108 protein-coding genes, 1 other RNA gene and 1 riboswitch (2 of these 110 cut by a window edge) are annotated in these 110,955 nt (G+C 67.4%); of the genes, 26 read left to right on the top strand and 83 right to left on the bottom strand.

The features are described 5' to 3' along the window. From folP to AC23D4_RS03440, 3 genes are all read right to left on the bottom strand, one after another. Positions 1-399, bottom strand: the 5' end (the start) of a protein-coding gene (folP, locus tag AC23D4_RS03450) for a dihydropteroate synthase (protein ID WP_472887119.1). 447 nt of this gene lie to the left of the window's left edge; only the first 399 of its 846 coding nucleotides appear in the window; the start codon lies at positions 397-399; its stop codon lies off the left edge, out of view. Between the two features lie 69 nt (positions 400-468). Then, complete coding sequence (ftsH, locus tag AC23D4_RS03445; protein WP_472887120.1) at positions 469-2,388, bottom strand: ATP-dependent zinc metalloprotease FtsH; 1,920 nt, start codon at positions 2,386-2,388, stop codon at positions 469-471. A gap of 136 nt (positions 2,389-2,524) precedes the next feature. Further along, positions 2,525-3,202, bottom strand: a complete 678-nt coding sequence (locus AC23D4_RS03440) for an RlmE family RNA methyltransferase (protein ID WP_472887121.1) — start codon at positions 3,200-3,202, stop codon at positions 2,525-2,527. A 44-nt stretch (positions 3,203-3,246) separates the two neighbouring features. Between AC23D4_RS03440 and AC23D4_RS03435 the strand changes: the two genes are divergently transcribed. The 3 genes from AC23D4_RS03435 to AC23D4_RS03425 are packed head-to-tail and all read left to right on the top strand — an operon-like array spanning position 3,247 to position 6,603. Beyond that, a complete protein-coding gene (locus AC23D4_RS03435) occupies positions 3,247-3,717 on the top strand; it encodes a YhbY family RNA-binding protein (protein WP_226462021.1) in 471 nt (156 codons plus the stop codon). Between the two features lie 58 nt (positions 3,718-3,775). Then, on the top strand, positions 3,776-5,869 hold the full coding sequence (locus AC23D4_RS03430; protein ID WP_472887122.1) for a M3 family metallopeptidase: 2,094 nt from the start codon (positions 3,776-3,778) through the stop codon (positions 5,867-5,869). Positions 5,870-5,925: 56 nt separating this feature from the next. Then, positions 5,926-6,603: a glutaredoxin domain-containing protein gene (locus tag AC23D4_RS03425; RefSeq protein WP_472887123.1), complete on the top strand. Its 678-nt coding sequence runs from the start codon at positions 5,926-5,928 to the stop codon at positions 6,601-6,603. Between the two features lie 20 nt (positions 6,604-6,623). Here AC23D4_RS03425 and rpiA read toward each other — a convergent pair whose 3' ends face one another. Further along, positions 6,624-7,295 carry a ribose-5-phosphate isomerase RpiA gene (gene rpiA, locus AC23D4_RS03420; protein ID WP_472887124.1) on the bottom strand — a complete coding sequence of 224 codons (672 nt, stop codon included), beginning with the start codon at positions 7,293-7,295 and terminating at the stop codon, positions 6,624-6,626. Between the two features lie 41 nt (positions 7,296-7,336). On the opposite strand from rpiA, the gene AC23D4_RS03415 reads away from it, so the two are divergent. Next, positions 7,337-8,422: a quinone-dependent dihydroorotate dehydrogenase gene (locus tag AC23D4_RS03415; protein ID WP_472887125.1), complete on the top strand. Its 1,086-nt coding sequence runs from the start codon at positions 7,337-7,339 to the stop codon at positions 8,420-8,422. Positions 8,423-8,452: 30 nt separating this feature from the next. Here AC23D4_RS03415 and AC23D4_RS03410 read toward each other — a convergent pair whose 3' ends face one another. From AC23D4_RS03410 to scpA, 7 genes are all read right to left on the bottom strand, one after another. Beyond that, a complete protein-coding gene (locus AC23D4_RS03410; protein WP_472887126.1) occupies positions 8,453-9,559 on the bottom strand; it encodes an NAD(P)/FAD-dependent oxidoreductase in 1,107 nt (368 codons plus the stop codon). 238 nt (positions 9,560-9,797) lie between these two features. Beyond that, positions 9,798-10,289, bottom strand: a complete 492-nt coding sequence (locus AC23D4_RS03405; protein ID WP_472887127.1) for a VOC family protein — start codon at positions 10,287-10,289, stop codon at positions 9,798-9,800. 3 nt (positions 10,290-10,292) lie between these two features. Next, positions 10,293-10,883 (bottom strand): class I SAM-dependent methyltransferase, encoded by a 591-nt coding sequence (locus AC23D4_RS03400; RefSeq protein WP_472887128.1) that lies wholly within the window; start codon positions 10,881-10,883, stop codon positions 10,293-10,295. Between the two features lie 83 nt (positions 10,884-10,966). After that, the gene (locus AC23D4_RS03395; RefSeq protein ID WP_472887129.1) at positions 10,967-13,015 is read right to left on the bottom strand and encodes an acetyl-CoA carboxylase biotin carboxylase subunit; all 2,049 of its coding nucleotides are present in this window, start codon (positions 13,013-13,015) and stop codon (positions 10,967-10,969) included. Positions 13,016-13,338: 323 nt separating this feature from the next. Further along, positions 13,339-14,871, bottom strand: coding sequence for an acyl-CoA carboxylase subunit beta (locus AC23D4_RS03390; protein ID WP_472887130.1), 1,533 nt, complete (start codon positions 14,869-14,871; stop codon positions 13,339-13,341). A 29-nt stretch (positions 14,872-14,900) separates the two neighbouring features. Beyond that, complete coding sequence (gene meaB / locus AC23D4_RS03385) at positions 14,901-15,905, bottom strand: methylmalonyl Co-A mutase-associated GTPase MeaB (protein WP_472887131.1); 1,005 nt, start codon at positions 15,903-15,905, stop codon at positions 14,901-14,903. Beyond that, entirely contained in the window at positions 15,902-18,058 is a 2,157-nt protein-coding gene (scpA, locus tag AC23D4_RS03380; protein ID WP_472887132.1) for a methylmalonyl-CoA mutase, read from the bottom strand. The genes meaB and scpA overlap by 4 nt, the downstream gene beginning before the upstream one ends. Positions 18,059-18,199: 141 nt before the next feature. Between scpA and AC23D4_RS03375 the strand changes: the two genes are divergently transcribed. From AC23D4_RS03375 to AC23D4_RS03365, 3 genes are all read left to right on the top strand, one after another. Then, positions 18,200-18,835, top strand: a complete 636-nt coding sequence (locus tag AC23D4_RS03375; protein ID WP_472887133.1) for a GntR family transcriptional regulator — start codon at positions 18,200-18,202, stop codon at positions 18,833-18,835. A 105-nt stretch (positions 18,836-18,940) separates the two neighbouring features. Next, positions 18,941-19,831 carry a Dyp-type peroxidase gene (locus AC23D4_RS03370; protein WP_472887134.1) on the top strand — a complete coding sequence of 297 codons (891 nt, stop codon included), beginning with the start codon at positions 18,941-18,943 and terminating at the stop codon, positions 19,829-19,831. A gap of 159 nt (positions 19,832-19,990) precedes the next feature. After that, positions 19,991-21,277 (top strand): NAD(P)/FAD-dependent oxidoreductase, encoded by a 1,287-nt coding sequence (locus AC23D4_RS03365; RefSeq protein WP_472887135.1) that lies wholly within the window; start codon positions 19,991-19,993, stop codon positions 21,275-21,277. Positions 21,278-21,307: 30 nt separating this feature from the next. Here the strand turns inward: AC23D4_RS03365 and AC23D4_RS03360 are convergent, their stop codons facing one another. The 7 genes from AC23D4_RS03360 to phaC form a co-directional block, all read right to left on the bottom strand. Continuing rightward, complete coding sequence (locus AC23D4_RS03360; RefSeq protein ID WP_472887136.1) at positions 21,308-22,885, bottom strand: SpoVR family protein; 1,578 nt, start codon at positions 22,883-22,885, stop codon at positions 21,308-21,310. Continuing rightward, entirely contained in the window at positions 22,882-24,150 is a 1,269-nt protein-coding gene (locus AC23D4_RS03355) for a YeaH/YhbH family protein (RefSeq protein WP_472887137.1), read from the bottom strand. Before AC23D4_RS03355 ends, AC23D4_RS03360 begins: the two co-directional genes overlap by 4 nt. A 43-nt stretch (positions 24,151-24,193) precedes the next feature. Continuing rightward, complete coding sequence (locus AC23D4_RS03350; RefSeq protein ID WP_472887138.1) at positions 24,194-26,116, bottom strand: PrkA family serine protein kinase; 1,923 nt, start codon at positions 26,114-26,116, stop codon at positions 24,194-24,196. Between the two features lie 176 nt (positions 26,117-26,292). Next, positions 26,293-27,315 carry a tRNA dihydrouridine(20/20a) synthase DusA gene (gene dusA, locus AC23D4_RS03345; protein WP_472887139.1) on the bottom strand — a complete coding sequence of 341 codons (1,023 nt, stop codon included), beginning with the start codon at positions 27,313-27,315 and terminating at the stop codon, positions 26,293-26,295. A 151-nt stretch (positions 27,316-27,466) separates the two neighbouring features. Then, positions 27,467-28,204, bottom strand: a complete 738-nt coding sequence (gene phbB, locus AC23D4_RS03340; protein WP_472887140.1) for an acetoacetyl-CoA reductase — start codon at positions 28,202-28,204, stop codon at positions 27,467-27,469. A 146-nt stretch (positions 28,205-28,350) separates the two neighbouring features. Then, positions 28,351-29,529 carry an acetyl-CoA C-acetyltransferase gene (locus AC23D4_RS03335; RefSeq protein WP_472887141.1) on the bottom strand — a complete coding sequence of 393 codons (1,179 nt, stop codon included), beginning with the start codon at positions 29,527-29,529 and terminating at the stop codon, positions 28,351-28,353. 40 nt (positions 29,530-29,569) lie between these two features. Beyond that, entirely contained in the window at positions 29,570-31,189 is a 1,620-nt protein-coding gene (phaC, locus tag AC23D4_RS03330) for a class I poly(R)-hydroxyalkanoic acid synthase (protein ID WP_472887371.1), read from the bottom strand. Positions 31,190-31,425: 236 nt separating this feature from the next. Between phaC and AC23D4_RS03325 the strand changes: the two genes are divergently transcribed. After that, a complete protein-coding gene (locus tag AC23D4_RS03325) occupies positions 31,426-31,866 on the top strand; it encodes a hypothetical protein (protein WP_472887142.1) in 441 nt (146 codons plus the stop codon). On the opposite strand, the gene pgeF is transcribed toward AC23D4_RS03325, so the two are convergent. The 13 genes from pgeF to AC23D4_RS03260 form a co-directional block, all read right to left on the bottom strand. Continuing rightward, on the bottom strand, positions 31,786-32,607 hold the full coding sequence (gene pgeF, locus AC23D4_RS03320; RefSeq protein WP_472887143.1) for a peptidoglycan editing factor PgeF: 822 nt from the start codon (positions 32,605-32,607) through the stop codon (positions 31,786-31,788). The two genes, AC23D4_RS03325 and pgeF, sit on opposite strands and share 81 nt — an antisense overlap. Beyond that, positions 32,607-33,248, bottom strand: coding sequence for a maleylacetoacetate isomerase (maiA, locus tag AC23D4_RS03315; protein ID WP_472887144.1), 642 nt, complete (start codon positions 33,246-33,248; stop codon positions 32,607-32,609). Before maiA ends, pgeF begins: the two co-directional genes overlap by 1 nt. A 136-nt stretch (positions 33,249-33,384) precedes the next feature. Beyond that, positions 33,385-33,720: a collagen-like protein gene (locus AC23D4_RS03310; protein WP_472887145.1), complete on the bottom strand. Its 336-nt coding sequence runs from the start codon at positions 33,718-33,720 to the stop codon at positions 33,385-33,387. 278 nt (positions 33,721-33,998) lie between these two features. Further along, positions 33,999-34,763 (bottom strand): slipin family protein, encoded by a 765-nt coding sequence (locus AC23D4_RS03305; protein ID WP_472887146.1) that lies wholly within the window; start codon positions 34,761-34,763, stop codon positions 33,999-34,001. Positions 34,764-34,777: 14 nt separating this feature from the next. Further along, positions 34,778-36,262 carry an NfeD family protein gene (locus AC23D4_RS03300; protein WP_472887147.1) on the bottom strand — a complete coding sequence of 495 codons (1,485 nt, stop codon included), beginning with the start codon at positions 36,260-36,262 and terminating at the stop codon, positions 34,778-34,780. A gap of 139 nt (positions 36,263-36,401) precedes the next feature. Continuing rightward, positions 36,402-36,638: an acyl carrier protein gene (locus AC23D4_RS03295; RefSeq protein ID WP_472887148.1), complete on the bottom strand. Its 237-nt coding sequence runs from the start codon at positions 36,636-36,638 to the stop codon at positions 36,402-36,404. Positions 36,639-36,651: 13 nt separating this feature from the next. Beyond that, a complete protein-coding gene (locus AC23D4_RS03290; protein ID WP_472887149.1) occupies positions 36,652-37,875 on the bottom strand; it encodes a dihydrolipoamide acetyltransferase family protein in 1,224 nt (407 codons plus the stop codon). 5 nt (positions 37,876-37,880) lie between these two features. Continuing rightward, positions 37,881-38,873 carry an alpha-ketoacid dehydrogenase subunit beta gene (locus AC23D4_RS03285; protein WP_472887150.1) on the bottom strand — a complete coding sequence of 331 codons (993 nt, stop codon included), beginning with the start codon at positions 38,871-38,873 and terminating at the stop codon, positions 37,881-37,883. Continuing rightward, positions 38,870-39,868: a pyruvate dehydrogenase (acetyl-transferring) E1 component subunit alpha gene (gene pdhA, locus AC23D4_RS03280; RefSeq protein ID WP_472887151.1), complete on the bottom strand. Its 999-nt coding sequence runs from the start codon at positions 39,866-39,868 to the stop codon at positions 38,870-38,872. Before pdhA ends, AC23D4_RS03285 begins: the two co-directional genes overlap by 4 nt. A gap of 61 nt (positions 39,869-39,929) precedes the next feature. Next, positions 39,930-41,705: an acetate--CoA ligase gene (gene acsA, locus AC23D4_RS03275; protein WP_472887152.1), complete on the bottom strand. Its 1,776-nt coding sequence runs from the start codon at positions 41,703-41,705 to the stop codon at positions 39,930-39,932. Positions 41,706-41,900: 195 nt separating this feature from the next. Continuing rightward, positions 41,901-42,809 carry a ribose-phosphate diphosphokinase gene (locus AC23D4_RS03270; RefSeq protein ID WP_472887153.1) on the bottom strand — a complete coding sequence of 303 codons (909 nt, stop codon included), beginning with the start codon at positions 42,807-42,809 and terminating at the stop codon, positions 41,901-41,903. After that, positions 42,809-44,380 carry a thymidine phosphorylase family protein gene (locus AC23D4_RS03265; RefSeq protein WP_472887154.1) on the bottom strand — a complete coding sequence of 524 codons (1,572 nt, stop codon included), beginning with the start codon at positions 44,378-44,380 and terminating at the stop codon, positions 42,809-42,811. Before AC23D4_RS03265 ends, AC23D4_RS03270 begins: the two co-directional genes overlap by 1 nt. Before the next feature lie 225 nt (positions 44,381-44,605). Next, positions 44,606-45,325 carry a GntR family transcriptional regulator gene (locus AC23D4_RS03260; RefSeq protein WP_472887155.1) on the bottom strand — a complete coding sequence of 240 codons (720 nt, stop codon included), beginning with the start codon at positions 45,323-45,325 and terminating at the stop codon, positions 44,606-44,608. 81 nt (positions 45,326-45,406) lie between these two features. On the opposite strand from AC23D4_RS03260, the gene AC23D4_RS03255 reads away from it, so the two are divergent. The 6 genes from AC23D4_RS03255 (at position 45,407) to AC23D4_RS03230 (ending at position 51,274) form a co-directional block, all read left to right on the top strand. After that, positions 45,407-46,792 (top strand): Rieske 2Fe-2S domain-containing protein, encoded by a 1,386-nt coding sequence (locus AC23D4_RS03255; protein WP_472887156.1) that lies wholly within the window; start codon positions 45,407-45,409, stop codon positions 46,790-46,792. After that, the gene (locus AC23D4_RS03250) at positions 46,789-48,267 is read left to right on the top strand and encodes a glutamine synthetase family protein (RefSeq protein ID WP_472887157.1); all 1,479 of its coding nucleotides are present in this window, start codon (positions 46,789-46,791) and stop codon (positions 48,265-48,267) included. The genes AC23D4_RS03255 and AC23D4_RS03250 overlap by 4 nt, the downstream gene beginning before the upstream one ends. Before the next feature lie 15 nt (positions 48,268-48,282). Then, the gene (locus AC23D4_RS03245) at positions 48,283-48,606 is read left to right on the top strand and encodes a 2Fe-2S iron-sulfur cluster-binding protein (RefSeq protein ID WP_472887158.1); all 324 of its coding nucleotides are present in this window, start codon (positions 48,283-48,285) and stop codon (positions 48,604-48,606) included. Positions 48,607-48,680: 74 nt separating this feature from the next. Then, positions 48,681-49,376 (top strand): fumarylacetoacetate hydrolase family protein, encoded by a 696-nt coding sequence (locus AC23D4_RS03240; protein ID WP_472887159.1) that lies wholly within the window; start codon positions 48,681-48,683, stop codon positions 49,374-49,376. Positions 49,377-49,580: 204 nt separating this feature from the next. Further along, on the top strand, positions 49,581-50,633 hold the full coding sequence (locus tag AC23D4_RS03235; RefSeq protein ID WP_472887160.1) for a TRAP transporter substrate-binding protein: 1,053 nt from the start codon (positions 49,581-49,583) through the stop codon (positions 50,631-50,633). An 86-nt stretch (positions 50,634-50,719) separates the two neighbouring features. Continuing rightward, positions 50,720-51,274 carry an NUDIX hydrolase gene (locus AC23D4_RS03230; protein ID WP_472887161.1) on the top strand — a complete coding sequence of 185 codons (555 nt, stop codon included), beginning with the start codon at positions 50,720-50,722 and terminating at the stop codon, positions 51,272-51,274. A gap of 30 nt (positions 51,275-51,304) precedes the next feature. On the opposite strand, the gene AC23D4_RS03225 is transcribed toward AC23D4_RS03230, so the two are convergent. After that, entirely contained in the window at positions 51,305-51,523 is a 219-nt protein-coding gene (locus AC23D4_RS03225) for a DUF3820 family protein (RefSeq protein ID WP_472887162.1), read from the bottom strand. Continuing rightward, entirely contained in the window at positions 51,520-52,344 is an 825-nt protein-coding gene (locus AC23D4_RS03220) for an alpha/beta fold hydrolase (RefSeq protein ID WP_472887163.1), read from the bottom strand. Before AC23D4_RS03220 ends, AC23D4_RS03225 begins: the two co-directional genes overlap by 4 nt. Before the next feature lie 82 nt (positions 52,345-52,426). Between AC23D4_RS03220 and AC23D4_RS03215 the strand changes: the two genes are divergently transcribed. Further along, positions 52,427-53,026, top strand: a complete 600-nt coding sequence (locus AC23D4_RS03215) for a lysophospholipid acyltransferase family protein (RefSeq protein WP_472887164.1) — start codon at positions 52,427-52,429, stop codon at positions 53,024-53,026. Positions 53,027-53,141: 115 nt separating this feature from the next. On the opposite strand, the gene AC23D4_RS03210 is transcribed toward AC23D4_RS03215, so the two are convergent. Genes AC23D4_RS03210 through AC23D4_RS03200 form a run of 3 tightly spaced genes read right to left on the bottom strand, consistent with a single transcriptional unit; the run spans position 53,142 to position 55,449 of the window. Then, positions 53,142-53,678 (bottom strand): flavin reductase family protein, encoded by a 537-nt coding sequence (locus tag AC23D4_RS03210; RefSeq protein ID WP_472887165.1) that lies wholly within the window; start codon positions 53,676-53,678, stop codon positions 53,142-53,144. Positions 53,679-53,701: 23 nt separating this feature from the next. Then, complete coding sequence (locus AC23D4_RS03205; RefSeq protein WP_472887166.1) at positions 53,702-54,199, bottom strand: GNAT family N-acetyltransferase; 498 nt, start codon at positions 54,197-54,199, stop codon at positions 53,702-53,704. 59 nt (positions 54,200-54,258) lie between these two features. Continuing rightward, positions 54,259-55,449, bottom strand: coding sequence for an aminotransferase-like domain-containing protein (locus AC23D4_RS03200; RefSeq protein ID WP_472887372.1), 1,191 nt, complete (start codon positions 55,447-55,449; stop codon positions 54,259-54,261). A 123-nt stretch (positions 55,450-55,572) separates the two neighbouring features. Between AC23D4_RS03200 and nth the strand changes: the two genes are divergently transcribed. After that, on the top strand, positions 55,573-56,208 hold the full coding sequence (gene nth, locus AC23D4_RS03195) for an endonuclease III (RefSeq protein WP_472887167.1): 636 nt from the start codon (positions 55,573-55,575) through the stop codon (positions 56,206-56,208). Here nth and AC23D4_RS03190 read toward each other — a convergent pair. From AC23D4_RS03190 to AC23D4_RS03015, 36 genes are all read right to left on the bottom strand, one after another. Beyond that, on the bottom strand, positions 56,205-57,488 hold the full coding sequence (locus AC23D4_RS03190) for a DUF445 domain-containing protein (protein ID WP_487623689.1): 1,284 nt from the start codon (positions 57,486-57,488) through the stop codon (positions 56,205-56,207). The genes nth and AC23D4_RS03190 overlap by 4 nt on opposite strands. Before the next feature lie 30 nt (positions 57,489-57,518). Beyond that, complete coding sequence (locus tag AC23D4_RS03185) at positions 57,519-58,073, bottom strand: histidine phosphatase family protein (protein ID WP_472887169.1); 555 nt, start codon at positions 58,071-58,073, stop codon at positions 57,519-57,521. Continuing rightward, positions 58,070-58,882: an adenosylcobinamide-GDP ribazoletransferase gene (locus AC23D4_RS03180; protein ID WP_472887170.1), complete on the bottom strand. Its 813-nt coding sequence runs from the start codon at positions 58,880-58,882 to the stop codon at positions 58,070-58,072. Before AC23D4_RS03180 ends, AC23D4_RS03185 begins: the two co-directional genes overlap by 4 nt. A 115-nt stretch (positions 58,883-58,997) precedes the next feature. Then, complete coding sequence (gene cobT, locus AC23D4_RS03175; protein WP_472887171.1) at positions 58,998-60,065, bottom strand: nicotinate-nucleotide--dimethylbenzimidazole phosphoribosyltransferase; 1,068 nt, start codon at positions 60,063-60,065, stop codon at positions 58,998-59,000. A 3-nt stretch (positions 60,066-60,068) separates the two neighbouring features. Continuing rightward, entirely contained in the window at positions 60,069-61,640 is a 1,572-nt protein-coding gene (locus AC23D4_RS03170; protein ID WP_472887172.1) for a cobyric acid synthase, read from the bottom strand. Beyond that, the gene (locus tag AC23D4_RS03165) at positions 61,637-62,614 is read right to left on the bottom strand and encodes an aminotransferase class I/II-fold pyridoxal phosphate-dependent enzyme (protein ID WP_472887173.1); all 978 of its coding nucleotides are present in this window, start codon (positions 62,612-62,614) and stop codon (positions 61,637-61,639) included. Before AC23D4_RS03165 ends, AC23D4_RS03170 begins: the two co-directional genes overlap by 4 nt. Beyond that, positions 62,611-63,588, bottom strand: coding sequence for an adenosylcobinamide-phosphate synthase CbiB (gene cbiB / locus AC23D4_RS03160; RefSeq protein WP_472887174.1), 978 nt, complete (start codon positions 63,586-63,588; stop codon positions 62,611-62,613). The genes AC23D4_RS03165 and cbiB overlap by 4 nt, the downstream gene beginning before the upstream one ends. Beyond that, positions 63,585-64,838, bottom strand: coding sequence for an aminotransferase class I/II-fold pyridoxal phosphate-dependent enzyme (locus AC23D4_RS03155; protein ID WP_472887175.1), 1,254 nt, complete (start codon positions 64,836-64,838; stop codon positions 63,585-63,587). Before AC23D4_RS03155 ends, cbiB begins: the two co-directional genes overlap by 4 nt. 4 nt (positions 64,839-64,842) lie before the next feature. After that, a complete protein-coding gene (bioD, locus tag AC23D4_RS03150) occupies positions 64,843-65,520 on the bottom strand; it encodes a dethiobiotin synthase (protein WP_472887176.1) in 678 nt (225 codons plus the stop codon). Then, positions 65,510-66,889: an adenosylmethionine--8-amino-7-oxononanoate transaminase gene (gene bioA, locus AC23D4_RS03145; protein ID WP_472887177.1), complete on the bottom strand. Its 1,380-nt coding sequence runs from the start codon at positions 66,887-66,889 to the stop codon at positions 65,510-65,512. Before bioA ends, bioD begins: the two co-directional genes overlap by 11 nt. After that, on the bottom strand, positions 66,889-67,305 hold the full coding sequence (panD, locus tag AC23D4_RS03140) for an aspartate 1-decarboxylase (RefSeq protein ID WP_472887178.1): 417 nt from the start codon (positions 67,303-67,305) through the stop codon (positions 66,889-66,891). The genes bioA and panD overlap by 1 nt, the downstream gene beginning before the upstream one ends. A gap of 49 nt (positions 67,306-67,354) precedes the next feature. Beyond that, the gene (gene bioB, locus AC23D4_RS03135) at positions 67,355-68,389 is read right to left on the bottom strand and encodes a biotin synthase BioB (protein ID WP_472887179.1); all 1,035 of its coding nucleotides are present in this window, start codon (positions 68,387-68,389) and stop codon (positions 67,355-67,357) included. Between the two features lie 34 nt (positions 68,390-68,423). Beyond that, positions 68,424-69,119 carry a 5,6-dimethylbenzimidazole synthase gene (gene bluB / locus AC23D4_RS03130; protein WP_472887180.1) on the bottom strand — a complete coding sequence of 232 codons (696 nt, stop codon included), beginning with the start codon at positions 69,117-69,119 and terminating at the stop codon, positions 68,424-68,426. Positions 69,120-69,125: 6 nt separating this feature from the next. Beyond that, positions 69,126-69,695: a cob(I)yrinic acid a,c-diamide adenosyltransferase gene (cobO, locus tag AC23D4_RS03125; RefSeq protein ID WP_472887181.1), complete on the bottom strand. Its 570-nt coding sequence runs from the start codon at positions 69,693-69,695 to the stop codon at positions 69,126-69,128. Next, positions 69,685-70,434, bottom strand: a complete 750-nt coding sequence (gene cobA / locus AC23D4_RS03120; RefSeq protein ID WP_472887182.1) for a uroporphyrinogen-III C-methyltransferase — start codon at positions 70,432-70,434, stop codon at positions 69,685-69,687. The genes cobO and cobA overlap by 11 nt, the downstream gene beginning before the upstream one ends. Further along, positions 70,424-70,777 (bottom strand): (2Fe-2S) ferredoxin domain-containing protein, encoded by a 354-nt coding sequence (locus AC23D4_RS03115; protein WP_472887183.1) that lies wholly within the window; start codon positions 70,775-70,777, stop codon positions 70,424-70,426. Before AC23D4_RS03115 ends, cobA begins: the two co-directional genes overlap by 11 nt. A gap of 14 nt (positions 70,778-70,791) precedes the next feature. Further along, complete coding sequence (locus tag AC23D4_RS03110) at positions 70,792-71,157, bottom strand: 6-carboxytetrahydropterin synthase (RefSeq protein ID WP_472887184.1); 366 nt, start codon at positions 71,155-71,157, stop codon at positions 70,792-70,794. Further along, positions 71,154-71,789 carry a 7-carboxy-7-deazaguanine synthase gene (gene queE, locus AC23D4_RS03105; protein WP_472887185.1) on the bottom strand — a complete coding sequence of 212 codons (636 nt, stop codon included), beginning with the start codon at positions 71,787-71,789 and terminating at the stop codon, positions 71,154-71,156. The genes AC23D4_RS03110 and queE overlap by 4 nt, the downstream gene beginning before the upstream one ends. A 103-nt stretch (positions 71,790-71,892) precedes the next feature. Next, on the bottom strand, positions 71,893-72,882 hold the full coding sequence (gene cobJ / locus AC23D4_RS03100) for a precorrin-3B C(17)-methyltransferase (protein WP_472887186.1): 990 nt from the start codon (positions 72,880-72,882) through the stop codon (positions 71,893-71,895). Beyond that, positions 72,879-73,697, bottom strand: a complete 819-nt coding sequence (locus tag AC23D4_RS03095) for a CbtA family protein (RefSeq protein ID WP_472887187.1) — start codon at positions 73,695-73,697, stop codon at positions 72,879-72,881. Before AC23D4_RS03095 ends, cobJ begins: the two co-directional genes overlap by 4 nt. 167 nt (positions 73,698-73,864) lie before the next feature. Then, positions 73,865-74,056, bottom strand: coding sequence for a CbtB domain-containing protein (locus tag AC23D4_RS03090; RefSeq protein ID WP_472887188.1), 192 nt, complete (start codon positions 74,054-74,056; stop codon positions 73,865-73,867). A gap of 12 nt (positions 74,057-74,068) precedes the next feature. Continuing rightward, positions 74,069-74,506 carry a cobalamin biosynthesis protein gene (locus AC23D4_RS03085; RefSeq protein WP_472887189.1) on the bottom strand — a complete coding sequence of 146 codons (438 nt, stop codon included), beginning with the start codon at positions 74,504-74,506 and terminating at the stop codon, positions 74,069-74,071. Continuing rightward, on the bottom strand, positions 74,503-75,255 hold the full coding sequence (locus AC23D4_RS03080) for a cobalamin biosynthesis central domain-containing protein (protein WP_472887190.1): 753 nt from the start codon (positions 75,253-75,255) through the stop codon (positions 74,503-74,505). Before AC23D4_RS03080 ends, AC23D4_RS03085 begins: the two co-directional genes overlap by 4 nt. Further along, entirely contained in the window at positions 75,252-76,046 is a 795-nt protein-coding gene (gene cobI, locus AC23D4_RS03075; protein ID WP_472887191.1) for a precorrin-2 C(20)-methyltransferase, read from the bottom strand. Before cobI ends, AC23D4_RS03080 begins: the two co-directional genes overlap by 4 nt. Then, positions 76,043-77,338, bottom strand: coding sequence for a precorrin-6y C5,15-methyltransferase (decarboxylating) subunit CbiE (cbiE, locus tag AC23D4_RS03070; protein ID WP_472887373.1), 1,296 nt, complete (start codon positions 77,336-77,338; stop codon positions 76,043-76,045). The genes cobI and cbiE overlap by 4 nt, the downstream gene beginning before the upstream one ends. A gap of 2 nt (positions 77,339-77,340) precedes the next feature. Next, positions 77,341-78,450, bottom strand: coding sequence for a cobalt-precorrin-5B (C(1))-methyltransferase (locus AC23D4_RS03065; RefSeq protein WP_472887192.1), 1,110 nt, complete (start codon positions 78,448-78,450; stop codon positions 77,341-77,343). Continuing rightward, complete coding sequence (locus tag AC23D4_RS03060) at positions 78,447-79,169, bottom strand: precorrin-8X methylmutase (RefSeq protein ID WP_472887193.1); 723 nt, start codon at positions 79,167-79,169, stop codon at positions 78,447-78,449. The genes AC23D4_RS03065 and AC23D4_RS03060 overlap by 4 nt, the downstream gene beginning before the upstream one ends. Then, positions 79,117-80,109, bottom strand: a complete 993-nt coding sequence (locus tag AC23D4_RS03055) for a sirohydrochlorin chelatase (protein WP_472887194.1) — start codon at positions 80,107-80,109, stop codon at positions 79,117-79,119. Before AC23D4_RS03055 ends, AC23D4_RS03060 begins: the two co-directional genes overlap by 53 nt. Next, positions 80,106-80,918, bottom strand: coding sequence for a precorrin-4 C(11)-methyltransferase (gene cobM, locus AC23D4_RS03050; RefSeq protein ID WP_472887195.1), 813 nt, complete (start codon positions 80,916-80,918; stop codon positions 80,106-80,108). The genes AC23D4_RS03055 and cobM overlap by 4 nt, the downstream gene beginning before the upstream one ends. After that, positions 80,915-81,730: an ABC transporter ATP-binding protein gene (locus AC23D4_RS03045; RefSeq protein WP_472887196.1), complete on the bottom strand. Its 816-nt coding sequence runs from the start codon at positions 81,728-81,730 to the stop codon at positions 80,915-80,917. The genes cobM and AC23D4_RS03045 overlap by 4 nt, the downstream gene beginning before the upstream one ends. Beyond that, on the bottom strand, positions 81,727-82,806 hold the full coding sequence (locus AC23D4_RS03040) for a FecCD family ABC transporter permease (RefSeq protein ID WP_472887197.1): 1,080 nt from the start codon (positions 82,804-82,806) through the stop codon (positions 81,727-81,729). The genes AC23D4_RS03045 and AC23D4_RS03040 overlap by 4 nt, the downstream gene beginning before the upstream one ends. Then, the gene (locus AC23D4_RS03035; RefSeq protein ID WP_472887198.1) at positions 82,803-83,708 is read right to left on the bottom strand and encodes an ABC transporter substrate-binding protein; all 906 of its coding nucleotides are present in this window, start codon (positions 83,706-83,708) and stop codon (positions 82,803-82,805) included. The genes AC23D4_RS03040 and AC23D4_RS03035 overlap by 4 nt, the downstream gene beginning before the upstream one ends. Further along, positions 83,705-84,280, bottom strand: coding sequence for a bifunctional adenosylcobinamide kinase/adenosylcobinamide-phosphate guanylyltransferase (locus AC23D4_RS03030; protein ID WP_472887199.1), 576 nt, complete (start codon positions 84,278-84,280; stop codon positions 83,705-83,707). Before AC23D4_RS03030 ends, AC23D4_RS03035 begins: the two co-directional genes overlap by 4 nt. Continuing rightward, positions 84,273-85,094, bottom strand: a complete 822-nt coding sequence (locus AC23D4_RS03025; protein WP_472887200.1) for an ABC transporter substrate-binding protein — start codon at positions 85,092-85,094, stop codon at positions 84,273-84,275. Before AC23D4_RS03025 ends, AC23D4_RS03030 begins: the two co-directional genes overlap by 8 nt. Beyond that, complete coding sequence (locus AC23D4_RS03020; RefSeq protein ID WP_472887201.1) at positions 85,091-86,440, bottom strand: cobyrinic acid a,c-diamide synthase CobB; 1,350 nt, start codon at positions 86,438-86,440, stop codon at positions 85,091-85,093. Before AC23D4_RS03020 ends, AC23D4_RS03025 begins: the two co-directional genes overlap by 4 nt. An 8-nt stretch (positions 86,441-86,448) precedes the next feature. Beyond that, on the bottom strand, positions 86,449-88,293 hold the full coding sequence (locus AC23D4_RS03015) for a TonB-dependent receptor domain-containing protein (protein ID WP_472887202.1): 1,845 nt from the start codon (positions 88,291-88,293) through the stop codon (positions 86,449-86,451). A gap of 81 nt (positions 88,294-88,374) precedes the next feature. Next, positions 88,375-88,620, bottom strand: a riboswitch (cobalamin riboswitch). 50 nt (positions 88,621-88,670) lie between these two features. On the opposite strand from AC23D4_RS03015, the gene AC23D4_RS03010 reads away from it, so the two are divergent. From AC23D4_RS03010 to AC23D4_RS02995, 4 genes are all read left to right on the top strand, one after another. Then, the gene (locus AC23D4_RS03010) at positions 88,671-88,910 is read left to right on the top strand and encodes a DUF904 domain-containing protein (protein ID WP_472887203.1); all 240 of its coding nucleotides are present in this window, start codon (positions 88,671-88,673) and stop codon (positions 88,908-88,910) included. Continuing rightward, positions 88,907-89,290 (top strand): cell division protein ZapA, encoded by a 384-nt coding sequence (locus AC23D4_RS03005; protein ID WP_472887204.1) that lies wholly within the window; start codon positions 88,907-88,909, stop codon positions 89,288-89,290. Before AC23D4_RS03010 ends, AC23D4_RS03005 begins: the two co-directional genes overlap by 4 nt. A gap of 73 nt (positions 89,291-89,363) precedes the next feature. Next, positions 89,364-89,542, top strand: a non-coding RNA gene (ssrS, locus tag AC23D4_RS03000) — 6S RNA. Positions 89,543-89,693: 151 nt separating this feature from the next. Next, positions 89,694-90,509, top strand: coding sequence for a sulfite exporter TauE/SafE family protein (locus AC23D4_RS02995; RefSeq protein ID WP_472887205.1), 816 nt, complete (start codon positions 89,694-89,696; stop codon positions 90,507-90,509). 103 nt (positions 90,510-90,612) lie between these two features. Here AC23D4_RS02995 and rraA read toward each other — a convergent pair whose 3' ends face one another. Then, positions 90,613-91,119 carry a ribonuclease E activity regulator RraA gene (rraA, locus tag AC23D4_RS02990; RefSeq protein ID WP_472887206.1) on the bottom strand — a complete coding sequence of 169 codons (507 nt, stop codon included), beginning with the start codon at positions 91,117-91,119 and terminating at the stop codon, positions 90,613-90,615. A 281-nt stretch (positions 91,120-91,400) separates the two neighbouring features. Between rraA and AC23D4_RS02985 the strand changes: the two genes are divergently transcribed. From AC23D4_RS02985 to AC23D4_RS02970, 4 genes are all read left to right on the top strand, one after another. Then, positions 91,401-91,853: an SWIB/MDM2 domain-containing protein gene (locus AC23D4_RS02985; protein WP_177139822.1), complete on the top strand. Its 453-nt coding sequence runs from the start codon at positions 91,401-91,403 to the stop codon at positions 91,851-91,853. A gap of 274 nt (positions 91,854-92,127) precedes the next feature. Further along, a complete protein-coding gene (locus AC23D4_RS02980) occupies positions 92,128-93,855 on the top strand; it encodes an adenylate/guanylate cyclase domain-containing protein (RefSeq protein ID WP_472887207.1) in 1,728 nt (575 codons plus the stop codon). A 17-nt stretch (positions 93,856-93,872) separates the two neighbouring features. Beyond that, positions 93,873-94,994 carry a phosphatase PAP2 family protein gene (locus tag AC23D4_RS02975; RefSeq protein WP_472887208.1) on the top strand — a complete coding sequence of 374 codons (1,122 nt, stop codon included), beginning with the start codon at positions 93,873-93,875 and terminating at the stop codon, positions 94,992-94,994. Between the two features lie 31 nt (positions 94,995-95,025). Next, positions 95,026-96,960: a S8/S53 family peptidase gene (locus AC23D4_RS02970; RefSeq protein WP_472887209.1), complete on the top strand. Its 1,935-nt coding sequence runs from the start codon at positions 95,026-95,028 to the stop codon at positions 96,958-96,960. A 28-nt stretch (positions 96,961-96,988) separates the two neighbouring features. Here the strand turns inward: AC23D4_RS02970 and AC23D4_RS02965 are convergent, their stop codons facing one another. The 4 genes from AC23D4_RS02965 to AC23D4_RS02950 all read right to left on the bottom strand — a co-directional run bounded on the left by AC23D4_RS02965 (position 96,989) and on the right by AC23D4_RS02950 (position 101,420). Next, the gene (locus tag AC23D4_RS02965) at positions 96,989-97,639 is read right to left on the bottom strand and encodes a Crp/Fnr family transcriptional regulator (RefSeq protein ID WP_472887210.1); all 651 of its coding nucleotides are present in this window, start codon (positions 97,637-97,639) and stop codon (positions 96,989-96,991) included. Between the two features lie 6 nt (positions 97,640-97,645). Further along, on the bottom strand, positions 97,646-98,341 hold the full coding sequence (locus tag AC23D4_RS02960) for a helix-turn-helix transcriptional regulator (protein WP_472887211.1): 696 nt from the start codon (positions 98,339-98,341) through the stop codon (positions 97,646-97,648). A 125-nt stretch (positions 98,342-98,466) separates the two neighbouring features. Further along, positions 98,467-100,164 (bottom strand): thiamine pyrophosphate-binding protein, encoded by a 1,698-nt coding sequence (locus tag AC23D4_RS02955; RefSeq protein WP_472887212.1) that lies wholly within the window; start codon positions 100,162-100,164, stop codon positions 98,467-98,469. Between the two features lie 26 nt (positions 100,165-100,190). Beyond that, complete coding sequence (locus tag AC23D4_RS02950) at positions 100,191-101,420, bottom strand: MFS transporter (protein WP_472887213.1); 1,230 nt, start codon at positions 101,418-101,420, stop codon at positions 100,191-100,193. An 89-nt stretch (positions 101,421-101,509) separates the two neighbouring features. Here AC23D4_RS02950 and AC23D4_RS02945 point away from each other — a divergent pair, with 89 nt between their 5' ends. Further along, on the top strand, positions 101,510-102,364 hold the full coding sequence (locus AC23D4_RS02945) for an AraC family transcriptional regulator (RefSeq protein ID WP_472887214.1): 855 nt from the start codon (positions 101,510-101,512) through the stop codon (positions 102,362-102,364). Here the strand turns inward: AC23D4_RS02945 and arsC are convergent, their stop codons facing one another. Next, positions 102,365-102,745, bottom strand: coding sequence for an arsenate reductase (glutaredoxin) (gene arsC, locus AC23D4_RS02940; protein ID WP_472887215.1), 381 nt, complete (start codon positions 102,743-102,745; stop codon positions 102,365-102,367). Positions 102,746-102,893: 148 nt separating this feature from the next. Between arsC and AC23D4_RS02935 the strand changes: the two genes are divergently transcribed. Further along, complete coding sequence (locus AC23D4_RS02935) at positions 102,894-103,139, top strand: hypothetical protein (RefSeq protein WP_177139808.1); 246 nt, start codon at positions 102,894-102,896, stop codon at positions 103,137-103,139. Positions 103,140-103,151: 12 nt separating this feature from the next. Here the strand turns inward: AC23D4_RS02935 and AC23D4_RS02930 are convergent, their stop codons facing one another. From AC23D4_RS02930 to AC23D4_RS02910, 5 genes are all read right to left on the bottom strand, one after another. Beyond that, a complete protein-coding gene (locus AC23D4_RS02930) occupies positions 103,152-104,585 on the bottom strand; it encodes a coniferyl aldehyde dehydrogenase (RefSeq protein ID WP_472887216.1) in 1,434 nt (477 codons plus the stop codon). Positions 104,586-104,635: 50 nt separating this feature from the next. Further along, positions 104,636-107,068 (bottom strand): DUF1631 family protein, encoded by a 2,433-nt coding sequence (locus AC23D4_RS02925; protein ID WP_472887217.1) that lies wholly within the window; start codon positions 107,066-107,068, stop codon positions 104,636-104,638. Positions 107,069-107,182: 114 nt separating this feature from the next. Next, positions 107,183-109,798 carry an ATP-dependent chaperone ClpB gene (gene clpB / locus AC23D4_RS02920; protein ID WP_472887218.1) on the bottom strand — a complete coding sequence of 872 codons (2,616 nt, stop codon included), beginning with the start codon at positions 109,796-109,798 and terminating at the stop codon, positions 107,183-107,185. Positions 109,799-109,952: 154 nt separating this feature from the next. Continuing rightward, entirely contained in the window at positions 109,953-110,705 is a 753-nt protein-coding gene (locus AC23D4_RS02915; protein WP_472887219.1) for a GNAT family N-acetyltransferase, read from the bottom strand. Between the two features lie 14 nt (positions 110,706-110,719). Then, positions 110,720-110,955, bottom strand: partial view of a molybdenum cofactor biosynthesis protein MoaE gene (locus AC23D4_RS02910; protein WP_472887220.1) — the end only. It continues 238 nt past the right edge of the window; the window shows 236 of its 474 coding nt (coding positions 239-474); its start codon lies beyond the right edge, outside the window; its stop codon occupies positions 110,720-110,722.

Here is a 110,955-nt window from a genome sequence, read left to right as displayed (position 1 = left end):
GCGCGGGTGCGATGCGACCACCTTCAAAGCATCGCCCTGACGCAGCGCCCAGATGTCGTTGATGATGTCGGCCCCTTCGTCCAGAACTGCCCGCATGACCTCGGGTTTGTAGGTGTCCACGGACAATGGCACTCCAAGCTTCGCAGCTTCGCGAACCACGGGCAACACGCGCGCCAGTTCCTCATCCAGTGGCACCGCCGGGCTGCCCGGTCGGGTGGATTCGCCACCGATGTCGAGGATGTGCGCCCCATCTTTCAGCAACTGCTCGCAGTGCGCCAGCGCGGCTCGCGTGCCGGCATGTTGGCCGCCGTCTGAAAAGGAGTCAGGCGTGACGTTGACGATGCCCATGATCTTGGGCTGGGTCAGGTCGATGTCGAAACGGGAAGTTTGCCAGTGCATGAATGGGACCCGGAAAAAGCAACGGGGCCAGAGGCCCCGTTAGGTGAATGCAGGTGACGACCTGCGATATCAGGCCGCTGTTGGCGCCGGATCGGTGTTCACAGCGGGTGTTCCACCACTGCCACCACCACCCCCCACCGAGGGATTGCGCGGCGTCCAGTCCTTGGGTGGACGGGGCGGCTTGCCGGCCATGATGTCGTCGAGTTGGTCGGCGTCGATGGTTTCCCACTCCAGCAGGGCCTTGGCCATGGCGTGCATCTTGTCGCTGTTTTCTTCGATCAGGTCACGCGCCAGTTTGTATTGCTGGTCGATGATGCGGCGCACCTCGGCGTCCACCTTCTGCATCGTCGACTCGCTCATGTTGGTCGTTTTGGTCACCGAGCGACCCAGAAACACCTCGCCTTCATTTTCGGCATACACCATGGGACCCAGCGCATCGGTCATGCCATAGCGCATAACCATGTCGCGCGCGATCGTGGTGGCGCGCTCGAAGTCGTTGGAAGCGCCGGTCGTCATCTGGTGCATGAACACCTCTTCGGCGATGCGGCCACCAAAGAGCATGCTGATCTGGTTCAGCATGTAGTCCTTGTCGTAGCTGTAGCGGTCCTGTGCCGGCAGGCTCATGGTCACACCCAGGGCGCGGCCGCGCGGGATGATGGTGACCTTGTGCACCGGGTCGCACTTGGGCAGCAGCTTGCCGATCAGCGCGTGGCCCGACTCGTGGTAGGCCGTGTTGCGACGCTCTTCCTCGGGCATCACCATGCTCTTGCGCTCAGGGCCCATGAAGATCTTGTCCTTGGCCTTCTCGAAGTCCTGCATCTCGACCACACGGGCATTGCGGCGTGCGGCCATCAGGGCGGCTTCGTTGCAGAGGTTGGCCAGGTCGGCACCACTCATGCCAGGCGTGCCCCGTGCGATGACGCTCGGATTCACGTCTGTACCCAAAGGCACCTTGCGCATGTGCACGTGAAGGATCTGTTCGCGGCCGCGGATATCGGGCAGCGTGACATACACCTGACGGTCAAAACGGCCCGGGCGCAGCAAGGCAGCGTCCAGGATGTCGGGGCGGTTCGTGGCAGCCACCACGATCACACCCAGGTTGGTCTCGAAACCATCCATCTCGACCAGCATCTGGTTCAGGGTCTGCTCGCGCTCGTCGTTACCACCGCCCAAGCCGGCGCCACGCTGGCGGCCGACCGCGTCGATTTCGTCGATGAAGATGATGCAGGGAGCGTTCTTCTTGGCGTTTTCGAACATGTCGCGCACGCGGGCCGCGCCCACGCCAACGAACATTTCCACGAAGTCGGAACCCGAGATGCTGAAGAACGGCACCTTGGCTTCGCCTGCAATGCCCTTGGCCAGCAGCGTCTTGCCAGTGCCCGGAGGGCCGACCAGCAACAGGCCGCGCGGAATGCGTCCACCCAGTTTCTGGAACTTGGCAGGGTCTTTCAGGAAGTCCACGACTTCCTTAACCTCTTCCTTGGCCTCGTCGCAGCCAGCGACATCGGCAAAGGTCACGGTGTTGTTGTTCTCGTCCAGCATGCGGGCCTTGCTTTTGCCGAAGCTGAATGCCCCGCCTTTGCCGCCACCCTGCATCTGCCGCATGAAGTAGATCCAGACGCCGATCAGCAGCAGCATCGGGCCCCAGCTGACCAGCAAGGTCATGAGCAGCGAGCCTTCTTCGCGCGGACGCACGTCGAATTTCACGTTGTTGTTGATCAGGTCGCCCACCAGTCCGCGGTCCAGATAGGTCGCGGTGGTGCGGATGCGACGGTCGTCCTGGGTAACGGCCACGATCTCCGTGCCGCCCTGACCTTCCTGGATGGTGGCGCTCTTGATGCGCTGGGCCTTGACCTCATCGAGGAACTCGGAGTACCCCATGTAGCCGGCGCTCGCGGTCGCGCGACCGTCGAACTGCTTGAAGACGGTGAAAAGCACCATGGCGATAACCATCCACACGGCGATTTTCGAGAACCACTGGTTGTTCAAGTGCAGCTCCTGGCTAGAACATTGTCGTAAATACGCATATTGAGCCCATTTTAGGACTTTCAAGAAGACCTGCCATTGACAAATGACTTGGTCATGTCAATCGCATGGTTGGATTTTTTGTATCCGCGCGGTGTCTTCAGGTGCGCACCTGAGGTTTCAGACCCAGACCCACCAGAAAGGTTTCAGAAGATTTATCGCGGGAAGCTTTGGGCTTGATGGCCTTCACCACGCGAAAGGTCTGGCGAAACAGGGCGACTGTGGGGTCGTAGGCCCCGCCATGGAAGAGTTTGACCACCAGCGCGCCGTCGGGTTTGAGGTGATGCACGCTGAAATCCACCGCCAGTTCGATCAGGTCGGTGATGCGCGCGGCATCGGACAATCCGATGCCCGACAGATTGGGCGCCATGTCGGAAACCACCACATCCACAGCCTCCACGCCCCGGTCGATCAAGGCCTGCTCCAGCGACGCCAGCACCTCGGGTTCGCGGAAGTCGCCCAGGATGAAATGAACGCCTTCCACCGCATCCATGGGCAACATGTCGAGCGCGATGATCTGACCATGGAGTTCGCCCACCGCTGCACCCTGCGGGCTCAGGCGGCGCCGCACGTACTGGCTCCAGGCGCCTGGCGCCGAGCCCAGGTCGACCACGCAGTGGCCGGGGTGGATCAGGCTCAGGGTTTCGTCAATTTCCTTGAGCTTGTAGGCGGCCCGCGCGCGGTAGCCGTCTCTTTTCGCCAGCTTCACATAAGGATCGTTGACGTGCTGGTTGAGCCAGGCCTTGTTGACCTTCTTGCTCTGGGTCTTGACTTTCATGCCCATAAAGGTCTTTTCAGTTCTGTGTAAACGATAATTGTCCCATGCCCCAGATCACACTCACTCCCGCCCAGCGCAAAGTCCACCGCGCTGATGCCCACCACCTCGATCCCGTCGTCCTCGTTGGCGGCGATGGACTGAGCCCGTCCGTCAAGAAAGAAATCGACAACGCCCTGAAGGCCCACGGCCTGATCAAGGTGCGCGTGTTCAGCGACGACCGTGCCGCGCGAGAGCTCATGCTCAAAACGCTGGCCGACGAACTCGACGCCGCACCGATCCAGCACATCGGCAAACTGCTGGTGCTGTGGCGCCCGATGCCCGAGAAAGAAAAAACGACGGACGAAGAGCGCATGCCGGGACCGCGCGACGTCAAGGTGCTCAAGTTCAGCAAACGGGGCGGTCAGCGTCCCGAAGTCAAGGTGGTGCGCGTCCTGGGCAACCAGCGCCTCACACCCGGCGGCCAGGTCAAGCGCGCCAAGGTCATGAAGAAGAGCATCAAGAAGAGCGCCCAGTGAGCCGATGCCCGGCCACCAGCGGCTTGAACTTCCCTTGTCGCGCACCATCTGAGACCGCATGAACCTTCAAACTGCGCCCGGCGCCACCCTGCCCCTGCTGGATTTCTCCGATTTGCCGCGTTTTGACGCCATCGCGCCGGACCAGGTGGCTCCGGCGCTGGACGTCTTGCTGACCGACGCCAACCGCGCGCTGGAGCAGGTCACGGCAGACACGTTCCCGGCTGAATGGGCAGCCATCGCCGGCACGCTGGACGTGGCCACCGAGCGCCTTTCGCGCGCCTGGGGCGCCGTCAGCCACCTCAACAGCGTGGCCGACACGCCCGAGTTGCGCGCCGCCTACAACGACGCCCTGCCCAAGGTCACCGAATTCTGGACCCGGCTCGGCTCGGACGAACGCCTCTACGCCAAGTACAAGGCCATGGACCAGGCCAGCCTGAACACCGAGCAGGCCCAGGCGCACAAGAACGCCATGCGCAGCTTTGTGCTCGGCGGCGCGGAACTGCAGGGCGAGGCGAAGGCCCGTTTTGCCTGGTTGCAGGAGCGTCAGGCCGAGCTGGGGCAAAAATTCAGCGAAAACGCACTGGACGCGACCGACGCGTTTTCACTGATCGTCTCCACCGAAGAGCTGGCGGGTGTTCCGGCCGACGTGTTGCAGGCCACGGCCGCTGCAGCCCAGGCAGAAGGCCAGACGGGTCACAAGCTGACCCTCAAGATGCCTTGCTACTTGCCGGTCATGCAGTTCGCCCACAGCAGCGCGCTGCGCGAACAGCTCTACCGGGCCTACGTCACGCGGGCCAGCGACCAGGCAGCCGCGGAGGCGCTCAAGTTCGACAACACCGCCATCATGGCCGAACTGCTGGCCCTGCGCCATGAAGAAGCGCAGTTGCTGGGCTACCGGCATTTTGGCGACGTGTCGCTGGTGCCCAAGATGGCCGAATCACCCGAACAGGTGATCCAGTTCCTGCGCGATCTGGCGGGCAAGGCGCGCCCGTATGCCGACAAAGACCTGGCGGACCTGCGTGAATTTGCCGCCAGCGAACTCGGCCTGACCGACCCGCAGGCCTGGGACTGGCCCTACATCGGCGAAAAGCTCAAGGAGGCGCGCTACGCCTTCAGTGAGCAGGAAGTCAAACCCTATTTCACCGCGCCCAAGGTGCTCGCCGGGCTGTTCCAGATCGTTGAAACGCTGTTCGAAGTAGCCATTCGCCGCGACACGGCGCCGGTCTGGCACCCCGGCGTGGAGTTCTACCGCATCGAACGCACTTCGCCGGCCGGCGCCCAGCTTGTGGGCCAGTTCTACCTCGACCCAGCCGCCCGCACGGGCAAACGTGGCGGAGCCTGGATGGACGATGTGCGCGCCCGCTGGTTGCGCCCGGACACCGGCGCGCTGCAGACACCGGTGGCACATCTGGTGTGCAACTTCGCTGAAGGCGTCGAAGTCGACGGCGTAAAAAAACCGCCGCTGCTGACGCACGACGACGTCATCACCCTCTTCCACGAGTTCGGCCACGGCCTGCACCACATGCTGACCCAGGTGAACGAGCGCGATGTCTCGGGCATCAGCGGCGTGGAGTGGGACGCGGTGGAGTTGCCCAGCCAGTTCATGGAAAACTTCTGCTGGGAATGGGACGTGCTCAAACACATGACGGCCCATGTGGACACCGGTGAGCCGCTGCCTCGCGCCTTGTTCGACAAGATGCTGGCGGCCAAGAACTACCAGAGTGGTCTGCAGACGCTGCGGCAGGTGGAGTTTTCGCTGTTCGACATGCTGCTGCACAGCCAGCTCCAGCCCGTCACCGGTGGCGACGCCATCCTGGCGCTGCAGCAACAGGTGCGCGATGAAGTGGCCGTCCTGCAGCCGCCCGCCTACAGCCGCACGCCCCACACCTTCAGCCACATCTTCGCGGGCGGTTATTCTGCCGGCTACTACAGCTACAAGTGGGCCGAAGTGCTGTCGGCCGATGCCTACGCAGCCTTCGAAGAAGCGGCCCAGAAGAATGGGCACAGCACGCTGGATGTGGAAACGGGTCGACGCTACCGTGAGGCGATCCTGGAAGCCGGTGGCAGCCGTCCGGCCATGGCGTCTTTCAAGGCGTTCCGCGGGCGGGAGCCGGGCATTGATGCCTTGCTGCGTCACCAGGGCATGGCCTGACAGCGAACGCCCTCCTGAATGTGGTTTGGAACCTGCTTTTGCCAGAAGGATTTGACATGACCATCACCCCTTCCCCTGCTTTCCCGATGCACAAGCTGATGCGCGCGGCGGTGGTCGGCATAGCGCTCGGCGCACTCGCAACATCCTGGGCCTCGGCCCAAGGCGTCTACCGCGTCGTGGGACCCGATGGCAAGGTGACCTATTCGGACCAGCCGCCACCAGCCAGCGCCAAGGCTTCCGTCGTGGACGGAGCCTCCGCCAGCGCCGCAGCGGCAAGCAACCCACAACTGCCGCTGGAACTGCGCCAGGCGGTCAGCCGCTATCCGGTCACCCTCTACACCACGACCGATTGCGCGCCCTGCAACACCGGACGCAACCTGCTCAATGCGCGCGGCGTGCCTTACACAGAAAAAACAGTCACCTCCGCCGAGGACGTAGCGGCACTGAAACGCCTGAGTGGAGAATCGTCGATGCCCTTCCTCAGCATCGGCGGGCAACAACTCAAGGGGTTCTCGGAAACCGATTGGACGCAGTACCTGGACGCAGCGGGCTACCCCAAGCAGTCCGTCCTGCCGACCAACTTCCGCCGACCCGCTGCGACGGCGCTGGTGGCGACACAACCCGCGCAGGCTGCGGCAGCGAGGCCAAACGTGGCTCCGGCCAGGCCCCCTGTGCAACCGGCTGAGACACCGGTGACAGCGCCGACCGAGAATCCGGCCGGCATCCGTTTCTGAACAGGTTCTGGCACTGAGACTCAGAACGTCAGCGTCTTCACCCCGCTGCTGGTGCCCAGCAGACAGACGCTGGCTTTCTGGTGGGCGAACACACCCACGGTGACCACGCCAGGCCACTGGTTCACTTCGCTCTCGAAGGCCAGCGGATTGGTGATCTGAAGGCCGGTCACATCCAGGATGTGTTGACCGTTGTCGGTCACCAGCGGAGCGCCGTCCTTGAGCCGCAGGTGAGCCTTGCCGCCGAGGGCGGCAAACTGGCGGATCAACCGGGCCGTGGCCATCGGGATCACCTCCACCGGCAGCGGAAAAGCACCCAGGGCCTTCACCATCTTGGATTCGTCGGCGATGCAGACGAACCGGCGTGACTGGGCGGCCACGATCTTCTCGCGTGTGAGCGCCGCGCCACCGCCCTTGATCATGTGACCCTGCGCGTCGATTTCGTCGGCGCCATCGATGTAGACCGACAGTTCGGCCACTTCATTGGCTTCGAAGACCGGGATGCCCAGCGCTTTCAGCCGGGCTGTGGAGGCTACCGAGCTCGACACCGCGCCGGGGATCTGGTCCTTCATGGAGGCAAGCGCTTCGATGAACTTGTTGACCGTGGAGCCGGTGCCCACACCGACGATGTCACCAGGGGTCACGTATTGCAGGGCGGCCTGGCCCACCAGGGCTTTGAGTTCGTCTTGGGTCATTTGAGACAATCAGCGGTTACAAAGAATCACCGCATTATCCAATGTCCCTCCTGCCCTACGCTGTCGCACGCCCCTTCCTCTTTGGTCTCGACCCCGAGGCCGCCCATGAACTCACGCTGCACAGCATCGCCAAGCTGCAGCGCTCGCCACTGACCTGCCTCTATGGCGAAACCCGGATCGACGATCCGCTCACCCTGGCCGGCCTGAACTTCCCCAACCGGGTCGGTCTGGCTGCAGGGCTGGACAAAAATGCCGCCTGCATTGACGGCCTGGCGGCCATGGGTTTCGGTTTTGTCGAAGTCGGGACCGTCACGCCCAAGGCGCAACCCGGCAACCCCAAGCCGCGCATGTTCCGTTTGCCCAAGGCCGAAGCCCTGATCAACAGGCTGGGTTTCAACAACGATGGCCTGGACGCCTTCATCGCCAATGTGCAGCGGGCCCGCTTTCGCACCAAGGGCGGCGCCCATCCGATGCTGCTGGGCCTGAACATCGGCAAGAACGCCAGCACGCCGATCGAGCGCGCCACCGATGACTACCTGAGCTGCCTGGAGGGTGTTTACCCGCACGCTGACTACGTCACGGTCAACATTTCCAGTCCGAACACCCAGAACCTGCGCAGCCTGCAAAGCGACGAAGCTCTGGATGCGCTGCTCGGCGCCGTCGCTGAACGGCGCGAAACCCTGGCCCAGCAAACGGGTCGGCGCATCCCCATCTTCGTCAAGATCGCTCCCGATCTGGACGACACGCAGATCGAGGTGATTGCCACCACATTGATGCGTTACGGCACCGACAGCGCGGGGCAGGCCAACAACGCCTTTGGCGTGATCGCCACCAACACGACCCTCAGCCGCGAAGCCGTGGCTGGAATGCCCCACGCCAACGAAGCGGGCGGGCTCTCGGGCGCGCCAGTGCTGGCGTCCAGCAACCGCGTGATCCGGCGCCTGCGGGCCTGCCTGGGCAAGAGCTTCCCCATCATCGGTGTGGGCGGCATCCTCTGTGGTGCCGATGCCGTGAGCAAGATCCAGGCGGGGGCCAACGTGGTCCAGATCTACACCGGACTGATCTACAAGGGGCCGTCCCTGGTCCGGGAAGCAGCCATGGCGATCAAGGCACTCCGCAGCACATGACCGGCAAGCCCGGAACAACCGCGACCGGGCTCACAGCATGGCGGCCACGTGCTCGCCGATGGCCAGACAACTGGTCAGCCCCGGTGATTCGATCCCCAGCAGATTGACCAGCCCCGGAACGCCGTGCACATCCGGACCATCGATGCGGAAATCGGCCGCAGGCTCGTCGGGACCGCTGATCTTCGGTCGCATGCCCGCATAGCCTGGTAAAAGCGCTCCGTCGGGCAGGCTTGGCCAGTACTGCCGCACGGCCGTGTAGAAGCCTTTCGCGTCAGCCGGGTTCACCAGCAGGTCATCGGGATCGTCGGTCCACTGCACGTCCGGACCAAATTTGGCCTGCCCGCCGAGATCGATGGTCAGGTGCACACCCAGTCCGGCCAGGTGCGCCACGGGATCCGGGGCGGGATAAATCAGCCGTTCGAAGGGCGAACGCCCGCTCAGCGTGAAATAGCTGCCCTTGGCGAACCAAGCCTTCGGCACATGGCATGCCGGCAAGCCCTGCGTGCGCCGCGCCAGATCGCAGGCCCGCAGACCTGCGGCATTGACCACGCCACGTGCGAGCAAGACGGTTCCGTCCAGCATCAGGACCTGAATCCCCGACGTCTTGAACCGCAGAGCGTCCACCTCACTGTGACAGGCCACCAGGCCACCCGCGTTTTCGAGATCCCCCTGCAGGCTCAGCATGAGGCCATGGCTGTCCACGATACCGGTTGACGGAGAGCTCAGGGCGGCCAGGCACTCCAGCTCCGGCTCCATTGCCCGTGCCTCCACCCTGGTGAGCAGACGCAGGTCCCGCACGCCATTGCGTTCGGCCTTGTCCTGGATGGCGGGCAAGGCCTCTACCTGAGAGACCGTGCTGGCCACGATCAGCTTGCCGCAACGCCGGTGGGCGATCCCGCGTTCGGCGCAGTAGGCGTAGAGCGTCTGCCGGCCATGCACGCATAAAAGGGCCTTGAGGGAGCCCTGCGGGTAGTAAATGCCAGCGTGGATCACCTCGCTGTTGCGCGAACTCGTGCCGGTGCCGATGGCCGCCTCACGCTCCAGCACCATCACCTCGCGCCCGGCCAGCGCCAGCGAACGGGCCACAGCCAGCCCGACCACGCCTGCGCCAATCACCACCACATCCACCTGTTCCATGCAGCCAACTCCTGACAAAGATGTGAAATTGACCCATGCTGGCACAGATTGACATCTGTACCCATGAAACACACCGGTGCAAGTCGATCAAGCGCTGCGTGCGCTTGATGCCTGATTCCACAAGACTTGCCTTTTCTTCCCGGAAAGGTTGTCAGCCTCTGGCACGACGGGTCACATTAAAAAAAGGCCCTGCAGATGCGAACACCGCAGGGCCTGTCTCCTCGGCTCCGTCAAACGTTCAGGCCGGGCTTCCTGCCAGCTTCGCAAAAGCGCTCACCACCTCGGGCGGCGCCTGCACCAGCTCGATCAGCACGCCCTCGCCCGCGATCGGGAACTCGTCGTTCGCCTTCGGGTGCAGGAAGGTGATGTCGAAACCCGCAGCGCCCTTGCGGATGCCGCCCGGCGCAAAGCGCACACCGTGGGCTGTGAGCCACTGCACCGCCACCGGCAGGTCGTCGATCCACAGGCCGATGTGGTTCAGCGGCGTGGCATGCACCGCGGGCTTCTTCTCCGGGTCCATTGGCTGCATCAGATCGACCTCGACCTTGAACGGGCCGCTGCCGATGGCGCAGATGTCCTCATCCACGTTTTCGCGCTCGCTCTGGAAGGTGCCGGTCACCTCCAGCCCTAGCATGTCGACCCAGAGCTTCTGCAGGCGCTGCTTGTCGGGTCCGCCGATGGCGATCTGCTGGATGCCCAGCACCTTGAAGGGACGTTGTTGTGGTTCCATGAATCAGTGAATACCGTTGTTGAGTGAATGTGGGACCTGCTCCAGCGTCCAGACGGTGGCCGGCGGCAGGTTGGCCCAGACGGACGCCGCGCGCCGCCAGCGCCAGCCGGGCGGAATGCCGTCAAACGGGCGCAGATGCGGCGACGCGTAGGTGTACTGGACCAGTCGGGAGTCGGGCTGGCGCGAGACCAGCGCCAGCATGGCGTCGATGCACAGGCGCGCCTCGTGCGCCGGCATGGACAACAGGGGCAGTGACGAGACCAGCGTCACCGGCATGTCGGCCCCGATGACCAGCCGGTCGACACGGGAAGCACAGTGGTTGAGCACCTCGACCTCGGGAAAAGCGATGCGCAGCAGGTCGGCGAAGTCGGCGTCGAGCTCGTAGACCACGAAGCGGTCCAGGGCCTGCGCAGCGATTGCCAGCCTGCGGGTGATGGCCCCGGTGCCTGCGCCCACCTCGATCAGCACCCGGGGTGCACCACGCAGCGCCTCGTCGCAGACCGCCTGGGCCAGTGCACGGGACGCGGGAGCAATCGCACCCACGCGCCGCGGATTGCGCAGACAGCCCAGAGCGAAAGCCAGACCATGGTCCATGCGAGACCCCTCAAAGCCAACGGGAATCGAAGGGTATCCCATTTCCACCGGGCTTGTCTGTGTGCCAGTGTGTTCGGCCGGGATCAGCCGAACTCGACGATCGGCTGGTCGACCACCAGCGATTCGCCCTTGGCGGCCAGCACCTTGGAGACCACGCCGTCGGCCGCGGCGAACAGCACGTTCTCCATCTTCATGGCCTCGATCACGGCCACGCGCTCGCCCGCCTGCACCTTCTGGCCCACCTGCACCGCCACGTCGACCAGCAGGCCGGGCATGGGCGAGAGCACGTACCGGCTCATGTCCGGCGGCGCCTTGAACGGCATCAGCCGGTGCAGCTCGGCCATGCGGGCGGACACCACCACGGTTTCGATGCGCGTGCCGTTGTGCTGCACCACCAGGGCCAGCGGGTTGCGCAGCGTGCCACGTTCCACCTGGGCGGTGAAGGGCTGGCCGTTGCACGCGCCGGTGATGCAGACGTCGTTCAGGCGCGAGGGGCTGCTGATCGCAAAGCGCTTGCCCTCCACCGTGACCACCGCGGAACCGACCTGCCCCACCACCTCGTCCACGTGCACCGCCGTGTAGCGGTTTTCGCCGCTGTTCCCCAAGGTGATCACGCTGAAGTCGTGACCGACCTTCACGCCATAGCCCGGCAACTGGCCGGTCAGGCCCGCTGCGCGCTCGCGCGACTTGCGGCGCACGAAGGCGGCCAGCGCCACCAGGAAGTCGGCATCGTCGTGCGGCACGTCCTCAGCGCGAAAGCCGTGGGCGTAGTGCTCGGCGATGAAGCCGGTGTTGAAGTCACCCGACACGAACTTCGGGTGCGCCAGCAGCGCGGCCTGGAACGGGATGTTGCTGCTGATGCCGCGGATCACGAAACCGTTGAGCGCCTCGCGCATCTTGGCAATGGCTTCATTGCGGTCCTTGCCGTGCACGATGAGCTTGGCGATCATCGAGTCGTAGTACATCGGGATCTCGCCGCCATCGACCACACCCGTGTCCACGCGCACGCCGAACAGGTCGGCGGTGTTGGCCTGGTGCATGGTCTGCGCCGGCGGCTGGAAGCGCACCAGGCGGCCGGTGCTGGGCAGGAAGTTGCGGAACGGGTCTTCGGCGTTGATACGACACTCGATGGCCCAGCCGTTGCGCTGCACCTGGTCCTGCGTGATCGGCAACTGCTCGCCCGCGGCGACGCGGATCATCAGCTCCACCAGATCGACGCCGGTGATGCACTCCGTCACCGGGTGCTCCACCTGCAGGCGGGTGTTCATCTCCAGGAAGTAGAAGTCCTGGTCTTTGCCGACCACGAACTCCACCGTGCCGGCGCTCTGGTACTTCACCGCCTTGGCCAGGGCCACGGCCTGCTCGCCCATGGCCTTGCGCGTGGCGTCGGAGATGAAGGGCGACGGCGCCTCTTCGATCACTTTCTGGTGGCGGCGCTGGATCGAGCATTCCCGCTCGTTCAGATAAATCACGTTGCCGTGCGAATCGCCCAGCACCTGGATCTCGATGTGGCGCGGCTCCAGCACGTATTTTTCGATGAACACGCGGTCGTCGCCGAAGCTGTTGCGCGCTTCGTTGCGGCAGCTGGTGAAGCCTTCAAACGCTTCCTTGTCGTTGAAGGCCACGCGCAGGCCCTTGCCGCCGCCACCGGCCGAGGCCTTGATCATCACGGGGTAGCCGATGTCCTTGGCGATCTCCACCGCGCGCTCTGCGGTTTCGATGGCGTCGTTCCAGCCCGGAATGGTGTTGACCTTGGCCTCCAGCGCCAGCTTCTTGGAGGCGATCTTGTCGCCCATGGCCGCGATGGAAAAATGGCGCGGGCCGATGAAGGCGATGCCTTCGTCTTCACAGCGTTTGGCGAAGGCTTCGTTTTCCGACAGGAACCCGTAGCCGGGGTGAATGGCCTGCGCGCCGGTGGCCTGGGCCGCGGCGATGATCTTGTCGGCGACGAGGTAGGACTCGCGCGACGCGGCCGGGCCGATCAGCACAGCCTCGTCAGCGAGCTGAACGTGGCGCGCTTCTTTGTCGGCTTCGGAATACACCGCCACGGTGGCGATGCCCATCTTCTTCGCGGTGGCGATCACGCGGCAGGCGATTTCGCCACGGTTGGCAATGAGAATTTTGGTGAACATTTCAGTCTCCTAGACGAGAGCAAGTGTGTTGTTTGTTCGGTGAGTTGGTGCTGAACCCGCCATGGGCACGGCGTGCCTGCCTCCGCTCATGTCCCCCGCCGACCTGCGGTCGGCTCCTCCTTGACTTCGCTGCGACAGGCACACCGTGCCCATGGCTGCGAAGGAGGTGAAGACGAAACCGGCCGAACACGCGTCACTCGGAATCGGGTGGTGCGGGCGTTTTGCGGAGGTAAAGGAGGAGCGCGCAGCGCGGGGGACACGGAGCAAAACGTCCGCGCCGCCCGATTCAGCGTCAGAGAAAACCATGGCACGCACAAAAGAAATCACAGCGGAATGTTGCCGTGCTTGCGCCACGGGTTTTCCAGTTTCTTGTCCTTCAGCATCACCAGCGAACGGCAGATGCGCTTGCGGGTCTCGTGCGGCAGGATCACGTCGTCAATGAAGCCGCGCGCGCCGGCCACGAAGGGGTTGGCGAAGCGGGCCTTGTATTCGGCCTCGCGCCCGGCCAGCTTGGCCGGGTCCTTCTTCTCTTCGCGGAAGATGATTTCCACCGCGCCCTTGGCGCCCATCACCGCGATCTCGGCGTTGGGCCAGGCGAAGTTGACGTCGCCGCGCAGGTGTTTGGAGCTCATCACGTCGTAGGCACCGCCGTAGGCCTTGCGCGTGATCACGGTGATCTTGGGCACCGTGCACTCGGCGTAGGCGTAGAGCAACTTGGCGCCGTGCTTGATGATGCCGCCGTACTCCTGCGAAGTACCGGGCATGAAGCCGGGCACGTCCACGAAGGTGATCACCGGAATGTTGAAGGCATCGCAGAAACGCACGAAGCGTGCGGCCTTGATGCTCGATTTGATGTCCAGGCAACCGGCCAGCACCAGCGGCTGGTTGGCCACGATCCCGACCGTCTGGCCGTCCATGCGGGCGAAGCCGATCAGGATGTTCTTCGCGTACTCGGGCTGCAGCTCGAAGAAGTCGCCGTCGTCCACCGTCTTGACGATCAGCTCCTTCATGTCGTAAGGCTTGTTCGGGTTGTCCGGCACCAGCGTGTCCAGGCTCAGCTCCATGCGGTCGATCGGGTCGCCGCTGGGGCGCACGGGCGCCTTTTCGCGGTTCGAGAGCGGCAGGTAGTTGTAGAGCCGGCGCAGCATCAGCAGCGCCTCGACATCGTTCTCGAACGCGAGGTCGGCCACACCGCTCTTGGTCGTGTGCGTTACGGCGCCGCCCAGTTCTTCGGCGGTCACTTCTTCGTGCGTCACGGTCTTCACCACCTCGGGGCCGGTCACGAACATGTAGCTCGAGTCCTTGACCATGAAGATGAAGTCGGTCATGGCGGGCGAATACACCGCGCCGCCGGCCGAGGGGCCCATGATCATGCTGATCTGCGGTACCACGCCGCTGGCCATCACGTTGCGCTGGAACACGTCGGCATAGCCACCCAGGGAGGCCACGCCTTCCTGGATGCGGGCGCCGCCCGAATCGTTCAGGCCGATCACCGGCGCGCCGACCTTCATGGCCTGGTCCATCACCTTGCAGATCTTCTCGGCATGCGCTTCGGAGAGCGCGCCACCGAAGACCGTGAAGTCCTGGCTGAAAACGAACACCAGGCGGCCGTTGATCATGCCGTAGCCCGTGACCACACCGTCGCCGGGGATCTTGTTGTCCTGCATGCCGAAGTCGGTGCAGCGGTGCTCGACGAACATGTCCCACTCTTCGAACGTGCCCTCGTCAAGCAGCACCTCCAGCCGCTCGCGCGCGGTCAGCTTGCCCTTGGCGTGCTGCGCGTCGATGCGCTTCTGCCCGCCGCCGAGGCGGGCTGCGGCGCGCTTTTGCTCCAGTTGGTCCAGGATTTCTTGCATGCGTTTTCTCCAGAAAAATCGGTTCGGATTCAGTCAAACAGTTCAAGCAACTGGCGGGCGGCGGTCGACGCCGGTAGTTCACCGGCCAGCACCCGGCGGGTGGTGTCGTCGAGCCGCGCGCGGATCTGTGGGTGTTCACGGAAGCGTTGTTTCAGGCCGGCGTCGATCCGCTCCCACATCCAGGCGCCCGCCTGGTGCTGGCGGCGCGCGGCGAGCCGGCCGTTGGCGGTCTGCACCGTGCGGAATCGGGACACTTCGGCCCAGAAGCTGTCCACGCCCTGGTTGTGCAGCGCGCTGATCTGGATCACTTGCGGGTGCCAGATGTTGTGATCGTGGTGAGCATGCTCGGGGTGACCGTGCAAACCGAGCAGGCGCAATGAAGAGGTGATCTGCGCGCGGGCGCGGGTGGCGGCGTCGGGGTCGATGTCGGCCTTGTTGATGACCACCAGGTCGGCCAGCTCCATCACGCCCTTCTTGATCGCCTGCAGGTCGTCGCCTGCGTTGGGCAGTTGCAGCAGGCAGAACATGTCGGTCATGTTCGCCACGGCGGTTTCGCTCTGGCCCACACCCACGGTCTCCACCATCACGATGTCATAGCCCGCCGCCTCACAGACCAGCATGGCCTCGCGCGTCTTCTCGGCCACGCCGCCCAGCGTGCCGCTGCTCGGGCTGGGGCGGATGTAGGCCTTCTCGTGCACGCTCAGGTGCTCCATGCGGGTCTTGTCGCCCAGGATGGAGCCACCCGAGACGGTGGACGAGGGATCGATGGTCAGCACCGCCACGCGGTGGCCCAGCCCGATCAGGTACAGGCCCAGCGCCTCGATGAAGGTGCTCTTGCCCACGCCGGGCACACCGCTGATGCCGAGCCGGAACGACTGGCCGGTGTGCGGCAGCAGCGCCGTCAGCAACGCATCGCCCAGCGCACGGTGGTCGGCGCGGGTCGATTCCAGCAGCGTGATGGCCTTGGCCATGGCGCGGCGCTGTACGGCGCCGGTGCCGGTCAGGACGCCGGCCTGCAACTCGGCAGGAATCACGCAAGCGCCTTCTTGATCTGCTCCAGCACGTCCTTCGCGCTGGCGGGAATGGGCGTGCCGGGGCCATAGATGCCCTTGACACCAGCCTCGTACAGCATCTCGTAGTCCTGGCGGGGAATCACGCCACCGACGAATACGATGATGTCGTCGGCGCCCTGCTTCTTCAGCTCGGCAATGATGGCCGGCACCAGGGTCTTGTGGCCGGCGGCGAGCGTCGAGACGCCCACGGCGTGCACGTCGTTCTCGATCGCCTGGCGGGCGCATTCTTCGGGCGTCTGGAACAGCGGGCCCATATCGACGTCAAAGCCCAGATCGGCGAAGGCCGTGGCCACCACCTTGGCGCCGCGGTCGTGGCCGTCCTGGCCGAGCTTGCTGATCATCACGCGCGGGCGGCGACCTTGCGCGGCGGCGAAGTCGTTGATTTCGGCCTTGAGCTGGTCCCAGCCTTCGGCGGAGTCGTAAGCGGCAGCGTACACACCGGTCACCTTTTGTGTATCGGCGCGGTGGCGCCCAAAAATTTTTTCCAGCGCATCGCTCACCTCGCCCACAGTGGCGCGCAGGCGCATGGCCTGGATGCACAGGTCCAGCAGGTTGCCCTGGCCCGATTCGGCGGACGCGGTCAGCGCATTGAGCGCCGCTTCCACCTTGGCTGCGTCACGATTGGCCTTGATCTGTTTCAGTCGAGCAATCTGGCCGTCGCGCACCGCCACGTTGTCGATGTCGCGTGCCTCGATGGCGTCTTCGGTCTTGAGCTTGTATTTGTTGACGCCAACGATCACGTCCTTGCCCGAGTCGATGCGCGCCTGCTTCTCGGCCGCCGCCGCTTCGATCTTCAGCTTGGCCCAGCCGCTGTCCACGGCCTTGGTCATGCCGCCCATGGCTTCGACCTCTTCGATGATGGCCCAGGCCTTGTCGGCCATTTCCTGCGTGAGCGACTCCATCATGTAAGAGCCGGCCCAGGGGTCGACCACGCTGGTGATGTGGGTCTCTTCCTGGATCACCAGCTGCGTGTTGCGGGCGATGCGCGAACTGGTGTCGGTGGGCAGTGCAATGGCTTCATCGAAGGCATTGGTGTGCAGGCTCTGGGTGCCGCCGAACACCGCGGCCATGGCTTCGATGGTGGTGCGCACGACGTTGTTGTAGGGGTCCTGCTCGGTCAGCGACCAGCCGGAGGTCTGGCAGTGCGTGCGCAGCATCAGGCTCTTGGGGTTCTTGGCGTCGAAGCCCTTCATGATGCGCGTCCACAGCAGACGGGCCGCGCGCATCTTGGCGATTTCCAGGTAGAAGTTCATGCCGATCGCCCAGAAGAAACTCAGGCGCCCGGCAAAACCGTCCACATCCATGCCCTTGGCGATGGCGGTCTTCACATACTCCTTGCCATCGGCCAGAGTGAAGGCCAGCTCCAGCGCCTGGTTGGCGCCTGCTTCCTGCATGTGGTAACCCGAGATCGAGATCGAGTTGAACTTCGGCATGTGCTGGGCCGTGTACTCGATGATGTCACCGATGATCTTCATCGACGGCTCGGGCGGGTAGATGTAGGTGTTGCGCACCATGAACTCTTTCAGAATGTCGTTCTGAATGGTTCCGCTCAATTTGTCCTGCGACACGCCCTGCTCTTCGGCCGCGATCACATAGCCGGCCAACACCGGCAGCACGGCGCCGTTCATGGTCATGGAGACGCTGACCTTGTCCAGCGGGATCTCATTGAACAGGATCTTCATGTCCTCGACCGAGTCGATCGCCACGCCGGCTTTGCCCACGTCGCCGGTCACGCGCGGGTGGTCGGAGTCGTAACCGCGGTGGGTGGCCAGGTCGAAGGCGACCGACACGCCCTGCCCACCCGCGGCCAGCGCCTTGCGGTAGAAAGCGTTGGATTCTTCGGCGGTGGAGAAACCGGCGTACTGGCGGATCGTCCAGGGCCGCACCGCGTACATGGTGGCCTGCGGGCCACGGATGAAGGGCTCAAAGCCCGGCAAGGTGTTGGTGTGCGGCAGGTTGACCGTGTCTTCGGCCGTGTACAGCGGCTTGACGCTGATGCCGTCGGGCGTCAACCAGTTCAGCGCGTTCACGTCACCGCCGGGCGCGGACTTCTGGGCCGCCTTGGTCCAGGCTTCGAGGGTGGCGGGGGCAAATTCGGGCTGTTTGTGGCTCATGGCAGGCAGGTACTTGTAACAACAGAAGGACAACACGGGAGCGCCGGCGATTTTATATCATTCATAATTATTGATGCAAAATATTCCTGCGGTCTTACAATCAGCAGCCCGTCACACACCGTTTTCCCAACCACTCGCCCCATGTCCGCCTTGTCCCTCGCCCCCCGCGCCCTGTATGAAGAAGTCGCCGAGCTGCTGCGCCAGCGCATCTTCAGCCGCGAACTGGAGCCCGGCAGCTGGATCGACGAGCTCAAGATCGCCGAGGAATACGGCATCAGTCGCACGCCGCTGCGCGAAGCGCTGAAGGTGCTGGCGGCCGAAGGCCTGGTGACGATGAAGGTGCGCCGCGGTGCCTACGTGACCGAAGTGTCCGACAAGGACCTGGCCGACGTCTACCACCTGCTGGCGCTGCTGGAGTCGGACGCTGCGGGCGTGGTGGCGCAGCGCGCGAGCGACGCCGAACTCGCCGAACTCCAGGGGCTGCACGCCGAGATCGAAGCCGCCGCCGACGACCGCAACCGCTTCTTCGCCCTGAACGAGCGCTTTCACATGCGCCTGCTCGAAATCGCCAGCAACCGCTGGCGGGAGCAGATGGTGGCAGACCTGCGCAAGGTCATGAAGCTGAACCGCCACAACTCGCTGTTCAAGACCGGGCGCATCGACGAGTCGCTCGCCGAACACCGCGCCATCATGACCGCCCTGCTCGCGCGCAACGCCGCGCTGACCCAGCAGCGCATGCACGAGCACTTCCAGAACGGGCTCGAAGCCGCGACCTGACACAACCCGGCCTTCTGCGGCCGGCTCACTGGTAAATTCCGGGCCAGGCCCTGCCCGTCAAACACCGGGCGGGGGTATGTGATCCGACGAGTCCCAGGAGTCCCCATGTCCGTTGCCCATCTGGCCCAACCCGGCATTCTTGAACCCATTCCGGCCCAGGGCCGCTACCTGTCCTGCCAGTTGCGCGTGGGCGCCGAGCCCCGGACGGTGCTGCGCCGACTGGGCAGCCAGGCCGATGGGCTTTCCACCGTGGTGGCGCTGGGCGCTTCGCTGGTGCGCGAACTTGGCGCAGAAATTCCCGGGCTCAAGACCTTCAGCGGCATTGAAGGCGCGCTCATCAAACTGCCCGCCACACCCACCGACCTGCTGGTCTGGCTGCGCGGCACCGACCGTGGCCATCTGCTGATCCGCAGCCGCCACATTGAAACCTTGCTGGCGCCCGCGTTTGATGTCAGCGACATCACCGACGCCTTCAACCACGACAACGGCAAGGACCTCACCGGCTACGAAGACGGCACCGAAAACCCCGAGGGTGAAAAGGCCCTGGCCGCGGCCTTTCTGCCCGAAAGTGCGGGCCTGCTGGCGGGCAGCAGTTTTGTGGCAATGCAGCGCTGGCGCCACCACATGAGCCGCTTCGAAGCCATGCCCCGCGAACAGCAGGACCACACCTTCGGCCGCACCCACGACACCAACGAAGAAATCGACGATGCACCCGAGTCGGCCCATGTGAAGCGCACCGCGCAGGAAAGCTTTGATCCCGAGGCCTTTGTGCTGCGCCGTTCCATGCCCTGGGCCGAGGGCAATGAAGGTGGCCTCGTTTTCACCGCGTTTGGCCACTCGTTCGACGCCTACGAGGCCCTGTTGCGCCGCATGTCGGGCGCTGAAGATGGTTTGACCGACGCCCTGTTCACCTTCACCGAACCCGAAACCGGCGCCTATTTCTGGTGCCCGCCTGTGAAAGAAGGGCTCATCGACCTGCGCGCAGTGGGCGTATAAACACTGGTCGGAGCACAGAAGAAGTGAGGCCCACTGTGCTTCGACGGCATACACCATAGGGTATATACCAAGACACCTGTACCTCATGTGCGCGCAATATAAGCAATTGCGGATTTAATAATTCTTGTCCCACCCAACCATCGCGACGGAGATATACCCATGGCTCGAATCGTCATTCTCGGCGCCGGTCTCGGCGGCATGCCCATGGCCTATGAAATGAAGGCACTGGCCCGGCCCGGCGACACGGTCACGGTCATCAGCGAAGCACCCAAGTTCCATTTCGTCCCGTCCAACCCCTGGGTGGCGGTGAACTGGCGCACCCGAAAAGACATCGAGGTCGACATCGCCCCGGCGCTGGCCAAAAAAGGTATCGAGTCCATCATCCAGCGCGCCAAACGCGTCCACCCGGATGCCAACCAGGTCGAACTGGAAGACGGCAGCCGGGTGGACTACGACTACCTCGTCATCGCCACCGGCCCCAAGCTCGCGTTTGACGAGGTCGAGGGCCTGGGTCCGTTTGGCGGCCACACGCAGTCGATCTGCCACGTCAGCCACGCCGAGACCACCAAGACAGCCTGGGACGCGTTCGTGCAGGCGCCCGGCCCGATCGTGGTGGGCGCGGTGCAGGGTGCCTCCTGCTTCGGCCCGGCCTACGAGTTCGCGATGATCATGGACACCGACCTGCGCAAGCGCAAGATCCGCGACAAGGTGCCCATGACCTTCGTGACCTCCGAACCCTACATCGGCCACCTGGGCCTGGGCGGCGTGGGCGATTCCAAAGGCATGCTCGAATCGGCCATGCGCCAGCGCCACATCAAGTGGATCTGCAACGCCAAGACCACCAAGGTGGAAGCGGGCCAGATGTTCGTCACCGAGCACGACGACCAGGGCAAGCCCATCAAGGACCACGTGCTGCCCTTCAAGCACAGCATGATGCTGCCCGCCTTCAAGGGCGTGGACGCGGTGTTCGGCATCGAAGGCCTGACCAACCCGCGTGGCTTCATCACCATCGACGAACACCAGCGCAACGCCAAGTTCAAGAACATCTTCAGCATCGGTGTCTGTGTCGCGATTCCGCCGGTGGAGGTCACCCCCATCCCCTGCGGCACGCCCAAGACCGGCTACATGATCGAGTCCATGGTCACGGCGACGGCGCACAACATCCGCGAACTGCTCGACGGCCAGGAGCCCACGCACAAGGCCACCTGGAACACGGTCTGCCTGGCCGACTTCGGCGACACCGGCGCGGCCTTCGTGGCCCTGCCGCAGATCCCGCCGCGCAACGTGAGCTGGTTCAGCGAAGGCAAGTGGGTGCACCTGGCCAAGGTCGCGTTCGAGAAGTACTTCATGCGCAAGATGCAGAAGGGCACGTCCGAGCCGATCTACGAAAAGCTCATCATGGACTTCATCGGCATCACCAAGCTCAAGGGCAAACAAGGCCCTTGATCCAGCTGCGAAGCGCGGTGGCACGCACCCTTAGTGCGGCGCGGGTTCCGCCTCCCAGCGCTGCACAACCTTGCCGTGGCTGTCCACGCTTTCGAGCTGCACCTTGAAGCCCCACAGGCGGGACACGTGCTTGAGCACCTCCCGGACGTCGTCGCTCAGGGGCCGGTCGTGCTGGCGGCTGTGGCGCAAGGTGAGCGAACGGTCGCCACGAACGGCCACATTCCAGACCTGGATGTTGGGCTCCCGTTCGCTCAGGTCGTGTTGTCGCGCCAGCGCTTCGCGAACCCGTCGATAGCCCGCCTCGTCGTGGATGGCGACCACTTCCAGTTCCAGTTCTGCCGCGTCATCGACAATGGAAAACAGCCGCATCTCGCGCATGAGCCGCGGTGAAAGAAACTGCCCGATGAAGCTTTCGTCGCGGTAGTTGCGCATGGCGTGATGCAGTGTCGACCGCCAGTCGCTGCCCGCCAGATCGGGAAACCACTGCCGGTCTTCCAGCGTGGGGTTTTCGCAGATGCGCTTGAGATCGCTGAACATCGCAAAGCCCAGCGCATACGGGTTGACACCGCTGTAACCCGGGTGTCCCACCGGCAGCTGGCAGACCACGTTGGTGTGCGAGCGCAGGAACTCGATCATGAAGCCATCGGTCAGGCGGCCTTCGTCGTACAGGGCGTTGAGCAGGGTGTAGTGCCAGAACGTGGCCCACCCTTCGTTCATCACCTGGGTCTGGCGCTGCGGGTAAAAATACTGCGCCACCTTGCGCACGATGCGCACCACCTCGCGCTGCCAGGGTTCCAGCAGCGGCGCGTGTTTCTCGATGAAGTACAGCAGGTTCTCCTCGGGCTCGGGCGGGAAACGCCGGCTGGACTTTTCCACCTGCTTGTCCGACCCCTTGGGCAGGGTGCGCCAGAGGTCGTTGACCTGCTGCTGCAGATAGGCCTCGCGGTCCTTGCGCCGCACCTCTTCCTCCGCCAGCGAAGGCTTTTGCGAACGCCGGTAGCGGTCCACGCCCTGGCTCATGAGCGCATGGCACGAATCCAGCAACGCCTCCACCGCTTCGATGCCATGCAGCTCCTCGCACTCCGTGACATAGTTTCGGGCATAGACCAAGTAGTCGATGATGGACTCGGCGTCGGTCCACATGCGGAACAGGTAGTTGCCCTTGAAGAACGAGTTGTGGCCGTAGCAGGCGTGCGCGATCACCAGCGCCTGCATGGTCATGGTGTTCTCTTCCATCAGGTAGGCGATGCAGGGATCGGAGTTGATCACGATCTCGTAGGCCAGCCCCATCTGACCGCGCCGGTAGTGTTTTTCGGTCGCGATGAACTGCTTGCCGAAGGACCAGTGGCGGTAGTTGACCGGCATGCCCACCGAAGCGTAGGCATCGATCATCTGTTCGGCGGTGATGACCTCCAGTTGCACCGGGTAGGTGTCCAGTCCGAAGTCGCGCGCCACGCGCGCAATCTCTGCGTGGTAGGTCTCGATGAGTTCAAAGGTCCAGTCCGATGGACAGGGCAAGGGCTGCCGGTCCCGACCCGCGGGAGCGGGAGCGGGATCGCCGCCAATCTCGGGCACCGGTTCCCGCGGTGCATCTTCGGCGTGCATCATGAGGTACCTGCCTTCCTGAACAGCTCGCGAAACACCGGGTAGATGTCGGCGGCATCGGTGATCCGGCGCATGGCAAAGTTCGGCTCGTTCCGGCGCACCTGGTCGTACTCTTCCCAGAGGTTCTGCTCGTCGCCGGCGACCTGCACATAGGCGTAGTAGCGCACCAGGGGCAGCAGCTTCTGTTGCAACAGATCTCGGCACAGCGCCGAATCCTTGTACCAGTTTTCACCGTCCGAGGCCTGGGCGCCGTAGATGTTCCAGTCGCCCGGCGGATAACGCGCCTGGATGACCTCGTGCATCAGTGTCAGCGCGCTGGAGACCACCGTGCCCCCGCTTTCGGTCGCCTGGAAGAACTCGGTTTCCCCCACCTCGGCGGCCTGCGTGTGGTGGCGGATGAACACCACGTCGGTGCGTTCGTAGTGCCGTTGCAGGAACAGGTAGAGCAGGATGAAGAAGCGCTTGGCAATGTCCTTGCGCTCCTCATCCATCGAGCCCGACACATCCATCAGGCAGAACATCACCGCCTTGGCGGTCGGCTGCGGAATGCGCACCCGGTTGCGAAACCGCAGATCCAGCGGATCGAGAAACGGAATCCGGCGCACCCGGCGCATCAAGGCCTCGATGCGCTGCTGGAGCGCATGGATTTCCTCGCGCGGCGTGCTGTCCAGCCGCTCGGCTTTGGCCAGCGCGTCCTGCAGTTCACGCAGGTGCTGCCGCAGTTCACCGCCCATGGCAATGCGCCGCCCCAGCGAAGTGCGCATCGAGCGCACCACGTGCAGACTCGCCGGGTTGCCAGCCGACACGTAGCCCGCGCGCTGCGACTTCCATTCGGGTGCATCGGGCAGCAACTGCGTGCGCACCAGGTGCGGCAAGGCCAGGTCGTCAAAGAAGATCTGCATGAACTCGTCGCGCGTGATGCGGAAAACAAAATCGTCTTCCCCGCCACCGTCCTGACTGCCCCGTCCGCCTCCGCCCGCGCCACCCGATGGTGGCCGACCGACACGGTCGCCCCGCACGTACTCGCGGTTGCCCGGGTGCACCGTCTCGCGCACCCCGCCCTGGCCGTGGCCAAACACCGGCTCGGACACATCGCGCCGGGGCAGCGTGATGTCTTCGCCCTGCTCGATGTCCCGGATGCTGCGGCCGGAGACGGCCTTCTTCACCGCGTCGCGGATCTGGTCGCGGTAGCGGCGCAAAAAGCGCTCGCGGTTGCCGATGGACTTGTTCTTGCCCGACAGCCGGCGATCGACGATCTGCTGCAGCATGGAGACCCGCCTTTCTGGTTTTCGGGACAACGGCCCCGGGCGCTCAGGAGCTCTTGCGCACGCGCAGGTACCAGTCGCACAGAAGGCGCACCTGGCGCGTGGTGTAGCCCTTGTCGACCATGCGGTTGACAAAGTCTTCGTGTTTCTTCTGTTCGTCGGCGCTGGCCTTGGCGTTGAACGAGATCACCGGCAACAGGTCTTCGGTGTTGGAGAACATCTTCTTCTCGATCACCGCGCGCAGCTTTTCGTAGCTGGTCCACAGCGGGTTCTTGCCCGCGTTGTTGGCCCGTGCGCGCAGCACGAAGTTGACGATCTCGTTGCGGAAGTCTTTCGGGTTGCTGATACCGGCGGGCTTTTCGATCTTCTCCAGCTCGGCGTTGAGCGAAGACCGGTCGAAGATCTCGCCGGTATCGGTGTCACGGAACTCCTGGTCCTGGATCCAGAAGTCGGCGTAGGTCACGTAGCGGTCGAAGATGTTCTGGCCGTACTCGGAGTACGACTCCAGGTAGGCGGTCTGGATTTCCTTGCCGATGAACTCGGCGTAGCGCACCGCCAGCGTCTCCTTGATGAAGGCCAGGTACTTCTGCTCGGTCTCGGCCGGGAACTGCTCGCGCTCGATCTGCTGCTCCAGCACATACATCAGGTGTACCGGGTTGGCCGCCACCTCGGTGCTGTCGAAGTTGAACACCCGCGAGAGGATCTTGAACGCGAAGCGCGTGGAGATGCCGCTCATGCCCTCGTCCACGCCCGCGTAGTCGCGGTACTCCTGGTAGCTCTTGGCCTTGGGATCGGTGTCTTTGAGATTCTCGCCGTCGTAGACCAGCAGTTTGCTGAAGATGCTGGAGTTTTCGGGCTCCTTCAGGCGGGTGTAGACCGCAAACTGCGCCAGCATCTTCAGCGTACCTGGGGAACAGACGGCCTGCGACAGCGACGAGTTGCGGATCAGCTTCTCGTAGATCTTGATTTCTTCCGTCACCCGCAGGCAGTACGGCACCTTGACGATGTAGATGCGGTCGAGGAAGGCTTCGTTGTTCTTGTTGTTGCGGAAGGCCTTCCACTCGCTCTCGTTGGAGTGCGCCATCACGATACCGTCGAACGGGATTGCGCCGAAACCTTCGGTGCCTTTGAAGTTGCCTTCCTGGGTCGCGGTCAGCAGCGGGTGCAGCACCTTGATCGGTGCCTTGAACATCTCCACGAACTCCAGCAAGCCCTGGTTGGCCAGGCACAAGCCACCCGAGTAACTGTAGGCGTCGGTGTCGTCCTGAGCAAAGGTTTCAAGCCGACGGATGTCGATCTTGCCGACCAGCGAAGAAATGTCCTGGTTGTTTTCATCGCCCGGCTCGGTCTTGGCGATCGCGATCTGCCGCAACACCGAGGGAAAGCGCTTGACCACCCGGAAACGCCGGATGTCGCCGCCATACTCTTCCAGCCGCTTGACCGCCCAGGGCGACATGACACGCTCCAGATAGCGTGGCGCGATGCCGTACTGCGTGTGCAGCAGTTCGCCGTCTTCGGCCGCGTTGAACAGGCCCAGCGGCGATTCGTTGACCGGCGAATCCTTGAGCGCGTAGAACGGCACCTGCTGCATGAGCTGCTTCAGGCGCTCGGCAATCGAGGACTTGCCGCCGCCCACGGGCCCGAGCAGGTAGAGGATCTGCTTGCGCTCCTCCAGCCCCTGGGCCCCGTGGCGGAAATAGGAGACCACCTGCTCGATCGGTTCTTCCAGCCCGTAGAAGTCCCGAAACGCGGGGTAGATCTTGATGACCTTGTTGCCGAAGATGCGCGAGAGGCGCTGGTCGTGCCGGGTGTCGAGCAACTCCGGCTCGCCGATGGCCACCAGCATGCGCTCGGGCGCTGTGGCATACACCAGCGGATCGCGCTTGCAGGCATCCAGGTATTCCTCGATCGAGAGCTCGTCTTCACGCGTCTGCTCGTATCGGGTCAGGAAATGACGGACGGCATCCATACGACCTCCTAGTCCGGAGCGTGCCCATGCAAATCCACCAACCCCGACCCGCTCCCCGCCAGGGCTGGCGCCAGCCGGATACCCTCGTCCCGCCTGGCTCTGAACCTGCGCCACCCGAAACAGGTGTCTTCTACAGATCCTGAGCGTGTGAGGATGCCGGTCCGGAAAAGTTCAGATCACACCTCAGCGAATGCACCTTCCTTGTTCGTGTTCACATGGTTCTGCGCCATGGCCCAGACTTCCCGCGCCGGCAAGGGTTTCAACCGGTGGTCGCTCCACACCTGGCGCCACTTGCGCGCACCGTGCAGACCATGGCGCAAACCCAGCATGTGGCTGGCGATGGAATACCAGGGCGCGCCGTCTTCAGCAGCAGCACGCTCCATGTATTCCACCATCGCCAGCTCGACCGCTTCGCGCGTCATCATGGATCCTTCGGTTGGCGCCCCAAAAAAGCGGGCATCCCATTCGGACATGAGCCAGGGATTGTGGTACGCCTCGCGCCCGATCATCACGCCGTCGATCTGCTCCAGATGGCCAGCAATCTGCTCATGGGTGGTGATACCACCGTTGACGGCAATGGTCAACGCCGGGAAGTCACGCTTGAGCTGGTAGGCCAGTTCGTAACGCAGTGGCGGAATCTCGCGGTTCTCCTTCGGCGACAGGCCCTTCAGCCAGGCGTTGCGTGCGTGCACGATGAACACCTTGCAACCCGCATCGGCCACGGTGCCGACAAAATCGCGAACGAAGTCGTAGCTCTCCACCCGGTCGATGCCGATGCGGTGCTTCACCGTGACCGGGATGTCCACCACGTCCACCATGGCCTTCACCCCGTCGGCCACCAGCTTCGGTTCACCCATGAGGCAAGCGCCGAAAGCGCCGCGCAGCACCCGCTCGCTGGGGCACCCGCAGTTGAGGTTGATCTCGTCGTAACCACGCTGTTCACCCAGCCGCGCGCAAGTGGCCAGATCGGCCGGCTCGCTGCCGCCGAGCTGCAATGCCACCGAATGCTCTTCTTCATTGAAGTGCAGGTGCTGCGCCGCATTGCCGTGGATCAGGGCACCGGTGGTCACCATTTCGGTGTAGAGCAGCGTGTGGCGTGTGAGCAAGCGGTGGAAGTAGCGGCAATGGCGATCCGTCCAACCCATCATGGGGGCGACGGACAAACGCCAGGGCGAAGGTGCAAGGGAAGAAACAGACATGCGCCGATTATCCCAGCGCCCACAAAAAACCCCGCCGAAGCGGGGTCGATGAGCAAGATGCCTTGCTCAGGGCACAGCGGATCCGGCTCCGCCGGTCCGCCAGTGCCGCCCCCTGGGGGGTGACGGGCGAAGCCCGGCGCAGGGGGAGCCATTACCCCATGTGCAAACCACCGTTCACCGAGAAGTCGGCGCCCGTGGCATAGCCGCCTTCTTCGCTGGCCAGCCAGGCGATGATGGAGGCGATTTCGCTCGGCTTGCCCAGGCGCTTGACCGGCACCGTGGCAACAATCTTTTCCAGCACGTCGGGACGGATGGCGTTGACCATGTCGGTGCCGATGTAGCCCGGGCTCACGGTGTTGACCGTCACACCCTTGGTGGCCAGTTCCTGCGCCAGTGCCATCGAGAAACCGTGCATGCCGGCCTTGGCGGCCGAGTAGTTGGTCTGGCCAGCCTGACCCTTTTCACCGTTCACCGACGAGATGTTGACGATGCGTCCCCAGCCCTTTTCGACCATGTCGGGCACGACCTGCTTGGTCACGTTGAACATGGAGTTCAGGTTGGTTTCGATCACGGCCGACCAGTCTTCCCGGGACATCTTCAGGAACATGCGGTCCTTGGTGATGCCGGCGTTGTTGACCAGCACGTCGATGCTGCCGTGTTCGGCCTTGGTCTTGGTGAAGGCCTCGACGGTGGAATCCCAGTCACCCACATTGCCCACCGACGCGTAGAAGCTGTAGCCCAGGGCCTTCTGCTCGTCCAGCCACTTGGTGAAATCGCGCGTGGGGCCACATCCAGCAATGACCTTGAAGCCCTCCTTGTGCAGGCGCTGGCAGATGGCGGTACCGATGCCGCCCATGCCGCCGGTGACGTACGCTACTTTTTGACTCATGTTGTTTGCTCCTCTAGGTGTTGCCGATGTGGCGGAAAAAATGTGATCGAAGATAGTGTCTTTGCCAAGGGGTGCGGTGGAACCGGCTTCGCCGGGCCACTCGCACCGCCCCCTGGGGGTGACGCCGCAGGCGGCGCGGGGGGTACTTACCGCTCCACCGCCAGAGAGACGCCCATGCCGCCGCCGATGCACAGCGCGGCCAGGCCCTTCTTGGCACCGCTGCGCTGCATTTCATGCAACAGCGTCACCAGGATGCGGCAGCCGGACGCACCGATGGGGTGACCGATGGCGATGGCACCCCCGTTCACGTTGACCTTGGCCGGGTCGATGTCCAGCGCCATGTTGACGGCGCAGGCCTGTGCAGCAAAAGCTTCGTTGAGTTCGAACACGTCCACGTCAGACGCCTTCCAGCCCGCGCGGGCCAGGGCCTTCTGCGAGGCGGGCACCGGGCCCATGCCCATGATGGCGGGGTCCAGACCGCTGGTGCCGAAAGCGGCGATACGCGCCAGCGGCGTCAGACCCAGGGCGGCGGCTTTCTTGGCCGTCATCACCATCACGGCGGCAGCACCGTCGTTGATGCCCGATGCGTTGCCTGCGGTCACGGAACCCGCCTTGTCAAAGGCGGGGCGCAGACCGGCCAGCACCTCGGCGGTGGTCTTGGCGTTGATGAACTCGTCGCTGTTGAACACAACCGGGTCGCCCTTGCGCTGCGGGATGCTCACGCCAACGATCTCGTCCTTGAACTTGCCGGCGGCCTGTGCAGCGGCGGCCTTCGCCTGGCTGCCAGCGGCCAGCGCGTCCTGCATTTCGCGGGTGATGCCGTGGGCCTTGGCCACGTTCTCGGCGGTGATGCCCATGTGGTACTGGTTGTACACGTCCCACAGGCCGTCCACGATCATGGTGTCGGTCATTTTCCAGTCACCCATGCGCTGGCCGTCGCGGCTGCCGTTCAAGACGTGCGGGCTGGCGCTCATGTTTTCCTGGCCACCGGCGATCACGATCTCGCTGTCGCCCCAGGCCACGGCCTGCGCGGCCAGCATCACGGCCTTCAGGCCCGAGCCGCAGACGGCGTTGATGGTCAGTGCTGGTGTTTCCTTGGCCACGCCGGCTTTCATCATGGCCTGACGCGCCGGGTTCTGGCCACAGCCAGCGGCCAGCACCTGGCCCATGATCACCTCACCAATGGCGTCGACCGGCAGACCGGTGCGGGCCAGCAGCTCCTTGATGACGATGCTGCCCAGTTCGGTGGCCGGGGTTTTGGCGAGCGAGCCGCCGAACTTGCCCACGGCGGTGCGGGCGGCTGAAACGATGACGATGTCTTCCACGGGTTGTCTCCTCAGGGGTCAAAAAATCGGTTGCAAAAATTCAGGCCTTGGCTTTGACGTAGCGGCCCGGCGCCGGCTCGATGGCGGCGTAGGTCTTGCCTTTTCCATAGGTCTTGGGCGCAGCAATTTGCTTGCCAGCGAGCGGCTTGAGCCAGTTGGCCCAGTCGGTCCACCAGCTGCCTTTGTGCTCGGTGGCGCCGTCGATCCAGTCGTTGACGTCGGCCGGGAACCTGGTGGCGTTGCTCACCCAGTGGCTGCGCTTGCCGGCCGCGGGCGGATTGATCACGCCAGCGATGTGGCCCGACGCACCCATGACGAAACGCTTCTTGCCGGGGAACACCTGCGTGCTCGCATACGCACCGCCGATGGGCACGATGTGGTCTTCGCGCGAGCCGTAGATGTAGACCGGCAGCTTGACCTGGCGGAAGTCGATCTTCTCGCCGCAGACTTCGGTCTTGCCGGGCTTGACGAGGTTGTTTTCGAGATAGGTCTGGCGCAGGTACCAGGCGTAGTACGGGCCCGGCAGGTTGGTCGCGTCCGAGTTCCAGTACAGCAGGTCGAACGGCGGCGGCGATTCGCCCTTCAGGTAGTTGCCCACCACGTAGTTCCAGACCAGATCGTTCGGGCGCAGGAAGCTGAAGGTGGTCGCGAGATCGCGGCCTGACATGAGGCCGCCCTGGCCAAACTGCATTTCGCGCATCTTCACGAAAGGCTCGTCGATGAACACATCGAGGATGCCGGTGTCGGTGAAGTCGATCAGCGTGGTGAGGAAGGTGGCGCTGTGGACCGGCTCTTCGCCGCGGGCTGCCAGCACGGCGAGCGCGTTGCTCAGCATGGTGCCGCCGACGCAGAAGCCCAGGGCGTTGATGGTTTCAGCGCCGGTGATGTCCTGGGTGACGCCAATCGCCTTGATGACCGCGTCTTCGATGTAGTCGTCCCAGGTCTTGTGCGCGAGCGACTCGTCCGGGTTGCGCCAGCTCACCACGAAGGTGCGATGGCCCTGCTCCACGCAATAGCGGATCAGCGAGTTCGCGGGCTGCAGATCAAGGATGTAGAACTTGTTGATGCAGGGTGGCACCAGCAGGAACGGGCGCTCGTAGACCTTGGCGGTGAGCGGCTTGTATTCGATCAGCTGGAACAGCTCGTTCTCGAACACCACGGCGCCTTCGGTGGTGGCGACGTTCTTGCCCACCTCGAACACGCTCTCGTCCGTCATGGACACATGGCCCTGCTTCATGTCGTGCAGCAGGTTGGCCACGCCCTTGGCGATGCTCTCGCCTTTGGACTCCAATGCCATCTTCTGCGCTTCGGCGTTGAAGGCCAGGAAGTTGCTGGGTGCGCTGGCGTCGATCCACTGCTGCACCGCAAAGCGCACACGCGTCCTGGTCTTGGCATCGCCCTCCACCGCGTCGGCCAGCGCCATCAGCGTGCGGGCATTCAGCAGGTAGGCCGCGGCCGAGAACGCGGCCACCGGGTTGCTGGCCCAGGCTTCGGAGGCGAAGCGGCGGTCGGCCTGCGGTTTGGCGTCGAGACCTTGGTTCCACAGGCCCGCCACATCTTTCATGTAGGTGTTCTGGATTTCAAGCAGCTTGGCCGGATCGAAGTGGACCTTCTGGCCGGCGGCCTGGTTGAACATGTCGCCCATGCCGGCCATGCCCATCCCCGCGCCCACCTGCGGCATGGCCATGCCGAAAGGATGGGCCGCACCGCTTTGCGGCATGAACGCCTTGAAAGCCGCGAACGGGTCTGTAGCGGCCTGTGGAGTCGCCTGTGCGGCAGCGCCCGGAAAGGCCTGCGCAGCTTGCGTCCACTGGGCAACGAGGTTTTGCTGAAACTGCTGCGCAGCTTCCAGCCAGGGCTGTTGGGGCGTTTTCCCAGATGTCATGCTTGTCTCCAATGGTTATTACCAGCGGGCTTATTATCGGTTCCTCTGGGGAGGAATTCCGGGTTTCCCCTAGTGTCAGTGTGCCGGCTTCCAGCAAGCTGACAACAAACCCCCGCGTGGTCAGGAACGTTGTGTATCTGGTGGTGATCGGTTGGTTTTATGTGGTGCTCATGATGGCGGTGGCCGAAGCGTCGAACACGACAGGCACCGTGCTCGGAGCCATTGTGACCTTCTTTCTTTACGGTTTGATGCCGATCGCATTGGTGGTTTACCTGATGCGCACGCCCCAGCGCCGCAAAGAGATCAAGGCACGCGAAGCCGCCGAGGACCTCGCGCACAAGTTGCGCGCCACAGAGAACGCAGTACCTGCGTCAGACCCGCCAGATGCAGGCCGCCATGCGTCCGGTGCTGCCCAGACGGACAGCATCCCGGCGGTGGGAAAAGAAACGTAAGGCTTGTGTCGCGGTACACCAGACCGGGGTGCCGTCGTTGCCGTAAATGCGGTGGATGCCCATGGCGCTCAGCCGCAGCCGGGCCAGCATCGACAGGTTCGCGAAATACTTCTCATCACCCACCAGATGCGGGTCGAAGGCGCGTTGGGCCGCCGGATCGCTCTGCACAAAAGCAGCCCGCACCTCAGGCCCCACCTCAAACGCTTCGGGCCCGATGCAGGGCCCCAGCCAGACCAGCATGTCGGCGATGACGCGGTCCCGATCGGTCGAGGCGTCCATCTGCCGAACCGCCTGCACAAAGGCGGCGACCGTGGCCTCCAGCACCCCTTGGCCATCAGCCCCTCCCGCCAGTCCACGCCAGCCGGCGTGGGCGGCCGCCACCACGCTGCCCGCACTGTTCGTGAACAGCACCGGCAGGCAGTCCGCCACCATGATGGTGCAGGCCACACCGGGCAACGTGCTCAGGCAGGCATCGGCCTCACTCCCATCGGGCGTCCGGGTATCGAGTGTGGCCACGGCCACGCCGTGCACCTGCTTCAGGAACACCGGTCGCACACCGGTGGCACCGGCCAGGCGTGCCCGGTTGGTGGCGACCGCAACCGGATCGTCGCGCACATGGTCGCCGAGGTTGAGGCGGTCAAACGGCGGCGCCGACACGCCGCCCGAGCGGGTGGTGAACACCGCACGCACCCCGGCCGGCGAGGGCCAGTCGGGCACCAGCCAGTCTTCCGGTATGGGCATCAGGCTTCGAAGTCCGGGCAGGCAGAGGGCTGGGCCTGCTGAAAAGCCGGCAACGCCATGCAGGCGTCGAAAGCGGCCATGGTGCGTGGCAGGCCGTCCAACGGGGTGTTGAAACGTTGCCCGTTGAAGATCTGCGGCACCAGACAACAGTCGGCCAGCGTGGGCGTGTCGCCGTAACAGAAGCGCGAAGCCGGCTGTTGGGCCAGTTGCCGTTCAAAGGTCTCCAGTCCGCTGCGCACCCAGTGGCGGTACCAGGTGTTCCTGGCATCTTCGTCCAGCTTCAGCGTGCCCGAGAGGTACTTGAGCACGCGCAGGTTGTTGATGGGGTGGATCTCGCAGGCGATCGATTGCGCCAGCGCCCGCACATGGGCACGCGCCAGCGCGTCGCGCGGCACCAGGGCGGGCTCGGGATGGATGTCGTCCAGGTACTCGATGATCGCCATGGACTGCGACAAACGTGTGCCGTCGTCCAGTTCCAGCAGTGGGACCAGACCATCGGCCGCGATATCGCCGTAAGCCGCTTGCCGGTGTTCATCCTTGGCCAGGTGCACCGGCAGGTATTCGTAAGGCAGCCCCTTGATCGCCAGCGCGATGCGCACGCGGAACGAGGCCGAGGAGCGGAAATAGTTGTAGAGCTTCATGGAAGCCGAGGATAAACCGGGCGCCTGGCGCTGTCCGGTCGTGCGAAGTCGCCCCCATCGGGCAGGCGGACTTCGCAAACGGCTGAAAGCCTGAGGGGCCTTCTCTCAGGCTTTCAGCGGGGTGTTACCCGGCTGTTCAGCGCGCCGGGACGATGACCAGCGTGTCGCCCTGGGTTGTTGCCCCACGGGCACCCGTGTTGCCGGTCGCGCCAGTGGCACCGGTATAGCCGGTGGCACCGGTGGCACCGGTGTAGCCGGTCGCTCCGGTGTCACCGGTGGCGCCCGTACCGCCCGTGGCGCCGGTGTAGCCCGTGGTTCCCTTGGCCCCTGTGGCGCCGGTGTAGCCGGTGGTTCCCGTGGCGCCGGTCGCGCCCGTGGCGCCGGTGGCACCGGTCGGGCCTGCAGGCAGCGAGAAGCAGGCGGTGAGCGCCAGTGTGGTCGCGGCGACGGCGATGATTTTGATTGAATGCATGATGGTTCCTTGGTGGCTTACGAAGACCACCCTCACTTGAAGAGCAGCCCTGCAGAGTTGATCAGCCCTCTGACACAGACTTTGAGCGTCGGCAGATCAAGCCATCGCCACGTTTGAGCGGAAATTCGGCCTGGTGGCCTGGAGCTTCCGTCCTGGTGCAGCTTAGACAGGCCAATGGCGCCAGTCGGTGCGCTGGCGCGCTTAGGGTGTGTTCACAGAAGCGCCACCCCCGCGACTGCTTGGGAGCCTGGCTCCCTGCCCTGGGTCAACTCCGTGAATCACGGCTTCCGGGGGGTGTCCAGCATGCGGCCGAGCAGGTCCATCGGCAGCGGGAATACGATGGTTGACGCGCGGTCACCGGCCACCTGGGTCATGGTCTGCAGGTAGCGCAGCTGCATGGCCTCGGGCTGCTGCGACAGCATCTGTGCGGCTTCGAGCAAGGACACGGCGGCCTGCTTCTCGCCTTCGGCGTGGATCACCTTGGCGCGCCGCTCGCGTTCGGCTTCGGCCTGGCGCGCGATGGCGCGCACCATGGACTCGTTCAGGTCGATGTGCTTGATCTCGACGTTGGTCACCTTGATGCCCCAGGCACCCGTCTGCGCGTCCAGGATCTGCTGTACATCGAGGTTCAGCCGCTCGCGCTCGGCCAGCATTTCGTCGAGCTCGTGTTTGCCCAGCACCACGCGCAACGTGGTCTGCGCGAGCTGGCTGGTGGCCATGAGGAAGTTTTCCACCTGGATGATGGCCTTGTCGGGCGCCACCACGCGGAAGAACACCACCGCGTTCACCTTGACCGACACGTTGTCGCGCGAGATCACGTCCTGCGGCTCCACGTCCATGGTGACCACGCGCAGATCGACCCGCACCATCTGCTGCAGGCCGGGAATCACGATCACCAGGCCGGGGCCCTTGACCTTCCAGAACCGGCCCAGCTGGAACACCACGCCACGCTCGTACTCACGCAGGATGCGAAAAGACGAGGCCAGCAGGATCAGCACAACAGGCACGAGGATCGCGCCAATCCCCAGGTTGAAATCGAACATCGTGGGTGCCTCCTTCAGGTGGATGGTTGGGATGCAGAAGTGTTTCCGGTATCGGGCTGGACATGCAGCAGCAGGTCGTAGCCTGTTGAGCCTTCGCCCTTCGGGCTGCGCTGCGCGCTGGCTTGGGAGCGGCCCGGCACTTCGCCCAGGCCCACCACGCGCACGTGTTGCCCGGGCAGCAGGGGCGCGTCCGAGCGCACCTGCCAGCGCTCGCCATACACCTCCGCCCAGACCTCATCGCCCTGGACCAGCAATACCTCGCCGAGCGCACCGATCATGTGTTCGCCGCCGCTGACCACCGGCGCGCGGCGCGCCCGCAACGACATGCCACCGCCCAGCAACACCGCGGCCCCGGCCGTGACGGCGATGCCGAAAATCAACGGCAAGGGCACGCCCATGCCGGGCACATCACTGTCGAACAGCAGCAGTCCGCCCGCAACGAACGCCACGATGCCACCCACGCCGAGCACACCAAAAGACGGGGAAAGCAGTTCCGCGGCCAGCAACGCAAAGCCCAGCAGGATCAGCGCGAGAGCCGCGTAGTTCACCGGCAGCAGCTGCAACGCAAACATGGCCAGCAGCAGACAGACCGCGCCCACCGTGCCGGGCAGGCCAAAGCCCGGTGACGAAAATTCGAACATCAGGCCGTAGATCCCGATCATCAGCAGGATCAAGGCCAGACTCGGGTTGGCGATCACGCCCAGCAGGCGGTGGCGCCAGTCGGGCGGCTGGGCCAGGGTGGTCAGGCCGCGCGTCTGCAGGCGCAACTCGCCGCCGGCCATGCGCACGGTGCGCCCGTCGATCTGCGCCAGCAGGTCGGCGATGTCCAGGGCCACCACGTCCACGACCTTCTCGCGCAAGGCTTCGGTCGCGCTCAGGCTCGCGGCCTCGCGCACCGCGCGTTCGGCCCACTGCGGATTGCGTCCGTGCTGCAGGGCCAGACCGCGAATGAAAGCGGCTGCGTCGTTGACCTGCTTGGCGGTCATGGCGTCGGCGGGCGATGCGGGCGCTGGCGTACCCGGTGTGCCCTTGGGCGCCGGGGTGGCGGGGTCGGGTCGCTCCCGGGGCGCCTGCGGTGTCCCCGGCATGCCGATGGCCACGGGCGTGGCGGCGCCCAGCGTGGTGACCGGGGCCATGGCAGCGATGTGGCTGGCGTAGAGGATGTAGGTGCCGGCGCTGGCAGCCCGCGCGCCCTGGGGCGTCACGTAGGTGGCCACCGGAACGGGTGAGGCCAGGATGGCCTGGATGATCTGGCGCATCGAGGTGTCGAGTCCGCCGGGCGTGTCCAGCTCCAGCACCACCAGCGGAGCACCCTGTTGCCGGGCATGCTGCAAGCCCCGCACGATGTAGTCCATGCTGGCGGGGCCGATGGCACCCTGCACCGTGAGGACCACCACCGGTTCTGCCCGCGCACCGGTCACCATGAGGGACCACAACAGCAAGCCCCACATGCACCAGCCGCGGAGGCTGAAGCGACCCATGGCATGACCTGTTTTCATTGCAGCTCCACAGAGATACCGCTCTCACTGTATGCCTCCTGACGGCAACCACGCAAGCGACCAGCAGCACATCCCTTGAGGGGAAGCGGACGTCACCGCCCGGTGACAAACCGATGGGCCCGCCCGCCGCGGCAACGGTCTACCGCGTCAGGTACGCCACCAGCCCTTGCAGGGTGAACAGTTGGGGATAGTCGCTCTCGGGGATGGACACACCGCTGCCCTGGCTCAGGCCGATGATGAAATTGAGGAAGTCCATGGAATCGAGGTCCAGGGTTTCGCGCAGGTCTTCGTGATCGGCGACGGTGCTCAGGTCCGCTTCGGGCGCGATGCCGGCCAGCACGTCGGCGGCCAGCTGTCGGATGTCGGCAGAGTTCATGGGGTGCTTCCGTTCAGAGTGTTTCGGGTGTTTGCAAGGCGCGGTGGATGGCCACCAGCAGCTGGCCGCCGAGGTGGCCGTCGCTGGCGCGGTGATCGGCCGCCAGACTCGCGTTCACCACCGGGCGAGGCAGCACCTGCCCATCCACCACCCAGGGCTGCGGCAGCACGCGCCCGAAGCCGACGATGGCCACCTGCGGCGGGTAGATGACGCCCCACACGCTCTCGGCGCCCCGGTCGCCCAGGCTGGAGACGGTGATGGTCGGATCGGTGAGTTCGGAGCTGCGCAGACCACCAGCCCGTGCCCGCTGCACCAGATCGCGCAACGCGGTCATGAGTTCGGGCAGGGTCTTCTGGTCGGCGAGGTGGATGGCCGGCGCCACCAGACCGCCACCGCGCAGGGCAATCGCCCAGCCGATGTGGATGCCATCGCCGGGGCGGAACTGCCCGCTCTCGTAAAAGCCGTTGAGCTGCGGCACATCGCGCAAAGCGAGCGCCGTCGCCTTGAGCAGCAGCACCGCGCTCAGCAGCCGGTCCTGCGGCAGGCGATCGCGGTTCCATTCATCGAGCCAGGCCTGGGCCGCAGAGAAATCCATCGTTTCAGCCAGGTAGTAGTGCGGGATCTCGCGTTTGGAGCGGCTCATCGCCGCCGCGATCGCCTGGCGCATCTGGGCGGCATCGAAGCCGACCGGCTTCACCCGTTGCGGTGCCACCGCCTGCATGGCAGCTGGTTGGGGTTGTGGCGCCGCGCGCTCGACATCGGCCAAGGTGACCGAGCCGTCAATGCCGGTGCCGCGCAAGGCGTCTGGCTGCAGCCCGAGCGCTTGCGCACGACGGCGCGCTGCAGGGCTGACGCGGGCACGCTGCGGCGTCGCGGCCGGGATCGCAGGCAGGGCCGGCACCGCTGCGGAGGCCTCAACAGGTGCGTCCGCGACCGACGATGGGATCGCAGGCGGCGCGGCTCGCGAGACGAGCGACGCAGGCGGCGCTGAGGCGCCTTCCTCTCCGGCCACCGCCACCTGCGCCAGCACCGCGCCCACCGGCAGGCTTTTACCCAAGGGCGCGAGTTCACCGATCACGCCGTCCAGAAAAATCTCGACGTCGATGGCACCTTTGTGGGTTTCCACCACCGCGACCACATCGCCCGGCCTCACGCGGGCACCCGGCTGGACGAGCCACTGCACCACGGTACCGGTCTCCATGTCGGCGCCCAGGGAAGGCATGAGAAATTCGGCCATGCACCCTACCCCACTTTCACCAGACTGCGCACCGCGGCCAGGATGTCGGGCACCTGCGGCAGGCTGGCGGTCTCCATGTGCTCGGCGTAGGGCACCGGCACCTCTCGGGCGCACACGCGGCGCACCGGTGCGTCCAGTTCGTAGAGCGCGTCTTCGGCCAGCCGGGCCGCGATTTCGGCCGAGATCGAGCCACTCTTCCAGCCCTCGTCCACGATCACGCAGCGGTGCGTGCGGCTGAGCGATTTCATCACGGTGGCGGTGTCCAGCGGGCGCAAGACGCGCAGGTCGATCACCTCGGCCTCGATGCCCTCGCCCGCCAGCTGCTGCGCCGCGTCCAGGCACTTGGGCAGGCTGTTGCCGTAGCTCACCAGACTGACGTCTTTGCCCGCTCGGCGCACGCGCGCGTGTTCGATATCCACCGCGGTGACGGCCGGGTCCAGTTCGCCTTCGGCGTTGTAGAGCACGATGTGTTCGAAGATCAGCACCGGGTTGGGATCGGCCAGCGCGGCGGCGAGCATGAGGCGCGCGTCTTCCACCGTGCCGGGCACCAGCACCTTGAGCCCCGGGATGTAGGCGAACCAGCCTTCCAGACTGTGCGAGTGCTGCGCCGCCAGCTGCCGCCCGCCACCGGTGGCCATGCGGATCACCAGCGGCACCGCGAACTGCCCGCCCGACATGTGCGGGATGGTGGCGGCGTTGTTCATGATCTGGTCCAGCGCGAGCAGGCTGAAGTTGCAGGTCATGATCTCGACGATGGGTCGCAGACCGGCCAGCGCGGCCCCCACGCCAGCGCCCACAAAGCCGACTTCGGCCAGCGGCGTGTCCACGATGCGAGCAGGACCGAACTCTTCCAGCAGGCCCTTGGTCACGGCGTAGCAGCCACCGTATTTGCCCACGTCCTCGCCCATCACGAAGCAGCGGGCATCGGCCAGCAACGCGTCGCGGATCGCCTGGCGGCAGGCTTCGCGGTAGGTCATCCGGGTCGGGGTGGCATTCATGGCATGGCCTCCTGCACCACCGAGTCCATCAGCACGAAGCGCTCCAGCTGGTCCACCGGCTCCAGCGTGCCGGCCTCGGCAAACGCCACCGCGGCGTCGATCTCGGTCAGGATGCCGGTGTCGATCGCCGCTGCCTCGTCCGGGGTCAGCAGGTGGTTGCCCTCCATCCAGTGGCGCAAGCGCTCGATCGGATCGCGCTGGCGCCAGTCTTCGATCTCGCCCCGTGTGCGGTAGGCCTGGGTGTCGAACATCGAATGCGCGCGGAAGCGGTAGGTGCGGCACTCCAGGAAATACGGGCCGAGGCCGGTGCGCACATGCTCCACGGCGCGCCGCGCGGCGGCGGCCATCTGGACCGGGTCCATCGCATCGACCTGCGCGGAGGCCATGCGGTAGGCGTCGGCCTTGCGGTACACCTCGGTCTGCGACTCCGAATCGGCCAGCGGAACACCCATGGCGTAGAGGTTGTTTTCACACACGAACAGCACCGGCAGCTTCCAGATGGCCGCCAGGTTCATGCTCTCGTGAAAGGCCCCTTCGGCCACCGCGCCCTCGCCAAAGAAACAGGCCGTCACCGCGCCCGGTCGCAGCTGTTTGTCGGCCATGGCAATGCCCACGGCCAGCGGCAGGCCGCCGCCGACGATGGCGTTGCCGCCGAAGAAGCGGTGCTCACGGTGAAACAGGTGCATGGAACCGCCGCGCCCGCGACAACAACCTTCGACCTTGCCCAGCATCTCGGCCATGAGTGGCGCCATCGGCACGCCGCGCGCCAGCGCATGGCCGTGCTCGCGGTAGGTGGCCAACACCGCGTCGCGCGGCTCCAGCGCATCCATCACCCCCACGGCCACGGCCTCCTCGCCGTCGTAAAGGTGCAGAAAACCGCGGATCTTCTGCGCCTGGTAGAGCTCGACGCACTTGGCTTCAAAGCGGCGGATGCGCAGCATCTCGCGGTACAGGTGGTGCAGGTGGCCGCGGTCGAGGTGGATCTTGTCGGTCACGGGACTACCCTCCGTGCTGCGCACTGCGGGGCTGAGCGCCTTCGGAGCGGCCGGGCGGCGCTCATGGCGCACCACCCTTCTTCTCATCGCTTTCCAGCGTGGACAGATCGCCCTCGGGCAGGCCGAGCTCGCGCGCCTTGAGCAGGCGGCGCATGATCTTGCCGCTGCGGGTCTTGGGCAGGTTGTCGCGGAACTCGATCTGCTTGGGCGCCACCGCAGCGCCCAGCCGTTTGCGCGCATGACCCAGCAGCTCGCGGCGCAGGGCCTCGCCGGCTTCGAAGCCGGGCTTGAGCGCCACGAAGGCCTTCACCACCTCGCCCGCCATCGGGTCGGGAATGCCGATCACGCCCGCCTCGGCGACCGCCGGGTGCTCCATCAGCGCGCTCTCGACCTCGAACGGCCCGATCAGGTGACCGGCGGATTTGATGACGTCGTCGGCCCGGCCGACGAACCAGTAGTAGCCGTCGGCGTCGCGGTGCGCCAGGTCGCCGGTGAGGTACCAGCCGTCGGCGAAACACTTGCGGTAGCGCTCGTCCTCGTGCAGGTAGCCGCGCATCATCGACGGCCAGGGCGTCTTGAGCGCCAGTTCGCCGTCGACATCGGGTGCTTCGATGGGCTCCACATGCCCGTCGGCCAGGCGGCGCACCACCGCGGCGGTGATGCCGGGCAAGGGCTTGCCCATGGAGCCCGGCTTGATGTCCATGGCCGCGTAGTTCGAAACCATGATGCCGCCGGTTTCGGTCTGCCACCAGTTGTCGTGGAAGGGCCGGCCAAACGCCTTGAGGCCCCAGACCACGGCCTCGGGGTTGAGTGGTTCGCCCACACTGGCCATGAAGCGCAGCGCCGAGAGGTCGACCCCCTGCAAGGCCTCGGCGCCGAGCTTCATCATCATGCGGATGGCGGTGGGCGCTGTGTACCAGACCGTGATGCGCTCGCGCTCCAGCACACCGTACCAGGTCTGCGGATCAAACTCGGCCTCGACCACCACGTTGGTCACGCCACACACCAGCGGCGCGATGATGCCGTAGCTGGTGCCGGTGACCCAGCCCGGGTCGGCCGTGCACCAGAACACATCGTCGTCGTGCAGATCGAGTGCGTAGCGGCCCGTCACCGCATGCGCGAGCACGGCCCCGTGCACGTGCACCGCACCCTTGGGACGGCCGGTGGTGCCGCTGGTGAAGTGCAGCAGGGCCATGGACTCGGGATCGGTGTGCCCGATCGTGTACTGCGTGGACGCCGGCGACACGAGCACACCCCAGGGGTGCACGCCGGCTTCGTCAGCCGGCGCCGCACCGACCACGATCACATGCTTGAGGCCGGGCAGGCGTTCCCGCACATCCCTGATCTTTCTTTGGTAGAGCTCGGGGGTCGTCACCAGCACGCGCGCGTCGCCCATCTCGGCCCGCGTGACGATGGGCTCGGGTCCGAAGGCCGAAAACAGTGGCGTCACCACACAACGCGCCTTCAACGCACCCAGCACCGCCACATACAACTCGGGCAGGCGTCCCATCAACACAAACACCCGCTCGCCGGGCATCACACCCAAGTCGTGCAGCGCGTTGGCGAACTGGTTGGTGGCCCGTGCGAGCTCGGCGTAGGTGAATTCCTGGCGTTCACCGCTCTTGCCGATCCAGCGGATCGCGACCTTGTCGCCATGGCCATGCAGCAGGTGCCGGTCCACCGCTTCGTAAGCGATGTTCAGGCCAGCGCCGCCCGGCAAACCATCCAGCCACTCGCGAGCGGCTTCCCAGGTGAATTGCGCCACGGTCGCGGAATGGTCCAGCAGGTGCGGCGCAGGCACCAGCGATGAAGGCTGCTTCTGAAGCGTTGTGTTCACCGTTGTCTCCGGTTGGCAGGAACCGGTGGCGTCTGCTGCAGTGGCTCGCCACCGCAGCGGTATCGACCCGGCTCGTTGACTGAAAACAAATGGTCCTCCCACACGGTGCCACCTGTCCAGCCGAATGTACGTCTTCTTGACCCGAATCAAAAACCGGCCAAAGACAGCGGCCAGGAGCCGGTCGCGGTCACCTTTTCAGGTCGGTCGAGCCTGCAGTGCGCACAGCACTTCGGCCACCGCCGGCACGATGCTGACCGCGTTGCTGGCGTGGGGAATGCTGTCGGTGCTCCAGATCTGGCCGGCACCGGCTTCGCGGATCAGCCGGACCGCGCCATCGGCAAACAGCGCGTGCGTGACCGCCACGTCCACCGACGCAGCGCCTGCCTCGCGCAGCAACCGGGTCGCCTGCGCGAGGGTATGGCCGGAACTGGCCACGTCGTCCATCAGCACCACGGCGCGCCCGGCAAACGGCAGGTCGGGCAGCTCGATGTCCACCTCCCGGTCTCCATGTCGCAGCTTGCGGCAAACGCCGTGCGCCCAGCCGTGGCGCGCAGCAGCCTGCGCCACCCATTGCAGCGACTCCTCGTCCGGGCCGATCAGCAGCACGTCGGGGCGCTGCGTCGCAATGTGGTCGGCCAGCAGCGGCGCCCCGCTGAGCACGATGGCATCTTTCACAGGTATGGCCTCTTCCAGCGTCGCCACGCGGTGCAGGTGCGGGTCCACCGTGATCACGGCGTCAAACAGACCGGCCAGGAAACGGCCGATGACGCGCTGGCTCACCGCTTCGCCGGGGTTGAACGCGATGTCCTGCCGCATGTAGGCCAGGTAAGGCGCCACCAGCGTGAGGTGCACGGCGCCGAGCTGGTGCGCGGTGCGCGCGACCAGCAGGATCTCGACCAGCTTCTCGTTCGGCTGGTGCAGGCCGCGCCAGAACACCACGCGCGACGGCAGGCTCTCGGGCAGACGCAGGCGCAACTCGCCGTCCGGAAAGCGGTGGCGCTGAATGACGGCCAGCGTCAGACCCGCCGCAGCGGCAACCGCCTGGGCGATGGTCTGCTCATCGTCAAAGCACAGCAGGCAGCCAGCAGAAAGGTCGGGGTGCATCAGAACTCCACAAACACATGGGGCACCTGGTCGGCGTGCCCGAGACTGAAACCGTTGAAGCGCAGGCAGGCCTGGCGGGCGAATTCGAGATCGGCCGGGTAGCTGGCGTGCACGCGGTAGAGCACCTCGCCCGCCTTGACTTCGTCGCCCAGCTTTCGCAGCAGGTCCACGCCCGCGCCCTGCACCTTGGGTGCGCCGGCCTGGCGCGCGATCTGCGCGATCTGCAGGTTGTCGATACCGGTCACCACGCCGGCCTGCGCCGCGGTCACTTCGAGCGTGAGCGCGCCCAGCGCCGGGTGCTGGAGATCAAAGTCGCGCGAGCCTTGGGCCTCGATGATGGCCTGCATCTGCGCCAGCGCGCGGCCCGAGTCGAGGATGTCGCGCGCGATCCGGAAGCCGTCACCACCGCGCACGTCCGGGCTGCATTCGATCAGGCGCCCGGCCAGGCGCAGCGATTTCTGCCGCAGGTCGTTCGGCGCATCGGGGTGGTTCTCCAGCACCCGCATGACGTCGCGCGCTTCCAGCACCGGGCCCACACCCTGCCCCACGGGCTGGCGGCCGTCGGTGATGACCACGTCCAGCGAGAGGTGCAGGCGCTGCGCCACGTACTCGAACAGCCGGCGCAGGCGCTGCGCTTCGGGCATGGAGCGCACCTTGGCCGTGGGACCGATGGGAATGTCCAGCACCAGGTGGGTGGCGCCGGCCGCGATCTTCTTGGACAGGATGGACGCGACCATCTGCCCCGGCGAATCAAGCGCCAGCGGTCGCTCCACAGAAATCAGCACGTCGTCGGCCGGCGAGAGGTTGGCCGTGCCGCCCCAGGCCAGACAGCCCTTGTGGGTGCGCACGATCTCCGTCAACCGGTCGAACGGCAGTTCCACATTGGTCAGCACCTCCATGGTGTCGGCCGTGCCCGCGGGCGAGGTGATGGCGCGCGACGAGGTCTTGGGAAACACCAGCCCGTAGGCGGCCACGATGGGCACCACCAGCATGGACGTGCGGTTGCCCGGGATGCCGCCAATGCAGTGTTTGTCCACCACCAGCGGTTCGTGCCAATCGAGCCGGCGGCCGCTGGCCACCATGGCTTCGGTGAGGAAAAACACCTCTTCGCGATCCAGCTCGCTGCGGTTGCTCGCGACCACGAAGGCGGTCAGTTCGATCTTGGAATAGCGGTGCTCGGCGATGTCGAGCACGATGGCATGGAAGTCATCGCGGGTGAGGCGTTCGCCGTTGATCTTGCGGAACAGCGCCGGGATGGATTCCGCCGGCTCGGCTTGCGAGACCGAGGCCGGGTGGCCGTCGGGCACATCCAGCTGGGCGAAGGCGTCTTCCGAAACGCCGAGCTGGTTGCAGCCGACGATGGATGCGTCGTCCACCACGTTGAGCGTGGCCAGGATGCGCTTGCCGTTGGCACGCACCTCCACCTTGGACAGGGCCTGAAAGCCCTCGGCCCGGTAGACCGCGCAGTCGCGGTGCAGGTAGGCGACGTTCTCGCGGTAGGTGTCGATGGCCACACGGCGCAGCATCAGGCTGCCGCGGCCGGGTGTCTCTTGTTCGGGTTGGGCGCTCATGTCGGCACGATACACCGCCGAAAGCCCGGAACGAAAGCGCACAGCGCTCCCACTTCCGGTTTCCATGGTTCCGGAGCGTCACCCCGAGGCATGAAACGGCGCCCTGTGACCCACTTGGCGCTGAATGTCTCCTTCAAGGATGCGGTGGAACCGGCTTCGCCGGGCCACTCGCATCGCCCCCTGGGGGGTGACGGCCCGCAGGGCCGGCGCGGGGGGAGCCCATCCTCAGCCCACGACCAGCCGCATGCCGGGCATGAACCGCTCGGACTCGGCGCGCCGCTCCAGCGCCAGCCGCATGTTCATCTGCGCCACTTCGGTGTGCTCCGCACCGAGGGCCTGCGCGCGTGCGCCCTCGCCGCGCTGCAGCGCGTCGAACAGCATGTGGTGTTGGCGGTGGGCGTAGAGCATCCAGTCGCGGTCCAGCGCCACCGTGCCCTGCATGGGCAGCATGGCCGAGGCCGGGGCGAACGGCAACTTGTCGTTGATCGCCACGGCGCGCTGCAGCGCCCGGTTGCCGCAGGCGGCCAGGATCAGCGCATGAAAGCGGTCGTTCATGGCCGCGTAGGCGGCGTAGCTCTCGATCGTCAGCGGCTGGGCCTGGAGCAGTCGATCGCCTTCGTCCAGACAGGCCTGCAGATCGCCCTGCAGCTGGCGCGACACACCGTGTTCGGCAACCAGACGCGCCGCCATGCCTTCCAGATGGCCACGCACCGCGATCGCGTCGGTGACTTCCCGGGCGGTGAACTGACGCACCAGGTACTTGCCGGTGTCGTTGGCCTCGACCAGGCCTTCCTGCTCCAGCGTGACCAGCGCGGCGCGCACCGGCGTGCGCGAAGCGCCCAGGCGCTCGGCCAGCTGCTGCTCGGCCAGCCGCTGGCCGGGCGCGAACTCGCCGCTCAGGATCAGGTCGCGCAGTTGCATCAAAACGGTTTCTTGCAGGCTCATGCCGCAAACTGTACACTGAATCCACAAAATGGGATACCGTTTGACCATCACCCCTTTAACCCCGCTCACAGGAGACCCCGCATGAAAGCCGAACAGAACCAGCGCATCACCCAGGTCGGGCCTGGCACACCGGGTGGCGAGCTGCTGCGCCGCTACTGGCAGCCGGTGGCCCTGCTCGACGAGTTCAACCCCGCACTGGACCCGGCCATGGGCGTGCGCCCCGTGAAAGCGGTGCGGCTGCTGGGGCAGGACTTCGTGTTGTTCAGGAACGCACAAGGGGCCTTCGGCCTGCTCGACCGCGACTGCCCGCACCGCGGCGCCGACCTCGCGTTCGGCCGCAACGAAGGCGACGGCCTGCGCTGTCCTTTCCATGGCTGGAAGTTCGACGTGAACGGCCAGTGCACCGAAACCCCGGCCGAGCCCGCCGGCAGCACGCTGTGCTCCCGCATCCAGCAGCGCAGCTACCCGCTGATCGAAAAAGCGGGTGCGCTGTTCGGCTGGTTCGGCCCCGAAGGCAGCACGCCACCGCCCTTCCCCGCGCTGGACTGTTTTGAAGCGCCGGCCACGCACAGCTTCGTGTTCAAGGGCCTGTGGCACTGCAACTGGTTGCAGGCGTTCGAGGTCGGCATCGACCCGGCGCACGCTTCGTACCTGCACCGCTTCTTCAACGACGCCTCGCTCGAAGGCAGCTACGGCAAACAGTTCCGCGGCGCCAGCGTGGGCGAAGTGGGCGGCGAGCGCTGGCCCATGACCAAGGTGATGCGCGAATTCGGCCAGCCCGAGATCAGCTTCACGCAGCAACCCTATGGCCTGCAGCTGACCGCGCGGCGCCCCATGACCGACGCGCTCACCCACGTGCGCGTCACCAACGCGGTGTTCCCGCAGACCTTCGTGATCCCGCTCTCCGAAACCATGACGATCACGCAGATGCACGTGCCGGTGGACGACACGCGCAATTACTGGTTCGCCTTCTTCACCAGTTTCGACACGCCAGTGGACAAGGACACCATGCGCAACCAGCGCCTGGATGCCGTCACCCTGCCCGACTACATCCCGAAGTCCGGCCGCCACAACAACTGGGGCTTCAACGCAGAGGAGCAGCAGAGCCGCACCTACCTCGGCATGGGCGAGGACGACATCAACGTGCACGACCAGTGGGCCTGCGAGAGCATGGGCGCGATCCAGGACCGCACGCGCGAGCACCTGGGCACCACCGATAAGGTGATCATGGCGAACCGGCGCATGCTGTTGCAGGCCATGGACACCGTGGAACAGGGCGGCACACCACCCGGCATCGCCGACCCGGCGCTGGCGCCCAACATCACCGGCCCCGACACCGTGGACGGCATCGCCCCCGCCGAGGGCTGGCAAACCTGGTGGCAAGACGCGGTGCGCGCCAAGCGCGCAAGCGCGCCCTGGCAGAACACCGCGGTGCAACCCGCGTCCGAAACGGCCGGCGCGAAATGACCCACTTCGCCGAACGCTGCGGCCTGCACGACGCAGCCCGTGAAGCCGCTTGCCAGGAGACCGCCCGGCTCATCGAAGCCAGCGGCGTCCAGCGCGTACGCCTGGGCTGGTGCGACACCCACGGCATGCTGCGTGGCAAGACGCTGATGGCCCGCGCCGCGATCCAGGCGCTGCGCGATGGTGTCGGCATGGTCGGCACGATGATGCTCAAGGACACGGCCGACCGCACGGCCTGGAAAGTGTTCGAGCCCGGCGGCACCAGCGATCTGCCCGGCTTTGCCGGCGCCGCCAACCTGATGCTGCTGCCCGACCCCGCGAGCTTCACCGTGCTGCCCTGGAGCGAGGGCACCGGCTGGCTGCGCTGCCAGCCCTGGTTCCTGAACGCCACCCCGGTGTCCCTGGACAGCCGCCGCGTGCTGCAGCAGGCATTGGCACGGCTGGGGGACACGGGTTTCGGCCTCAAGACCGGGCTCGAAGTCGAGTTCCACATCTACCGCATCACCGACACGGCGCCGCAGCTCGACCCCGAGCTGGCCGCCTGGCCCGGCCTGCCACCGCAGGTGGAGATGATCCACCCCGGCTACAACCTGCAGTCCGAAGCCATGATCGACATGGCCGACGAGCCGCTGTCCATCGTGATGCGCACCGCGCAGGCGCTGGGCCTGCCGCTGCAGTCGCTCGAAATCGAACTCGGCCCCAGCCAGGTCGAAGCGGTGTTCGACGCCACCGACGCACTCACCGCGGCCGACCAGATGGTGCTGTTCCGCAATGGCGTGCGCCAGGCGCTGCGCCGCGCCGGCTACCACGCCACCTTCATGTGCCGCCCGCCGTTTCCGAACATCATGTCCAGCGGCTGGCACCTGCACCAGTCGCTCGTGGACCTCGCCACCGGCCGCAACGCCTGCGTGCGAGAAACGCCCGCACCCGGCAGCGGCCGCGCCGAAGCGCGCCACACGCTGTCGGACGCGGGCGCCCACTGGCTCGCCGGCCTGCTGGCGCACGCCCAGGGCATGACGGCGCTGTGCACGCCCACCGTCAACGGCTTCGGCCGCTTCCGCCCGAACGCGCTCGCGCCCCAGAGCGTGATCTGGGGCCAGGACAACCGCGGCGCCATGCTGCGCGTGGTCGGCGGGTCGGGCGACCGTGCCACCCGCATCGAAAACCGCATCGGCGAACCGGCGGCCAACCCCTACCTGTATATGGCGGCGCAGATCCACGCCGGGCTCGACGGTCTGCTTCGCGAGCTGGCACCGCCGCTCGCCTGCGAAACACCCTACGCAGCCGAGCACCCCAAAATCCCCAGCACCCTCGGCGATGCACTGGCTTGCCTGCGCGCGGATACCGCGCTGATCGCCGGTCTGGGCGACGATGTCGTGCACCACTTCTGTCGCATCAAGCAGCACGAGATCGACCGCCACGCCGAGGCCAAGGACAAGACCGACTTCGACCGCCGCGAGTACTTCAGCAGAATCTAGGAAATCCTTTCACCCATGATCCACATCCGTTTCATCGCCGCCGACCAGTCGGTACAGGACATCCAGGGAAAACCGGGCCAGAGCGTCATGGAGGCCGCCGTCGCCGCGAACGTGAGCGGCATCGCCGCCGACTGTGGCGGCACGCTCACCTGCGCCACCTGCCATGTGATCGTCGATCCCGCCTGGGCCGACCGGCTCCCCGCGCCCGGCAACGACGAACAGGGCATGCTCGAATTCACGGCCTCGCCGCGCGCTCCGGGCAGCCGGCTGAGCTGCCAGATCGTGCTCACGCCAGCACTCGACGGCATCGAACTGCGCCTGCCGGCTTCCCAATATTGAGCGTACATGGCTTGCCTATACTGGGCGTTTCAACCCATGCAACCCGCTGCCTGCCGGCAGCCAGGACACCCGCCATGAGCTATGTTTTCACCCCGCCGCCCGTTGTCTCCGTGCCCGTGGTCGGCCGCGCCGAACGCTTCCCGGTTCACCGCATCTATTGCGTGGGTCGCAACTACGAGGAACACGCCAAAGAGATGGGCTTCACCGGCCGCGAGCCGCCGTTCTTCTTTCTCAAACCGGCCGACGCCATCGTGGTCGCCGAAGCCGGCAAAACCGCCGTCATTCCCTACCCCAGCCTCACGTCGAACCTGCACCATGAGATCGAGCTCGTGGTCGCCATCGGCCAGGGTGGGCGTGGCATCCATGCCGAAGACGCAGCGGAGCACATCTTTGGCTACGCGGTCGGCCTGGACATGACGCGCCGCGACCTGCAGACCGAGATGAAAAAGCAGGGCCGCCCCTGGTGCATCGGCAAGGGCTATGACCAGTCCGCACCCATCGGCCCCATCACCCCCGCAGCCGATGCCGGCGACATCGGCAACGCCGCGATCTGGGTGCAGGTCAACGGCAGCGACCGCCAGCGCAGCAACGTGGGCAAACTCATCTGGAACATCGCCGAGACCATCGAACACCTGTCCAATGCCTGGGAACTGCAGCCGGGCGACCTGATCTACACCGGCACCCCCGAAGGCGTGGCCGCGGTGGTCAAGGGCGACACCATGACCGGTGGGGTGGACGGCCTGACCAGCATCAGCGTCAAGGTGGCCTGAAAATGACGTCAGGGTTAACCCGCGGGGTTGAATACATACAATTCAACCATCGTGAACTGATTTCACAAAATTAAATCCCGCAAACCCATGGGGACCATCCGCGCTGCGGGTTTGACCTCTGTTCCGCAGCGCAACAAAACGTTTACCGTCACTGGGTCAGCCGTCGGCCGCCCCATTTCCCCCTACAACACAGGAGAACAATCCATGATCCAGCGCAGAACCCTGCTCCAGTCCGGCGCCGCCGTGGCCTTCGGCGCCCCGGCGCTTGTCGGCTTTGCCCAGCAGACCGTAACCCTCAAGTTCCACACGTTCATGTCGCCGCAGTCCAATGTGTGGCTCAACATGCACAAGGCCTGGATGGACAAAGTCACCAAGGACTCGGGCGGCCGCATCAAGTTCGAGGCCTACCCTGCCATGCAGCTCGGTGGTTCGCCGGTGCAGCTGTACGACCAGGCCAAGGACGGCGTGGTCGACATCGTCTGGACCTTGCCGGGCAACACGCCGGGCCGCTTCCCGCGCATCGAAGTGTTCGAGCTGCCGTTCATGATGAACAACGCCGAAGCCACGTCCAAGGCTTACTGGGAATACGTGCAGACCGTTGCCCAGGACGAGTTCAAGGATGTGCACCCCATCGCCCTGCAGGTGCACGGGCCCGGCATGTTCCACATGCGCGACAAGCAGATCAAAACCGCCGAAGACCTCAAGGGTTCCAAGGTGCGCGGCCCGACCCGCCAGATCACCAAGATGCTCGGCTACCTCGGCGCTTCGCCCGTGGGCATGCCGCTGCCGCAGATTCCCGACGCGCTTTCCAAAGGCGTCATCAACGGCTGCGTGATCCCCTGGGAAGTGGTGCCGGCCGTCAAGGTGCAGGAACTGGCCAAGTTCCACAGCGAGTTCGACCCGGCGGGCGGCGCGCTGTACACCACGACTTTCATCCTGGCCATGAACAAGGCCAAGTACAACGCGCTGCCAGCCGACCTCAAGGCCGTCATCGACAAGAACTCCGGCATGGAAACCTCGGCCTGGCTGGGCAAGGTGCAGCAGGGTGGCGACGCGCCCGGCCGCGAGTCGGCCGTCAAGCTGGGCAACAGCATCTACACCATCCCCGCCGCAGAAGCCCAGGAATTCAAGCGCAAGGCGCGCCTGGTCGAAGTGGAATGGATGCAGGACATGGACAAGCGAGGCTTCAACGGCAAGCAACTGCTGGACACCGCCAAGTCGCTGATCGCCAAACACGGCAAGACCACCAAGGGCTGACCGCCTCCAGCGCCGGGTGCCTTGCACCCCGGTGTCTTGAAGGGCTCCGCAAGGAGCCCTTTTTCATTTCCCCTACACTTTGCAGCATGCACCGCAGCCCCATCCAACACTGCAGAGAATGCGGCGCCGCCGTCACCTACCGACTCCCCGACGACGGTGACACCAAACCCCGCGCCATCTGCACCGTCTGCCACACCGTCCACTATGAAAACCCGCTCAATGTGGTGGGCACCGTGCCGGTGTGGGGCGAGACGGGTGAATACGTGCTGCTCTGCCTGCGCAACATCGAACCGCGCCGTGGCAAATGGACCCTGCCCGCCGGCTTCATGGAACTGGGCGAAACCACGGCCGAAGGCGCGCTGCGTGAAACCGACGAAGAGGCCGGCGCGCAGATCGTGCTGGGCGAACTCTTCACGCTCATGAACGTGGCGCGTGTGGGCCAGGTCCACCTGTACTACCGCGCCCGCCTGCTCAGCGAGCACTTCAACCCCGGCTTCGAAACCATCGAGGCCCGGCTGTTCACCGAAGACCAGATCCCCTGGGACGAGATCGCGTTCCGCACCGTGCGGGAAACGCTGGAGCACTACTTTGCCGACCGCCGGCGCGGGCAGTTCGGCTTCCATGCCTTCGACATCGCCTGAGGGCTGACGGCGCTGGCGATGGAGGGCGGGTCAGGAACGCCGCTGGCGCAACGGCGCCAGCAGATCGCTCAGGCCGTTGTGGTCGATCTCGTGCATCAGTTGCAACAGGCGGCCGACATCACCCTTCGGAAAGCCCTCGCGCGCAAACCAGTTCAGGTAGTTGCCCGGCAGGTCGGCGATGGGCGTGCCCTTGTGCTTGCCGAAGGGCATCTCGGTTGTGATCAGGCGTTCCAGGTCCTCAGCCTTCATCGCTCGGCGCCTCCGCCGTCCAGCCAGGCCCGCACCGCGGTGTGAAACTGGGCGGGCTTCTGAAACATCAGCCAGTGCCCGGCGTCAAAGCCCTGCACCTGGCTGCCCGGCGTCGTGCCCAGGGCCGCGAGCCAGCGCGGTGAATGGAACATGAAAGGCTTGCGCCGACCGAAGCAGAACAGCGTGGGGATCTGCGGGCCGAACACCTTGTCCACCCGCGCCACGCCGCGCAGGCCGCCGTACGAGCCGAACCACTGCATGGCGTAGGGATAGTTCATCTGCCAGCCCATGCGCTCGGGCGGGGTGCGGCAACCGATGGTGCGCGCCATGAAGCGCGTCATGCGGTCGGCCAGGCCCGGCAGCCAGCCCCCGAGCTTCCAGGCCACAGCCAGCCAGAGCTGGTAGCCCGCGATCATCAGCTTTTCCTTGGTCTTGAGCGACTTGAGGTAGGCGCCCGAATTGGTGTCGCCAATGTCGGTACCCACCACCCGCACCACGCGCTGCGGGTTTCGTGCCGCGTACTCGTAGCCGAAGAAACAGCCCCAGTCGTGCAGCAGCAGCGTCACCGGCTCGTCCGGGCTCACCGCGTCCACCACGGCGCCCACCAGTTCGCACATCTCATGCACCGACACCGGGCGCGGCGGCTTCGAGAGGTCGAAGCCCGGCAGCGAGAAGCGCACGCAGCGGTAGCCGTCGCTCAGCGCCCGCACCGCGCCGTCCCACAGCGCCAGCGTGTCGGGCCAGCCGTGCAGCATCACCACCGTGGGGCCGTGGCCCTCGATCTGCACCGTCAGTCCCTGCACATCGAGGGTTGGGGTCATGGCTTGATGTCCGTCAAATGAAGTGGCGGCGATGGTAGCGCGCGCCAGGGCCTGGCGGTGTCTTGCACGATACTCCCCGGCCATGCACCGAACCATCTTCACCACCCCGGTGGTCAACGCCCTGCTGCGCGGCTTTTCGCTGGCTTTCCTGAAAATGACCGGCTGGACGGTCGAAGGCAGCCTGCCACCGCAGGCGACCCGGAGCGTGTTCATCGCCGCGCCCCACACCAGCAACTGGGACCTGCCCTACACCCTCATGGTGGCCTTCGCCCTGCGCCTGAACCCCTACTGGATGGGCAAGCAAAGCATCTTCAAAGCCCCGTTTGGCGGCCTGATGCGCTGGCTCGGCGGCATCCCGGTGAACCGCGCTCAGTCCAGCAACCTGGTGGCCGCTTCGGCCGACGCCATCCGCGCCGCCGACGGACCGCTGCAACTCATCGTGCCGCCCGAAGGCACGCGCAGCAAGACGCGCTACTGGAAGACCGGCTTCTACTACATCGCCCGCACAGCCCAGGTGCCCATCGTCATGGCCTACATGGACTACGCCACCAAACGCAGCGGCCTGGGCCCGCTGTTCCAGCCCACCGGCGACATCGAGGCCGACATGGCCGCGATCAAGGCGTTTTACGCGCCTTTCAAGGGCAAGAACGCGGCGCAGTTTGAAGCCGAGCCGATCGAGTGAGCCTGCAGGTCAACCCGCCTGTTCCGCGCAACGCTCCATGCGCTCACGCCGCTCCTGGCGGAAATTCGGCACCGCCAGGCGCACACCGTCCAGGTCGGTGAAAGGCGTGGTCCGGCTATTTCATTTTTGATTGGAGCTGGATCGTCTCGCCCGCCACCATGAAACGCCCGCGCCCGCGGTGGTGCAAGGTGCGCGCGTCCTTGTGCGCGGGGTCCACCCAGGCCTTCACCACCTCCAGCACAAACAGACCGTACTTCGCCACCATGCCCGTGTCCACCACGCGGCACTCGAGGCTGGCAAAACACTCCTTGATCAACGGTGCGCCCACCACTTTGGCCGGCACCGGCGTGAGCCCGAAGCGCTCGAACTTGTCCACGTTGCGGCCCGACGCGTTGCCGCAAGCCACCACCTGCTCCGCAATCTCCACCGAAGGAATGTTGATCACGCACTCGCGCGACGCCTTGAGCAAGCCATACGAATGGTTGCGCGGGCTGACCACGCAGCCCACCAGCGGCGGCTCGAACTCCAGCATCAGGTGCCACGACTGCACCATCACATCCGTCTGCCCACCGCTCGCCGTGGTCAGCAGCAGCACCGGGCCGGGTTCGAGCAGGGTGTAGGCCTTGGCGAGCGGGAACGATCTTTTGGCCATAGGTGGGCTCCCGTTGCGCAGATTCAGGATGTCGCGCCGAACGCCTCGTGGAAGAGTACCGTGCCGCGCGGCAAGGCATCGGTGAACGGCAGCACCATGAAGTACTCCGGCGGAATGTCCGGGTACACCAGCTGCGCCTCATTGCGAAAACCGAAGCGCCGGTAGTAGCCCGGTTCGCCCACCAGCATGATGCCCGCCGCGCCCTGCTCGCGCAGCGCCTGCACCGCGGCCTGCATCAGCGACGAACCGATGCCTTTTCCCTGGTGCTCAGGCAACACCGAAATCGGCCCCAGCCCATGCCAGCCCGGCGTGCCGTCGGCAATGACCACCGGCGAGGTCGCCACATGCCCCACCAGTTCGCCACCCTGCTCCGCCACCAGCGACACGCTCAGCGCACCGGCGCGGCGCAGCGCGTTGACGATGAAGGCCTCGGTGTGGCTGGTGTGGGGTGCGTTCAGGAAGGCGGCCGTGGTGAGGGTTGCGATGGCGTCTGCATCGGCGGGGGTTTCGGATCGGATCATCGTGTGGGGCCGGTCAGGGCCTTGGGGTTTTGGGCGCTGAGGAAATGGGAGTCAACAGATCAAACCGCCGAACCCAAGCGCCCAACGCCTTCCTCAATCTTCTCCACCCCCACCGTCGCAAACGAGAGGCGCAGGGTCGCGTGGTCGGGGTTCGTGGCATAGAACGGCGCGCCGGGCACAAAGGCCACGCCTTTTTCGATCGCGCGTTTGGCCAGCTCGCCACCGTCGGCCACTTTGCCGCCCGCGCCCGTGAGGCGGGCCCAGACGAACAGCCCGCCCTGCGGTTGCACGAACTCGATGGCGTCGCCCAGTTCGCGACGCAAGGCGTTGCCCATGGTGGTGGCGCGTTCGGCGTAGACGGCGCGCACCTTGGCCAGCGTGGCGGGCATGCGACCGGCTTTCAGGTACTGCGCGGCGGTGGCCTGGGCGAAGGTGCTGGTGTGGGCGTCGCTGAACTGTTTGCACATGGTGGCCTTGGCCAGCAGCTCGGCCGGGCCGACCATCCAGCCCACGCGCAGGCCGGGGCTCAGCACCTTGCTCAGCGAACCGCAGTGCACCAGCCGCTCGCGGCTGCCGGGCACGCTGGCGCTGAGCGCGAGCAGGCTGGGCGGCGGTGCTTCGCCGAAGTAGAGATCACCGTACGGATCGTCCTCCACGATCAGCGTGTTGTGTTTCACCGCCATTTCCAGTACCTGCTTGCGCCGCTCCAGGCTGAGCATGGCGCCGCTGGGGTTGCCGAAGGTGGGAATGAGGTAGACGAATTTGGGCTTGTGCTCTTCGATCAGCTTTTCCAGCTCATCGGTCTTCACGCCGTTGCCGTCCACCGGTGCGCTGATGAGCTGCGCGCCGTAGAGGCGGAAGCACTGGATGGTGGCGAGGAAGGTCGGGCCTTCGACGATGACCTTGTCGCCGGGCGACACGAGCGTCTTGCCCAGCAGGTCCAGCGCCTGCTGGCTGCCGGTGGTGACGATGAGGTCGCTGGCCGTCACGCCCTGGTTGCCCTTGCTGGTCATGAACGCAGCGAGCTGTTCGCGCAGCGGGTTGTAACCCTCGGTAGCCCCGTATTGCAGGGCGCCGCCCGGCTCTTCGGTCAGTGCGGCGTTCACGGCTTCGCGGATGCCGTCCACATCGAACATGGCGCTGTCGGGGAAGCCGCCGGCGAAACTGATGATGCCGGGCTTGCCCAGCAGCTTGAAGAGTTCACGGATGGCGGAGGTTTCGACGTTGTTGAGGCGGTCGGCAAAGGGCAGCTGAAAGGTCATGGCGTGGGGTCTCGAAGGTTCACGGAAAGAGCGCGGAAAGCGTGCTGACCGCATGTTAGCGCCCTGGCCGCTGCACCACGCGCTGGCCCGCTCCGCACTACACTGCGCGCCATGAAACCCGCGCAGATCCAGGCGTTCTTCGCCACCCTCCAGGCCGCCAACCCGCACCCGGTGACCGAGCTGGAGTACACCAGCGTGTTCGAGCTGCTGACCGCCGTGCTGCTCTCGGCCCAGGCCACGGACGTGGGCGTGAACAAGGCGACGCGCAAGCTGTTCCCGGTGGCGAACACGCCGCAGAAAATCCTGGCGCTCGGGCTGGAGGGGCTGGAGTCCTACATCAAGACCATCGGCCTGTTCCACAGCAAGGCCAAACACCTGATGCAGACCTGCCAGATGCTGGTGGAGCGCCACGGCGGCGAGGTGCCGCGCACGCGCGAAGCGCTGGAAGCCCTGCCCGGCGTGGGCCGCAAGACGGCCAACGTGGTGCTCAACGTGGCCTTCGGCCAGCCCACCATGGCGGTGGACACGCACATCTTCCGCGTCAGCAACCGCACCGGTCTGGCCCCGGGCAAGACGCCGCTGGCGGTGGAGCAGCAGCTGCTGAAACGCGTGCCGCCCGCCTACGCGGTGGACTCGCACCACTGGCTGATCCTGCTGGGGCGCTACGTGTGCCAGGCGCGCAAGCCGCTGTGCCACCAGTGCGCGGTGTCGGCGTACTGCGATTTCAAGCCGAAGACGACGGGCTAAGGCGCCATCCAGCCTCGCACCACCGGCAACGCCATCACGGCGGCGGTGGCGGCGTGCAGCGCCAACCCCACCAGCGCCCCCACCAGCGTGCCGTTGATGCGGATGAACTGCAGGTCGCGGCCGATGTGTTCTTCCAGCACGCGGCTCATGTCGTGCGCGTCCCAGGCTGCCACCCGCTGCGCCACGAAGCCGACGATGCCCTCGCGCCCGCCCTCCAGCGCGCGCAGCAGCACCTGCTGGGCCTGGGCGTTGAGCCAGGCGCGCAGGGTGGCGTCGGCCAGCAACTGCCGCCCGGCCGTCTGCACCACGCTGGCGTAACGTTCGGCCAATGCGTTGTCGGGTTGCTGCGCCTCGTTGCCCAGGCGCTGCATCACCTCGTGCCACCAGGCCTCGATCGGCTCATTCCACAACGGCTGGTTCAGCCAGGCGTCGCGCCAGGTGGCCACCCGGGCCTGCCAGTCGGCGTCGGTCTGCAGGCGCTGGATGGATTGCGCCATCCAGGCGTCGAAGCGGTGGCGCAGCTCGTGCTGCGGGTCGGCCGCCACGTCGGCCAGGGTGTGGGTGAGCGCGGCCACCAGCTTGCGCGTGGCCAGGCGCGCGGCCATCTGGTCGAGGCCCACGTACTTGAGCTGTTTGAGTTCGCCCGCGATGCGCTCGGTGAGCTGCTCCTGCACCGTGTCTTGTTCGGCCCAGTGCGCCATCTGCTGCAGCAGGCCGTCGAGCCACTGCTGGTGGTGGCCGTGCTGCGTGAGTGCCGCCAGCGCCTGCCCGCCCAGCGTGGCCACGTCCACCTGGCGCAGCAGGCGCTGCGCGAGCTGTGCCACCCACTGGCGCACCAGCGTCTGGTCCAGCGCGTTCAGCAAGGCCGGCGTGGCCTGCTGCAGCCACTGCCCCACGCGGGCGGCCGACTCGGGCTGCGCCAGCCAGCGGCCCAGCTCCTGGCCCATGTCCCAGCGCGCGAGCATGGGGCGCACGTGTTCGGCGGTGAGGAAATGCGTGCCCAGGAAGCGCGCGAGCTGGGCGCCCAGGCGGTCTTTGTTGGCCACGATGATGGCGGTGTGCGGGATCGGCAGGCCCAGCGGGTGGCGGAACAAGGCCACCACGGCGAACCAGTCGGCCAGCGCGCCGACCACCGCCGCGCCGGCGGCGGCGGCCACATAACCCCAGGCGGGGTGGCGCGGGGTGAGCAGCGTGGCCCCGACGTACACCGCCGCCGCGAGCAGCAGCAGGCCGAGCGCCAGCGCCTTCATGCGGGCGAGGCTGGCTCGAGGGTTTGACAATGGGGCGTCCATGGGCACAGTGTGCCCTGATCAGAGGTCCATGCAGCAGTGGCCGCCGGGCTCGGGGGCTTCGCGCGGCCACTGCGCCACGTCGGTGATCGGTCCGCGCCCCTGCGCAGCCACGAACTGCACCGCGCGGATCACGCCCGCGTGGGTGACCCACACCGCCTCGCTGGCCCCGCTCTCGCGCAGCCCGAGCAGCGCATCGGCTACGCGCTCAATCACCTGCTGCGTGCTCTCGGCGCCGCCGAAGCGGTGGTGGGCGAAGTCGGCCATCCAGGTGTCGAAGGCGGCGCGGGGCACGGCGTCCCAGCGCTGCAGCTCCCAGTGGCCGAAGTCCATCTCGTTCAGGCGCACGTCGGTGAGCAGCGGGCGCAGGTCGGGCCGCAGCGCCCGCAGCACGTAGGCCAGCTGCTGCGCGCGCCCCAGGCCCGACACCCAGACCGGCAAGCCCTGCGGCAGCAGCGCGGCGGCGGCTTCGGCGGCGGCCTGCGTGAGCGCGGCGTCGGCCGGCACATCGCTCGCGCCGTAGCACAGCCCGGCGTCGAGCGTGACGCGGGCGTGGCGCAGCAGCCAGAGTTTCACGGCGCGACGGCGGGCAATGAAAAGGCCAGCGCCAGGTAAAACAGCAGTTCGCTCAGCTGCTGCGTGGCGCCCAGGCCATCGCCGGTGAAGCCCTGCAGGCGGCGGCGCAGCAGGTGCCACATCCATGCCAGGCCGATCAGTGCACCCAGCACGGCCTGCGCCCAGCGCACGGTGGGCATCAGCGCCAGCACCAGCGCCATCGCCAGCCCCCACCAGACCAGCCCCACCACGAGGCCGCCGACGCCGATGCTCTCGGCCAGCGGCTTCGATTTGGACAAGGGCGTGTCGCCCACATGGGGCAGCGTGTGGATGATGAACAGCGGCATGAGCCGGGAGGTCACGTGCCCGGACAGCAGCGCCAGCGCCGCCACCGCCGCGCCCCCGCTCTGCGCGATCAGGGCCAGCAGCGCGACCTTGCCCAAGAGCGCCAGCACCAGCGCGATGGCGCCGTAGGAGCCGATGCGCGAGTCCTTCATGATGTCCAGCGCGCGTTCGCGGCTCACCGCGCCGCCCAGGCCGTCGGCCGTGTCGGCCAGGCCGTCTTCGTGGAATCCGCCGGTCAGCATCACGCTGAACACGGTGCTGAGCAGCGCCGCGACCCAGGGCGCCGCCGGCTGCGCGGGCAGCAACCACCACACGCCCGCGAACACCGCCGCCGTGGGCACGCCGACGACCCAGCCCACGCCGGGGAAGTGCGCGGCGCTGGCGCGCAGCATGGCCGGGCTGAAGCCCACCCAGGCCGCCAGCCGGCCCGTCACCGGGACGCGGGTGAAGAACTGGAGGGCGATGAAAAAGTGCCGAAGGGGCATGAACACCCCCCCGCGCCGCTGCGCGTCTTCCCCCACGGGAGACGCAGCAGGTGGCCCGGCGGAGCCGGTTCCACGACCGCCGGGCTCGAAGTCACCGCTGTCCACGGCCTCGGCCTCAGACCGGGGCAGAGCCAACGACCGGCGCCTCGTCCTGCCGCGACACCCCCGCCGACTCAAAACTCGCCATCTCGCGCAGGATCGCGCAAGCCGACACCAGCAGTGGCCAGGCCATGGCGGCGCCCGAGCCTTCGCCCAGGCGCAGGCCCAGGTCGAGCAGCGGTTCCACCTTCAGGTGCGCGAGCATCAGCGCGTGGCCGCGTTCGCCCGAGCGGTGCGCGAACACGCAGCGCTGCAGCACGGCGGGCTGCAGGGTCGCGGCCACCAGCACGGCCGAGCTGGCGATGAACCCGTCCACCACGATCACGCGCCGCTCGGCGGCGGCCTGCAGCACCGCGCCCACCATGGTGGCGATCTCGAAACCACCGAAGGCGGCGAGCGCGTCCAGCGGGTCGCGGGCCTCGGCATGGAGCGCCAGCACCTGGCGCAAGATGCCGATCTTGCGCTGCACGGCCTCGGCGTCGAGCCCGGTGCCGGCACCGGTGCAATCGGCCACCGACAGCCCGGCCAGCCGCGCGAGCAGCATGGACGCGGCCGAGGTGTTGCCGATGCCCATCTCGCCCAGCAACAGCGCGTTGCCCGGCAGCGCCTTCACCAGCGCGGCGCCGTTGGCCAGCGCGGCGTCGCGCTGCGCGGCGCTCATGGCCTGGCCTTCGAGCGAATCCGCCGTGCCGGGCGCGACCTTGTGGACCACGAGGCCGGCCCTTGGAGCGAAGTCATGGCGCACGCCGCAGTCCACCACCGTGAGGCCAATGCCGTGCTGGCGCGCGAGCACGCTCACCGCGGCGCCGCCGGCGAGGAAGTTCTCGACCATCTGCCAGGTCACGTCGCTCGGGTAGGCCGAGACGCCGCGCGCAGCCAGGCCGTGGTCGCCGGCGAACACGACCAGCTGCGGGTCTTTCAGCTCGGGCGATTCGCTGCCCAGCACCAGGCCGATGCGCTGCGCCAATGCCTCGATGCGGCCGAGCGAACCCAGCGGCTTGGTCTTGTTGTCCAGCAGGTGTTGCAGGCGCGCGGCCAGCACGGGCTGGGCGATGTCTTGAAGGGTGGGGATGGTAAAGCTCATGGGTCAGTCCGGTTGGATGAGGGATTCCAGCACGCCGGGTTCGACGTGTTGTTCGATGAAATCGGCGAGCCCGTCGAACACGCTGTCGAGCGTGGGCGCGCTGGCGCCGAACAGCGCGTGCAGCACGCGCGGATCTTCAAACAGGCCGTGCAGGTAGACGCCCAGCACGTTGCCGGCGGCGTTCTGCCAGCCCAGGCCGTCGGGCAGCACGGCGCGCGCCAGGTCGCCCTTGGCGGCCATGGCGGGGTGCTGGGCGACCATTTCCGAGGTTCTGCCGTGGTGAATTTCGTAGCCCTGGGCCTGCACGCCCGACAGCGCCGCCCAGAGACCGGCCAGCGCGGTGAACCGCGTCTGGGTGCGGCGCACGGTCTTGTCCGGTTCGAACGCGGTCACCAGCGGCAGCAGGCCGAGGCCGGGCGCGTTGCCGTCGATGCCATGGGCATCGACCAGCGCCTCGCCCAGCATCTGCAGGCCGCCGCAGATGCCGAGCACCACCCCGCCCTGCGCCGCGTGTTGTGCCACCGCCTGGTCCAGCCCCTGCGCGCGCAGCCAGGCCAGATCCGCCGCCGTGGCCTTGGAGCCGGGCAGCACGATCCAGTCGGCGCCCGCGCAGTCGGCCGGGCTGCGCGCCCAGACCAGGCGCACGCCGGGCACGTTCTTCAACGGCTGGAACTCGTCGAGGTTGCTGATGCGCGGGTAGGCGATGACGGCGATCGTTGTCTGCACCGCGCCGGAAGCGAGCGTGCGGTCATCGAAAACCCCATCCTCCTCGGGCAGGCCGTGTTGCCACCACATCGGCAGCGTCGCCACGGTGGGCACGCCGGTCAGCTCCTGCAGCATCTGCGGGCCGGGTGCGAGCAGTGTGGCGTCGCCGCGGAACTTGTTGAGCACGAAGCCCTTGATGAGTGAGCGCTCGTCCTCGGGCAGCAGCGCCCAGGTGCCGTAGAGGTGGGCAAAGGCGCCGCCCCGGTCGATGTCGGTCACGAGCAGGCAGCGCGCCTGCGCGTGGCGGGCGATGCGCATGTTGACGATGTCGCTGCTGTGCAGGTTGATCTCGGCCGGCGAGCCCGCGCCTTCGATCACCACCACGTCGTTTTCGGCGCGCAACGCGTCCAGCGCGGTCGTGATCGCCGGCCAGACTTTCTCGCTGCGGCCGCGCCACGGCAGGGCGGAGAGTTCTTCACTCACCTGCCCCATCAGCACCACCTGGCTGCGCGTGTCGGCCTCGGGTTTGAGCAGCAGCGGGTTCATGCGAACGTCGGGCTCGGCGTTGGCGGCGAGTGCCTGGAAATACTGGGCTGAACCGATCTCGCCTCCGCGCACCCACTCGTCGCCGTCTGCGGCACGATGCGCCGCCGGGCCGCCCCAAGGCGCATCAGCCCCCTCGGGGGGCAGCGACCCGCGCGAGCGGTGGAGCGTGGGGGCAACGACGCGGGCGTTGTTGCTCATGTTCTGCGCCTTGAACGGCGCGACACGCAGGCCAAGCCGAGCGTAATGGCGGCACAGGGCCGTGGTCAGCCAGCTCTTGCCGGCACCACTGGTGGTGCCGAGCACCATCACACAGATGGCGGTCATGGGAATGTCTCCTCTTTTGGCTGCAAGGCCGCCGCCAGCGCCGCCTGCGCAGCGGGCGGCAACACGCCGAGGCGCCAGTGGCCCGGCAGGCCCAGCGAACCGGTGTCGCGCAGCTTGATGCCTTGCGCGCGCAGCGACGGCACGTCCAGCGCGTGCGGCGCCCGGGCGCAGAAATAGTTCGCCTCGCTCGGCAGGCAGGCCCAGCCGAGTTCACCGAGCAGCGCGATCTGGGCCGTTTTCCAGCCGATCAGCTGCTCGCGGCTCTGCGCCAGCCAGCGCTGCGCGTCGGCCTGCACCCAGGCCCGGAGCATCGCCACCGCGTGGGCACCGAGTGGCCACGAGGGTGCCATCTGCTCCAGCGAGCGGGCCAGCGTCAGACCATGCAGGGGCGCGATGGCGTAGGCGCCGCGCACCCCCGTCAGACCCAGCGCCTTGTTGGGCGTCCAGAGTTGCCAGACGCGGTCCAGCGCGCCGGCGCCCAGGCTGCAGCGCCCGCTCAGGCGCAGCGGCTCGTAGGCCCGGTCCAGCACCACCACGCCGCCCTGCTCCGCCACGGCGTTCACCATGGGCTCGGCCTTGCCCAGCGGACTGGCGGGCTCGCAGAGCCAGAGCAGGTCGGCCTGGGCGGGCTGGTTCTCGCGCTGCAGTCCCCAGGCCTTCGCGGCCTGCGCGTAGTCGCCGTAAGCCAGCGCGGGCAGCCAGACCCGCTGACCACCCGAGCGCGCCACCGCCGCCGTGATGCGCGCGATGAACTCGCTGGCGCTGCCCGCGACCACGATGCGCTCGACCGCCACGCCGTGGAACGCGGCCAGGGCGTGCCGCAGGGCGGTGTAACCGGGGTCTGGGTAGTGCTGCGGATCGGCCCGCTGCACGGCACTCAGCGCCATGGGGCACGGCCCGACGGCGTTGGCGTTGGTGGAGAAGTCCCAGCGGGGCACGCCCAGGGCATCGGGGCCGCCGTGAACGCCGCTCATGCGAACGCCCCTCCGAGGGTGCCGAGCATCGCCGCACCGGCCAGCAGCGCCAGCGCGCCCACCACCCGGCCGGCCAGTTGCAGGGCACGCGCGGTGTCGGCCGCATGCGGGCGGCGCCCGGCCGGGTGCAGGGTGTACACGCCGGGTTTGGCCAGGCTCACGTCCAGCGCCAGCGCCATGGCGGCCATGGGCCAGCCGCTGTTGGGCGAGGGCGTGAGGCCGGCCTGCGTCGGCAGCTGGCGCCAGCGGCTGGCCGCGCCCAGCCCGCCGAGCAACGCGGCCGTGAGGCGTGCGGGCAGCCAGGACAGCCCGTCGTCGGCCCGCGCGGCCCACTTGCCGGCCCAGGTCCAGTCGCGGCCCTGGCGCTCGCCCCGGTAGCCCCACATGGCGTCGGCCGTGTTGGCGAAGCGGTAGAGCGCGGCGCCCGGCAAGCCGGCCACGGCGAACCAGAACAGCGGCGCGACCACCGAGTCGTTGAGGTTCTCGGCCAGGGTTTCGATGGCGCTCTCGCGCACCTGGGCCGCGTCCAGCGCACTCACGTCGCGGCTCACCAGCCAGGCCAGGCGTGCGCGCCCGGCCGGCAACGATTCGCCCAGCGCCGCCTCCACCGCCCGCACCTCGTCGCGCAACATGCGCCAGGCGAGCAGCGGCTTGAGCAGCACGCCCAGCACCAGCGCCTGCAGCCACCCCGGCCCGGCGTCCAGCGCGCGGACCAGCGCCCAGCCGGCCAGCACCACCAGCGCGGCCCCCAGCAGCCAGGCCAGCGCGCCACGCGCGAACACGCGCCAGCGATCCGCGGTCGGCGTGGGCACCGGGGTGGCGATGCGCTCACCGGCCCAGCCGAGGTAGCGCCCCATCCCCACCACCGGGTGCCAGCGCGCCGCCGGCTCGCCCCACAGGCGGTCCACCCCCAGCGCCACCAGCACCGCGAGGGCGCCGATGGCCACCGGCGACAGCGCCTGCGGGTCGGTCATGGCGTGGCGCCTTGCAACGCGGCGGTGTCGGCCAGGGCCAGCCGCCCGGCCGCGGCCGCGTGCAGCGCCGCCAGCAACTGGTCCACGTCGTCGGCCTGGTGCGCGGCCGACAGGGCGATGCGCAGGCGGGCCGTGCGCTCCGGCACGGTGGGCGGGCGGATGGCGGGCACCCACAGGCCCTGCGCACGCAGGCGCGCCATCACGTCCAGCGCGGCAGCGTTGTCACCGATCACCAGCGGCTGGATGGCGGTGTCCGAGTGCATCAGCGTCCAGCCCGCGGCGTCGATGGCCGGGTGGGCGCCCGGCGCCAGGCCGGCGCGCAGCTGCGCGATCAGCGCGGCCAGGTGCTGGCGCCGGCGCTCGCCCTCGGCGCCGAGCACACAGCGCAGGCCGGCGCGCACGGCCTCGGCCAGCAGGGCCGGCGCGGCGGTGGCGTAGGTGTAGCTGCGGGTTTTCTGCAGCAGCCACTCGACCAGCCGATCGGGCCCGGCCACGAAGGCGCCCGCCACGCCCAGGGCCTTGCCCAGCGTGGCCATGTAGAGCACGCGCGGCGAGGCGCCCGCGCCGGTGAGGCCGGCGGCGGCCAGCGCGCCACGGCCCTGCGGCCCCAGCACGCCGAAGCCGTGCGCGTCGTCCAGCAGCAGCAGCGCGTCGTGCCGCTCGCACAGTGCGTGCAGGCCGGCGATGTCGGCCACGTCGCCGTCCATGCTGAACACCGCGTCGCTGATCACCAGCTTGCGGCGCGCCGGGCTGGCGGCCAGCAGCGCGTCGAGCCGGGTCAGGTCGCCGTGGGGGAAGCGGTGCACCGTGGCCTTGGACAGGCGGGCACCGTCGATCAGGCAGGCGTGGTTCAACGCGTCGGAGAACAGCGCGTCGCCCTCGCCCACCAGCGCCGGCACGATGCTCGCGTTGGTGGCGTAGCCGGCGTAGAAATACAGCGCGCGCGGCAGGCCCACGGCCTCGGCCAGCTCGCGCTCCAGCGCGGCGTTGGCCACGCTGTGGCCGCTGACCATGGGCGAGGCGCCGGAGCCCACGCCGTAGCGGTCCACCGCGGCGTGCACCGCCTGGCGCAGCAGCGGGTCTTGCGCGAGGCCCAGGTAGTCGTTGCTGCAGAAGGCCAGCAGCGACACGCCGTCCACGTTGAGACGGGCACCCGGCTCGGGCGTGACCGCGCGGCGCACGCGGCGCAGCGACTGCGCGTCCAGCGCGGCGAGTCGGTCGTCAAATTCGTTCAGCCAGCTCATGGCCATCCTTTCAACGCCATGTTTCAGGCAGTTCCAGTTGCACAGCGCGCGCGTCCGGCACCGGCTGCCAGGGCACGACGCCCAGCAACGGCGCGCCCAGGCGCTGGCGCAGCGTGTCCATGTTCTCGTCGCGGCAGGCCATGTCCGGGTCCACGGCGTTGGCCACCCAGCCGGCCAGCCGCAGGCCGTCGGCGCGGATGGCTTCGGCCGTCAGCAGCGCGTGGTTCAGGCAACCCAGCCGCAGGCCCACCACCAGCACCACCGGCAGGGCCAGCGCCACCGCCAGGTCGGCCAGGGTCTCGTCGTCGTTGAGCGGCACGCGCCAGCCGCCCGAGCCTTCGACCAGCACCACGTCGGCCAGGCCGCGCAGCCCGCGGTGCGCCGCCACCAGCTCGGCCACGCCCACGCACCGGCCCGCGCGCGCGGCCGCCAGGTGGGGCGAGAGCGGCTCGGGCAGCGCCACCGGGTTGTCCAGCGCGGGTGGCACGGCCACGGTGGACGCGGCGCGCAAGGCCAGCGCGTCCTCCGCCACCCACACGCCGCCCTGCTGCACCAGGCCGGCCGCCACCGGCTTCATGCCGACGACGCGGGCGTGGTGGCGCGCCAGCGCGTGCAGCAGCGCGGCGCTCACCAGGGTCTTGCCCACGCCGGTGTCGGTGCCGGTGACGAAGCAGCCGTCAAACGCCATCGGGCACCCCGCTCACCGGCGCCGGGCTGGTTTCTTCGGCCAGCGTGGCCTGCAGCGCGGCCAGCGCGCCCCGGGCCAGCAGCTCGCCCTCGGCCTCGTCGATCACATAGGGCGGCATGGCATAGAGCGTGTGGCCGATGGGGCGCAGCAGCAGCCCCTGCGCCAGTGCGTGGCGGGCGAAGCGGCGGCCGAAGTCGGGCAGGCTGCTGACCACGTCCCACGCGAAGACCATGCCCTGGCGCCGCGCGTGGCGCACACGCGGGTGGCTGGAGATCGGCGCGAACTGCGCGGCCAGCCGCTCGCTGGTGCCCAGGTTCTGGCGCAGCGCGTCGGTCTGCTCGAACAGGTCCAGCGTGGCCAGCGCGGCGCGGCAGGCCAGCGGGTTGCCGGTGTAGCTGTGCGAATGCAGGAAGCCGCGCGCCACCTCGTCGTCGTAGAACGCGGCGTACACCGCGTCGGTGGTGAGCACCACCGACAGCGGCAGCGTGCCACCGGTCAGGCCCTTGGAGAGGCAGAGAAAGTCGGGGCGGATGCCCGCCTGCTCGTGCGCAAACAGGGTGCCGGTGCGGCCGAAGCCGACCGCGATTTCGTCGAGCACCAGGTGCACCTGGTGCTGGTCGCAGAGTTCACGCGCGCGCCGCAGGTACACGGGGTGGTGCATGGCCATGCCGGCGGCGCACTGGATCAGCGGCTCGATGATCACGGCGGCGGTTTCGTGCGCGTGGGCGGCCAGCCACTCGCCCAGGGCGGCGGCGGCCCGCTCGGCCACCTCGGCCGGGGTTTCACCGGGCGCGGCCTGCCGGGCGTCGGGGCTGGGCACGGTGGTGGCCAGGCGCACCAGCGGCGCATAGGCCTCGCGGAACAGCGCAATGTCGGTCACCGCCAGCGCGCCCACGGTCTCGCCGTGGTAGCCCCCGGCCACACCGACAAAACGGCTCTTCTTGGCCCGCCCCGCGTTGCGCCAGTGGTGGGCGCTCATCTTCAGCGCGATCTCGGTGGCGCTGGCGCCGTCGCTGCCGTAGAAGGCGTGGCCCAGGCCGGTGAGCGCGGCCAGGCGCTCGGAGAGTTCCACCACCGGCCCGTGGGTGAAGCCGGCCAGCATCACGTGGTCCAGCGTGTGCAGCTGGTCGATCAGCGCGGCGCGGATCGCGGGGTGGTTGTGGCCGAACAGGTTGACCCACCAGGAGCTGATCGCGTCGAGGTAGCGATGGCCTTCGTGGTCGTGCAGCCACACGCCTTCGGCCCGTGCCACCGGAATCAGCGGCAACGCCGCACCCTCGGGCGCGTGCAACTTCATCTGCGTGCAGGGGTGCCACACGGCGGCCAGGCTGCGCTGGCGCCAGGCGGCGTTGGTGGACACCGGCAGCATCAGTGGTCCGCGCCCAGGGGGGCAATGACCGGGTCGCCGGCCTGCGGCCCGGCGGGCTCGCTGCGGGTCTCGACGATGCGGTTGGCGGCGTCGGGGAACACCAGCTTCGGCACGGCCTCGTCGAGCTGGTCTTCATGGACCATGCCGAAGGCCGCGATGATCACCAGGTCGCCCACGCTGGCGCGCCGGGCGGCCGAACCGTTGAGCGAGATGATGCCGCTGCCGCGCGGCGACTTGATGGCGTAGGTGATGAAACGTTCGCCGTTGTTGACGTTCCAGATGTGGATCTGTTCGTTGGGGCGGATGTTGCTCGCCTCCAGCAGGTTCTCGTCGATGCCGCAGGAGCCTTCGTAGTGCAGCTCGCAGTGGGTGACGGTGGCGCGGTGGATTTTGGATTTCAGCAGGGTGCGGAACATGGGGGATCTCCTGGGAATGAGGGGGTCTCGGTCATCGACAGGGCCAAGGTCAGGCCTGCGCGCGCGTGGTGTGCATGCCCATGCGGGCCAGCAGGTCCTGGTCGGCCTCGACGTCGGGGTTGCCGGTCACCAGCAGCTTGTCGCCGTAGAAGATGGAGTTGGCGCCGGCCAGGAAACACAGCGCCTGGGTCGATTCGCCCATCTGCCGGCGCCCGGCCGACAGGCGCACCTTGGCCCTGGGCATGGTGATGCGGGCCACCGCCACCGTGCGCACGAATTCCAGCGGGTCGAGGTCGGGCTCGTCGGCCAGCGGCGTGCCCGGCACCTTGACCAGGTGGTTGATCGGCACCGACTCGGGGTACGGCGCCAGGTTGGCCAGCTGCGCGATCAGGCCGGCGCGCCCGGCGCGGGACTCGCCCATGCCCACGATGCCACCGCTGCACACATGGATGCCGGCCCCGCGCACGTGGCCCAGGGTGTCCAGCCGGTCCTGGTAGTCGCGGGTGGTGATGATGTCGCCGTACAGCTCGGGCGCGGTGTCCAGGTTGTGGTTGTAGTAGTCCAGGCCCGCGCCCTTGAGGCGCTGCGCCTGGTCGCCCGTGAGCATGCCCAGGGTGCAGCAGGCCTCCAGGCCCTCGTCCTTGATCACGCGCACCAGCTCCTCGACCTTCTCCAGGTCGCGGTCGTTGGGCGCGCGCCAGGCCGCGCCCATGCAGAAGCGCGAGGCACCGGCCGCCTTGGCGCCGAGCACGGCTTCGCGCACTTCCTCAGGCGTCATCATCTTGGTGGCGGGCACGCCGGTTTCGTGGTGCACCGACTGCGGGCAGTAGCCGCAGTCCTCCGGGCAGCCGCCGGTCTTGATGGACAGCAGCGTGGCCAGCTCCATGTGGGTCGGGTCGTGGTGCTCGCGGTGCACGGCCTGTGCGCGGTGCATCAGATCAGGGAACGGCAGGTCCAGCAGGGCCTGCACCTCGGCCACCGGCCAGGCCTGCTGGCGGGCATCGACCGATGGCGCCTCGGCCTTGCGCGGGGCGTGGAAATGCAGGGTCTGCTCGGTGGAAGGCAGCAGGGTCTGTGTCGTCATCGTGGGTCTCCTCAAAGTTCAAGCAGCGGTGGGGTCACCCCGTCACCGCCTCGCGTGGGCCCAGGGGCTGGCCCCAGGCGTTTTCAAACAGGATATTGTCCAATGCGCAGCGCTGGGCCCATCGCTGCCGCTGGAGCAGGGGCTGCTCGTCAAAATGGTGCACCGGCCCGATACAGAGCAAGGCCACGGGCTCGGCCCCGTCGGGCATGCCCAGCAGCGCCGCCACGGCCAGCGGGTCGAACAGCGAGACCCAGCCCATGCCCAGCCCCTCGGCGCGGGCGGCCAGCCAGAGGTTCTGTATGGCACAGGCGGTCGACGCGAGGTCCATCTGCGGCAGGGTGCGGCGGCCAAACACATGCCGCTCGCGGCCCTCGGCCAGCGCCACCACCCAGACCTCGGCCGCGTCCATCAGGCCCTCGACCTTGAGGCGCATGAATTCGCCTTCCCGCTCGCCCAGCGCCCGCGCGGTCAACACGCGCTCCTGCTCCACCAGCGCCTGCAGCCCGCTGCGCAGCGCGGGCGACGCCACGCGCAGAAAACGCCAGGGCTGCATGAAGCCCACGCTGGGCGCGTGGTGCGCGGCAGTGAGCAGCTTGCGCATCAGCCCGGGCGCGACCGTTCCCCCGGCGAAGTGGCGCATGTCGCGGCGCTCGAAGATGGCGCGGTACACGGCATCGCGCTCGGCCGGGGAGAAGGCCTGATCAGGAGTGGACTGGTCGGGTGTGTTCACGCCTTCTCAGTCTTCAATGCCGCGCTGCGCCGGGATGCCCGCCTTGAACGCGTGCTTGACCATCTGCATTTCGGTCACGGTGTCGGCCAGCCCGATGATCTCGGGCGGGCAGCGGCGGCCGGTCAGGCAGACGTGCACATGGCCCGGCCGCTCGCGCAGGGTCTGCAACACACCGTCCAGCGGCAGCCAGCCGTAGATCAGCGGGTAGGTGATTTCGTCGAGCACGACCAGGAAGTGTTCGCCGGCCATGATGGTGGCCCGGGCCTTTTCCCAGCCGTCGCGCGCGAGCTGCGCCGAGTGCTCCAGGTCCTGGCTCTTCCAGCTGAAGCCGTCGCCCAGCCCTTCGATCGGGATGCCGATCTGCTCGAACATGCGGTGTTCACCGAAGCGGGCCGACGGCACCTTCATGAACTGGAAAATCTTCACCGCCTTGCCCCGACCGTGCGCGCGCAGGGCCAGGCCAAAGGCGGCCGTGCTCTTGCCTTTGCCGTCACCGGTGTTGACGATGACGATGCCCCGGCGCTCGCCCTCGGGCTTGTCGTAGGGCTTCTCGGCGGGTGGCGTTTCAATCTGCATGGTAGTCAGGGCTCAGTTGCACCGTCTCGCCAATGATCAGCAAGCCGGGTTGGGGGCCGTAGGCCGGGGCCCGCTCGACCAGGCGGCGCAGGCTGCAGGCCACCACGGTCTGCGTGGGCCGGGTGCCGTCGCGCACGATGGCCGCCGGGGTGTCGGGGGACAGGCCGTGGGCGATCAGCAGCTCGGCGATGTGGGCCAGGCGCTGGATGCCCATGTAGAACACCCGTGTCTGCCCGGGGCGCGCCAGGGCCCGCCAGTCGTGCGTGGCCTCGTCGTCAGCCAGGTGGCCGGGCAGGAACACGCAGCTGGCCGCGAGGTCGCGGTGGGTGAGCGGGATGCCCGCCGCCGCCGAGCAGCCGCTGGCTGCCGTGACGCCGGGCACGACCTCGAAGGCGATGCCTTCGGCCTGCAGCGCCTGCACCTCTTCACCGCCGCGCCCGAACACATAGGGATCACCGCCTTTCAGCCGCACCACCCGCTGGCCCGCCCGGGCGTGCTGCACCAGCAAGGCGTGAATGCCCTCTTGCGGCACGGCGTGGTGGCCCAGGGCCTTGCCCACGTACACGCGCTGCGCGCCCGCCGGGATCAGCGCCAGCACCTCGGGCGAGATCAGCCGGTCGTGCACCACGACCTCGGCGCGCTGCAGGCGGTCCAGCGCGCGCAGGGTCATGAGGTCGGCCGGGCCCGGGCCCGCGCCGACGATGGAGACAAAGCCCCGGGCGCCCGGTTCATTCGGCATCGGCGCCTCCCGGGCCCTGGTGGAACACCAGGTCCTGCACCACCTGCCCGCCGACCAGGTGCTGGTGAATGATGCGGTCCATGTTGGCGTCGGTCACGTTGTAGTACCAGGTGCCGTCGGGCTGAACGCACATCACCGGCCCGCCCTTGCAGGCGGCGAAGCAGCTCACGCGGCTGCGCTTCACGCGCAGCTCGCCCTCGTGCAGGCCGGCGGCCTTGAACTTGTCACCCAGGCTGTCGAACAGGGCCTGCGAGGCGCCGTCCTGGGTGCAGCGCGGGCCGGTGCAGAGCAGCAGGTGGCGCTTGTAGCCGCCGATGTGGGGTTTGGTCACTTCTTCTGTCATGTCAGGGCTTGTTTTCACGGGAGGCGCAGGTCGCAGCGGTCGCCGATGCCGTCGCGCCACACCGAGACCCGGCTCAGGCGGAACCCCGAGAGGGCCGCGAACCGGGCGATGAAGGCACAGAGGTTTTCAAGCGTGGGAATGCCCAGCCCGGCCACCTCGTCCAGCAGGTGGTGGTCCAGCTGGCCGCGCACCTGTTCCAGCAGCGCCCGGAGCCGGCCCAGATCGACCACCATGCCGGTGTCGGGGTCCACGGCGCCGGTCACCGCGATCTCGCCCCGGTAGGTGTGGCCGTGCACGCGCGCGCTGCCGGCGGTTTCCATCTCGCGCCGCAGCGTGTGCGCGGCGTCAAAAAAGAAGCTCTGGGAAATTTCGAATGTCATCGGATTCCAACCATCTTGTGGGTCTGCAGGCTCAGCCGCCAGCGCGGGTCGCGCAGGCAGTGTTCGATGGCCCAGAGGGTGTTGTCTTTCAGGTCGGGGCCGTCCATGGGTTGCAGCAGGTGGTGCTCGAAGTCCAGCTCGACCAGCGCGTCCAGGTCGACCCCGGGCTGCGGGACCACCACCTTGAGTTCGCGGCCGGCGCGGACCTTGAGGGCGGTGTTCGCCTTGGGGCTGACACACAGCCAGTCCACCCCCGCCGGGGCATCGATCGTGCCGTTGGTCTCCACCGCGATCTCGAACCCGACCCGGTGCAGCGCGTCGATCAACGCGGCATCCACCTGCAACAGAGGCTCACCGCCCGTCAGCACCACCAGCTTGCGCCCCGCCACCGACGCGGGCCAATGGGCCAACACCTGGTCGGCCAGCGCCTGGGCGGACTCGAATTTTCCCCCACCCGTGCCGTCCACACCCACGAAGTCGGTGTCGCAGAACCGGCACTGGGCGCTCGCGCGGTCGGCTTCGCGCCCGGACCAGAGGTTGCAGCCGGCGAACCGGCAGAACACCGCCGCCCGGCCCGCGTTGCCGCCTTCCCCTTGCAGGGTGTAGAAAACTTCTTTGACCATGTAGCTCATGGAAGGGGCCTCGTGGGTGGCATGGGGGGTGGGTGGCGGGGGGCCGGGGGGCCGGGGGGCGAAGTATCGCGCGTTGACGCGCCCTGCCCGGCCCGATTCGGCCCTATTCGGCCTGTTCCTCGGCGTCCGCCGGTGCGGCCACCACCTCCTCGACCGGCGTGTTGAGCACCGCCTCGATGTAGTCCACCGGCAGACGGTGCTGCTGTGCCAGCACGTCCAGGCTCGCGCCGTCGGCGTGGTCGGCGCGCAGATTCTCCATCCAGCCCAGCAGGCCGGTGGAGAGCGAGCGCCCCGCTTTTTCACCCGAGCGGGTGCTGCCACCGTCGTCCAGGTCGTACTTGTTGGCGTAGCCGCGCGGCGTGACCATCAGGCCGTGCCGCACGAAGGTGTGGCTGTTGCCGATCAGCACCGTGGTCAGCATGCCGATGTCGCACTCGCTCATCTTGTCCAGCGTGGTGAACTCGATGCGCTCGCGCCGCCGGTAGGCCGACTTGACCACCGCCACCGGGGTGTCGGGCCGGCGGTGCCGCAGGAACAGCGCCTGCGCCTGCACGATCTGCTGCGTGCGGCGGCCGCTCTTGGGGTTGTAGAGCGCCACCACGAAGTCCGAGGCCGCCACCGCGTCCAGCCGGCGCGCGATCACCGGCCAGGGCGTGAGCAGGTCGCTCAGCGAGATGGAGCAGAAGTCGTGCGTGAGCGGTGCGCCCACCAGCGCCGCGCAGGCGTTGATGGCCGATGCGCCCGGCACCACCTCGACCTGCACGTCCGACTCGGGCGTCCAGCCGGCCTGGAACAGCACCTCGTAGGTCGGCCCGGCCATGCCGTACACCCCGGCGTCGCCGCTGGAAATGAGCGCCACCTTCTTGCCTTCGCGGGCGCTGGCCAGGGCGTGGACCGCGCGGTCCAGTTCCTCGGTCATGCCCTTGCGAACGACTTCCTTGCCTTCCAGCAGGTCGGCCACGAGCTTGATGTAGGTGACGTAACCCACCACCACATCGGCCTCGGCGATCGCGTCGCGCGCGCGCTGGGTCATGTGGTCGTGGCTGCCGGGGCCGATGCCCACCAGCATGATCTTGCCTTTGATGTCGCTCATTGCGGTGCTTCCATGGTGGGGGCGTGGTCTGCGCCCGTGCGCGCCAGCACGGCCGCCACGGCGGGGCTCAGCCAGCGCTGGAAGGCCAGACCGGCCGCCGCGCCCATGCTCACCCAGAACGACAGCGACAACCAGGTGGTGGCCCAGATGAACTCGCCACCCAGCTGGCGCAGCGCCGCCTGAGCCTCGCCCGTGAAACCGGCCAGCGGGTCGGCCACGATGTGCGGCGCGCCCACCACGAAGGGCAGCGCCAGACAAGCGACCGCCGCGGCCCAGCGCAGGGGGCTGCGCATCAGCGCCACCGACGCACAGGCCAGCGCCGCACCGCCCGCCGCGAGCACCCACCAGCCCTGGCGCGAACCCAGCCGGGCGGCGTCCATGCCGGGGATTTCGGCGTGCAGGCCCAGCGACGGCCAGAAGTGAAAACTCAGCCAGCCGGCCGCGGCCACCCAGGCGGCCAAAGGCACCGCGCGCAAGGCGCTGCCGCGCCACTGGCACACCGCCATCACCGCCAGCACCAGCAGCGCCATGCTGAACGCGTGCAGCACGTTGGCCACCCAGGTCCAGAAGTGGCGCTCCACCCCGTCGGCGGGCGCCCATGCTTCGGCGTCGGCGCCATGGTCGTGCGCCGCACCGTCCGCATGGACGTGCGCGGCCGGCGCAACCACCGGCTCGGGCGCAGCCGCCTTCTGGCTTTCAAACGCCTCGGCCGCCAGGATGATGGGCACGGTCTGCCACTGCTGCAGACCCGACTGCACACTGCCGACCAGCAGGGCCACGGCCAGCGCCGCCCAGATCAATGTTCGAAAAATCATGAGACTCTCCATGTTCAAAAGGCTGCAATCCGGTCAAAAGATCGCGCCAAAAAGCCCTCACCGAGCGAAGTGCCCCAAAGCCGGGAACGCGGTGGAACCGGCTCCGCCGGGCCACTCGCGTTGCCCCCTTGAGGGGGTCGCGCGCAGCGCGGCGGGGGTGCCTCCTTTTAATGACAAGGCTTGACCGTCACGTGGCGCACATCGTGTGCGGCGTTGTGCGCGATCGGGCTTTCGGCAAACGCCACGCCGTACAGGACGACCAGGCCCAGCGCGGCGCCGGCGGACAGCTGCAGCAGCAGGCTGCGCGTGGCGCTCGCGCGCTGGGCGGTGGCGATGGGGGCGGTGGTGGATGAAATCATGGCGTGCTCCGTTCAGGGTGGTTGATAAAGAAAACTGTCACAGCGGGCGATGGACACCGTGGCGTTGCGCCCATCGGCGCCACGGTGTTTGAATTTTTCGACCAGCAAGGCGGTCATGGGCAAGGCCTCTTCGTGGCCCAGCGCGCGGCCCCCCGCCAGCAGGGCCGCGGCCTCGCTGACCGAGGGCGTGCCGGTGTACCGGCGCACGGTCTCCGACGGGTTGGGCACCGGCACCCCGGCGAGCTGGGCGGGGGCGTAGAACGCCAGGGCCCAGCCGTGTTCGGCGGCCAGGGCGAGCAGGCCCGCCTCGTCGGCCTTGAGCGTGACGCTGGCCGCGGCCACCACCTGCCCGGCCTGCGCCCCGGCCTGCGCGAGCGCGGCCCCCAGCGCGTGCTGCAGCGTGGCCAGCGGCGTGCCGCGGTCGCAACCCAGGCCCACGGCCACGTTCATGCCAGCGCCTCCAGCGGCGGGCGGTACACGACCAGGCGCTCGTGCAGCTCGGCCCAGTGCGCGTCCGTCACGGGTGCGTGGGTGATCCACAACACGGCCTTGAAGCGCGCCAGGTCCACGTCGGCCAGGCGCTCGAACTTGTGGATGCTGGCGGGCAGCGGCGTGGGCCGGGTCCACCAGTGCGGGCTGCCCGCTTCCTGCACCACGGCCACCGGCTCGCCGTTGACCACGTGGGCCGACACACGCGTGATGTTGATCTTCGGCGCCTCGACCTTCCAGCCCAGCTCGCGGCCCAGGATGTCCACCGGGATGGTCTTGCCCACGTCCGAGGCGGTCGTCAGCACCGGCGTGGCGCCGAGCAGGGCGGCCACGGCTTCGGCCATGGCGTTGGCACCGCCCACGTGGCCCGACAGCACCGGGATCACGAACTGCGCCGCGTCGTCCACCACCAGCACGCCGGGGTCTTCGTCCTTGCTCTTGAGGTGCGGTGCGATCAGGCGCACCACGGCGCCCAGCGACACGAAAAACACCACCTGGTCGAAGTCGGCGAACAGCGTGGCGATCTCGTCGCGGAAGGCGCCGCTGTAGGCTCGCACGGGGTTGGGCAGGCCGGCCATCAGCGGCGCGAACTTGTCGGCCACACACACGCTGGCGCCGGGCATCTGGCGCGCCAGATCGGCGGTCTGCTGGGCGCCGTGTTTGGTGATCGCCACGAGGACGACGCGCACGGTGGTTTCGGGGGTGGTCATTCCTCGGTTTCCTCTTCTTCGATTTCGGTGCTGGTTTTCTTGCGGCAGCCGCGCTGCATTTCGCCGCGCTCTCGCCCGGGGTTCTTCACCAGCAACAGCGACAGGTAGTTGACCTTCGTGCCCTTGAGTTCGGCCACGTCGGTGACGATGCGTTCCACCGGCGAGCCGGCCTTCTCGATGAAGCGGCTGTGCGCCAGCAGGCCGCGCCGCTCCAGCAGGTCGATCAGGTCGTCCAGCAGCGGCTTGACCTTCATCAGCACCAGGGTGTCGAAGTGATCGAGCATCTTTTCCACCGCCGCGATGCCGTAGGCGGCCGGCACGATGGCGATGGTGTCGTCCTGCTCCGAGAGCGGCACCTGCAGCCGCGCGCAGGCGGCGTTGAACGAGGTCACGCCGGGCACGACCTCGATGCGCGCCCCCGGGTCCAGCGCGCGCAGCACGCGCGCCAGGTAACAGAAGCTGGCGTAGGTGGAGGCGTCGCCTTCAACCAGGAACAGCACGTCCTGCCCGCCGGACAGCAGCTCGCGCACCGTCTCGGCCGCCTTCAGCCAGTGGCGCGCCAGCTTCTCCACATCGTGCGTCATCGGGAACAGCAGCGACTGGTGCCGCCCGGGCAAGGGCAGGCCGGCGCGGACCGCGATGTCCAGCGCGTAGCTCTCTTTGCGCAGGCTGCGCACCGGGTAGGTCCAGATGGCGTCGCGCCGCTCCAGCAGCGCCCAGGCGCGGCGGGTGATCAGGCCCGGGTCGCCGGGGCCGAGGGAAACGCCGAACAGCGTGCCCGCTTGCGTCATGCCGCCCCCCCGGCCTGAGCGCAGACGATCCACACCGGGTTTTCCGCCGCCATGCGGTGCATGTGCAGGATGGGCTTGCTGCGCGAGGCCTGAAGCTGCAGCACGTCCCAGGTCGCGCCCTGCTCTTTCAATGTGGCCACGGCCATCCCCAGGTTTTCAATCGTCACGAAGTTCATCACCAGCCAGCCCTGCGGGCGGAGTCGTTTCAGGATCAGCGCGATCAGCTCGGCCAGCTCGCCGCCCGAGCCGCCCACGAACACCGCGTCCGGGTCGGCCCAGTCCTTCAGGCCCTCGGGTGCCTTGCCGTGCACCAGCGTGTGGTTGCTGATGCCCATGGCCAGGCGGTTGCGCTGCACGATGGCCGCGTCGTCGGCGTTTTTTTCGATCGCGTACACGTGGCCGTTGCGGCACAGGCGCGCCGCCTCCAGCCCCACCGAGCCCGAGCCTGCGCCGATGTCCCAGACCACGCTGTCGGCGCGCAGCTGCAGGCGCGCCAGCGACACCGCGCGCACCTCGTGCTTGGTGATCAGCCCCTTCTCGGGGTGGCGCTGCTCGAAGCTCGCGTCCGGCAGGCCCAGCAGCACCTGCGGCGCGCGCAGGCGGCTGCGCCAGAGCAGCACGACGTTGGGGTCGGCAAAGGGCATCTGCGCTGCGGCGCTGATGGCCATGCCGCTGACGATGCGCTCTTCGGGTTGGCACAGGCGTTCGGCCACGGCCATCTGAAAATCGTCGGCCAGGCCCTCGGCCACCAGCATGCGGGCGATGCGGTCGGGGGTGTTGTCCGGGCTGGTCAGGATGGCCAAGCGGTCGTGCTGGCGGATGTCGCGCAGCAGCGCGTACAGCCCGTGGCCGGGGGGCGAGCCCGGCACCCAGTCGCCCGCGTCCTTGCTGTGCACGGACGAGAACTTCATGTCCTGCCAGTGCAGGCCCAGGCGGGCGCAGGCGAGCTGCAGCGTGGACACGTTCGGCAGCACCTCGATGGCCTCGATGCACAGGCGCGACGCGAGGTAGGCCGCGATGCCGTGGCACAGCGGATCGCCCGTGGCCAGCACCACGACGCGTTGGCCCTCGGCCTGCGCGGCGCGGATCCACTCGGGCACCTGCGACAGCGCGCCGCCCAGGTCGCGCTGCACCGCCTCGGGCGCGATGTGCGCCGCCAGCAGCTGCAGCGTGCGCGCGCCGCCAATCACCAGCTGGGCCGCCCGCAGGTGCTGCAGCGCCGTGGCGCCGAGGCTGGCGACACCGTCGTCCAGCACGCCGACGATGCGGCATTTGTCGATCACAGGTTCCACGCTCAAGAAGCCTCCGCTATTTTTTTGCCATCGAAGTCACAGACCAGCACCTGCAATTCAAATTGATCGGGGTAGCGCGTGCGCAGGGTCTCAATGACCTTCTGCGCCAGTGCGGTGTGGAACGCCGTGCCCAGGCCCAGCGCGTCCATGCGCTCGCCGGCGTAGCGCGCCGTCTCGTTGCCGCGAATGGCCTCGCACACTTCGGGCGGCGCGCCCACGCCAGCGGCCAGATCGGCCAGCAGGCCGGTGTCCACCTCGGCGCGGCCCGCGTGGGTGATGGTTTCGCCCTGGGCGATCTTGGTCAGCTTGCCGACCATGCCGCCGATGACCACCTTCCTCAACCCGGCCTTCACCGCCGCGCCCATGGCGTAGCGCAAGAAATCACCCATCTGCACGAACGCCGGCTCGGGCAACTCAGGCATTTCTTCCATCACGAATTTTTCGGTGCGCCCACCGGTGGTCAGCACCACCACGCCGTGGCCCAGGGTGCCCGCCACCTGCACGCCCTGCACCACACTGGCGCGGTAGGCGGCGGTGGAGTACGGCTTGACGATGCCGGTGGTGCCCAGGATGGAAATGCCGCCCAGGATGCCCAGGCGCGCGTTCAGCGTCTTCTTCGCCATCTCCTCGCCCTGCGGCACCGAGATGCGCACCTCCAGGCCGGTTTCGTCCAGCAGGTCCTGCCCCACCAGGCGCACATTGGCCTCGATGTTGCGGCGCGGCACCGGGTTGATGGCCGGGCCGCCCACCGCCAGGCCGAGGCCGGGCATGGTGACGGTGCCCACCCCGCCACCGCCCGCCAGCACCACCTGGCCCGGCTGCCCGGGCAGCAAGCGCAGGTCGGCGGTGAGGTGGGCCTTGTCGGTGCAGTCGGGGTCGTCGCCCGCGTCCTTGATCACCATGGCGTGGGCGGTGCGCTGGACGCCGCTGCCGGCCACCCGGCCGTCCTGCACGGCGAAGCGCACCAGGTCGCCGTTGGGCAGCAGGCACTCGACCTCGCCGGGCACCGCGCCCGTGACGAGGCCGATGGCGGCCGCACGCGCCGCCGCGGCGGAACACGCACCGGTGGTGAAACCGGTGCGGGTGCCGCGGGGCGCGTCTTTGTTCATCATGCGGCCAGCTCCCTCGCCTCGGCCAGGCCCAGCAGCGCGTGGATCGCGGCGACCACCAGGGTGGAGCCGCCCTTTCGGCCCCGGATCACGATCCAGGGCACGCCGGCTTCCTGCGCCATCAGGTCTTTCGATTCCGCCGCCGACACGAAACCCACCGGCATGCCCACCACCAGCGCGGGGCGCGCGCCCTCTTCCTGGATCAGGCGCACGACCTCGATCAGCGCCGTGGGCGCGTTGCCGATGCCGACGATGGCGCCGTCGATCAGGCCCAGGCGGTGCGCCTTGCGCATGGCCTGCACCGCGCGGGTGGTGCCCTCGGCCCTGGCCTGCTCGATCACGTCGGGGTCGGAGATGAACTGGTGCGTGCCCATGCCGAAGTGGCCCAGGCGCGGCGCTGAGAGGCCGACACAGATCATCTCGACATCGGCCACCACGCGGGTCGCGCGCGACAGGACCGCGGCCAGCCCCCGCTCCACCGCCTGGGGGTGGAAGTCGGTCAGGCCGTTGAAGTCGAAATCGGCGTTGGCGTGGATCATGCGGCGCACGATGGGCCACTGCCCGGGCGTGTACGGGTGCGAGAGCACCTCGCGGTCGATCACGGCAAACGAGTCGTGCTCGATGGCACGGCCCGCGGCGGTGAGCTGCTCGGTGACGACGTTGGCCGTGTCAGGCGCGGGCATGGTCATGGGGGTGCTCGTGATCATGGGCATGGTGGTCATGGGCGTGGTCGTGCGCATGGGCATGCGCGTGTTCGGGCGCGTGGGGGTGTGCATGCGGGTGGGCATGGTCGTGCGCGTGGTCATGGCTGTGCGGCAGCGCGTCGTCGTGGTGGTGGCCGCCCATGCCGTGTTCTTCGGCAAAGCTGCGGTACTTGCAGCCGTCGCAGGGCATCAGCGCGACCGGCGCGTTGCGCCGCATGTCATTCACCCGCTGCTCCAGCAACTCGAAGATTTCGGTCTCGAAACCGAAGTACTTCGTGGAGACAAAACGCAGCGTCGGGTACTGGGCCTTCAGGTGCTCGACCTGTCGGGTGATGCGCTCCACCAGCGTGCCGTTGAACAGGTAGTACGGCAGCACCACCACCTGCTTCATGCCCAGCAGGCTCTGGCGCTGCACGGCCTTTTCCAGGCGCGGGTGGGTGATGCCGGTGAAGGCCAGATCCACCAGCTCGTGGTCGGTTTCCTCCAGCAGCCAGCGCGCCATCTTGGCCATGTCGCCGTTGGCCTGCCGGTCCGACGAACCGCGCCCGAGCACCACCACGCCAGTGGTGCTGGGGTCGGGCATGTCGAGCGCCTGCATCGCGCCCTTGAGGCGGCGGCGCAGGATGGCCAGGATCGGGTCGCAGGCGCTCAGGTGTGGCGCGTACAGGAACTGCACCAGCGGGAATTTGAGGCGGGCGCCATCGATGGCCTGCGGGATGTCCATCTTCGCGTGGCCCGCCGCGTTCAGGATCAGCGGCACCACCATCACGCGGCTGGCGCCGGTGGCGGCGCGCTTCAGGCCCTCGCTCATGGTGATCTCGGAGAACTCGATGAAGCAGACCTCGATGCGCCAGCCCGGCTGTCGCTGGCGCCACTGTTCAGCGAAGGCAAAGATCTCGTCGTTGCCAGAAGCTTCGCGTGAGCCGTGGCCCACCAGCAGAATGGTTTCGGTGTTCATGGAGCGTCCGATGTGAGGGTGGAAGCGGGCACGCTGGCGCGCCGAAAACGGTGGGTGAAACTGGCGTCGTACAGCTTGGATTTCGCCAGGGTGGTCCATTGGCGCGCGCCCAGCGTGGGGCTGGCGATCACCATGGACTGGCTGGCGATCCTGGCGTCGCGGCAAAGGGCCTGGATGGTGGCGACCGTGCCGCGCACAATCCGCTCTTCGCCCGGCCAGCTGGCCTTGTGCACCACCACCACCGGCGCGTCGGGCGACCAGCCCGCCGCCAGCAACTCGGCCGACACCTTGCCCAGCAAGGTGATGCTCAGGAAGATGCACAGCGTGCTGTGGTGCGCCGCCAGTTCGCGCAGCGACTCGCCCTCGGGCATGGGCGTGCGGCCTTCGACGCGGGTGAAGATCACGGTCTGCGTCACCTCGGGCAGGGTCAGGCTCTCCACCGCCGCGGCCGCGCTGGCCATGGCCGACGACACGCCCGGCACCACCTGGATGGCGATGCCCGCCGCGTCCAGCGGCTGCACCAGCTCGATCAGCGCGCCGTAGAGCCCGGGGTCACCGGTCTGCAACCGCACCACGGTCTCGCAGCGCGCGGCCTGCGCGATCAGCCAGGCACACATCTGCTCCAGCGTCATGTCCTTGCTGTCGGCGATCACGCAGCCCGCGGGCGCCCAGCGCATGGCGGCCTCGCTGACCAGCGAGCCCGCAAACAGGATGGCGCCCGCGCGCTCGATCAGGCCACGGCCCTTGACCGTGATCAGCTCCGGGTCGCCGGGGCCGGCGCCCACGAACCACACCGTGCCGTGCGTCATGCTTCTCCCCTTGTTTGAACCTGGGGCGCCTGGCACGGCAAGGCCACCCACACATCCCCCAGCGCGTGGATGGACAGGCGCCCATCGAACACGTCCACCAGGGCCTGGCGCGTCGCCGCCTGGGCACAACGGCCCTGGTGCACGACACGGCCGCCCGCCATCACCACCAGCTCGTCGGCGTGCAGCGCCATGCTGATCTCGTGCAACACGCTCACCACTGTCTTGCCCTCCTGCACCAGCGCCTGCACGAGCGCCAGCCAGTCGGCCTGGTGCGGCGGGTCGAGGTTGGCCAGCGGCTCGTCCATCAGCAGCACCTGGGCCTCCACGGCCAGGGCCCGGGCCAGCAGCACGCGCTGGCGCTCGCCGCCCGAGAGCTGGCCGAGCGAGCGGGCGCGCCAGTCCCAGGCCTGCGTGGCCCTGAGCGCGCGCTCCACGGCGGCGTGGTCGGCGGCGCTGGGCGCACTCAGCCAGGCCTGGTGCGGCAGGCGCCCGAGCATGGCCACGTCCCACACGGTGAGGTCGTCGCCGCTGGATTCGTTCTGGCCCAGCCAGGACAGTTGCTGTGCCCTCTGGCGGTTCGGCCAGTCGGCCAGCGGCCGGCCCAGCAAGGCGACCCCGCCGCTGTGCGGCAGCAGCCCGGCGAGTGCCTTGAGCAGCGTGGACTTGCCCGCGCCGTTGGGGCCGACGATGCTCGTCCAGCGTGCGCGTGGCAGCGCCAGGGTGATGTTGTGCAGGATCTGTGTGTCGCCCAGCCGTGCGCTCAGGTCGCGGGCTTCGAGGGCGGACAGCACCGGTTTCGCGGCCGTGCTCACAGGCCTCCTCCGCGCGCGGCGCGTGTGTTGCGCTGCATCAGCCACAGCAGATAGCCGCCGCCCAGCACCGCGGTGAGCACGCCCACCGGCAGCTCCTGCGGCGCGATCAGCCAGCGCGCCAGCGTGTCGGCCGCCATCAGCAAGGCGCCGCCCATGGCGCTGGCCAGCAGCATCAGGCGGCCGCTGGTGGTCTTGACCAGCGAGCGCACCAGGTGCGGCGCTGCCAGGCCGACGAAAGCGATCAGCCCAGTCTGCGCCACGGCGGTGCCGGTGGCCAGCGCCAGCACCGCCACCAGGGCGGCGCGCATGGGGCCCAGCGGCAGGCCCAGGCTGCGCGCCGTGGCGTCGCCCAGGCTCAGGCCGTCGAGCACGCGCGCCAGCAGCCAGGCCGCCAGCGCACACAGCGCCCACACCGACCCCATCAACACACAGGCGGTCCAGCCCACGAAGCTGGTCGAGCCGAGCATGAAGGCCTGCATGGCCTGCAGCGACTCGGGCGAAAACAGCAGCACCAGGTGCGTCATGGCGCCCAGCACCACGCCCACCACCACACCGGCCAGCAGCAGGCGCAGCGTGTGCTGCACACCACGCGACAGCGTCAGCGTGAGCAACACCGCGAACACCGCACCGCAGAAGGCTGCGCCGGTCAGGCCCAGGCGCACCAGCGCGCTGCTGGAGAACACGCTCACCGCCGCGCCGCTGTCCACCGTGCTGGCGCCCAGCATGCCGGCGCCGCCGCCCATCGCCGCCAGCGCCAGCGCCACGCCCAGCGAAGCGCCCGAGGCGCTGCCGAGCAGGAACGGATCGGCCAGCGGGTTGCGGAACAGCCCCTGCGCCACCGCGCCGGCCAGACCCAGCAAGGCGCCCGCGCCCCAGGCGCCCAGGGTGCGCGGCAGGCGGATCTCCCACACGATCTGCTGCGCCATGGCGGTGGCGGCCGGGTCGGCCTGCGGGTGGAGCAGCGGGCCGATCAGGTTCTCGAAACCCGCACTGCCCACGCAGACGCCGAGCGCGGCCAGCGCCAGCGCCACCAGGAGCAAGGCGACCACGAGCCAGGATGCACGGTGGGCATTCACCGGCCGGTCCCCTTCGCCACCCCGGCACCCGGTGCCTTCCCGGCCAGGCAGCGCGCCATCAGGCGCGCGCCCTCGGCCATGCGCGGGCCGGGCCGGATCAGGGAGTCGGATTCTTCGGCCGGGAACACGCACAGGTGCTGCCCGCGCATCGCGCGCATGCTCATCCAGCCCGGGCGCTGGTTCATGCCGTCCACGCTGCGCTGGCCGACCATGATCAGGTCGGGGTCGGCGCGCACGATGTACTCGGGGTTGAGCTTGGGGAAGGGTCCGAGCGATGCGGGCACGATGTTCCTGGCGCCCAGCCGGGTCAGCGTCTCGCCGATGAACGAACTCTCGCCGGCGGCGTAGGGACCGGGGTTGACCTCGAAGTACACCCGCGTGCCGCGCACGCTGGCCGGCAGCGACTGCGCGGCGGCCATCACGGCGGCGTCGATCGCGCGCCAGATGCGCTGTGCGTCGGGCACCTCCAGCAGCTGGCCGATCTTGAGCAGCACGCGCTGCACGTCGGCGTGGGTCTTGGGCTCCAGCGCCACCACCTTGATGCCCAGCGCGCGCAGGCGCTCGCCCGCGCGGGACGAGGTGGCCATCAGCACCAGGTCGGGGCGCAGCGCCACGATCTGCTCGATGTTCGGGTCCAGCCCGCCGCCGACCTGGGGCAACGCCTTCACGCTCGCGGGCCAGTTGGTGTAGCGGTCCACGCCCACCAGGCGCTGGCACTGGCCCAGTTCACACACCGTCTCGGCCAGCGACGGCAGCAGGCTCACGATGCGCTGCGGCGAACGTTCGAAGGTCACCACCACACCGTGGTCGTCGGTGATCTGCAGGGCGGCTCGGGCTGGCAGGGCCAGCAGCGCCAGCGTCAGCAGCGCCACAGCGCCCAGGATGTAACGCACCGGATTCATGTCGGGTCTTTCAAGGTCAGCGGCAGGCCTGCGGCCATCAGGGTGACGCGCCCGCACACGGCGGCCACACTTTGGTTGAGGCGACCCAGCGCGTCCACAAACTGGCGCACCTCGTGCCCCAGGGGGATCACGCCCAGACCGATCTCGTTGCCCACCAGCACCACCGGACCGGGCGCGGCGTCGATGGCCTCGCACAGCGCGTGGCCCGCGGCGATCACGGCGGGTTCGTCGAGGGCATCGCCGGGCAGCGCGGGCATCAGCAGGTTGGTGAGCCAGAGGGTGAGACAGTCCACCACGATCAGGGTGCGGGCGTCGCTGTGCTGGCGCAGGGTCTGGGCCAGCGCCACCGGCGCCTCCACCGTGGCCATGCCCGGCACCCGCTCGGCGCGGTCCCGCTGGTGGCGAGCGATGCGCTCGCGCATCTCGCCGTCCCAGGCCTGCCCGGTGGCGATCAGCACGGCGCGGTGCGTGGTGTCGGCCGCGAGCCATTCGCGCGCCTGCAACTCGGCGCGGCGCGACTTGCCGCTGCGCTGGCCGCCGAGGATGAATTCGCTGCGGCAGATGTCAGCCATGCTGCTTCATCCAATCGGTCACGATGCGGTGCATCTGCTCCACCCCGTCGGTCAGCGCCGCCGGGCCGGGCTGCAGGATGTCGGCCGACTTGATCTCGAACAGCTGGCCGTCGCGCACGGCGGGCACGTCCAGCCAGCCGGCGCGCGCCGCCACCTTTTCGGCACGGAACTTCTTGCCGCACCACGAGCCGATCACGATGTCGGGCGAGCGCGCGACGATCTGCGCGCCGTCCGCGATGATGCGGTGCTTGCCCAGCGACTGCACCGCCAGCTCGGGAAACACGTCGTCCCCCCCCGCGATGCCCAGCAGCTCCGACACCCAGCGGATGCCACTGATGTGCGGCTCGTCCCACTCTTCAAAAAAAACACGCGGTCGGCGTTTGCCAGCCGCCACCAGCGCGGCCACCTCGGCGCGGATCGCGTCCAGCCGCTCGCGCATGACCGCGATGCGCGCCAGGCCGTCTTCAGCGCAGCCGACCATGGCCGCCACCTGGAACAGCATGGAAAACACCTCTTCCACGCTGCGCTGGTTGAACACCGTCACCTGCACACCGGCGCGGATCAGCTGCGCCGCGATGTCGGCCTGCAAATCTGAGAAGCCAAACACGCAGTCGGGCTGCAGCGCGAGGATCTTGTCGATCTTGGCGTTCAGGAAGGCGCTGACCTTGGGCTTCTCGTCGCGAGCCCGGCGCGGGCGCACCGTGTAGCCGCTGATGCCGACGATGCGCTGCTCCTGGCCCAGCAGATAGAGCCACTCGGTGGTCTCCTCGGTCAGGCAGACGATGCGCTGCGGTCCCAGTTGCGGTGTGCTCACACAAGCTCCTCAAGGAACAGCGAGGCCGCGGCCTCGGGGTTGGAGGCAAACCAGGCGTGGAAATAACTGGCGCGCACCGGGCCCAGTGCGTAGATGGCCTCGCCGCGCCCGCCCGCGCGCTGCGCCTCGGTCCGGGACAGCGGTGCCAGCGGTGACTCGGTGATCGAGTAGTGAAAGGTGTGCCCGCGCAGCTCACCCTGCGCCGTGTCCCAGCGTTGCGGCCCGAGGGCGGCCAGGCGCTTCTGCATGGCCACGCGGCCGGGCAACAGGCCCCACATCGGGTGCTCGTCGCCGCCGGCGGTGGTCAGGGTGTGAAACAGCGGCATCATGCCGCCGCACTCGGCCCAGACGGGCCGGCCGGCCGCGATGTGCGCGGCCAGCGAGGCACGGCAGCGCGTGCCTGCCACCAGCGTGGTCGCGTGCAACTCCGGGTAGCCGCCCGGCAGCCACACCGCGTCGCACGCCGGCACCGGCTCATCGGCCAGCGGCGAGAAAAACTCCAGCTCGGCGCCGAGCGCGCGCAGGCTGTCCAGGTTGGCCGGGTAGATGAAACAGAAGGCCGCGTCGCGCGCCACCGCCACCGTGCGCCCCTCCAGCCGGCGGGCCGGCCGCGCGGGCGAGACCGCGTCGAACCGCACCGCCCAGCGCTGCCAGCCCACGTCGCCAAGCTGCCCCAGCGGCGTCTGCGCCAGCGCGTCGGCCACGGCATCGAGCCGCTCAACAGCGTCGGGCAGCTCGGACGCGACCGTCAGGCCGAGGTGCCGCTCGGGCAGCGTGAAAACCGCGTCGCGCTTCAAGGCCCCGAGCCAGCCAGCGTCGATGCCCACCGCGTCGCCCTCGACCGGCGGCAACGAACGCTGCAACATCTGCGCGTGTCCTTCACTGGCGACCCGGTTGGCCAGCACGCCCGCCCAGGGCAGGCCGTCCTGGTAGTGGCGCAGTCCGTGCGCCAGCGCGCCGAAGGTGCCCGCCATCGCCGAAGCGTCGATCACCGCGAGCACGGGAATGCCCAGGCGCCGCGCGAGGTCGGCCGCGCTGGGCTCGCCGTCGAACAGGCCCATGACCCCTTCGATCAGGATCAGGTCGCTCGACGAGGCTGCGTCAAACAGGCGCGCGCGGATGTCGGCCTCGCCGTTGAGCCAGAGATCGAGGTTGTGCACAGGGTGGCCGCTGGCGAGCGTGTGCCAGTGCGGGTCCAGAAAGTCCGGACCACACTTGAACACCCGCACCCGGCGGCCCTGCCGCGTGTGCAGGCGCGCGAGCGCTGCCGTCACCGTGGTCTTGCCCTGGCCCGAGGCCGGCGCCGCGATCAGCAGCGCGGGGCAGACAGCAACGGCGTGGTCCATGGCGGCATTCAACGTGGCGACCAGTTCAGGCCGACATACAAGGTACGGCCGGCGGTGGCGTAGCCCAGCACCGACTCGTAGGCCTTGTCGCTCAGGTTGTCGACACGGGCCAGCAGCTTCCAGTCGGGCGTGAGTGCGGTGCTGGCCGTCAGGTTCAGCAGGCTGTAGGCCGGCAGGCGCTGCGTGTTGGCCGCGTCGTTGAAACGCGAGCCGACATGCTGCACCTCGCCCCCCAGTGTCCAGCGGGCCAGCTGGGTGTCGGCGGTCAGCGTGGCCTGGGTCTGGGCGCGCCGGGCGAGGCGCAGCCCGGTCTCCTGGTCTTTGGGACGCATCAGATCGAGCGAAGCCCCGAGGTTGACCGTGCCCACCCGGGTGCCGCCGCTGAGCGTGACGCCGGTGTAGCGCGCCCGGCCCGTGTTGCCGTAACAACCCGCGAATTCGCCCACGCCGTTGGCACAGTTGCCGGGCCCGGTGACGTAGTCGATCAGGTTCTTCACCTCGTTGCGGTACAGCGTGAACCCGGCCCGGTCATGACCCGACTGGTAGCGCAGGCCGGTTTCGAAGTTGCGGGCGGTTTCGGCCTTCAGATCGGGCGTGCCGTAGAGGCTGAAGCGCTGGAACAGCGTGGGCACACGGAACGCGGTGCCGGCCGACAGCGTGGCGCGCCAGGCGGGCGTGAACGCAAACGCGTAGGCGGCGCCCCCGGTGGACTGGCCACCGAACTCGCTGTCGTCGTCGTGGCGTGCGTTGAGCTGCAGCGTGTGTGCACCGTGACGCAGTGTGTAGCCCAGCGCGAGCGCGTTCTGGTCGCGGTCGTTCTGTTCGGGGGTGGTGCTGCCGTTCGTGAGGCGGTCTTCGCGGCGCTCCAGATCGGCGCTCAGCGTGGCCGTGCCCATGCGCCACTCGTTGCGCAAGAGGTAGGTGTCGATGCGCGTGTTGGTGAGGTAAGGCGACGGCGTGGTTTCGTAGCGGTCGGTACCGCGAGTCACCCCCACCCGGGTTTTCCAGGTATCGCTCCAGGCCGCCGACCAGCTGAGTCCCACGGTGCGCAGGTCTTGCTGACTCTGGTCGTCCTGACCGGGAAGAAAGCCGTCGTAGCCCGCCTTCTGCTCGCTGTCGAGCAGCGTCGCTTCCAGCTCGTGGCCGGGTGCGAGCTTCCAGCCCAGCCGGCCAGAAACCGACTGGCTGCGGTAGCCGTCGCGGTCCGGGTTGCCTGAGAGCTTGGCGTTGAAACCGTCGCTGCGCTCACCCGAGAGGCCCAGCGCATAGCTCACCGCGTCCTGCCCGCCCCGCAGCGACACGCTCATGTCGCGCGTTTCGTGCGTGCCCACCCCCACGTGCACCGAGGGAAAGAAACCCGCCTCACCCTGGCGGGTGAAGATCTGGACCACGCCGGCCAGGGCGTCCGATCCGTAGATCGCTGCCGCCGGGCCGCGCAGCACCTCGATGCGCTCGACCTGCGCCAAGGGGATCGCGTTCCAGCTGGCGCCGCCGGTGGACTGCGAATCCACGCGGACCCCGTCCACAAACACAGCTGTGAAACGCGTCTCGGCGCCGCGCAGGTACACGCTGGTGGTCGAAGCGGGGCCGCCATTGCGGGTCACGGTGATGCCGGGCACCCGCGACAGCACATCGGCCAGACCATTGGCGCCGCTGCGCTCGATCTGTTCGCGGTCAACGATGGAAACGTCGGCCACCACATCGGCCACAGGAACGGCAGACCGCGTGGCGGTGACCATGGTTTCAGGCAGTTCCGTGGCGGTGGAGGTTCCGGAAGTCTGGGCGTGGGAAGACAGGGCCAGGATGGCCAGGGGCAGCACGGCCAGGGGCGCGCGCAGGTTGCGGTTTTTCATGAAAGCAGAACGAACGATGATGTGCTCTCACCGTCTTCCCCGACGGTGCCTGAGCGTCACGGCAGCGCGCCAACGACTGGACGCACCACCACCTCGTTGGCCGGTATCCGGGCTGGCAGAACGACCTTCATCACCTTCCCAGACAGCGCGAGCCGTCCAGTGGTTGTGAGATGAAAGCGGAGTGGCCTGAAGACCTCAGGCATCTCGTCTGCTTACCGTTGCGGGGGCAGCGCAGGTTAGGTCGGTCCGTGTGGACTTTCCCTCCTGCTTCCCGTTGAACTGCGGCATGTGAACCACACCGCGAGCACCAACAGCGCGCATTGTAATCGCGCGGCCCTTGCCGCAACCCTACAATGTGGCAGCAACATGTCGTAACCATGGCCGATCCCAATCACCTTGACCAGATCACCGAACGCGTAGAGCGGCTGCTGCTGCGACACGAGGAGCTGCAGCGCACCAACGCCCTGCTGCACGAGCAGGTGCAGGCCCTGCAGGCCGAACGGGACTCGCTCAAGTCGCGCCTGAACGCCGCGCGCGCCCGCATCGACGCCCTGCTCGACCGGCTGCCCGCATCGGCCACCGAAGTCCTGACGACCCAGAACAAGGATCGCGAATGAACAAGCCGGCCAGCAAACAGATTGAAGTCCAGATCATGGGTCAGAGCTACCTGCTGGCCTGCCCTGTGGGTGGCGAGTCGGCCCTGCTCGACGCCGTGGAGCGGGTCGACACCGCCATGTGCCGCATCCGCGATGCCGGCAAGATGAAGGCCCGCGACCGCATCGCCGTGCTGGCCTCGCTGAATCTCGCCTTCGAGCTGTCGCAAAAAGAGTCACAACATTTTGAACAGCCCGTGTTCGGCCACACCGAGTCCGGCGCGCTGACCGAGCCCACCCAGGCCCTGGGCAGCGCGAACAACGATCCGGCCGCGCAGGCGCGCATGGACGAGCTCATTCGCCGCCTCGACCAGACCCTGGGCAGCGACGGCCAGCTGCTCTGACGACCATTCGGCGGCGCGCAAGTTTTTATGGACCGGCGGTCCTGAAAACACAGCGCAGCGGGCCTACAATTCAAACCGTCTGCAGTGCGCGCCGGGCTTTATATTTCCTTGAACCAATGCTCATTGAGCACGGACTAGGTACATTGCCTGACGGGTGTGAGCATCTCGCGTCAGATGAACCCGAAGTCACGCTGCCCTGGCCCACCTGAACCCCGGTTCAGGATGACGGTCCGGCGGCATTGCAGACACCTTATTCGAAACACCCCCCTGCGCCGCTTCGCGTCTTCCCCCCTCTCCTGCGGGAGGGGGCACGCAGCCAGTGGCCCGGCGAAGCCGGTTCCACGGCTGATCCGGGTGGCTCCCCCTCCTGCGCGTGCTTTCGGCGTCTGGCCACGATCCCCTCATGATCCTTGAACCTCTGCTCATTGCCGAACTGGTTGCCCTTGGCCTGTGCACCGGCTTCCTGGCCGGCCTGCTCGGCATCGGTGGGGGCATGATCATGGTGCCCTTCATCACCGTGATCCTTTCGGGTCGCGGTGTCGCCCCCGATCTATCGATCAAGATGGCCATCGCCACCTCCATGGCCACCATCATCTTCACCTCCATCTCCAGCGTGCGCGCGCACCACCAGCGCGGTGCCGTGCGCTGGGACATCGTCAAGCGCCTGGCGCCGGGCATCGTGCTGGGTGCCGCGCTGGCCAGCCTGGGCGTGTTCTCGATGCTCAAGGGTTCGTGGCTCGCGCTGGTGTTTGCCGCCTTCGTCAGTTTCTCCGCGACGCAGATGCTGATGGACAAAAAACCCAAACCCACACGCACCCTGCCCGGCACCGCGGGCCAGATCGGCGCGGGCACGACCATCGGCTTCCTCTCCGGTCTGGTGGGTGCGGGGGGCGGCTTCGTGAGCGTGCCCTTCATGACCTGGTGCAACGTCGCCATCCACAACGCCGTGGCCACCAGCGCCGCGCTCGGCTTTCCGATTGCGCTGGCCAATGCCCTGGGCTACATCGTCGCCGGTCAGGACGTGGCTGGCTTGCCCACCGGTTCGCTGGGCTATGTGTTTCTGCCCGCGTTGCTGGTCATCGCCATCGCCAGCGTGATCATGGCGCCCTTGGGTGTGAAGGCCGCGCACGCGCTACCGGTGAAATCGCTCAAGCGCGTCTTCGCCAGCATCCTCTACGTGCTGGCCGCCTACATGCTCTACAAGGGCCTGGCAGCCTGAAGGGCTGTGAGCCCCTACGCTCCACCACCGCGCGGGTCGCTGCCCCCCAAAGGGTGCGGTCTTGCGTGGGGCGGCCCTGCGCTGCGACCAGTGGCATTCCAGCTCAACCCGTGAGCTGAACGTTCGACACCACGATGCCGTCCTCGTCGGCGTAGAGCCAGTCGCCCGGCCGCACCCACACACCCTGGATCTGCACCGCCAGATCGCGCAGCCCCTCGGTGCGGCGCTCGGTGGGCAACGGTATGCAGGCCAGCGCGCGGATGCCCACGTTGCAGACGGCCAGCTCGGCCACATCGCGAACGCAGCCATCGATCACCACGCCAGCCCAGCCATTGCGGGCCGCCGCAGCCCCCAGGTTGCCGCCCAGCAGCGCGCGGCGCAACGAGCCGCCGCCGTCCACCACCAGCACCCGGCCCTCGCCCGCGCTTTCGACCGCCTGCTTCACCGGGGTGTTGTCTTCGAAGCATTTGACGGTGACCACCGGTCCCGCGAAGCGGCGCACCGCACCGAAATCGCGGAACACGGGCGGCAGCACACGAAAGGCGCCGGAGTCATCGTTCTTGTGGGCGTCACACAAATCGCAGGTGGCCATCATGGGGGTGTTGGACATGGTGAAAATCGGATTGAAAACCGGTTGAAAAACGAACGGAGGAAGGGCCTGGAAATCGAGCGCATTGGAGCATGCCCACACGCTCTGACGAACAGCTTGCACAGGGCGTGGGCTGAAGTGTTGTTTTCAACGCCAATATGGGCCTCACTTCCTCTGAAAACCTGCAAAAAACCTGATCACGCCGCTTGGAATGGTGATGCAAGTCCATTAGCATCCGAGACACCGGTGAGAAAGCGCGTTTTCCGCTGGTGAATAGTCAACTTCTAGAAGGATATCCAACCATGGCAACTGCAAAAAAAGCGCCGGCTAAAAAAGCCGCCCCGGCCAAGAAGGCCGCTGCACCGGCAAAGAAGGCCGCTCCTGCGAAGAAGGTCGCTGCACCCGCGAAGAAAGCCGCTCCGGCCAAGAAGGCTGCTGCTCCGGCAAAGAAGGCCGCTCCGGCCAAAAAAGCCGCCCCGGCCAAGAAGGCAGCTCCGGCGAAAAAGCGCACGCCCAACGCCGCGTTCATGAAGGCCATGACGCCCAGCGCTGCATTGGCCGCCATCGTGGGCTCCACCCCGCTGCCACGCACCGAAGTGACCAAGCAGGTCTGGGCTTACATCAAGAAGAACAAGCTGCAGGACGAAGTGAACCGCCGCATGATCAACGCCGACGCCAAGCTGAAGGAGATCTTCAAGAAGGCCCAGGCTTCGATGTTCGAAATGACCAAGATGATCAACGAACACCTGAAGTGATCAGGCCCCGGGGCTCCGCGCTTCGCGCAGAGCCTTCGATCAAAAGAGCCGGCGCAAGCCGGCTTTTTTTCGTCTGGGCGCGACCGGCGCTGCCGAAGGGTCACGGCAATCGGATACCCCCTGCAGAGCACCCCCCAAATGTGAGAAACTGAAAAAAACCTACCCTCAATGAGGTATGACAGCTCCACCCCCACAGCCCAACATGCCGGTCAGCGGTTCAGGTCATGAGGACCTGACGCCGTTGCCGCTGCAATACAACAGGGTGGTCCTTGTGATGGACTTGGTGGAATCGGTGCGTCTGATGGCGGCAAACGAGTCGGCGGTGGTGAACCACTGGCACGGCTTTCTCAGCCATGCACGAACGCAGGTGCTGCCCCAGCGGCGCGGCCGACTGGTCAAGAGCCTGGGTGACGGCATCCTGGCCGAGTTCGACCAGCCCGTCGACGCCGTGCAGGCGGCCCACGAACTCCACCGCTTCTTTGTCTCCCTCAACCAGACCCTGCCGCCCGCCGAGCAACTGCACCTGCGGGCGGGCATCAACGCCAGCCACCTGTATGTCGATTCCGAAGACGTGTATGGCCACGGCGTGAACCTGGCTGCGCGTGTGACCAGCCTGGCCGATCCGGGGGACACGGTGGTCACAGCGGCCGTGCGCGATGCCATCGTCGACGGGGTGGACGGTGAAGTCGAGGACATGGGTGACAGTTATCTCAAGCACTGGCCGGAGCCGGTGCGCACCTGGCTGGTTCACCCGGTGCGAGACGGCCAGGTGGTCTGGCGGCCAGCGGCGTGCGAGGCCGCGCCCGTCGATTTCCGGCCCTCCATCGCCGTCATCCCGTTCGAAGCCCGCAACCCTTCGCCGGAACACTTCGTCATCGGCGAGCTCATTGCCGACGGCGTGATCGCGCAGCTTTCACGCAGCCAGGACCTGCGCGTGATCTCGCGACTGTCCACCACGGCCTTTCGCAACCGCAGCGCCAGCCCCGGCGAAATCGACGCCCGGCTCGACGCCGCTTTTGTACTCAGCGGCAGCTACGCCACCCTGGGTGACAGGGTGGTCATCATGGCCGAGCTGTCCGACACACGCCGCCATGAGGTCGTGTGGGCCGAGCGCCTCGGTGGCGACACCCTGGACCTGGTGCAGGAACAAAGCGAATTGCTCAACACGCTCAGCACCGCCTGTGCCCACGCGCTGCTCCATGCCGAAGTGCAGCGCAGCCTGGTGCTGCCCCTGCCCAAGCTGGACAGCAATTCGCTCATGCTGGGCGGTATCACGCTGATGCACCGCTCGACAGCGCGCGACCTGCAGCGCAGCCAGCAGCTGCTTGAGGCGGTGGCTGAACGGCACAAACGCGTGGCGGCACCGCGGGCCTGGATGGCCAAGTGGCACATCATGCAGGTGGTGCAAGGCATCGCGGCCGATCCGGCCAGGGAGTTCCAGCGGGCGATCGACATGGCCGACCGCGCGCTCGATCTGGAGCCTTCCAGTTCGCTGGCCATGGCCATCAAGGGCCACGCGCTGTGTCACCTGGGCGAAGACGTGGATGCCTCGCACCGCCTGCTGCAGGAAGCCACCCAGAGCAACCCCAACGATCCCATGGCCTGGCTCTACAACAGTGTCTGGTCAACCATGTGGGGCACACCCACGGATTCGATGATCGAAGCCGAAAACGCTCTGCACCTCTCCCCGCTGGATCCGCAGAAATACTACTTCGAGATGATGCTGGCGACCAGCTGCGCCGCCATGGAGAAGTGGGATCGAGCCATTGAACTCTCTCGTTCGTCGCTGCTGAAAAATCGATACCACCTGCCCACGATCAGAACGCTGCTGATCGCCCAATACGAACTTGGCCATGCAAAGGATGCAAAGGAAACCTTTGCCCTCTTGATGCAACTGCAGCCCCAGTTGACGGTGCAGCAGTATCTGGCTGCAGGAGGCGAGAGCCCGTTGCGACAACGGGTCGCGAAAGCGCTGACCAGTCTTGGTCTACGAATGCACTAACCAACAGGAGCGTCGAAATGAGCGGTGGCATCAGCGGAGGCATCAGTGGCGGTATCAGCGGTGGCATCAGCGGAGGCATCAGTGGCGGTATCAGCGGTGGCATCAGCGGAGGCATCAGTGGCGGTATCAGCGGCGCAGTGGTCTCCTCCGACGCCCTCATCCTCAGCCGAGCAGCCATCGTCGGCCCGTTCACCGGTGCGTCCTTGCACGCCACCGAACCGGGGTTCGACGAACCCGCCAACCTCAAACTCTGGGCCGATGGGCCGCGCGTCACGGCCTGCTTCACCGAGCTGGTCGAGGGCCTGCTGTTCCGCACCCGCAACGGCCCCAAGGAAGCGCTGCTGGAGTTCGCCAACCTGCAGGCCAATACCATCCAGCGCAAACCGCTCGTGCGCCTGCGCGCACCCACCAAGGCCCAGTTCAAGAAACAGCTCGATCTGGTTGCGGCCTACGCCGATCTGCGCGCCGACCGCGCGGCCGAGGTCGTGGCGCAGCTGACGCCGCCGCTGGCGTTCTTTTCGTCCATGGTCGGCCTCACGGCACACCGCCACAAAAAAACCCTGCAACTGCTGGACCTGGTCTTTGCGCTCTGCTTGCATGTGGAGATGCGCTTCAAGCACGTCTTCGCCAGCCTGCGGCCGGAAGCGTTTTCGCCGCAGATCCAGCCCATGATCCAGACACCCGGCCATGGCAGTTGGCCCAGCGGCCATGCCACCGAAGCCTTTGCCTTCGCCGTCCTGCTGGAAGCGCTGCTCAACGCCGCCTCTGCAGAAGGTGTCGCCACCCCCAACGGCACGGCCAGCCACGAACAGCTGCAACGCCTGGCCGCACGCATCGCCGTGAACCGCACGGTGGCCGGTGTGCACTTCCCGGTGGACAGCGCGGCTGGCCGCCTGCTCGGCACGGCGCTGGCCGAGTTCCTGGTGGCCCGGGCCACCGGCACACGGGTGCACGAGCGCGGCTTTGACGGCCGCCTGTTCCACGGTCCGAACGGCGAGGCGCTGGACTTCAGCCTGCACCAGAAGATGGACGGCCCGCAGCGGCAGCCGGCCTACACACGCTCGGCGACCAGCACGGGCGTGGGCAATGCCCCCCTGCTTACCTGGCTCTGGGAGGAAGCGATCGAGGAGTGGCAATGAGCGCCCCGGCGCGCAGCGCGGAGGTGCTGGAATGAGCGCACCGACCTGGCAGCCCTTGCCCACGGGTGAGTTCACCGGCATCGACTGGAGTGCACCCGGCGCCATCGATGGCCAGGACCCCTACCTCGCCTGGGCCGAGGCCGACCACTTCGCCGGCTACCGGCGAAGGCCCGGCAAAAAGCCGTCGAAGTGGTTGCCCATCGTGATTCAGCTCTCGGAGCAGGCCGACGTGCCGGCGCTGGTGGGCGCGTCCCGCACCGCCTGGCTGCAGATTCCCAGGGTGTACCTGAACGTGCCCGACCTGCGCTTTTGCAGCGCGCGCGTGAAGCCGCGTTTCTTCGACAAGCTACGCAGCGACGACCATTTGCGCAGCCTGATCCAGCGCTTCGAACTCGGCCTGCCGGTCGCGCCGCACACGCACGCGCTGATCGACCCCTGCACACCCACCAGCCAGCCCACCCCGGCCCATGGCCTGCTGGGCGGCAAGGTGCTGGGCTTGATCGACGGCGGTCTGGCGCTGGCCAACAGCGCCTTTCTGGACCGGCACGGTCACACACGCATCCGGCATTTCTGGCGGCAGGACGCCTACGAGAACGGCAACTGGCCCGGTAACCAGCCACGCCACCGCGAACCGCTGGACCCGGCACGCGCCGGCCCCACGCCGCACGACATGGGCTACGGCCACGAACTGTCGGGCGCGGCCATCGACGCGGCCATGACGGCCTACACCCGGCAGGGCCAGGTGGACGAAGACGCGCTCTACCAGCACCTGCAGCTCTGGGACCTGAGCAAACCCGTCAACCACGGCACCCACGTGTTGAGCCTGGCCTGCGGGCCGGGCAGTCCACTGCATCCGGTCCACGACGACGCCAGCCGCGCCGACCTGGTGGCCGTGCAGCTCGACTGGTCGAACGTGCTCGACACCTCGGGCGGCGCCATGAACGTGAGCGTGCTCGACGGCTTGATGTACATCCTGGCGCGCTGCGCGCCGAGCGCGCAGGTGGTGGTGAACATCAGCTGGGGCACCTTGGCGGGGCCGCACGATGGCAGTTCCATCCTGGAAGCGGCCATGGACCAGCTGATCGCACTGTATGGCGGGCGGCTGCAGGTCACCGTGCCCGCGGGCAACGCTTACCAGAGCCGCACCCATGCCAACGCCACGCTGCCGCCGAACCGGGCTGTGACCCTTCACTGGCGCGTGCAGCCGGACGACCGCACCCAGAGCTTTCTGGAACTGTGGCTGCCCGATGGCGCGCAGGACGTGACGATTTCCGTGACGCCGCCAGGACACCCGCAGCCTTTGCCCGCGATGCCCATGGGGCAGGCGGGCCTGTGGACCGACACCCACGGCGCCCCCCTGTGCGGGCTGATCTTCCCCGCCACGACCGCGCTCGGCACCCACGGCACCTGCGCCCTGCTCGCGCTCGCACCGACCTTCAGCCGCCACGCCGCCGACACCACCGCGCCCTTTGGCTCGTGGAAAGTCACCCTCGCCAACACGGGTGCCAGCACCACACTGTTTGACGCCTACGTTGAGCGCGACGATGTGGCCATTGGTCAGAACACCGGTGCCCGACAGTCCTACTTTGAAGACGCGGACTACGACACCAGTGGCAACCTCGGGTCTTTCGTCGATCATCCAGACAACCCGACGCCGATCCGGCGCAGCGGCACCTTCAACAGCCTGTCCACCGGCCAGAACACGGTGAGCGTGGGTGGTATCCGGCGCGATGCATCGCCCAGCGGGCACTTCGCCCTGTATTCCCCGCGCAAGCCCGACCCGGACGCTGGCCGCCCTGAACGGCCGGGCGTGAAGAAAGTGCCCGACAAACTGCAACCCAGCGATGACAACCCGGCCCTGTGGGGCGTGCTGGGCGCGGGCAGTCGCAGCGGCAGCGTGATCCGCTTGGCCGGCACCAGCAGCTCGTCGCCACAACTCGCCCGCCAGCGACTCAACGAAGCCTGAAAAATGCCTGCGCGGAATGGGTCTCGCGCTACCAGCGCGCGGGCAAGGGCTTGAGCAGCCAGATGCAGCGCTCGCGGACGGCGATGTAGCCGCCACTCTCCAGGTCTTTCAGCAGGCGGCTGACCATCTCGCGCGAACAGGCCAAGTGCTGCGCCATGGCCTGGTGGGTCAGTCGCTCGCGCAATGGCCGCTCGCCCCGTTCGTTGGGCGGGCTGGCCATCCGGTTCAGCAGGCTGACCAGACGACCGTAGACATCGATGAGGGCTACGCTGCGCGCGCTTTCCGTGGCCAGGCGGGCGCGCCGGATCAGACGGCCCAGGAGTTCGAGGGCAAATTCGGGGTGATCGGCGATGTAGCCCAGCAGCGTGGCTCTGGTCACCACGGCGCAGGTGCTGGCCTCGGTGGCCTCGACATTGGCCGACCGGGGACCGCCGTCGAGCGACATTTCGCCCACGTATTCCCACGGCCCATACGTGCCGAGGGTGAGTTCCTTGCCGCTGTTGTCGGCCAGAAAGGCCCGGAGCCGGCCCTTGAGAACGACATAGAGCGTGTCGCCGGTTTCCCCTTCCTGGATCAGCAGCGCCCCCCGGCGGTAGAGACGCGGCACCCCGAGGGCGGCCAGAGCCTCAATGTGTGATGTGGAACCGGGTTTGGGCGATAACGCGGCGGCAAGGGGCATGGATGCTCATGGTTGGGCGAACTCCATGGCATTGTGAGGCATCGGCGAAACGATGCGCAAGGCGGGCACCACCGGCGGCAGGCTGTTGACGCGCTGCATCATCAGCCGGATGCTGGGACAGCCGGTTTTTTCGCGCAGCGCCTTGATCTGGCTGCGCACCGTGGACTGGACCACGCCGTGTTCGGCGGCGATGTCGGGAATGGACAAGCCGCGGCACAGACCCATCAACACCGACTCTTCGCTGGGGCTGAGGTTCTGCGCCCGGGCGAACAGGCGCACAGCCAGGTTCTCGCTGGCGCCCTGTCGGGACAACAGCACCAGCACCGACGGCGAGTCGGTCTCCAGGGGATGGCTCAGCGGGATAAAGGCCAGCGACAGTTCCCGGGACACGTTGCGAAGCGAAACCAGCCGGCGTTGACCCCGCAGGGCTTGCTCCAGCGCCTGCTGGATCTGCAGAGTGAACTCGGTAGTGGTACCCAGCAGCGTGTTGCCGTGGTTCATGATCAGCCGGGCGCTGATCATTTCGTGGCGCGCCAGGTGGTTGGCATGACGCAGACGGCCCTGCGCATCGATCACCAGCACACCGTAGTCGATTTCGTCCAGCACGCGCAGCAGGAGCGCCTGCTCCAGACCGCCCTGCGTACCCAGGCCCGCTGCCGAAAAATGGCTGCGGGTGGAGATGGTTTCATTGGCTTGCCACATGTGACGTTCCTCCGTCGTGTTGATGGAGGAACTTTAGAAAAAAGGCGGCCGGACAGATAGCGCGTGGTTGCCCGGCGTTTTGTGATCTATTTACATTTCGCCGAGAAATCGGCCTGAAACAGGTCTTATGCCCGCGCCTTCTCGCGGATGGCCGACAAGGTGCCCCGCGTGGTGATGACTTCTTCACTGAGCATCACTTCGATCACCGTGCCGCCGGGCGCCGCCAGGGCACGCAGCAGCGCGGGCTCGAATTCGGCGGTGTGGGTGATCTGCTCCGCCGCGTAACCGTAGGCCCGGGCGAGTGCACAGAAGTCCGGGTTGTTCAGGTCCGAACCGCTCACGCGCGCCGGGTACTCGCGCTCCTGGTGCATGCGGATGGTGCCGAAGGTGCCGTTGTTGAGCAGCAGCACGATGCTCTTGGCGCCGTGCTGCACGGCCGTGGCCAGCTCCTGACCGTTCATGAGGAAGTCGCCGTCGCCCGCGATGGTGAAAGCGGTGCGCCCGGTGAGGATGGCCGCCCCGATCCCCGCCGGTACGCCGTAGCCCATGGCGCCGTTGGTGGGTGCGAGCTGGGTCTTGTGGCCTTTGACCAGCCCGTGGTAGCGGTAGAAGCGGTGCAACCACGACGCAAAGTTGCCCGCGCCGTTGGTGAGCACGGCATCGGCCGGCAGGTGCTGCTGCAGCGTGTGGATGAGGGCTGGCATGTCGATCGTGCCGGGCAGCACGATGCCCCCGTTGCCCACGTCCACGTTGGCCTCGTAATCGGCGTGGCAGGCCTGTGTCCACTGGCCCCAGGCGACACCGGGTGGCGCGGTCAAAACCTCCAGGCTGCGCGCTGCCGCGTTCATGGTGGCGTTGATCGCCAGCGTGGCCTGGTAGACGCGGTTCAGCTCTTCGGCGCTGGCGTGGATGTGCACCAGTTTCTGTTTCGGCACCGGTGCTTCAATCAAGGTGTAGCCACCGGTGGTCGATTCGCCCAGTCGTGGGCCGATGGCAATGAGCAGGTCGCTCTCGCGCACGCGCGTGGCCAGTGCCGGGTTGATGCCCAGACCGATGTCGCCCGCGTAGTTGGGGTGGTGGTTGTCGAAACAGTCCTGGAAGCGGAAGGCGTTGGCCACCGGCAGTTGCCAGTTTTCAGCAAAGCGCTGCAAGGCCGCCGCCGACTGCGGCGTCCAGCCACCTCCGCCGGCGATCACCAGCGGGCGCTCGGCCTGCAGCAGCAGTTCGCGCAGGCTGCGCAGCGCGCCCGGGTCGCTCCAGGCCTGCACCGGCTCCACGCGCGGCAGCGGTTCGACGTCCACGGTTTGCGTCAGCATGTCTTCGGGCAGCACGAGCACCACCGGGCCGGGCCGGCCGTTTAGGGCGGTGGCGAAGGCGCGGGCCACGTATTCGGGGATGCGGCGCGGGTCGTCGATGCGCTCCACGCGCTTGGCCATGCCCTTGGTGCTCGGCCCAAAGAAGCTCAGGTAGTCCACCTCCTGGAAGGCTTCGCGGTCGCGCGCGTCGCTGGCCACGTCGCCGATGAACAGCACCATGGGCGTGGAGTCCTGGAAGGCGGTGTGCAGGCCGATGGAGGCGTTGGTCGCGCCCGGTCCGCGGGTCACGAAGCAGATGCCCGGTCGCCCGGTGAGCTTGCCCTGGGCTTCGGCCATGAAGGCCGCTCCGCCCTCCTGCCGGTTCATCACGAAACGGATGCGGTCGGCGTGGGCATGAAAACCGTCGAGCACGGCGAGGTAACTTTCGCCCGGCACGCCAAAGGCGTGGGTCACACCCTGGGCGATCAGGCATTCAATCAGCAGGTGGCCGGCGAGTTTTTGTGTCATGCCGGCATTGTGCCGCGGGTCGAAATTCAGACTGTCCTGCGGCCGACACCCACAGCCGCATAGACCGATATGAACAGCACCACCGCGGCGCCGGCCAGCGTGAGCGCGTACCAGCCGCGGTCCATCAGGGCACCAAACACCAGCGGCGAGATCGCGAAACCCACGTCCAGACCCGAGTACACGGTGCCGTAGACACGGCCGGTCGCGCCTTTCGGCGTGGCTTTCTTGATCATCATGTCGCGGCTCGGGCCACCCACGCCGACGGCGAAGCCGGTGGCGGCCAGCGCCACCATGGTGCCGGTGGCGCCCAGCCAGCCGGTGGCGCACAGCAGCAGCAAGGCCGCACCGCAGGACATCGAGACCGCCACCACGCGGTCGCTGGAGAACCGGTGGCTCTGCCCATAAGCCGCCACGAAGCCGCCGACCAGCATGCCGCCGGCACCGCACAGCATGTAGGCGCTGATGGTCAGCGTCGCCGCTTCGACGCTCACGCCGTACAAGCTCTTCAGGATCGACGGGGCAAAACTCTGCACCACCGCGAGCGTCATGGTGGACAACAGAAAGAAAGCAAAACACCACCACACCACCGGCAGTTTCAGATAGGCCAGCTCGGCGCCCTTCGGGGCGTCGGCGTGGCGCACGTGCACCTCGGTGCGCAGCTTGTCGCGCTGCCAGAACAGCAGGGCCAGAACGGCCACGTAGAGCAGCGCGGCGGCGTGGTACGCGGTGCGCCAGTCGGTCAGCGCGGTGATGCCGACCAGGAACGCGGGCGCCAGCGCCCAGCCCAGGTTGCCGGTGAGACCGTGGGCGCTGAAGGCGTGGCCCAGGCGCGGCGCCGACACGCGCTGGTTCAGGATGGTGAAGTCCGCCGGGTGGAACGGCGCATTGCCCAGTCCGGCCAGAGCGGCCACCAGCACCAGACCCATGTAGCCCGTGACCATGGAAGCGGCCAGCGACGCCAGCAGGAAGCAGGTGATGGCGGCGAACAGCACCGGCCGCGCACCGATACGGTCCACCACGAAGCCGGCCATGGCCTGGCCCGAACCCGAGATGATGAAAAAGATGCTCATGAGCAGACCGACGTCGGAAAAGCTCAGGCCGAAGTCGCGCATGAACACCGGGAACAGTGGGGCGAGCAGCAGGTGGGAGAAGTGGGAGGTGCCGTGCGCCAGGCCGACGAGGCCGATCACGGAAGCATCCTGCTTGAGTGGAATGGGGTTGACCGGCGCTGTGGCGCCCAGGGTGGCGGTGTTCATGCGGCCAATGGTAGGGTGGGCAGGTGGGGCTGTTATGCGATAAAAAGACAATTCCTGTCGAATTCCAGCCAAACCGCCCTGCCCCACCCATGAAACCCCGCCGCCCGCGCCAGGCCGTCCCGGTCGGCGACACCGACCCCTTCGAACCCACGCCGGCGCGGCCGGTGCGCTGCCGCGCACGCGCCATGGGGCACGACACCCAGTTCGAGCCGCACCACCACCCCTGGGGCCAGCTCGCCTGTTGCGCCAGCGGCCTGCTGCAGGTGACGGTGGCGGCGCCGTCGTGCGAAGGCGGTGAGCGGCCTGGCTACGAGACCACCACCATCGTTCCACCGTCGCGCGCGGTCTGGATTCCGCCGGGGGCGCGGCACGCGGTCACCATGCTCGAAGCCTCGCAATTGCACACCCTCTACATCGATGCGTCGGTGGTGCCGGCGGACTGGCGCTGTTCGCGCGTGCTGGTGGTGTCGCCGCTGCTGCGCGAGCTGGTGCGGGGCATGGACCAGCCCCACGCGCAACCAGCGCCCCAGCAGCAGGCCCTGGCCACGCTGGTGCTGGCCGAGATCGCGCACGCGCCGACCCAGCCCCTGGGTGTGCCCATGCCCGACCCACAACAGGGCGACCGCCGGCTGCGCGCGCTGTGCGAAGCCGTGATGAACGCACCCGCGTTGCACGCCACGCTGGCCGCCTGGGCGGCGCACAGCGGTGCGAGCGAACGCACGCTGGCACGGCTGTTTCGCGAAGAACTGGGCACCGGCTTCCAGCGCTGGCGCCAGCAGGTGGTGCTGGCCCATGCATTGCCCATGCTGGCGCGCGGCACGCCCGTGAGCCAGGTGGCCGCGGCCAGCGGCTATGCGAGCGACAGCGCCTTCACCGCCATGTTCAGGGCGGCGCTCGGCCAGCCGCCCACGCGCTTCGGGCCGGGTCGACCAGCGTCCGCCTGATCAGGCGGGTCGCTCGACGGGCAACACCTCCCAGACCCGCTCCTTGGGCCGGCACAGGCGCATGCCCAGCGGCGTGACGACGATGGGCCGCTCCACCAGCACCGGGTGGTTCACCATGAAATCAAGCAATTGCTCGTCGGTCCAGTCGGGCCGGGCCAGATCCAGCTGCGCGTACAGATCGCCCTTGGTCCGGATCACGTCGCGCGGGCGCAGGGCCATGGCTTTCAGCAAGCCTGCCAGCTGTTCGCGCGTGTAGGGGGTCTTCAGGTACTCAACCACCAGCGGGTCGAAGCCCGCCTCGCGGACCATGGCCAGGACGTTGCGCGAGGTGCTGCAGGCGGGATTGTGGAAAAAAGTGATGTCGGGGTTCTTGGGCTTCATGTCGGTGCTTCGGTGGAGGCTGGCGCGAGCATAGCGCCCGCTCGCGGTGCAAAGTGCCCGGACATCGGACGCTGGCGGCCTTGTCACGCCCCTGTCACGGCCGGCCCGTATCTTGCTCATCTGAAGTCACACGCACAGGGAGCACCATATGGCCAACATCGAACGGTTCGCCAAAACACCCAAGGCCTGGGACGCGCTCGCACGCCCGGGCCAGATCGGGCGCAAAGCCCACAGCCTGCTGCTGATGGCCAATGGACGGCGCAGCGAGCGGGAGCTTTCCATGCTGCTGGGAGATGACGTCTCCGAGCTGGCACACGGACTGCAGCTCCAGGGTTACCTGCAGCCGATTCCGCTTGTGATGTACAGCGACGGGGACAACACCCTCAACAGCTGATCGCCCCGGCGCTCAGAGCCAGCGCTTGAGCAGCCCCATCACCTGGTCAAAGCGCTTGCCGTACGGCGGGTAAAACAGGCTGCCCATCGCGAAGCGCGACTGCACCAGCACCGGCTTCTGCTGCGTGAAACGCAGGAAGCCGGTTTCGCCGTGGTAGGCGCCCCAGCCACTCTCCCCCACGCCACCGAACGGCAGGTTGTCGTGGGCAATGTGCAGCAGCGTGTCGTTCACGGTCACGCCGCCGCTCACCGTGTTGCTCAGCACGTGGTCACGCGCTCCGGTGTCGCTGCCAAACCAGTAGAGCGCCAGCGGGCGCGGCCCGGCGTTGATGGTGGCGATGGCTTCATCGGGTGTGCCGTAGCTCAGCACCGGCAGGATGGGCCCAAAGATTTCCTCGCGCATCAGGCGCAGGCCGGGATGGGGATCAAACACCAGGACCGGGTTCATCTGGCGCTCCTGGGCCACCGTGTGTGCCCCCTCACCACCTGAGGCGTGGATCTCCACCACCCGGACACCCTGTGTCCGGGCTTCTGACACCAGCGACTGCAGGCGCGCATGGTGCCGGTCGCTGAGGATGCTGGTGTAGTCGGGGTTGCCGCCGATGGTGGGGAACAGGCGCACCACGGCCGCCGCAAACGCCTGTTCGAATTCGGCCTCGCGCCCGCGCGGCAGCAGCACGTAGTCGGGTGCGATGCAGGTCTGCCCGGCGTTGAGCAGCTTGCCGTGGGCGATCTTGATGGCGGCGCCGGCGATGTCGCATGAAACGTCGATGATGCAGGGCGACTTGCCGCCCAGCTCCAGCGTGGTCGGCGTGAGGTTGGCGGCCGCGGCCGCCGCCACCTTGCGGCCCACCGCGGTGGAGCCGGTGAAGAACAGGTGGTCAAACGGCAGGCTGGCGAACTCGTGCGCCACGTCCGCCCCGCCCTGCACCACACACACCTCGTCGGGCGCAAAGGCCTGGTTCAACACCGCGGCCAGCAACGCCGAGGTGTGCGGCGTCAGCTCGCTGGGCTTGATCATCACGCGGTTGCCCGCCGCCAGCGCCGTGGCGGCCGGGCCCAGCGTGAGCTGCAGCGGGTAGTTCCAGGGGCCGATGACCCCGATCACGCCCAGCGGCTGGCGCTGGATGTGCGCGCTGGCGGGCTGCAGGTAGATGGGTGTGGACACGCGCCGCGGTTTCATCCACGCGCCGGTGTGCTTCTCCAGGTCGCCCAGCAGCGCGCGCAGCACAAAAAAGTCGGCCACCTCGGTGAGTTGCAGGGAGCGCACGCCGAAGTCGGCCTGCACCGCTTCGGCCAGCGCCGCGCCGTGCACGTCGATCAAGGCCCGCATGCGCTGCAGGCGGTCGAGCCGAAGCGCCAGCGGCACGTCGATCTGGGAGCGGCTGGCCCGGTACTGCGCGTCAAACAGGGCGCGCATCGGGAGGTCGGGCGGGGTCTGGGTCATGGTGCCATCATAGAAAAGACGTCGCCCCGGAGATAGGGGTTGTGCCCCTATCAGGCGGGAACCGCTTCGGGGGCGACGACACAAGCGTGGGCTGGAGCGCCGGGCACGCCCTTGACCACCGCGTCGATGGCGGCATCGACCACCGGACGCACCGCCAGCGGCCGCAATCCGCGCTGGCGGATGAGCTTTTCGCAGCTGCGCCGGGTCATGGTGTGCGGGTGCCCACCCCGGCTGGTGAACAGGAACAGCGTGGCCCGGGCGTTGGCCCAGACCAGCCGGGCACGCAACCACTGTCCGCTGGCCTGCAAGTCCACCCAGTCACCCACATGCAGGCTGGCGAGCACGCCTGCGGCTTCCATCCCCACATCCACCTCATCGCCCTCTTCGCTGGACGTGGACAGAAGCGCTGCCGCGGGGTTCTCCACCACCGGAGCCTCCGCAACCGGTGCGTCCTCGAACCCGGCTTCGACCCGCTCACGCGCCGCGAGCCAGGGCGTTTCTGCCACCTGTGGCCTGGGGGCTTCGGCCAGGTTGTCCGCTTCGGGAAAGGTGACGACCGGGCTTTCGAGTGCCGCCGGCATCGAAGCCCCGGCCTGAGACCGGGCGCTGGCCCGACGCAACGCCAGCACCGGCTCGTGGTAACGGATCAGGGCATCAAAGAAAGACGCTGTTTCTTCCGCAGGCTTGTCCAGCACGGTCAGCCCGGCGCGCAGTCTCTGCAGCAGGCGAGGCAGCATTTCGAACAGTTTGCGCGGCTGGCGCAATGTGACTTCGTGCCGCACGCTCCACAGCAGATCCGGGATCACGGCCCGGAAGCCCATCGGGTCTGGGTCCCCATCGGGGTGGCGCAGCTGCGCCTCGGCGATCACCAGCGACCAGCTGCCGTAGAGGAAGTCCAGCACCACCGCGGGCGCGTTGAAAACGTCGGGCCGAAGACTGATTTCCCACGCCACCTGGTCGGCCAGGGCTTGGCGCGCCTCGGCGAAACGCAGGGCCTGCAGGTGCTGCTCCTGGGTGGCAGCCTCGGCCTGATCGACGTTCGCCCAGTCTTCCTGCAGGTGTTCCAGCGCCACCGCAAAGGGCTCGGGGGTCGCGCCCGGCAGGGCGTTGAGGGCGTTGACGGCCTCGCGCACCGGCGCATGGAACTGCTCGAACTCGGCCGAGAACTCATCGTTGAAACGGAAGCTGCGTTGCGCGACCTGCTCGACCAGCAGACGGGCCGGGTGCTGGTCCTTGGCAAAGAAACGCGGGTCGTCCATCGCCAGCCGCAACAGGGCCGGTTCCAGCGCCACCACCGCCTCGCGCACCGGCGCCAGCAGCAGCGGATCGCGCGCCACCTGGTTGACCAGTTTGCGCACCAGGTCCAGGCCCACGGCCTGCGACACGCGTTCGGCCTGCTGTTTGAGGTCGAGCAGCACCCGTGTGCGCTCATGCGGGGCGGCGTAAGGACCCCAATGGTCCGATCCCAGCTGCGAACCGATGCTGACCGCACGCGCAGGCCGGTCAACAACAGGTAGGCCGCGAAACTGCACACGCTCGCGATCAACCACCACTTCGTCCAGCAGGGGCAGATCCGCCTGGGCCTGGGCGATCCGCTGCTCGCGTGTCAGCTGCTCGTAATAGCCCGAATCGAGGGCCTGTTCGAACCGGTCGCCGCGCTCGGCCAGGAAATCGTGGAATACACGATGGTCCAGCCGGGTCTGGGCGCCGGCCAGGGCCGTCATGGGCGGCAACGGTTCGCTCTGTTCGCCGGATCCGGCCGCGGTGGGCGCCAAGGTCTGGGCATCCCAGTTCAACAGGTCGCGCCGGGCTGGGGCCGAGCCCGGGCTCGCCTGCGGATCGTCCACCAGCCGAATGCGGTAACCCGCCTCCTGCACATTGGCCTGCTGCAGCCGCAGCGCCAACTGCTCGTAGAGCTGGCACAGCCCGCGACCGAGCGGGGCGGCCAGGTGCTGCAACCACAGAGAGCGGATCTCGGGATCGCGTTCGATCTCGGCGATGAGGTCGCGCAGCACCCGCACAAACACCGAAGGACGCAGCGGGTTCTTTTCCACCTGCACGGTCTCGAAGCCAATCAGCGAACTCATGCGCGCATCCAGCGCCGCCAGCGCCTGCTCCACCACCGGCATCAGGTCCTGCAGCAGACGGGCCGACTCCAGCGATTCGGACACCGACAGGTCATCCACCAGCGCCAGCAACGAGGAGTCGGACAGCAGAGCCAGCGACGAGGTTCGCCCGTCTTCGTCCCCTCGCTCGAAGGCCTCGCGCAGACGCACCGGGTAGGCATCGGTCAGCGCGCCCCGGTGCTGCATCATGGCCCAGCACGCGCGCGCGATGCGCTGTCGCTCGCCCACCTCGCCAGCTTTCGCCTCGGACGCCTGCAGCGAGTTCACCGCCGCATCGACGCAGCGACCCAGCAAAGGTTTCGCCTGGCGGGCGACCTCATCAAAACATTGATCGAGCAAGTGTGACGAATTCGGCATATATCCTCGAATTTATACCGTCCGCCTCTTGTTCGAATGCAAGGCAATGGCAACGACCTGTTACCAGTGCGACCGTCTATCCCCCGATCACGACCGTCCGACGGTTCTCCTTCATCAGTCCATTTCGATGGGTTCGCCGAACTCGAACACGCCCGGGTGACGCACCGGGTCCACCCCCACCGGGATCACCGACTTCGGCGGGTACTTGCCTTCCAGCAGCAGCTTCGAGAGCGGGTTCTCGATGCGCTGCTGGATCGCGCGCTTCAAGGGTCGGGCGCCAAACACCGGGTCGAACCCGACTTTGGCCAGTTCTTCGAGGGCCGCCGGCGCCACTTCCAGACGCAGGTCCATCTTCTGCAGTCGCGCCTGCAGGGCTTTCAGCTGGATCGCGGCGATGGACGCGATGTGCTGTGCGTCGAGCGCGTGGAACACCACGGTCTCGTCGATGCGGTTCAAGAACTCGGGCCGGAAGTGGTCCTTGAGCTCGCCCCACACGGCTTCCTTGATGTCGTCGTAGGGCTGGCCGACCATGGCCTGGATCAGGTGCGAGCCGATGTTGCTCGTCATCACGATCACGGTGTTCTTGAAGTCCACGGTGCGACCCTGGCCATCGGTCAGGCGACCATCGTCCAGCACCTGCAACAACACGTTGAACACGTCCGGATGCGCCTTCTCCACCTCGTCGAGCAGCAGCACGCTGTAGGGCTTGCGGCGCACGGCCTCGGTCAGATAGCCGCCCTCCTCGTAGCCCACGTAGCCCGGCGGCGCGCCGATCAGGCGGGCCACGGAGTGTTTCTCCATGAACTCGCTCATGTCGATGCGGATCAGGTGGTCTTCGCTGTCGAACAGGAAGCCCGCCAGCGCCTTGCACAGCTCGGTCTTGCCCACGCCGGTTGGGCCGAGGAAAAGGAAGGAACCGGTCGGGCGGTTCGGGTCCGACAGGCCCGAGCGCGAACGGCGGATGGCGTTGGCCACGGCCGAGATCGCTTCATCCTGCCCCACCACGCGGGTGTGCAGCTTGTCTTCCATCACCAGCAGCTTGTCACGCTCGCCCTGCATCAGCTTGGCCACGGGAATGCCGGTGGCGCGCGCCACGACCTCAGCGATCTCTTCGGCGCCGACCTGGGTGCGCAGCAGTTGCGGACCCACACCCGCGCCGCCCTTGGCCTTGCCGGACTCTTTCTCCTGCGCTTCCATGAGCTGCTTTTCCAGCTCCGGCAGCTTGCCGTATTGCAACTCGGCCACCTTGGCCAGGTCGCCCTTGCGGGTCAGGCTCTCGATCTGCTGGCGCAGCTGGTCGATCTCTTCGCGCACCTGCGCGCTGCCCTGGGCCGTGGCCTTTTCGGACTTCCAGATTTCGTCCAGATCGGCGATCTCTTTCTGCAGCTTGGTGATCTCTTCTTCGATCAAGGTCAGCCGTTTCTGCGAAGCCTCGTCCTTTTCTTTCTTCACCGCTTCGCGCTCGATCTGCAGCTGGATCAGCCGGCGGTCGAGCTTGTCCATCACCTCGGGCTTGGAGTCGAGTTCGATCTTGATCTTGGCCGCGGCCTCGTCGATCAGGTCGATCGCCTTGTCGGGCAGGAAACGGTCGGTGATGTAGCGGTGGCTGAGTTCGGCCGCGGCGACGATGGCCGGGTCGGTGATGTCCACGCCGTGGTGCACCTGGTAGCGCTCCTTCAGGCCGCGCAGGATGGCGATGGTCGCCTCCACCGTCGGCTCGCCGACCAGGATTTTCTGGAAGCGGCGCTCCAGCGCGGCGTCTTTTTCGATGTACTTGCGGTATTCGTCCAGCGTGGTCGCGCCCACGCAGTGCAGCTCGCCGCGCGCCAGCGCGGGCTTGAGCATGTTACCGGCGTCCATCGCGCCTTCGGCCTTGCCCGCGCCCACCATGGTGTGCAGCTCGTCGATGAAAACGATGGTCTGGCCTTCGTCCTTGGCCAGTTCGTTCAGCACGGTCTTCAGGCGCTCTTCAAACTCGCCGCGGAACTTGGCGCCGGCCAGCAGCGCGGCCATGTCCAGGCTCAGCACGCGCTTGCCCTTGAGCGAATCCGGCACTTCGCCGGCCACGATGCGCTGCGCGAGGCCTTCGACGATCGCGGTCTTGCCCACGCCGGGCTCGCCGATCAGCACCGGGTTGTTCTTGGTGCGGCGCTGCAGCACCTGGATGGCGCGGCGGATCTCGTCATCACGACCGATCACCGGATCGAGCTTGCCCAGGCGGGCGCGCTCGGTCAGGTCCATGGTGTATTTCTTCAGCGCTTCGCGCTGGCCCTCGGCCTCGGGGCTGTCCATCTTCTGGCCGCCGCGCACGGCCGTGATGGCGCTTTCCAGGCTCTTGCGGGTCAGCCCGTTTTCGTTCGCGATGCGGCCGATATCGCCCTTCTGGTCGGCCACGGCGAGCAGGAACAGCTCGCCGGCGATGAACTCGTCACCGCGCTTGATGGCTTCCCTTTCGGTGGCCTGCAACAGCTTGGCCAGATCGGAGCCGACCTGCACCTGCTCCTGTCCCTGCACTTCGGGCAGGCGCTTCACAGCCGCCTCGGCGGCCTTGGCCAGGCCCTGAACGTTCACGCCAGCGCGCTGCAGCAGCGACTGCGGGCCGTCGGCCTGGCGCAGCATGGCCAGCAGCAGATGGGCCGGATCGATGTAGGCGTTGTCGTTGCCGAGCGCCAGGGTCTGGGCTTCGCTCAGGGCTTCCTGGAACTTGGTGGTGAGTTTGTCGAGTCGCATGAAAGAGCTCTCCGGAAAATTTGATTACCCGGCATTTGGAGCGATTCCCCGGGTTTTCAAGGTGGTTTTTCCAGCTTGCGCCCGCGTGCACCACATCGTCTTGACGCAGATCAGCCGATACCCGCCCTTTGGGGGCCGTCTGGACCGGCGCCGCTCAACGGCGCCAGTAGGCGTAGGTCCAGGCGGTGGTCAAGCCCAGCCGGCGGTACAGCGCGAGCGCCGGCCCGTTGTCCGCCACGACCTGGAGAAACACCCGGTGAATCCCGCGGCGCAAGGCCTCTTCGGCCATGGCCTGCAACACCCGCCCGGCCAGGCCCCGGCCCCGGTGCGAGGCGGCGGTGCGCATGCCGTGCACGCTGAGCCAGCCGTGGCCGTAGGCCGCGGCCCCGCAGGCCACCGTCTGCCCGTCTTCGCGCAGGCTGGCAAACAGCGTCCCGGTGGCCCGGCTCAGCGAGCGGGCACGGCTCGCACCGTCCACCGGATCCAGGCCTTCGCCCAGGAACATCGCCATCCAGGCGGCGTCGGGCGTGTCCGCCAGGTCCGCCACCGGCCCGGTCTGCGCCATCAGCAAGTCCTGCACGCGGCCACACTGCGTCAGCGTGGGCTGGGCGCGCGCGAAGCCCCGCGCTTGCAGCCCCTGGTGCAGGGCTTCGAAGGCCGGTCCATCAGGCAGGCGGAAGGCCGGCACGAAACCCTGGGCAGCGTAGCGGTCGAGGATGTCGTCGAGCACCGCCGGGTCGGCATTGCCATGGCTCAGGGGGACAGCGCTGCGGGCACGGCCCACCGTGCCGCTGTCCATGGGCAGCAGCCAGCCGGGCAGCGACTCCACGCGCTCGGGCGACACGGCGTCGAGCGTGGCGCGTTCAATGGCTTCGATGTCGGCGTCGGAGAGGATCGTGGGCGCCATGTCAATAAGGGCTGTCAGGCGTTCTGACTCTGAATGCCCCACTTGGCCAGCGCCGCGTCATCGCTGACCCGCGCATCCACCCAACGTGCACCCTCCGGCGTCTGTTCTTTCTTCCAGAACGGCGCCTGGGTCTTGAGGTAGTCCATCAGGAACTCGCAGGCCTGGAAGCTCTCGCCCCGGTGCGCGGAGGTCACGGCGACCAGCACGATCTGGTCCAGCGGCTGCAGCAGGCCGACGCGGTGAATCACGC

It is taken from the genome of Hydrogenophaga sp. L76 (genome assembly GCF_057654755.1).
Note: the sequence above shows the minus strand (reverse complement) of the source record. Positions and strands in the feature narration are given on the sequence as shown.

Excerpts from the sequence above, each read along its gene's own strand:
- AC23D4_RS03440 (WP_472887121.1), bottom strand. The coding sequence starts at position 3,202 with ATGAAAGTCAAGACCCAGAGCAAGAAGGTCAACAAGGCCTGGCTCAAC.
- AC23D4_RS03435 (WP_226462021.1), top strand. The coding sequence starts at position 3,247 with ATGCCCCAGATCACACTCACTCCCGCCCAGCGCAAAGTCCACCGCGCT.
- AC23D4_RS03430 (WP_472887122.1), top strand. The coding sequence starts at position 3,776 with ATGAACCTTCAAACTGCGCCCGGCGCCACCCTGCCCCTGCTGGATTTC.
- AC23D4_RS03425 (WP_472887123.1), top strand. The coding sequence starts at position 5,926 with ATGACCATCACCCCTTCCCCTGCTTTCCCGATGCACAAGCTGATGCGC.
- rpiA (WP_472887124.1), bottom strand. The coding sequence starts at position 7,295 with ATGACCCAAGACGAACTCAAAGCCCTGGTGGGCCAGGCCGCCCTGCAA.
- AC23D4_RS03415 (WP_472887125.1), top strand. The coding sequence starts at position 7,337 with ATGTCCCTCCTGCCCTACGCTGTCGCACGCCCCTTCCTCTTTGGTCTC.
- AC23D4_RS03410 (WP_472887126.1), bottom strand. The coding sequence starts at position 9,559 with ATGGAACAGGTGGATGTGGTGGTGATTGGCGCAGGCGTGGTCGGGCTG.
- AC23D4_RS03405 (WP_472887127.1), bottom strand. The coding sequence starts at position 10,289 with ATGGAACCACAACAACGTCCCTTCAAGGTGCTGGGCATCCAGCAGATC.
- AC23D4_RS03400 (WP_472887128.1), bottom strand. The coding sequence starts at position 10,883 with ATGGACCATGGTCTGGCTTTCGCTCTGGGCTGTCTGCGCAATCCGCGG.
- AC23D4_RS03395 (WP_472887129.1), bottom strand. The coding sequence starts at position 13,015 with ATGTTCACCAAAATTCTCATTGCCAACCGTGGCGAAATCGCCTGCCGC.
- AC23D4_RS03390 (WP_472887130.1), bottom strand. The coding sequence starts at position 14,871 with ATGCAAGAAATCCTGGACCAACTGGAGCAAAAGCGCGCCGCAGCCCGC.
- scpA (WP_472887132.1), bottom strand. The coding sequence starts at position 18,058 with ATGAGCCACAAACAGCCCGAATTTGCCCCCGCCACCCTCGAAGCCTGG.
- AC23D4_RS03375 (WP_472887133.1), top strand. The coding sequence starts at position 18,200 with ATGTCCGCCTTGTCCCTCGCCCCCCGCGCCCTGTATGAAGAAGTCGCC.
- AC23D4_RS03370 (WP_472887134.1), top strand. The coding sequence starts at position 18,941 with ATGTCCGTTGCCCATCTGGCCCAACCCGGCATTCTTGAACCCATTCCG.
- AC23D4_RS03365 (WP_472887135.1), top strand. The coding sequence starts at position 19,991 with ATGGCTCGAATCGTCATTCTCGGCGCCGGTCTCGGCGGCATGCCCATG.
- AC23D4_RS03360 (WP_472887136.1), bottom strand. The coding sequence starts at position 22,885 with ATGATGCACGCCGAAGATGCACCGCGGGAACCGGTGCCCGAGATTGGC.
- AC23D4_RS03355 (WP_472887137.1), bottom strand. The coding sequence starts at position 24,150 with ATGCTGCAGCAGATCGTCGATCGCCGGCTGTCGGGCAAGAACAAGTCC.
- AC23D4_RS03350 (WP_472887138.1), bottom strand. The coding sequence starts at position 26,116 with ATGGATGCCGTCCGTCATTTCCTGACCCGATACGAGCAGACGCGTGAA.
- dusA (WP_472887139.1), bottom strand. The coding sequence starts at position 27,315 with ATGTCTGTTTCTTCCCTTGCACCTTCGCCCTGGCGTTTGTCCGTCGCC.
- phbB (WP_472887140.1), bottom strand. The coding sequence starts at position 28,204 with ATGAGTCAAAAAGTAGCGTACGTCACCGGCGGCATGGGCGGCATCGGT.
- phaC (WP_472887371.1), bottom strand. The coding sequence starts at position 31,189 with ATGGGCATGGCCGGCATGGGCGACATGTTCAACCAGGCCGCCGGCCAG.
- AC23D4_RS03325 (WP_472887142.1), top strand. The coding sequence starts at position 31,426 with ATGGTTATTACCAGCGGGCTTATTATCGGTTCCTCTGGGGAGGAATTC.
- pgeF (WP_472887143.1), bottom strand. The coding sequence starts at position 32,607 with ATGCCCATACCGGAAGACTGGCTGGTGCCCGACTGGCCCTCGCCGGCC.
- maiA (WP_472887144.1), bottom strand. The coding sequence starts at position 33,248 with ATGAAGCTCTACAACTATTTCCGCTCCTCGGCCTCGTTCCGCGTGCGC.
- AC23D4_RS03310 (WP_472887145.1), bottom strand. The coding sequence starts at position 33,720 with ATGCATTCAATCAAAATCATCGCCGTCGCCGCGACCACACTGGCGCTC.
- AC23D4_RS03305 (WP_472887146.1), bottom strand. The coding sequence starts at position 34,763 with ATGTTCGATTTCAACCTGGGGATTGGCGCGATCCTCGTGCCTGTTGTG.
- AC23D4_RS03300 (WP_472887147.1), bottom strand. The coding sequence starts at position 36,262 with ATGAAAACAGGTCATGCCATGGGTCGCTTCAGCCTCCGCGGCTGGTGC.
- AC23D4_RS03295 (WP_472887148.1), bottom strand. The coding sequence starts at position 36,638 with ATGAACTCTGCCGACATCCGACAGCTGGCCGCCGACGTGCTGGCCGGC.
- AC23D4_RS03290 (WP_472887149.1), bottom strand. The coding sequence starts at position 37,875 with ATGGCCGAATTTCTCATGCCTTCCCTGGGCGCCGACATGGAGACCGGT.
- AC23D4_RS03285 (WP_472887150.1), bottom strand. The coding sequence starts at position 38,873 with ATGAATGCCACCCCGACCCGGATGACCTACCGCGAAGCCTGCCGCCAG.
- AC23D4_RS03270 (WP_472887153.1), bottom strand. The coding sequence starts at position 42,809 with ATGCACCCCGACCTTTCTGCTGGCTGCCTGCTGTGCTTTGACGATGAG.
- AC23D4_RS03265 (WP_472887154.1), bottom strand. The coding sequence starts at position 44,380 with ATGAGCGCCCAACCCGAACAAGAGACACCCGGCCGCGGCAGCCTGATG.
- AC23D4_RS03260 (WP_472887155.1), bottom strand. The coding sequence starts at position 45,325 with ATGAGCCTGCAAGAAACCGTTTTGATGCAACTGCGCGACCTGATCCTG.
- AC23D4_RS03255 (WP_472887156.1), top strand. The coding sequence starts at position 45,407 with ATGAAAGCCGAACAGAACCAGCGCATCACCCAGGTCGGGCCTGGCACA.
- AC23D4_RS03250 (WP_472887157.1), top strand. The coding sequence starts at position 46,789 with ATGACCCACTTCGCCGAACGCTGCGGCCTGCACGACGCAGCCCGTGAA.
- AC23D4_RS03245 (WP_472887158.1), top strand. The coding sequence starts at position 48,283 with ATGATCCACATCCGTTTCATCGCCGCCGACCAGTCGGTACAGGACATC.
- AC23D4_RS03240 (WP_472887159.1), top strand. The coding sequence starts at position 48,681 with ATGAGCTATGTTTTCACCCCGCCGCCCGTTGTCTCCGTGCCCGTGGTC.
- AC23D4_RS03235 (WP_472887160.1), top strand. The coding sequence starts at position 49,581 with ATGATCCAGCGCAGAACCCTGCTCCAGTCCGGCGCCGCCGTGGCCTTC.
- AC23D4_RS03230 (WP_472887161.1), top strand. The coding sequence starts at position 50,720 with ATGCACCGCAGCCCCATCCAACACTGCAGAGAATGCGGCGCCGCCGTC.
- AC23D4_RS03225 (WP_472887162.1), bottom strand. The coding sequence starts at position 51,523 with ATGAAGGCTGAGGACCTGGAACGCCTGATCACAACCGAGATGCCCTTC.
- AC23D4_RS03220 (WP_472887163.1), bottom strand. The coding sequence starts at position 52,344 with ATGACCCCAACCCTCGATGTGCAGGGACTGACGGTGCAGATCGAGGGC.
- AC23D4_RS03215 (WP_472887164.1), top strand. The coding sequence starts at position 52,427 with ATGCACCGAACCATCTTCACCACCCCGGTGGTCAACGCCCTGCTGCGC.
- AC23D4_RS03210 (WP_472887165.1), bottom strand. The coding sequence starts at position 53,678 with ATGGCCAAAAGATCGTTCCCGCTCGCCAAGGCCTACACCCTGCTCGAA.
- AC23D4_RS03205 (WP_472887166.1), bottom strand. The coding sequence starts at position 54,199 with ATGATCCGATCCGAAACCCCCGCCGATGCAGACGCCATCGCAACCCTC.
- nth (WP_472887167.1), top strand. The coding sequence starts at position 55,573 with ATGAAACCCGCGCAGATCCAGGCGTTCTTCGCCACCCTCCAGGCCGCC.
- AC23D4_RS03180 (WP_472887170.1), bottom strand. The coding sequence starts at position 58,882 with ATGCCCCTTCGGCACTTTTTCATCGCCCTCCAGTTCTTCACCCGCGTC.
- cobT (WP_472887171.1), bottom strand. The coding sequence starts at position 60,065 with ATGAGCTTTACCATCCCCACCCTTCAAGACATCGCCCAGCCCGTGCTG.
- AC23D4_RS03170 (WP_472887172.1), bottom strand. The coding sequence starts at position 61,640 with ATGACCGCCATCTGTGTGATGGTGCTCGGCACCACCAGTGGTGCCGGC.
- AC23D4_RS03165 (WP_472887173.1), bottom strand. The coding sequence starts at position 62,614 with ATGAGCGGCGTTCACGGCGGCCCCGATGCCCTGGGCGTGCCCCGCTGG.
- cbiB (WP_472887174.1), bottom strand. The coding sequence starts at position 63,588 with ATGACCGACCCGCAGGCGCTGTCGCCGGTGGCCATCGGCGCCCTCGCG.
- AC23D4_RS03155 (WP_472887175.1), bottom strand. The coding sequence starts at position 64,838 with ATGGCCATGAGCTGGCTGAACGAATTTGACGACCGACTCGCCGCGCTG.
- bioD (WP_472887176.1), bottom strand. The coding sequence starts at position 65,520 with ATGGCGTTTGACGGCTGCTTCGTCACCGGCACCGACACCGGCGTGGGC.
- bioA (WP_472887177.1), bottom strand. The coding sequence starts at position 66,889 with ATGCTGCCGGTGTCCACCAACGCCGCCTGGCGCCAGCGCAGCCTGGCC.
- panD (WP_472887178.1), bottom strand. The coding sequence starts at position 67,305 with ATGTTCCGCACCCTGCTGAAATCCAAAATCCACCGCGCCACCGTCACC.
- bioB (WP_472887179.1), bottom strand. The coding sequence starts at position 68,389 with ATGACGACACAGACCCTGCTGCCTTCCACCGAGCAGACCCTGCATTTC.
- cobO (WP_472887181.1), bottom strand. The coding sequence starts at position 69,695 with ATGCAGATTGAAACGCCACCCGCCGAGAAGCCCTACGACAAGCCCGAG.
- cobA (WP_472887182.1), bottom strand. The coding sequence starts at position 70,434 with ATGCCGAATGAACCGGGCGCCCGGGGCTTTGTCTCCATCGTCGGCGCG.
- AC23D4_RS03115 (WP_472887183.1), bottom strand. The coding sequence starts at position 70,777 with ATGACAGAAGAAGTGACCAAACCCCACATCGGCGGCTACAAGCGCCAC.
- AC23D4_RS03110 (WP_472887184.1), bottom strand. The coding sequence starts at position 71,157 with ATGACATTCGAAATTTCCCAGAGCTTCTTTTTTGACGCCGCGCACACG.
- queE (WP_472887185.1), bottom strand. The coding sequence starts at position 71,789 with ATGAGCTACATGGTCAAAGAAGTTTTCTACACCCTGCAAGGGGAAGGC.
- cobJ (WP_472887186.1), bottom strand. The coding sequence starts at position 72,882 with ATGAGCGACATCAAAGGCAAGATCATGCTGGTGGGCATCGGCCCCGGC.
- AC23D4_RS03095 (WP_472887187.1), bottom strand. The coding sequence starts at position 73,697 with ATGATTTTTCGAACATTGATCTGGGCGGCGCTGGCCGTGGCCCTGCTG.
- AC23D4_RS03090 (WP_472887188.1), bottom strand. The coding sequence starts at position 74,056 with ATGATTTCATCCACCACCGCCCCCATCGCCACCGCCCAGCGCGCGAGC.
- AC23D4_RS03085 (WP_472887189.1), bottom strand. The coding sequence starts at position 74,506 with ATGAACGTGGCCGTGGGCCTGGGTTGCGACCGCGGCACGCCGCTGGCC.
- AC23D4_RS03080 (WP_472887190.1), bottom strand. The coding sequence starts at position 75,255 with ATGACCACCCCCGAAACCACCGTGCGCGTCGTCCTCGTGGCGATCACC.
- cobI (WP_472887191.1), bottom strand. The coding sequence starts at position 76,046 with ATGACGCAAGCGGGCACGCTGTTCGGCGTTTCCCTCGGCCCCGGCGAC.
- AC23D4_RS03065 (WP_472887192.1), bottom strand. The coding sequence starts at position 78,450 with ATGATGAACAAAGACGCGCCCCGCGGCACCCGCACCGGTTTCACCACC.
- AC23D4_RS03060 (WP_472887193.1), bottom strand. The coding sequence starts at position 79,169 with ATGACCACCATGCCCATGATCACGAGCACCCCCATGACCATGCCCGCG.
- AC23D4_RS03055 (WP_472887194.1), bottom strand. The coding sequence starts at position 80,109 with ATGAACACCGAAACCATTCTGCTGGTGGGCCACGGCTCACGCGAAGCT.
- cobM (WP_472887195.1), bottom strand. The coding sequence starts at position 80,918 with ATGACGCACGGCACGGTGTGGTTCGTGGGCGCCGGCCCCGGCGACCCG.
- AC23D4_RS03035 (WP_472887198.1), bottom strand. The coding sequence starts at position 83,708 with ATGAATCCGGTGCGTTACATCCTGGGCGCTGTGGCGCTGCTGACGCTG.
- AC23D4_RS03030 (WP_472887199.1), bottom strand. The coding sequence starts at position 84,280 with ATGGCTGACATCTGCCGCAGCGAATTCATCCTCGGCGGCCAGCGCAGC.
- AC23D4_RS03020 (WP_472887201.1), bottom strand. The coding sequence starts at position 86,440 with ATGGACCACGCCGTTGCTGTCTGCCCCGCGCTGCTGATCGCGGCGCCG.
- AC23D4_RS03015 (WP_472887202.1), bottom strand. The coding sequence starts at position 88,293 with ATGAAAAACCGCAACCTGCGCGCGCCCCTGGCCGTGCTGCCCCTGGCC.
- AC23D4_RS03010 (WP_472887203.1), top strand. The coding sequence starts at position 88,671 with ATGGCCGATCCCAATCACCTTGACCAGATCACCGAACGCGTAGAGCGG.
- AC23D4_RS03005 (WP_472887204.1), top strand. The coding sequence starts at position 88,907 with ATGAACAAGCCGGCCAGCAAACAGATTGAAGTCCAGATCATGGGTCAG.
- AC23D4_RS02995 (WP_472887205.1), top strand. The coding sequence starts at position 89,694 with ATGATCCTTGAACCTCTGCTCATTGCCGAACTGGTTGCCCTTGGCCTG.
- rraA (WP_472887206.1), bottom strand. The coding sequence starts at position 91,119 with ATGTCCAACACCCCCATGATGGCCACCTGCGATTTGTGTGACGCCCAC.
- AC23D4_RS02985 (WP_177139822.1), top strand. The coding sequence starts at position 91,401 with ATGGCAACTGCAAAAAAAGCGCCGGCTAAAAAAGCCGCCCCGGCCAAG.
- AC23D4_RS02980 (WP_472887207.1), top strand. The coding sequence starts at position 92,128 with ATGGACTTGGTGGAATCGGTGCGTCTGATGGCGGCAAACGAGTCGGCG.
- AC23D4_RS02975 (WP_472887208.1), top strand. The coding sequence starts at position 93,873 with ATGAGCGGTGGCATCAGCGGAGGCATCAGTGGCGGTATCAGCGGTGGC.
- AC23D4_RS02970 (WP_472887209.1), top strand. The coding sequence starts at position 95,026 with ATGAGCGCACCGACCTGGCAGCCCTTGCCCACGGGTGAGTTCACCGGC.
- AC23D4_RS02965 (WP_472887210.1), bottom strand. The coding sequence starts at position 97,639 with ATGCCCCTTGCCGCCGCGTTATCGCCCAAACCCGGTTCCACATCACAC.
- AC23D4_RS02960 (WP_472887211.1), bottom strand. The coding sequence starts at position 98,341 with ATGTGGCAAGCCAATGAAACCATCTCCACCCGCAGCCATTTTTCGGCA.
- AC23D4_RS02955 (WP_472887212.1), bottom strand. The coding sequence starts at position 100,164 with ATGACACAAAAACTCGCCGGCCACCTGCTGATTGAATGCCTGATCGCC.
- AC23D4_RS02950 (WP_472887213.1), bottom strand. The coding sequence starts at position 101,420 with ATGAACACCGCCACCCTGGGCGCCACAGCGCCGGTCAACCCCATTCCA.
- AC23D4_RS02945 (WP_472887214.1), top strand. The coding sequence starts at position 101,510 with ATGAAACCCCGCCGCCCGCGCCAGGCCGTCCCGGTCGGCGACACCGAC.
- arsC (WP_472887215.1), bottom strand. The coding sequence starts at position 102,745 with ATGAAGCCCAAGAACCCCGACATCACTTTTTTCCACAATCCCGCCTGC.
- AC23D4_RS02935 (WP_177139808.1), top strand. The coding sequence starts at position 102,894 with ATGGCCAACATCGAACGGTTCGCCAAAACACCCAAGGCCTGGGACGCG.
- AC23D4_RS02930 (WP_472887216.1), bottom strand. The coding sequence starts at position 104,585 with ATGACCCAGACCCCGCCCGACCTCCCGATGCGCGCCCTGTTTGACGCG.
- AC23D4_RS02925 (WP_472887217.1), bottom strand. The coding sequence starts at position 107,068 with ATGCCGAATTCGTCACACTTGCTCGATCAATGTTTTGATGAGGTCGCC.
- clpB (WP_472887218.1), bottom strand. The coding sequence starts at position 109,798 with ATGCGACTCGACAAACTCACCACCAAGTTCCAGGAAGCCCTGAGCGAA.
- AC23D4_RS02915 (WP_472887219.1), bottom strand. The coding sequence starts at position 110,705 with ATGGCGCCCACGATCCTCTCCGACGCCGACATCGAAGCCATTGAACGC.